We start from the raw sequence: 87378 nt of genomic DNA, 5'->3' as shown, positions 1-87378 counted from the left end.
GCGATGCGCCGCGCGGGCGGCGCTCGATCTCAAGAGCGCAAAAAACCTTACGACATACACCTGGCAGGCTTTACCCCATCTCAAAGCCTGCACCTTTGAACCCCTACACATCTTGCGATTGCGTGATGACGGTGAGGTGTGGGGCTTGAGATGAGGTGAGGGCCAGTAGGTGTACGCCGTTAGGGTTGTGGCGTCCTTGAGATCGAGCGCCGCCCGCGCGGCGCATCGCGGGCAAGACCCGCTCCCACATTTGTTGCAACGTGCCATGGCCTGTGAGAGTGGCGTTGTCAGCCTTGGGGCAAGGCGAGAGTGTGTCTTGAGGTCGCGATGAGGCCAGTTCAAACAGCCACGTAAACCCAGGCAGTCAGACCGGAGGCCAGAGGCACGGCAACCCGCTTGTAGTCGGACACTTCATAGGCATCCGCCGCCGCAAGCTCCGCCTCGCTGATCTGGAAGACCATGCCGGCCACGCTGTCGTCTGCGTTGTTGCTGGGGCTGATGATCGGGTGGTGGGTCTTGCCGCTGGTGGCCAGGACTTGCGGGTCGGTGATTTCCACCCAGGCCTGGCTATAGCCGAGCATCTGGTCAGTCTGGCCAACCAGTTCGCGGCCGAAATTGGCCAGTTGCACGGCTTTGTCCTGCAGGGTGCCGTAGGAGAACAACAGCTCCGGGTACTCGGAAGAGGGCGTCATCGCAGGCTCACTCGGCAGCAGGCGGGTTCAGGCGTGCTTCCATTTCCGCGACTTTGGCCTCGAGCGCTTCAAGGCGGGCGCGGGTGCGGGCCAAAACGACCATCTGGCTGTCGAATTCTTCCCGGCTGACCAGTTCCAGCTTGCTGAAGCCGCTTTGCAGCAAGGCTTTGAACTGGCTTTCGATTTCGCTGCGGGGTTGCGAGGTGTCACCGCTGAACAGGCGCGAAGCCTGGTCGCTCAGGGCATCAAGAAAGGCTTTGGGCGCGAGCATATTCGGCTGTCCACAGTATGCAATGGGGCGCCAGTGTAGCACGCAGCTTTCGCCTGCCAGCGCTGCACGCTTTTCGCGCATGGCGGCGAAACGCCGCGCACTATTGTTGTGCAACAAAACGGTACTGGCGACTGGCCAAGTATCGCCGAGCAACGTAAGCCCCTGTAATCCCGCGTTTTAATCAATCTGGCAAGCTTTCTGCTAAGACCTTCATGACCCATGCACTGATGCAGTCACCATGACGACGCGTTACAAAGCCAGGCACTGCGCTTAGACTTGAGTCGGGTTTGTTTTCCTGGGGCAAGTCCACCAATTCGGGAGAGAGTTTCATGAAGCTAGTCACTGCCATCATCAAGCCGTTCAAGTTGGACGACGTGCGCGAGTCGCTGTCCGAAATCGGCGTGCAGGGCATCACTGTCACTGAAGTTAAAGGCTTCGGCCGGCAAAAAGGTCACACCGAGCTGTATCGCGGCGCTGAATATGTGGTCGATTTTCTGCCCAAGGTGAAGATCGACGTCGCCATCGACGACAAGGATCTGGACCGGGTCATCGAGGCGATCACCAAGGCGGCCAACACCGGCAAGATCGGTGACGGCAAGATTTTCGTGGTCAATCTGGAGCAGGCGATTCGCATCCGTACCGGCGAAACCGATACCGACGCGATCTAAAAAAGCCTCACCAAACCCCAACGCCCCAGGAGATAACAATATGACTCTGCGTCAGTTCGCAGGGCTAGGAGCCCTTTTGTCCCTCGTAATGCCCGGCTTGGCCCTGGCAGAGGAGGCAGCCCCCGTGCTCAACTCCGGCGACACCGCCTGGATGTTGACCGCCACAGCCCTGGTGCTGTTCATGACCATTCCTGGTCTGGCCCTGTTCTACGGCGGCATGGTGCGTTCCAAGAACGTGCTGTCGGTGATGATGCAGTGCTTTGCGATTACCGGCCTGATCAGTGTCCTGTGGGTGGTTTACGGCTACAGCCTGGCGTTCGATACCACCGGTATGGAGCAAGGTGTAGTCAACTTCAATTCTTTCGTTGGCGGTCTGTCCAAGGCGTTTCTCGCTGGCGTGACCCCGGCGAGCCTGACCTCTTCGGCGGCGCTGTTCCCTGAAGCGGTATTCATCACCTTCCAGATGACCTTCGCGATCATCACCCCGGCGCTGATCGTCGGCGCCTTTGCCGAGCGCATGAAGTTCTCGGCGATGCTGATCTTCATGGCCATCTGGTTCACCCTGGTCTATGCGCCCATCGCCCACATGGTCTGGAGCGGCAATGGTGGCCTGATGTGGGACTGGGGCGTGCTCGACTTCGCCGGTGGCACCGTGGTGCACATCAACGCCGGTATCGCCGGCCTGGTCGCCTGCCTGGTGCTGGGCAAGCGCAAAGGCTTCCCGACCACACCGATGGCGCCGCACAACCTCGGTTACACCCTGATCGGCGCGGCGATGCTGTGGATCGGCTGGTTCGGCTTCAACGCAGGCTCCGCCGCCGCCGCTAACGGCACCGCCGGCATGGCCATGCTGGTGACTCAGATCGCGACCGCCGCAGCGGCCCTGGGCTGGATGTTCGCCGAGTGGCTGACCCACGGTAAGCCAAGCGCACTGGGTATCGCCTCGGGCGTGGTTGCGGGCCTTGTGGCCATTACTCCGGCTGCCGGTACCGTCGGGCCGATGGGCGCCCTGGTGATTGGCCTTGTGGCTGGTGTGATCTGCTACTTCTGCGCCACCAGCCTCAAGCGCAAGCTCGGCTACGACGACTCTCTGGATGCCTTCGGCGTGCATGGCATCGGCGGTATTGTCGGGGCGATCCTCACTGGCGTGTTCGCAGCCCCCGCCCTGGGCGGTTTCGGCACAGTCGAAGACATCGGCGCACAAGTCTGGATTCAGGCCAAGGGCGTCGGCTTTACCGTGATCTACACCGCGATCGTCACCTATGTGATTCTCAAGGTGCTGGATCTGGTCATGGGCCTGCGGGTCAACGAAGAAGAAGAGTCGGTCGGTCTCGACCTGGCGCAACACAACGAGCGTGGTTACAACCTGTAACTGCGGCTAAAAAACTTGCCCGGCTTGCCGGGCATTTTTTTGCCCGGATTTTGTTCGTTCGTTCAAGCGCAAACGGTTTCCAGGCGCGCTTCGGTGGCTGCGTGCGATGTAGGTAGAAAACTTACAACGTTCAGTGAAATTTAGGCACTTTGCTTTTTCTCTGAGCACGCTAGAATGCGCGCCGAAGGGTGCTGACGAGCAGTCCGCAAACTTCCATACCCTTTGCTAGGCTTGCCAATAAGCGAGTCGATCACAGCGGGGTATGTCGGCGAGTTAGTGCCGACCGCTCTTTATTTGTACAGACCTCGCCCGTGACGTGGGGTTTGCCCGGTTCTCGCCATTCGTTGTGGCGCAACCACGGCCCGCAGCCAGACTGCGGTCCTTGAATTTTTTCTGGCAGCTGTCGATTTTCGACGTTGCTGGACTATAACTAATCTGCTTTTCGCAAGTCATGAGGTAGAACATGAGCGACGACGATCTGGAAAATGACGACCTCGAAGTAGGCGACGAAGACGAAGGCGACGAAGGCCTCGAAGCTGCAGCCGATGACGTGGCCGATGACAGTGGCGACGACAGCCCGGCTCCCGCAGCCAAAGGCAAGTCGAAGTCCACGGCAGTCTCGGTAGACGACATGCCGAGCATGGAAGCCAAGCAAAAAGAGCGTGATGCCCTGGCCAAGGCCATGGAAGAGTTCCTCTCCCGTGGTGGCAAGGTGCAGGAAGTGGAGGCCAACGTGGTCGCCGATCCGCCCAAGAAGCCGGACAACAAGTACGGTAGCCGCCCTATCTGAGTGGTCCCGTCAGCAAGAAAGCCCGCCGTCGCTGCGGGCTTTTTTGTGCCTGCGGTTCAGCGCCAGCTGTTGAGCAGTTCGGGCAACTGTGACAGGCGCTGGATCTCGGCGTCAGGGCGGCTTTCGGCTGCCCAGGCCTTGCCCTGCGGATTGAACCAGATCGCCCGCAGGCCGGCGCGCTGGGCGCCGGCGATGTCATCGCCAGGGTGGTCGCCGATATGCACCGCTGCCCCCGCCTCTACTTCGCCCTGGCGCAGGGCTTCGAGGAAGGGCTGCGGGTCGGGTTTGCCGATGCCGAGGTCTTCGGCGCACAGGGCGAATTTGAAGTAGTCGGCCAGGCCCAGGCGGCGCACATCGGCGTTGCCATTGGTGACTACGCCCAGGGTGTAGCTGTGGCGGAGGATCTCCAGCACCGGCTGCACCTCGGGGAAGATGTCGATCTGGTGGCGAGCATGCAGGAACACTTCGAAGCCTTCGTTGGCAAGCTCCCGGGCTTTGTTCTCGCTGTAGCCGACCTCTTCCAGGGCATGGAACAGCACGCGGCGGCGCAGGGCGCTGATGCGGTGCTTGAGCCCAGGCTCTGCCTGCACCAGGCGCTCACGGATGGCGTACAGGTGCTCGACCGGTACCGCACCCAGGCTTGGCGCATTGGCCGCCAGCCAGTCGCGCAGGGTGGTCTCGGCGCTGACGATCACCGGTGCGGTGTCCCACAGGGTGTCATCGAGGTCGAAGGTGATCAGCTTGATGCTCATGAGTCACTGCCCTTACTGCGTTTGGCCCGGGGATGGGCGCTGTCGTAGACGGCGGCCAAGTGTTGGAAGTCCAGGTGAGTGTAGATCTGCGTGGTGGCGATATCGGCGTGACCGAGCATCTCTTGCACCGCGCGCAGGTCCTGGGACGATTCCAGCAGGTGGCTGGCGAAGGAGTGTCGCAACATGTGCGGGTGCAGGTTCTGGCCCAGCTCGCGGGCGCCAGCGGCCTGTACCCGCAGTTGAATGGCCCGCGGGCCAAGCCGCCGGCCTTGCTGGCTGACGAACACGGCGCCGTCCTGCGGGCCGCTGCCCGTGCGCAGGGGCAGCCATTGTTCCAGCGCCTCGCGGGCCTTGCGGCCGACCGGCAGCACGCGGGTCTTGCTGCCCTTGCCGTGCACCTGCACCAGGCCCGCAGGCAAGTCGAGCTGCTCGAGGTTGAGACTGGTCAGCTCAGACAGGCGCAAGCCGGAGGAGTAGAACAACTCGAGCATGGCCTGGTCGCGGCGGGCCAGAAACTCGTCTTCAACCGCGCCTTCAAGCAGTTGCAGGGCGCGGTCGGTATCGAGGGTCTTGGGCAGGCGCCGCTCGCCCTTGGGCGCCGACAGGCCGTTGGCCGGGTCGTGGCTGCACTGGCCTTCGCGGTTGAGGTAGCGGTAAAAGCCGCGCACCGCCGAGAGCAGGCGGGCGAGGCTGCGTGAAGACTGGCCCTGGTGATGCTGGCGGGCGATTAGTTGACGCAGGTGCTGGATCTGCAAGGCGTTCCAGCTGTCGATGCCGTTCTTGGTGCAGAATTCCAGGACGCTCGCAAGGTCGCGTCGGTAGGCCAGCTGGGTGTGTTCGGACACCTGGCGCTCGTTGCGCAGGTGTGCGCAAAAGGCCTCCAGCTGGCGTTCCATCAGCGCACCGGACGCAGGGTCTGGGTATGGCGCGGGACGACCCGGCCCAGCACTTCGGCGATGTAGCTCAGGAACAGGGTGCCGACCGTGCTCTTGTAATGCTGCGGATCGCGGCTGGCGATTGCCAGAACGCCGTGCAAGCCTTGATGGTTGAGGGTGGCGACGGCGCTGGAGCCGACTTCCTTGCGCTGCTCTTCGCCGAACAGGAAGTCCAGCTCATGGTCGCGCAGGTTGCCGCTGACGGTCTTGCCGGCACACAACAGGCCACCAATGGCTTGCTGGGCGTCGGAGCTGTTGACCCAACGACCAACCGGCGCGGCCGTTTCACCGAACAGGATCAGGCTGACAAAGGGCACCTTGAACTCTTGGCGCAAGCTGTCTTCGACCGCCATGACCACGCTTTCCAGGCTGTCGGCATCGAGCAGGTCGAGGATCAGCCGGCGGGTCTTGTCGAACAGCCGGTCGTTGTCGCGGGCCACGTCCATCAGTTGCGAAAGGCGGTGGCGCATTTCGATGTTGCGGTCGCGCAGCAGCTTGAGCTGACGTTCGACCAGCGACACGCTATCGCCACGCTGATGGGGGATGTGCAGCTCGCTGAGCAGCTCGTCGTGTTCGGCGAAAAACGTCGGGTTGTCGCGCAGGTATGCAACCACGGCCTCAGCCCCGAGGGTGGGCGTCGAGCCCTCGGCGCTAAGGTCGTTGGGCTGTTCGGCGGGAGCCTGGGGCTGATCGGTCATGGCTGGTACTCACTCATAGACGAACCTGTCCTTCAAACACGCGTACGGCGGGGCCGGTCATCAGCACCGGGGTGCCCGGGCCTGCCCATTCGATGGACAGGCGCCCACCCGGCAGGTCGATCAACAATGGCGAGTCCATCCAGCCCTGGCTGATTGCGGCCACGGCCGCAGCGCAGGCACCGGTACCGCAGGCCTGGGTTTCGCCAGCACCACGCTCCCACACCCGCAGTTGCGCGCGGTGACGGTCGATGACCTGGATGAAGCCGACATTGACCCGCTGCGGGAAGCGCGGGTGATGTTCGATCTGCGGGCCCAGTTCGTGCACCGGGGCGGCGTTGATGTCGTTGACGCGCAGTACTGCATGAGGGTTACCCATGGACACCGCAGCCAGCTCCACCGTACGCCCGGCAACCTCCAGCGGGTAGCTCAGGGCCTGGGTCGGTGCGTCGAACGGAATCTGCGCAGGCGTCAGCCGTGGCGGGCCCATGTCGACGCTGATCTGCCCGTCGTTGCGCACGTCCAGCTCGATGATGCCGCCCTTGGTTTCGACGCGGATGCGTTTTTTCGCAGTCAGGCGCTTATCCAGCACGAAACGCGCGAAGCAGCGCGCACCGTTGCCGCACTGTTCGACCTCGGAGCCGTCGGCATTGAAGATCCGGTAGCGGAAATCCACTTCCGGATTGCTCGGCGCCTCGACGATCAGCAACTGGTCAAAGCCGACACCGGTATGACGATCACCCCATTGCTTGGCGTGCTTGGGCAGAATGTGCGCATGCTGGCTGACCAGGTCGAGGACCATGAAGTCGTTGCCCAGCCCATGCATCTTGGTAAAACGCAGCAGCATGGGTTTACTCCGGCAGCAGGCTTTCGCCGGCGAACAACTCGGCCACGGTTTCGCGACGACGCACTTCGAAGGCCTGGTCACCATCGACCAGCACTTCGGCACAACGACCACGGGTGTTGTAGTTCGAGCTCATGACAAAACCATAGGCGCCCGCGGAATGCACCGCCAGCAAGTCGCCTTCGGCCAGGTTCAGGGTCCGCTCCTTGGCGAGGAAGTCGCCGGTTTCGCAGATCGGCCCGACGATGTCGTAGGTACGGCCCTCACCGGCACGCGGCTGTACCGCGGTGACGTTCATCCAGGCCTGGTACAGGGCCGGGCGGATCAGGTCGTTCATCGCCGCATCGACGATGGCGAAGTCTTTGTACTCGGTGTGCTTGAGGTACTCGACCTGAGTCAGCAGCACGCCGGCGTTGGCGACGATGTAGCGGCCCGGCTCGAACACCAGGGCCAGGTCGCGATCACCGACGCGCTCGCGGATGGCCTTGATGTAGTCGGCAGCCAGCGGCGGCTCTTCGTCGCGATAGCGCACGCCGACGCCGCCACCCAGGTCCAGGTGACGCAGGAGGATGCCGCAGTCGCCGAGGCGGTCGATCAGCGCCAGCAGGCGGTCGAGGGCATCGAGGAAGGGTTCCAGGGTGGTCAGTTGCGAGCCGATATGGCAGTCGACACCGACCACTTCCAGGTTCGGCAGCTGCGCGGCGCGGATGTAGACCTCTTCGGCATCGGCGATGGCGATACCGAACTTGTTTTCTTTGAGGCCCGTGGAGATATACGGGTGGGTGCCAGCATCGACGTCCGGGTTGACCCGCAGCGAAACCGGCGCGCGAACGCCCATTTCAGCGGCCACGACCTGCAGGCGTTCGAGCTCGTCAGTGGATTCGACGTTGAAGCAGTGTACGCCGACTTCCAGGGCGCGGCGCATGTCTTCGCGAGTCTTGCCGACACCGGAGAACACCACACGATCAGCACTTCCGCCAGCGGCCAGCACACGCTCGAGTTCACCACCGGAAACGATGTCGAAACCTGCGCCCAGGCGGGCCAGCAGGTTCAGCACGCCGAGGTTGGAGTTGGCTTTGACGGCAAAACACACCAGGTGCGAAACACCCTCCAGGGCATCGGCATAGCTACGGTACTGGGCCTCGATGTGGGCGCGCGAGTAGACGTAGGTCGGCGTGCCGAAACGTTCGGCGATGGCCGACAGGGCCACGCCTTCCGCGAACAGCTCGCCGTCGCGGTAGTTGAAAGCGTCCATGGGTTACCCTTACTGGTGCTGGTGCGATTGCGACTTTTTACCGTCTTTGCTGTCGTCAGGCAGGTACAGCGGGCCTTTCTGGCCGCAGGCGGAAACGAGGCAGGCAACCGCGACGAGCGCCGCGAGGGTGGAGATCAGGCGCTTCATGGCGTAATCCTTTGTAATAAGCAGTATTGCGCCCGAGTATACCGAGCGCCCGGCCCCTTGCCTATGTGGGTAACCCGCCGTTGGGCGGGGGGGTGGCTGCGCCTGATGACGCAGGTCGGTATCCTTTGCATTCGGCGCGCCGCGCTCGTATCTTGCCCGGCTTGCGTGTGTGCAGACATTTTTGAGGTTCTTGCAATGAGTTTGACCGAAGCGCGTTTTCACGACCTGGTCGACGCGACCCAACAGGCCCTGGAAGACCTGTTCGACGAGACTGACCTGGACCTGGACATGGAGAACTCGGCAGGGGTCCTGACCATCAAGTTCGACAACGGCAGCCAGTTGATCTTCAGCCGCCAGGAGCCGCTACGCCAGCTGTGGCTGGCCGACAAGTCCGGTGGCTTCCACTTCGACTACGACGAGCAGAACGGCAAGTGGACCTGCGAAAAAACCGAAGAGTTGCTGGGCGAGATGCTTGAGCGCATCGTCTGGGAGCGGATCGGTGAAAAGCTCGATTTCGACGAAATCTGATGAGCAGCCCAGCCAAGCCGGCCAAGCCGCTCTACAGCAATGTCAGCCCGGCAGTGCCCTCGCCGTGCATCAGCACCTGCCGGCTGGATGAGCACAAGGTCTGCATTGGCTGTTACCGCCATGTCGAGGACATTCGCCAGTGGCGCGCGGCTGACGATGACCAGCGCCGGCAGATCTGCCGCGAGGCGCTGGCGCGACGACAGCTGGCCGGGTTGGCATAGACCCTGCGGGTATTGTGTATTTACTTGGCTGTGGTAGTGTCAAACCAGTTTCGGCTGTGCCGAATGCCTGCAAACCCCGCCCTTGGGCGGGGTTTTGCTTTATATCGCCCAGAAAAAGGAGTCTGACCGGATCATGAGCACCAAGCCTTCCATTATCGTCACCCGATTGGACGTACAGCGTCTGGAGCGTCTGATCGAAAACCTCGATGAGAAGACGCAGGATTCTCCGGGTGTGCTCGCCTTGCAGGACGAGCTGGACCGCGCCGAACAGGTCGGTCACGAGGACGTTCCGGCCGGTGTCGTGACCATGAACTCCCGGGTTCATTGCCGCGAGGAAGCCAGTGGCAAGGACTACCACCTGACCCTGGTCTATCCCAAAGACGCCAACGCTGATGAAGGCAAGATCTCCATTCTTGCGCCGATCGGCAGCGCGCTGCTGGGCCTCTCGGTAGGCGAGCAGATCGACTGGCCGGCCCCGGGCGGCAAGACCCTCAAGCTGAAATTGCTCGAAGTTGAATACCAGCCGGAAGCAGCGGGCGACTTCGACCTCTGAGCCTCAAACCTGCGCCAGGGCCTCGTTGAGCGCCCGCTCCAGTTCGCCCTTGTAACGCAGGTAGAGGATGCTCGAACCCAGGCCGTCGGCCAGCAGGCCGGACAGGTCCAGGTCGGTGATGTAGCAGCGGTAGCGCTCGGCTTCGCGGCGCTGCTCGATGATCTCGCGGGCGACCACCGCATACAGCTGGTCGCCATGTTCAAGCTGGGAAAATTCACGCTGATTGCAGTACAGCGTCACTTGCACGTCGTCGCTGGCGCCTGCCTGCAGAATTGCCTGTACTTCGTAGTACGGTCGGTCGATGGCCCTGACCTCGACCTGGCGTGTTTCCACCTGGCGGACCTTACCAGGGCCTGAAGGCAACAATTGGTAATAAAAAATATCCAATGAGCCCTGGGCCTGCAGGCTGTCCAGCGGCAGGCGCGCTTCGCGGCGAAACACGATCGATTGCAAAAAACGCTGCAACGGCAGCAACAGGCTGCTTTCATCGTGGAACGGCAGGCGTTGTTGCCAGAACGCGTTGTGCTCATCCAGCACGTAGACATCCGCCCAAGTGTCCTGAACCCGATAGAACAGCTGGATGCATTGCGGTTGGCCCAGGGGTAGTACCTGGGCCAGGTCCAGTTCCTGCAGGGCGTTGGCGTCCAGGTGCAGAGGGCTGTAATCGCTGCGTTCTTCACCGAGGTAGCGCAGCACCGCTTCCTGATCGTCGAGGGTCACCAGGTTCACAGCACCAGCCTGCAGTTCCAGCACATGGGTGTGCTGCTCAACCTGCAACAGGTAGCGGTGGTTGAGGTTCTGCGCCAGCAGCGCCTGGGTGGTGGCGAACACGTCCTCGACCCGCAGGGCGATGGCCTGGGCACGGTTGTGGCAGAAACAGCGCACTCGCAGCCGGGGCGTGTGGCCAGTACCGTGGCTATTGAGGTAATCGCGCAGGCAGCGCAGCAGTGCATGTTCGCCGTCGTAGCGGTGCACCTGGACCTCGTTCCAGCTATTGAGCGTGACCTGATCGAGGGTCAGTACCAGGTTTTCCCGCACCCCGGCATAGCTCAGGGAATCGGTGCGCTCGGTGGTCATCAGGATGTTCAGGTCGCGATGGTGTTGCAGCGGGTCGATGCCGACATTGACCAGCAGCAGGACCTCGTCCGCCACGCTCGGTTGCAGCAGGCGTTGCTCGCTGACTACCGACAAGGGCAGGGCGACGCTCTGTTGCAGGCTGCCCAGCAGGTTGAACAGCTCGTACTCGCTCAGGTCGCTGCTGCCCGGATGCAGGGCCAGGCGCGTGCTGCTGTCGATCACGCCATTGCGGTGGGCCCAGGTCAGCAGTTCGAGCAGTTCCCGGCAGCGCTTGATCGGGGCAAAATGCTCCCACTCGTGCGTTCCCAGGTTGCCGTTGTACAGGCCCCAGTGGATTTGCCCGGGATCCTTGCGGTTAGGCGACTGGACCAAGGTCAGGGTGTCTTCGGCCAGATCCGGGGCAATCCCCGGATTGATGAACTCGACCTTGCCGGCGCGTCGTTCGAAGGCGGCGTACAGGCGCCTGCCAAGCACGCTGAGGTCGCGCTGGTCGATGCGGCTGGTGGCGTTCTGGCTGCGGGCAAACTGGCAAAGGAAGCGGTAACTGTAGTTCAGCTCCGCCACCAGTTCGCGGCGTTCGGCCGTCACCTGGCGAACCTTCCATTGGCTGCGGCTATCGAGCAGTGCCAGCTGGCGCTCATCCCAGCCCCATTCCCGGCTCAGGCGCAGCAGCAAGTCACGTTGCCAACTGCTGCTGCGCTGGCGGGACAGGCCGCTGAGTTTCTTGTTCACTTTCAGGTACAGGCTGCGCCGCACCAACTCCAGCCGTTGGTGTTCGCCACGACCCTGCAGGTACTGCTCGATGCGCCGGTAGACCATCATGTAGGGGTCGAGCTCATTGAGGTCCAGGCGATTGGCAAACACTGCTTGCTTGAACTGCAGGCTCAGGCACTGCACCTGCGGGTGCTCACTGGCATAGACCTCGGTCAGCAGTAGCTTGAGCACTGACTTGTAGGGCGACTCGATGCCCTTGAACAACTGCCAGAGCCCTGCGCCGACAAACTCACCAGGTGGGATATGCGCCAGGTGGCCAAGGTCGAGGTTGTCGTCGCTGCGCACGAAGCGTTTGGACAGCAGGGTTTGGGTGTATTCCCGGTACCGGGGTTCTTCGTACACCGGTACCAGCCACCACAGGGGTGTGCGCCCGGCCAGCCAGATGGCGGTGCGGTAGAACTCATCGAGCAGCAAGTAGTGCTGGGTGGTGCCGCAGTCATCGGAGCTGAGCTGGCCGTCGCGTTCACCCTGCACGAAGCTTTGCGCTTCGATCAGGAACAGATGAGCTTCGGCGCCCTGGTTCTCGGCCCAGGTCTCCAGCAGCAGGCATTTCTTGCGCAACTCGGTCAGTTCGCTTTCGCTCAGGTCCGCAGCGTGGCAGACCCAGACATCCATATCGCTCTGCTCGGCCTGGGCCAGGGTGCCGAGGCTGCCCATCAGGTACAGGCCGTGAATCGGCTGCGGTGGGTTGCCATGCCGGGCTTTGTAGGCAAACGAACGGGTCAGGCGCTGGGCCTCGGCCAGCACTTGGCTGTCGGGCTCAAAATTGGCTACACCCGCTGGTGTGTTGCTGGAGACATAGCCGGGCAGCAGCGGATGATTGACGTGGAAAAACAGCGGCAGCAAGGCCATTACTTGCTGTTGACGGCTTGATAGCCCGTCCATGGCGCGCCCCAGGCGCCCCTGGTTGAGTGTCAGGAAACGTTGGCGCAGCTGGCTGAGTACCTTGCGGTCAATGCCCTGGTCGAGGTCGGGGCGAATTTCGTGGGGGTGGTTCATGGCGAGCTAAAACCGGCCGTTTGGGGAGCAATGGCGAGTTTAAGCTATTTTGATTTTGACGCCATTTTATTAGCGGTGAACGCATCGCGGGGCAAGCCCGCTCCCACCCGGTCGGTAGGAGCGGGCTTGCCCCGCGATTGCTGGTGTCAGGCAGGTTGAGCGACGTTCAGGATGGTCAGCAGTTGCTGCGCGTGTTCGGCAGCATCATGCCCCAAGCTGGTCAGATAACCGCCATCAGGCTGGTCGGTCAGCTGCTTGTCGTACAAGCGTTGTGCTGCATCGATGAGGTCTTTAGAAGCAGTGTTGTGCACCTTGATGCCTTCCTGGCTGCTATCCAGGTTGAACAAGGCAAGAACTTCCAGCTCGGCAATCAATTCGGGGGTAAACGACATAGAGACTCCGACTTCCAGACAAGGAGGGTAGCACCGTCGCCGGTGCCTGGTTTTGCAGTGTAGTCAGGGAAACCCTGCTTTGCTTCAGGCCTTTTCCGGCGGCAGCTCGGGCAGGGCGCGCAAGGCGGCTTCGTACCATTCGGTATTGAACGCACGGTCGTCTTCGAGCATCGCATCAATCTCAAAGGCCAGTACATGGGCCATCAGGTTGAGGATGTCGTCACGTTCGTAACCCACCAGGGTCAGCTTGTTGAAGATGGCTTTGGCCGCTGGCGGGTTGCCGCTTTCGATCTGGTTCTCGACGGCTTCGATCAGGGTCGACTCGGCGAACTCTTCTTCGTCGTTGTCGATATCGGTTGGCTCGCTCATGGGCGCTTCCTCTTTAGGGGTGTCCAGTTTGCCATGAGCCGGGGGACGATGCCGTGTTATCGACAAACTCCATGATGCTGGTCAGTACCCGGCACTTGGGTCTATAACAACCGGGCCAACCCCTCAACGGCCTGGAGGCTGTTTCATGCTCAAGCTTCACGGATTTGCGGTCAGCAACTACTACAACATGGTCAAACTGGCACTGCTGGAGAAGGGCGTGCCGTTTGAAGAGGTGCTGTTTTTCGGCGGCCAGGGCCCCGATGCGCTGAAAGTCAGCCCGCGCGGAAAGGTGCCGGTGCTGGAGACCGAGCATGGTTTCCTCAGCGAAACCAGCCTGATTCTCGACTACATCGAGCAGACCCAGGCGGGCAAGGCGCTGTTGCCGGAGGGGGTGTTTGCCCAGGCCAAGGTCCACGAACTGGCCAAGGAAATCGAGCTGTACATCGAGCTGCCTGCCCGCGCCTGCTACCCGCAAGCGTTCTTCGGCATGCAGGTGGACGAAGCCATCAAGGCCAAGGCAAAAGATGAACTGCTGGCCGGGATCGCCACCCTCAAGCGCAATGGCACGTTCAGCCCTTATGTGGCCGGCGACAGCCTGACCATTGCCGATATGCTGTTCTGCTTCAGCATCGACCTGGCTTATGCCGTGGGCAAGAAAGTACTGAATATCGACGTGCTGGAAGACTTCCCGCAAGCGCGTGAGCTGCTGGAGCGCTTCAAGAGCAATCCGAACGTGCAGAAGATTGCCGCTGACAAGGAGGCGCAGATGCCTGCCTTTCTGGAGATGGTGCGCTCGGGCAAGCGCTGATCGGCGTGCAACCGCTACGTGCGGCCAGCCGGAGCTGGCCGCACATGGCAGGGTTTAGCGCGTGGCGAGCAGTGCCTTGCCGCGGGCTACGGCAGCGCGTACCTGGGCCGGGGCAGTACCACCGATGTGATCACGGGCGTTGACCGAGCCTTCGAGGGTCAACACGGCGAACACGTCCTGTTCGATCTGGTCGCTGAACTGGCGCAGTTCGTCCAGGCTCATCTCGGCCAGGTCCTTGCCGGTATCGACACCGTACTTCACCGCATGACCGACGATTTCGTGGCAATCACGGAATGGCAGGCCACGGCGCACCAGGTAGTCGGCCAGGTCAGTGGCGGTGCTGAAGCCGCGCAGGGCCGCTTCGCGCATGATCGCGTGGCGAGGCTTGATCGCCGGGATCATGTCGGCAAAGGCACGCAGCGAGTCGCGCAGGGTGTCGGCAGCGTCGAACAGTGGTTCCTTGTCTTCCTGGTTGTCCTTGTTGTAGGCCAGCGGCTGGCCTTTCATCAGGGTCAGCAGGCCAGTCAGGGCGCCGAACACGCGGCCGGTCTTACCACGCACCAGCTCGGGGACGTCCGGGTTCTTCTTCTGCGGCATGATCGAGCTGCCGGTGCAGAAGCGATCAGGCAGGTCAATGAACTGGAACTGGGCGCTGGTCCACAGCACCAGCTCTTCGGAGAAGCGCGACAGGTGCATCATCGCCACGCTGGCGGCGGCGCAGAACTCGATGGCGAAGTCTCGATCGGAGACGCCATCGAGCGAGTTGCCAGCCACGGCTTCAAAGCCCAGCAACTGGCAAGTCAGTTCGCGGTCGATCGGGTAGGTGGTGCCGGCCAGCGCGGCGCTGCCCAGGGGCATGCGGTTGGTGCGCTTGCGGCAATCGACCAGGCGCTCGTAGTCGCGGCTGAGCATTTCGAACCAGGCCAGCAGGTGGTGACCAAAGGTCACTGGCTGGGCGGTCTGCAGGTGGGTGAAGCCAGGCATGACAGTCTCGGCTTCGCGCTCGGCCTGCTCCAGCAGGCCCTGTTGCAGGCGGGTGATTTCGGCCAGGATCAGGTCGATCTCGTCACGCAGCCACAGGCGGATGTCGGTGGCGACCTGGTCGTTGCGGCTACGGCCGGTGTGCAGCTTCTTGCCGGTGATGCCGATGCGGTCGGTGAGGCGCGCCTCGATGTTCATGTGCACGTCTTCAAGGTCGATGCGCCAGTCGAAGTTGCCGGCCTCGATTTCGCCCTGGATGGTCTTCAGGCCATCGACGATGGTATCGCGTTCGGCGTCGGTGAGGACGCCGACCTTGGCCAGCATGCTGGCGTGGGCGATCGAACCCATGATGTCGTGGCGGTACAGGCGCTGGTCGAAATTGACGGAGGCGGTGAAACGGGCGACGAAGGCGTCGACGGGCTCACTGAAGCGGCCGCCCCAGGACTGATTGGTCTTGTCGGTGCTCATGGATTCACTCGTTGAAGGCGTGAACGGAAAAAGTGGCGTCGATCATAGCAGGATTGGCGGCCCTGCCGGAGTGCGGCGGTCGGGGCAAATGCGGGTTTATGTCGCAGTACAGGCCCGCGACAGCGCGCGTGCAACAGGATATTTATCGATTGAACGGCAGTGTTGCGGCAACCGTCTACAGTTGGACAGAGGCTCGGCATGTTTCCTGTCGGACCAGTGAATCTTTAGCCATCGTGCGAGTCTGAGCGTGGATCGCCGTGACGGTCGTCACCTCACCTGTCTACGCTATCCTTGTGCGAGACTCACGCAGGAATCCAGCGCAATATGAATGTCCTGATCGTTGATGACGAACCCCAAGCCCGGGAACGCCTGAGCCGACTGCTCGGCGAACTGGAGGGCTATACCGTGCTGGAGCCCAGCGCCACCAATGGCGACGAGGCCCTGGCCCTGATTGACAGCCTCAAGCCTGAGGTGGTCCTGCTCGACATTCGCATGCCCGGGCTTGATGGCCTGCAGGTCGCTGCCCGGCTATGCGAGCGCGAAGCACCGCCTGCGGTAGTGTTTTGCACCGGTGACGAGGAGTTCACCGTAGAGTCGTTCAAAGACAGCACCCTGGGCTATGTGCTCAAACCGGTGCAAGCCGACACCCTGCGCGAAGCCTTGCGCAAGGCCGAGCGCCCCAACCGCGTGCAACTGGCGGCGCTGACTCGCCCGGCGGCGGAAAGCGGCAGTGGTCCGCGCAGCCATATCAGCGCCCGCACCCGCAAGGGCATTGAGCTGATTCCCCTCGACCAGGTGATCTATTTCATTGCGGATCACAAATACGTGACCTTGCGCCATGAGCATGGCGAAGTGCTGCTCGATGAGCCGCTCAAGGCCCTGGAAGACGAGTTTGGCGAGCGCTTCGTGCGCATTCACCGCAACGCACTGGTCGCCCGCAACCGCATCGAACGCCTGCAGCGCACGCCACTGGGGCATTTTCAGCTGTTTCTCAAAGGCCTCAATGGCGACGCCCTGATCGTCAGCCGCCGGCATGTGGCGGGCGTGCGCAAAATGATGCAGCAACTGTAAGAACGGCCACCATGGAGCAGAGAACGGCCAGGGAGGGTTGGCTTGTTCCATGATTTAGATCTGCTAGCGGTCTGGACTGAGCTGTTATCATCGGGCGAATCTATCTCGTACGGATCGTTCCATGTCCACTCGCGAAATCCGCATTGCCACCCGCAAAAGTGCCCTTGCCCTGTGGCAGGCCGAATACGTCAAAGCCCGTCTTGAACAGGCTCATCCTGGCCTGGTCGTGACCCTGGTGCCGATGGTCAGCCGTGGCGACAAGCTGCTCGACTCGCCGTTGTCGAAAATCGGCGGCAAGGGCCTGTTCGTCAAGGAGCTGGAAACCGCGCTGCTGGAGAACGAAGCCGACATCGCCGTGCACTCGATGAAAGACGTGCCCATGGACTTCCCGGAAGGCCTGGGCCTGTTCTGCATCTGTGAACGCGAAGATCCGCGTGATGCCTTCGTTTCCAATACCTTCAAAAGCCTCGAGGCACTGCCGGCCGGCAGCGTTGTCGGCACCTCCAGCCTGCGCCGCCAGGCGCAATTGCTGACCCGTCGCCCGGACCTAGAGATCCGCTTTCTGCGTGGCAACGTCAACACCCGCCTGGCGAAACTCGACGCCGGCGAGTACGACGCTATCATCCTTGCCGCTGCAGGCCTGATTCGCCTGGGTTTCGAAGACCGGATCACCTCCAGCATCAGCGTCGACGACAGCCTGCCTGCGGGTGGCCAGGGTGCGGTGGGTATCGAGTGCCGCAGTGTCGACAGCCAGATCCACGCGTTACTGGCGCCGCTGCATCACGCCGATACGGCCGACCGGGTCACTGCCGAGCGTGCGCTGAACAAGCACCTCAATGGCGGCTGCCAGGTGCCTATTGCCTGCTACGCGGTACTTGAAGGCGAGCAACTGTGGCTGCGCGGCCTGGTCGGCGAGCCGGCGGGCGGCAAGCTGCTCACCGCCCAGGCGCGCGCTCCGCGCAAGGATGCCGAGGCACTGGGCATCCAGGTTGCTGAAGACCTGCTTGGGCAAGGCGCCGAAGACATCCTCAAGGCAGTGTACGGCGAGGCCGGGCACCCGTGAGCAGTTGGCGCCTGCTGCTGACCCGCCCGGCAGAAGAGTGTGCGGCGTTGGCCAGCACGCTGGCCGAACAGGGCGTGTTCAGCAGCAGCCTGCCACTGCTGGAAATCGAGCCGCTGACGTTACTGCCAGAGCAACTGCACCAGGTGCAAGCGCTCGATCAGTACTGCGCGATCATCGTCGTCAGCAAGCCGGCCGCACGCCTGGCCGTTGAACAGCTGAAGGCGCACTGGCCGCAGCCTCCCAAGCAGGCCTGGTTTACCGTCGGCGCGGCCACGGCGCAGATTCTCGACGATCATGGCCTCAACGTCAGTTTCCCTCCTCAAGGCGACGACAGCGAAGCGCTGCTGCAACTGTCGGCCTTGACCCAGACGCTCAAACGGCCGCAGCCACGGGTGCTGATCATCCGCGGCGAAGGCGGCCGCGAACTGCTCGCCGAACGCCTGGCCACATTGGGGGCGCAGGTCGATTACCTCGAGTTGTATCGCCGCGGCCTGCCGCATTACCCTGAGGCCACCCTGGCCCGGCGTATTGCCGGGGAACGCCTGAACGGCCTGGTGGTCAGCAGTGGGCAGGGTTTTGAACACCTGTGCCAACTGGCCGGTGAAGACTGGCCACGGCTGGCGCAACTGCCATTGTTCGTGCCCAGCCCGCGGGTGGCAGAACTTGCCCGCGCCAGTGGCGCACAGAATGTAGTGGATTGCCGTGGTGCCAGTGCCATGGCTTTGCTGGCAACATTGCAGGAAACTCCTGCACCAGCCCCCTAAGGCGCTAAGCTCATTGCGACGTGCCGCAAAGCAAAGGATGGATACGTGAGCGAAACTGTCTTGCCCAACGATGAACTCAAGGCCCCAGAGGCGCCTGCGCAAACCCCCGTCGAACCTGCCAAGCGGTCCGGCAATGGTCTGGCAATCCTGGCCTTGTTGCTGGGCGCGGCAGGTGTAGCTGTCGGTGGGTGGGGGGTATGGCAGGTTCGCCAGCTCCAGAACACCGAGCAGGGCCAGGTGCAGAGCCTGCAGACCCTGAGCGAGCAAACCCGCACCTTGCAAGAGCGCGAACAGCAGCTTTCCGCTCAACTGGCGGTGTTGCCGCCGGCTTCCGAGCTCGAGGATCGTCGCCGCCTGGTCGCCCAGTTGCAGGGTGATCAGCAGCGCTTGAGTCAGCGCCTGGAAACCATCCTCGGCGCCAGCCGCAAGGACTGGCGCCTGGCCGAAGCCGAGCACCTGCTGCGCCTGGCCAGCTTGCGCTTGTCCGCCTTGCAGGACATCGTCAGTGCCCGTGAACTGGTCAAGGGCGCCGATGAAATCCTCCGTGAACAGAGCGACCCGGGCTCCTTTGCCGCCCGTGAGCAATTGGCCAAGAGCCTGGCAACCCTCAGCAGCGTCCAGCAGCCCGATCGTACCGGCCTGTTCCTCAAGCTGGCAGCCCAGCGCGAGCAAGTACTGCAGCTCAGCGCCCAGTCACCGGAGTTCAACAGCAACGCCGATGCTCTCGGCGCGCTGACTGCCGAGGGTGATGGCGCCAGTCGCTGGTCGCAGTGGTGGGCCGAGCTGTCCAAGTATTTCCAGATTGACTTTGATGCCGACGACAACATTCGCCCATTGTTGGCCGGGCAGTCGCTCAACCAACTGCGCCTGGCTCTGAGCCTGACTATCGAACAAGCCCAATGGGCTGCGCTCAATGGTGAAGCCAAGGTCTATGCCCAGGCCCTGGATGACGCTCGCAGTGTGCTGCTGGCCAACTTCAATCCGGACAACCCGCAGAGCCAGGCCATGCTTGCCAGCCTCAACGAACTGGCCGAGCAGCCGGTTGCCGTGGTGGTGCCGGACTTGGCGGACAGCCTCAGTGCGGTTCAGGCTTACCTTGCGCGTCGGCACCTGCCGGTCGAGGAGGCCAAGCCATGAAGCGCGTCTACCTGCTGGCGGTGATAGCGATTGCAGTTGCCGCTGTGCTCGGAATCGCGATCGCCAAGCACAGCGGCTATGTGCTGATTTCCTACGGCAGTTTTCGCTATCAATCTGGCCTGTGGGCGGCGTTGGCGGCCTTGGCCGGGGTCATCCTGGCTGTTTTGCTGGTGCGTTACCTGGTTGGCCTGGTGCTGACCTCAGGTGGCGTGGTCAACCCCTGGTCACGACGTAATCGCAGCCGGCGCACACAGCTGGCGATCGAGCAGGGCCAACTGGACCTCGCCGAAGGTCGCTGGGCCAGCGCTCAGCGCCATCTGCACCGTGCCGCCGAGGCTGAACGCCAGCCGCTGCTGTACTACCTCGGGGCCGCCCGTGCGGCAAACGAGCTGGGGCGCAGCGAAGACCGCGACAACCTGCTGGAGCGGGCGCTGGAGCGTCAGCCAGAAGCCGAGCTGGCGATTGCCCTGAGCCATGCCCAGTTGCAGATGGATCGTGGTGACAGTGATGCGGCCCTGGTTACCCTGCAAGCCATGCAGGAGCGCCATCCTCACAATGTTCAGGTGTTGCGCCTGTTGCAGCGCCTGTACCGCGAGCGTGGCGACTGGTCGGCCTTGATTCGCCTGCTCCCCGAACTGCGCAAAGATAAAGTGCTGCCGGCACCTGAGCTGGCCGAGCTGGAGCGCCGCGCCTGGGGTGAGAACCTGAGCCTGGCGGTCAGCCGTGAAGGCGACGAACAGACCGCCCGGCAATCCCTTGAGCGGGCCTGGCAGCAGCTTACTGCTGCGCAGCGCCAGGAGCCGCAGTTGGTATCGGCCTATGCTGAGCAGTTGCGCCAGCTAGGCGCTGAAAGTGAAGCCGAACAAACCTTGCGCACAGCCCTCAAACGTCAGTACGAAAGCCATCTGGCGCGTCTCTATGGCCTGGTGCGTGGTAGCGATCTGGCGCGTCAGTTGCAAACCGCCGAAGGCTGGCTCAAGGCTCACCCGGATGACCCGAGCCTGTTGCTGACCCTTGGGCGTCTGAGCCTGCAGAACCGTCTATGGGGCAAGGCGCGTGATTACCTGGAAAGCAGCTTGCGCGTGCAGCGCAACCCTGAAGCCTGCGCCGAGCTGGCACGCCTGCTCGCCGGCCTGGGTGACACCGAGCGCAGTAACCAGCTGTTCCAGGAAGGCTTGGGTATGCTTGATGAGCGCTTGCTGGCATTACCCTTGCCAGAGGTGGTTCGAGCTTGATGTACCCATGGGCGCGCTGTACTGGGCGCGCCTGTGGGGTTAAGGTAACTTCCTACGCATACTGGTAAAACACCTCTCAAAACCCTGTAAATCTTTCTTGCGACGTTCGCGATGCTTCCCTTGTGCATCTGCGATTTGTCCCTGTCGTCTTACCTTGATACACCCGGCGCCTATCCTCTACCGTTGCTGCCTACCTATTCCGCTTCTGGACTTGCCATGTCACGGGCCCGCTTGCGTTCACTGTTCTTTCCGGCCTTGCTGGCATCAGTGCTGGTCCAGGCTGCCGCTTATTACCTGGAATTTGGCATGGGACTGGTGCCTTGCCCGCTGTGCTACAGCCAACGGCTGTTCCTGGGTGCTTTTGCCCTGGTCTGTCTGTGTGCTGTCGTGCATTCCCCAGGGCGCCTTGGTACGCGCATTTATGCCGCGCTGGCGTTGTTCTTTGCCACCGGTGGGGCGCTCCTCGCCGCTCGGCACGTCTGGCTGCAGGGCAATTCGGCCCTGGCAGGCATCGAGTGCGAGCCGGCTTTTGACTACGTGATCGAGAACATGCCCGTGCTTCAGGTCATCCAGGCAATGCTGGTCGGCAGCCCCGATTGCGTGCCTATCAACTGGAGCTTTCTTGACCTGACCATTCCTGAATGGAGCCTGTTGTCCTTCGTCCTTCTGGCGGCTTTGCCCACCTTTCGCCTGCTGGGCCGCGGAGGGTTGCTGTTCCACCGGGCGGTGAAAAGCTGAGTCCGGTTTTTTTCGCTTTGCAAGCGACCGACGGCAAAGGATGCCCGGATTAAACACTTGTATGAACTTTGTCGCCTGCGTACCTTGAAGGCTAGGGCGCACGGGAATAATCTCCTTGCACGCATACCGAAAAAACAGCTGCTCGATGCCGCTCTGCTGATTCCACCTTTGCTCTGCACACTTGCGGCGCGGGGGCAGGGGCATTACCCAGAAGGGAAGAGATCGCCATGCTAGATAGTTGTCAGAATGCTCAGGAACGCTGGGGTGGGGTTCATAAGCTCATTGACCGCTGGTTGGACGAGCGTGCAGAGCTGGTGACGGCTTTCCGCGAGCTGCGCGATGCCAAGCCAGCCTTTGCCGACAAGGACAAGAGCCGGGATTTCTGCGCGGTGCTGGTTGACTATGTTTCAGCCTGGCATTTCGAAGTGAGCGAACAACTGGTCAGCGAAGCCAAAGCCTTTGGCGATACGCGCGGGCTGGAGCTGGCCAAGCAGATCAGCCCGCGTATCGACGCAACCACTGAAATCGCGTCGGCGTTCAACGATCACTGCGACAAGGGTGACTGCAACGATCCTGAGCGTTTCTCGAAAAAGCTCAGCGAACTTGGCAGCCTGCTGCACGAGCGTTTCGAACTCGAAGACTGCCTGATCGAAGTGCTGCATAACGCACACAGCGAAGAAGGTACCGTCCAGGCCTGACGGCGCTGCCGGCCTTCAGTCGGCAACCCCGAGCAACTCGATTTCGAACACCAGTGGCGTGTAGGGCGCAATCAGGTCGCCCGCGCCGTCGGCACCGTAGGCCTGTGCCGAAGGAATCACCAGCCGCCACTTCGCCCCGGTTGCCATCTGCGGCAACGCCACTTGCCAGCCTTCGATCACACTGTCCAGATTGAACCATTGCGCTTGCTGGTTCTGATCGAACACCGTGCCATTCGGCAACTTGCCAACATAGCGAACCTGGACTTTGCCGCCAGCTTTTGGCTTGCTGCCAGTCCCGCTCTGCAACTCGCTGACGAGTATGCCTTCGGCCAGCTCGCGCACTCCGGTTTTAGCCCGTTCAGTGGCCATGAAACGTTTTTCCGCGCTCAGCAATTGCTCAGTCTGTGCTTGAGCCGCAGCCTCATTGGCTTGGCTCTCATGTTCGCTGAGTATCGCCGCCATACGCTCTTTGCTGAGCGCCAATGGCTTGTTCTGATAAGCCTGGCGCAACCCGTCGACCAAGGCATCAAGTTGCAGGCCCGGCACTTCCGTGCGCAGTCGCTCACCCAGGCTGGCGCCCAGACTATAGGCCAGATCATGGTCCGTGGCAGGGGCGGATTGAGGCGCTGCAATTAACGAACTGGGCAACAGCAACAAGGTAAGGATTAGATAGCGCGGCACAGGCTCGCTCCTGCTTCAGAGAACATGAAGTATGCCAGCCTTCGCCCATCACTTCGTGTAAATATCAGCAACACTTTTTGCAGCATCTACACTTGATTCCAGCTGCAGTGAGAACAACTTTGCCCAGGCATGCAACGCGGCGCATTTAATACTGTCAACATGCCCTAGCGGCGGTAGCAGCAGAAGCATAGTATGAGCCGCAATCTCGTCAGCCAGGAGGTAAACCATGTCGGCCAATAAGAAGCCAGTAAGTACGCCGTTGCACCTGCTCCAGCAACTCTCGGGCAGCTTGCTCGATCATTTGGAAAATGCCTGCTCGCAAGCGCTGGCTGATGCTGAAAAACTGCTCGCCAAGTTGGAAAAACAACGGGGCAAGGCACAGGAAAAACTGCACAAGTCGCGTCTTAAACTGCAGGACGCTGCCAAGGCTGGCAAAGCCAAGGCGCAGAACAAGGCCAAATCGGCTGTAAGCGAACTTGAAGGTTTGCTCGACAATCTGAAAGACCGTCAGTCACAAACCCGCACCTATATCCTGCAACTCAAGCGTGATGCCCAGGAAAGCCTGAAACTGGCCCAGGGTGTTGGCAAGGTCAAGGAAGCTGCCGCCAAGGCGCTGACCCTGCGTTCGGCCAAACCCGCTGCTGCCGCTGCCAAGCCAGCTACCAAGGCTGCCGCAAAACCTGCCGCCAAGCCCGCTGCAAAGCCTGCAGTTAAAGCTGCCGCTAAACCCGCTGCCAAGCCAGCCGCCAAACCTGCTGTCAAAGCACCAGCGCGCACTGCTGCTGCCAAGCCTGCAACCGCTAAACCCGCTGCCAAGCCTGTAGCCGCCAAGGCGCCGGCCAAGCCTGCAGCTAAACCTGCTGCGGCAAAACCTGTGACCAAGCCAGCCGCCAAACCTGCGGCCAAAGCACCGGCCAAACCCGCCGTTAAAACCGCAGCGGCCAAGCCTGCTGTCAAAGCACCAGCCAAGCCTGCTGCCAAACCTGCAGCGGCAAAACCTGCGGCCAAGCCCGCCGCCAAGCCTGCTGCTGCGAAGGCGCCCGCCAAGCCCGCGGCCAAACCTGCAGCAAAGCCCGCCGCAGCAAAAGCACCGGCCAAGCCAGCTACGCCTGCAGCCGCCAAGCCGGCTACGCCAGCCGCCGCAGCACCGGCCGCTACGTCGTCGCCTGCGTCAGCAGCTTCGGTAGCACCGGCTACTCAGACGCCATCTTCAGCGTCCTGAGCCGTCCGCATCACGACGCGCAGCCTGTGCATCACGACGCGCAGCCTGTGCAGCGCGTCGTGATGCACAGCGGCGCCCTTGGGTGCCAGCCAGCTGATCCAGTCCAGCTCCGCTTCGGGCATTGCAGTCCAGCCTTGGCAAGCCTGCTCAAGACGCTCCAGCAGGATGCGTTCTGCCGCTAACTCCAGACCTTTGAGCTGTTCACGAAGCCCCGCCAATCGTGCGTCCTTGGCTGCGTTGTCGCGCCAGCTGCTGCGCAAGCTGCGCAACGGCTCGACCACATCGGCTTGCCAGGCATTGGCCAGCGTCGTGAGTTGGCGCACCCGCTGCCGGTTTGGCGCAACGCCGCGCGCACTGAGCCACATGCCACAAAGCAGCAGGCAGACATCGCCACCCAGGTCCTGCCATTGCAGGCAGGCGGCTTCTACGCCCGGGCGGGCGTAAAGCTTCAAGGCAAAATTCCACAGGTCGGTGTGCATGGTCCCACTCGCGCCAGTTGCCGACGAAGCTGGTAGACTCCGCGGCCATTATGATCAGACTATCGAACCTCACTTTACAGCGTGGTCCACAGCGCCTGCTAGAAGGCGCCGAGTTGACCCTGCACGCCGGTCACAAAGCCGGCCTGATCGGTGCCAATGGCGCCGGTAAATCCAGCCTGTTCGCCTTGCTGCGCGGTGAACTGACGCCCGACTCCGGTGACTGCAAGTTACCGGCGGACTGGCGTATCGCGCACATGCGCCAGGAGGTCGATACCCTTGAGCGCCTGGCGGTCGACTACGTGCTCGATGGTGATGCCCGCCTGCGCAAGGTCCAGGCTGAATTGGCTGCAGCGGAAGCGGCGCACGACGGCACCGCCCTGGCGCGCCTGCATATCGAACTCGACAGCGCTGACGGCTACACCGCCGATGCTCGGGCGCGCAAGTTGCTGGCAGGCCTGGGCTTTACCAACGAGCAGATGGACCGCCAGGTCGGTGACTTCTCCGGTGGCTGGCGGATGCGCCTTAACCTGGCCCAGGCCCTGATGTGTCCGTCGGATCTGTTGTTGCTCGATGAACCGACCAACCACCTGGACCTGGACGCGATCCTCTGGCTGGAAGACTGGCTCAAAGGTTACCCGGGTACCTTGCTGCTAATTTCTCACGACCGTGACTTCCTCGATGCGGTGGTTGATCACGTGGCCCACGTCGAACAGTGCAAGCTGACTCTCTATCGTGGCGGCTATACCGCGTTCGAGCGCACCCGCGCCGAGCGTCTGGCGCAGCAGCAACAGGCCTTTGAGAAGCAGCAGGCGCAGCGCGCGCACATGGAAAAGTACATCGCCCGGTTCAAGGCCCAGGCGACCAAGGCCCGTCAGGCACAGAGCCGGATCAAGGCCCTGGAGCGCATGGAGGAGCTGTCGGCGGCCCATGTCGATTCGCCGTTCGACTTCGTTTTTCGCGAGTCGGAGAAAATCTCCAGCCCGTTGCTCGATCTGTCCGAAGGGCGTCTGGGTTATGGCGATAAGACCATCCTCGAGAAGGTCAAGCTGCAGCTCACTCCTGGGGCGCGGATCGGCCTGCTGGGCCCCAACGGCGCGGGCAAGTCGACCCTGATCAAGAACCTTGCCGGTGAGCTGGAGCCCCTGAGCGGGCGCCTGGTGCGCGGCGAGAACCTCGCGGTTGGCTACTTTGCCCAGCATCAGCTCGACTCGCTGGACAACAAGGCCAGCCCGCTGCTGCACCTGCAGCGTCTGGCTCCGACCGAGCGCGAACAGACCCTGCGCGACTTCCTCGGTGGTTTCGACTTCCGTGGCGCTCGTATCGACGAGCCGGTGTTGAATTTCTCCGGTGGCGAAAAGGCCCGTCTGGCCCTGGCCCTGATTGCCTGGGAGCGGCCGAACCTGTTGCTGCTCGACGAACCGACCAACCACCTGGATCTGGAAATGCGCTTGGCGTTGACCATGGCCCTGCAGGAATTCAGTGGCGCGGTGCTGGTGGTCTCCCACGACCGTCACCTGCTCAAGAGCACCACTGATGACTTCCTGCTGGTTGCCGACGGCAAGGTTGAAACCTTCGACGGTGATCTGGACGACTACAGCCGTTGGCTGGTCGAGTACCGTCAACGCACGGCCCCGGCCAGCAGCGCCCCGGTCAATGCCGACAAAACTGACAAGAAAGCTCAGCGCCAGGCGGCTGCAGCCCTGCGTCAGCAGTTGGCACCGCACAAGCGCGAAGCCGACAAGCTTGAGCGCGAACTGGGCAGCGTGCACGAGCATCTGGCCAGAGTCGATGCCAGCCTTGCTGACAGCGCCCTCTATGAGGTGGCGCGCAAGGACGAGTTGCGTGACCTGCTGGCCCAGCAAGCCAAGTTCAAGGTCCGTGAAGGGGAGCTGGAAGAAGCCTGGATGATTGCCCTGGAAACGCTTGAGAGCATGCAGGCGGAACTGGAGGCATTGTCCTGATGGAGTCCTTGCAGTGGCCATTGCCGGTGGAATGGATCGCACCGTTCTGGCTGGGCTTGCAGATCCTGTTGATCCTTTCGGCGGCCTTCATCCTGCAGCGTTTGATTGCCCGTTGCCTGAAGCGTCTTGGCGAGCGCTACCCGTTGCCGCCCGAGTTGCTGATGCCGCTGCGTGGAGGTCTGCGCTGGCTGATCATGGGCAGTGCGCTGATCTTCGTCCTCGAGCGCCTGGGCGTCTCCGCTACAGTGCTGTGGACTGCCTTGTCCGGTTTTGTTGCGGTGGCTGCGGTGGCGTTCTTCGCCATGTGGAGCGTGCTGTCGAATCTGCTCTGCGCGGTGCTGATCTTTACTGTCGGGCCGTTTCGTATCGGTGATGTGGTCGAGTTAGTCGAGACCATCGACAAGCCGGGCGTAAAGGGCCGGGTGGTCGCCATCAATCTGTTGTTCACCACCTTGATCGAACTGCCCGAAGCGGGCGGCGCGCTGGTACAGGTGCCCAATAGCCAGTTCTTCCAGAAATCGGTACGGCGCTGGCGCGGTGCCGAAGTATTGCCACTGGTGGGCGAGAGCAAGACCCCGGGCAATTGATCGGTCGCGGAAAAAAAGCGTGGTGATTTTTTCGCCAGGGCACTAGCTTAGGGGTTTGTAACAAGCTAGTGCCGAGGTGCGCGATGTCATTGGAAACGTGGTTGGCCTTTTTTGCCGCTTGCTGGGTGATCAGTCTGTCGCCGGGTGCCGGGGCCATCGCCTCGATGTCCTGCGGCCTGCAGTACGGCTTCTGGCGTGGTTACTGGAATGCCCTGGGCCTGCAACTGGGCCTGGTGCTACAGATCGCGATCATTGCTGCTGGCGTCGGCGCCATCCTCGCTGCATCGGCCACCGCCTTTCAGGTAATCAAATGGTTTGGTGTCGCCTACCTGGTGTACCTGGCGATCAAGCAGTGGCGCGCGTTACCGGCTGACATCACCGACGATTCCGCGGTGCGGCCGATCGGCAAACCGCTGAGCCTGGTGTTTCGCGGCTTTCTGGTCAACGTCAGCAACCCCAAGGCACTGATCTTCATGCTTGCGGTGCTTCCGCAGTTTATCAACCCGCATGCTGCGCTGTTGCCACAGTACCTGATCATCACCGCGACCATGGTGACGGTCGACCTGCTGGTCATGGCCGGTTACACCGGGCTGGCGGCCAAGGTCTTGCGCCTGTTGCGCACTCCCAGGCAGCAGCGGCGCATGAACCGTACCTTTGCCGGATTGTTCCTGGGCGCAGCGACCTTGCTGGCGACTATTCGCCGGGCACCGGTTTAGCAATCTATCGCGGGGCAAGCCCGCTCCTACAGTGGGAGCGGGCTTGCCCCGCGATAGATTCACCGCACACTAAAAAGGCGACCCGAAGGTCGCCTTTTTAGTTTTTCAACGCAGGATCTGCGCCGGTTCATCAGGTGGCAGGTTGTTACGCGCCGGTGCACGTTCGTGCCCCGGTACGCTACCGCCCAGTTGCTCGGCCATCTGCCGGGCAACGTCCATCCCCAACTCCTTCGACACCTCACGCACCACCCGTGGGCGGTTCAGGGTCACGCGCACATCCTGGCTGTTGACCAGTTTGGTGTCCTGGCCTTCGCCCATGGCGGTGAACGCCGAGGTGATCTCGTAGGTCTTGGTGTTGATCAGGCTGAAGTCGGCCACCAGGCTCAGGCCCAGAATGGCCGAATAGCTGTTGGTGTTGTCCAGGGAGGTGATATCGCGCTGGAAGTCGATATCCGACAAGGTGCCGAACAGCACGTAGTCGGCACCCTTGAAGTTGCCGTTCTTGATGCGCCGGATCACGTCATACACATCGCCCTTGGCGTCAGCGGTGTAGGGCGTGCCCTGAACCAGCTGGAACATCCCGGACTTGAGAATCTCGCCCTTGATGTCGCCGGTGAACTTGCGCAGTTCAGTCTGCTCGATGTAGCTGTCACGGCTCTCGTACTCGCTGTAGCTCGACGAGCCACTGGCGTGGTACATGCTTGCCTGGCCGCTGCTCTGCGCCGAGACCGTGTGGATGTACTGCTCCACACGTTCCTGGTAGGCGAGGTCGGTTACCGCGACTTTGGGGGCCGCTTGCACGCTGAACGCGCAAGCCAGGCCCAGAACGCCCATCCATGCACGCATTGCTTAGCGCTCCGTGGTCTTGCGGATTTCTTTTTCGTCCATCCACTCGGCCAGGCCGCTTTCAACGTCGATCAGCTGCAGGCTGAACTTGTAGAACACGTCCTTGTAGTCGCTGCTGCGCTTGACGATCGAGCTGATCGAACCTTCCAGGCGGTACTTGGCGGCGATCATGTTGCCGGTCTTGGCCACGGTGCCTTTCTTGTACAGGCCGCTTTGATTCTGCAGCTTGAGCTGGTCGACCTGGCTCTGCATCTGGGTGTTGTCGCTGGCGAAGCGAGCAGTGCCGGACTTCATCAGCTGGGTCTTGATCGACGTGGTGATCTCACGGGTGTCGATGTATTCGCTGGTCTTGTTCTTCACGTCATAGACCTGAACCACCGGGCGGCCCTGAAGGATGCCGGATTGGGCCAGGGAGCGAGTCATGGACTCGGCGATCATCTGCAGGTCGGTCGAACCGAACTCGTTGGTGACCAGTTCCACGGCCTTGCTGTCGCCGTAACCGATGTTCTTGCCACCCAGGACTGGCGACGGGGTGCTGCAACCGCTGACCAGGGCAATGGTGAGGGCGGCGAGGGAAATGCGTGCAATCATGAAAATGTGCTCCTGCAGAAATGATTACTGAGACTGAACTTCAACGCGGAAGTCGGTGGCCTGTGGGACCGGGGCAATGGCCGGCAGCACGCTGGCCTGCTTGCCGTAGAGCGTCAGGGTCTTCCAGCTCTCCTCATCGGCCACCGGGAAACCGTCGTTGCCCAGCCAGGCGAAGCGATAGAACAGGGTCTTGTTGCTGCTGCTGGTGTTGTTCAGGGAAACCTTGACGGTCAAGAAGCCGTTCTCGCGCGCGACGCGCATCGGACCGGTTTCGATGTTCTTCAGGTTGCCCATTTTCACTACCTTGCTGGCAGCGCTGCCAGGCTCTGGTGGCGGTGGGGTCGCGCAACCGGCCAACAGGGCGGTGACGAGAACGGCGAGCAATTTGATACGCATGGCGCTTCCTTAAGGTTGTTTGAGGCTGGCGACAGCCTGGCCAGTGGCTTTGGGTTCCACCTGCAGGGCAGGACCACCGGCGAAGACCTGGTTGCCGACCACGCGCAAGGTGACCACCTGGAACGGCCGGTCGATCTTCACGCTGACCTGGCTGCCGCCCAAGCTCGACGGCAGGCTCAGCTGGTGTTCGCCCTGGCGCAGGCGTACACGGGCAACCTGGGTTTCGTCAGGCAGGGTGCGCCAGGTACGGGTGTCGGCGCCTTCGGTGATGGTCGAGGCGATACCGACCGCCAGGCCGGCCAATGGGTTGACGTCGTTCAGCTGCTTTTGCGCCACACCACGGGTGATGGCCCGCACGCTGGTACGCAGGATGATGCCTGGCATGTCATCGCGCAGGGCGCGGCGGGACATGGCAGTGGTGCTGTTGAGAGCGGTGAGCTTCAGCTCGCGGTCGTTCAGGTAGATCTCGCTGAAGTGCGCGGTAGAGGTGTCTTCCTTGATGACCGGGAATGACAGCGGGGTGATCACCAGGTTGCCGCTGATGGGCAGCGGCAGCGGGATGCGTACCGAGTCGCGGGCCGGGGCCAGGCCGCTCTGGATCACGATCAATACGTCGCTGTCGGTGGTTTTTGCCGCAGTTTTGTCCAGCTCGAGTAGGGCCTGCTCCAGCAGTGGGGTGTTCGGACGCAGCTCGGCGGCCTTACGGTAACCCGGTGCGGCCAGGCCTTTTTCACCCAGGGCTTCGTACACGTAGCCGGACAGGTAATGACTGAACGCACTCTGGTAGCTGTTTTTCAGCCCGACCACTTCTGGGGCATCAAGGGCGGCTACAGGGTAGCCCTGCAGGTCCTTGTACTCGGTCTTGACGCCTTCTTTCTCGGCCTCTTCCTCGCGCTTGAGGTATTCCTTGTCACGCAGCTCGGCAATCACCGCCTCACGTTCGTGCGTTTTCTTGATTTCGGTGCGCGCGCCATCGAAGTCGTTCTGGGCCAGCAGGTTCAGGGCCATCTGCGTGGTCAGCATGACTTTTTCGTAGTCATAGCCTTCGTAGCGGCGAACCTTGTCGTTGACCAGGTAGCTGCCGAACTGGCTCAGGTACTTGTCGGTGTCGAGCTTGACCGACTCTTCCCACTTGAACACCACGTCATCGGCGCTGCGCCAGGCGACTTGGCTGCCGGTCAGGTCACCCTTGGAGCGCAGCAATTCACCCTTCTCGAAGTAGTAGAGAAGGTCTTTGTCCTCACCCTTGTTGTTTTTCTCCAGCAGCGCCAGGGCCGCATCGACGTTGCCGCTGCTCAGGTGCTGGTTGGTTTCTTGAAGTTCGCTGTCATAGCTGCGAAAGGCCGAGCAACCTGCAAGTTGAACGGCGGCGACGAGGGTCGCGACGGTGAGGACACGGGATACCATCTGAATTCTTCTTCCCTGAATTGATGAGAGCCTGGGGGCGAGACGGCGGTCATCTCTTTGGCTTATATCGCCAAACACTCTTAAAAGAGAAGCCTAAATTCTTAACCGCTATAAGCGGCGCGGCATTATAGACGCATTTACTGGCTAATTAATGGCGTTTTGCTCAGCGAGCACGCTGTTATGCCAGCATTCCCATATCGGCCGACGAACGGTTGTTCTTTAACGGACTGACGGGTGACGTATTTGTCACAAAATTTTTCAAGGTTTCATCCGGCAAACCTTGAGCGAATTGCAGTGGAAGTGAACAATGCTTTACCTCGTATTTTCATTTGAGAGTCGCTCATGATTCCCCGTTCCCGCTTACTCGCCTGGGTGCTCTGGCCGGTGCTGGCGCTGAGCAGTGCCACGCTACTGGCCGACAGCGTCGATGGCGCCGCCAAGGCCCTGCACCTGCTCGACTACATCGGCGCCGATTACCCGGCCACCGTCGAGGCGGGCAAGGTCATCGACGAAGGGGAGTACCGCGAACAACTGGAATTCATCGATGTACTGCAGGGCCTGATCGTGGCGTTGCCGGCGCGGCCGGAGCGCCAGGCGCTGGAGCAAGGTGTGGTCACCTTGCGTCAGGCGGTCAGCCAGCGGCAGGACGGCCCTGGCGTTGCCCGTCAGGCACGGCAGCTCGGTGCGCAACTGGCGGTGGCGTATGAAGTCAGCCAGGCGCCGATCATCACCCCGGACCCGACGCGCGGTGCGCCGCTATATGCCCAGCATTGCTCGGTGTGCCATGGCGACAGCGGTGCCGGCGATGGTCCGGCCGGCCTTGGCCTGACCCCGCCACCGGCTAACCTGCGCAGTGCCGAGCGGCTTGACCGCTTGAGCCTGTTCGACCTGTACAACACCCTTGGCCTGGGGATCGAAGGCACCGACATGCCGTCGTTCGCCGACCAGCTCGATGAGCGTCAGCGCTGGGACCTGGCGACTTACATCGCCAGCTTCACTGCCGATCCGGCCAAGGCCAAGGGCGACAAAGCCTATAACTTGGCCGACCTGGCCCGTCAGACCCCCGCCGAAGTCGAAGCCAGCGAAGGGCCGCAGGCGCTGCTCATGTTCCGTGCCCAGCGAGCGCAACCGCCGCAGGTCCAGCGTGGCCCGGCGCAACTGCTGGACTACACCGCAACTACTCTGGACAAGAGCCTGGCGGCCTATCAGGCCGGTGATCATGAGCAAGCCTATGACCTGTCGGTAGCAGCTTATCTGGAAGGCTTCGAGCTGGTGGAAAGCTCGCTCGACAACGTTGATGCCACTGTACGCAAAGACACCGAAAAGTCGCTGATGGCCTACCGTCAGTCACTGCAGGACGGCTTACCCCTGGAGCAGGTGCAACAGCGCCTGGAGACGGCCAAGGCCAAGCTCAAGGACGCCGCTGGCCTGCTTGGCGGTGACGGCCTGAGCTGGTCGCTGAGCTATATCTCCGGCTTGCTGATCCTGCTGCGCGAAGGCCTTGAGGCCATTCTGGTGTTGGCGGCGATTCTGGCTTTCTTGCGCAAAACCGGCCAGCAGTCGGCGGTACGCAGTGTCAACGTCGGCTGGGGCCTGGCCTTGCTTGCCGGGCTGGGGACCTGGGCGTTGGCGGCTTATGTGATTGATGTCAGCGGTGCGCAGCGCGAGTTGCTTGAAGGCTGCACGGCGCTGTTCGCCAGTGTCATGGTGCTCTGGTTGGGCGTGTGGATGCATGATCGTCGTCACGCAGCAGCCTGGCAGGACTACATCAAGAGCAGCCTGGTCGGTGGTGGCGGGCGTTTCGGCTTTGCCGTGCTGGCGTTCTTTTCGGTGTACCGGGAGCTGTTCGAGGTCATCCTGTTCTATGAAACCCTCTGGCTGCAGTCCGGACCTGCCGGGCACAACGCGGTGCTGGCCGGTGGCGCTACGGCGCTGCTACTGCTGGTGGGGCTGGCCTGGGTGATTTTGCGTGGCTCGGCTAAATTGCCGCTGGCGCTGTTCTTCAGCATCAACGCGGCGTTGCTGTGTGCCTTGTCGGTGGTGTTCGCTGGCCACGGGGTCAAAGCCTTGCAGGAAGCTGGCGTGTTTGGCACCCGTCCAGTGGCATTCTTCGACTTCGACTGGCTGGGCATCCATGCCGACGCCTATTCGCTGGCCGCGCAGGCGCTGGCATTGCTGGCCATCGCGATCCTCTACGGGCGTAGCCGCCTGGCCGAGAAGCGCCGCCAGCCAGCAGGCTGATTTGAAGCAAAACGGGCGAGCAGGGATACTGTTCGCCCGTTTTTGTTGGAAACATCTGCCATGCGCGTGTGGATCGATGCCGACGCCTGCCCCAAGGCGGCCAAGGATCAACTGGTCAAATTTGCCCTCAAGCGTCAGCTGGAAGTGGTGCTGGTCGCTGGGCAGAGCCAGATCAAACCGGCCTTTGCCTGCGTCAAGCTCATCGTCGTACCCAGCGGGCCGGATGCTGCCGACGATTACCTGGTCGAGCATGCCGTGCCTGGCGAGTTGGTGATTTGCAGTGACGTGCCGCTGGCCGATCGCCTGGTCAAGAAGGGCGTTGCCTGTCTCGACCCGCGTGGCAAGGAGTTTGATGAAGACAACATGGGCGATCGCCTGGCGGTGCGCAACCTGTTCACCGACCTGCGTGAGCAGGGACAGGTCGGTGGCGGGCAGGCGCCTTATGGCGATCGTGAGAAGCAGGCCTTCGCCAACTCACTGGACCGTATCCTGACCCGCTTGGGTGGGAGCGGGCTTGCCCCGCGAAGAGGCCGTTAGCGGCAGCAGGTTGTCTTCGCGCCCGATCGCGGGGCAAGCCCGCTCCTACACGGGGTGTTCAGTCGTTTTCGTGGGTCAGTTCCAGCACCCGGTCGACCAGCTTGTAGATGCCGCCAGCGGCTTCACTGATGCTTTTTGCCAGCATGTAGGCCGGGGTGCTGACCAGTTTGCGCTGGGTGTCTTCGACGATGTCATGGACATCGCACTCTTCATGGGTGCCGCCCATCTTGACGATGGCGGCGCTGGTGCCAGCATCGTTGCCGATGGTGCAGACCACGCCGGGGCCGTAGATCTTGGCTGCCAGGGCCGGTGAGATGCAGATCAGGCCAACCGGCTTGCCGGCTTCGGCAAAGGCTTCAGCCAGCGCCAGGACGTCCGGGTTCACGCTGCAGCCCGCACCTTCCACGGCAAAGTTCGAGAGGTTTTTCGCCGCGCCAAAGCCGCCCGGCACGATCAGCGCATCGAAGTCCTTGGCGTCGGCTTCGCGCAGGTCCTTGACCTCGCCGCGGGCGATCCGCGCCGATTCCACCAGCACATTGCGGGTCTCGGGCATTTCTTCGCCAGTCAGGTGATCGATCACGTGCATTTGCGCGATGTTCGGCGCAAAGCACTGCACTTGCGCACCGCGTTGGTCGAGGCGCAGCAGGGTGATCACGCTTTCGTGAATTTCGGCGCCGTCATAGACGCCACAGCCGGAAAGAATCACAGCAACTTTTTTTGCGGTCATGCTCACTACTCCCGATTCGAGGCGCTAAATGTCCTCTAGTTTGGCAGATGTCGCCATAGGGTTTATGCCATTCCCGGCCTAATCTTGCAGGATAGGCTGGAGATGGAAGACCCATGGACCTGATCCTGTTGGCGGTACCGTTTTTCATTGTGCTGATCGTTGTCGAATTGCTCGCCGATCGGTTGCGGGGCGTGCGCACCTATCGCCTGGCTGATTCGATCAACAGCCTCAGCGCCGGCGTGCTGTCGACCACCACGGGCCTGCTGACCAAGGGCGTGGGCCTGGTGACCTATGCGCTGGCCTGGGAGCACCTGGCGCTGTTCGAGTTGCCGGGCGAGGCGTTGTGGGTGTGGGTGCTGGCGTTCGTCGTCTATGACTTTTGCTATTACTGGCTGCACCGCTTCGGCCACGAGCGCAACATCCTCTGGGCCGCGCATTCGGTGCATCACCAGAGCGAGGACTACAACCTGTCCACGGCCCTGCGCCAGACCAGCAGCGGATTTTTGCTGTCGTGGATCTTCTACCTGCCACTGGCTGTGCTGGGGGTGCCGCCGCTGGTGTTCATCACCGTTGCGGCGCTGAACCTGCTGTACCAGTTCTGGGTGCACACCCGGCACATCCCCAAACTGGGTTGGTTCGAATGGCTGTTCATCACCCCGTCCAATCATCGCGTCCACCATGCGCAGAACCCTCTGTACTTGGATCGCAACTACGGCGGAGTGTTCATTGTCTGGGACCGTCTGTTCGGCACCTTTCAGGAAGAGGATGACAACGAACCGGTGATTTTCGGCGTGACCACGCCACTGGCCAGCTGGAATCCGCTGTGGGCCAACCTGCAGTTCTATGCTCAGCTGTGGAGCGATGCGCGGCGGGCCGAGCGCTGGCGGGACAAGCTGCGGATCTGGTTCATGCCTACCGGCTGGCGCCCGGATGATGTGGAGCGGCGTTATCCGCAGGCCAAGCAGGACCTGAGCCGCTTCAAGAAATTCGAGGTGCCCCTGGCCTGGCCGCAGCAGCTCTATGTGGCGCTGCAGTTTGCGGTGTATGTGGGCTTGGGCAGTTACTTGATGGAGCGTGCCGAGCAGTTGTCGGTCGCCGCCCTGCTGCTGGGCTGCGGCTTGATGGCGTTTGGCTTGTTTGTGCTGGGGACGGCACTGGAGAATAGGCCCTGGGCGTTACGGCTGGAGGTGCTGCGCCTGGGGGCGAATGTCCCGGCCATGGTGCTGGCCGGGATCACCGGCTTATGGCCGGTCACTGCCCTGGCGTGGGTCCTGCTGCTTGGCTACAGCTTGCTCAGCCTTGTCGGCCTCTATGGCAGCCGCTTCCTTGCGCGCAACACGCGCAGCCTTGAAGCGCCGGCGCAGCCACAGGCAGCCGCCGAGCAGCAGCAGGCCGCCGAGCACCCATAGCTCGTACTTCTTCACGTTGCCGAGCAAGCCTTCGAGAATGGCGCCAAAGTGATAGGCGGCGGCGCCCAGGGCCAGGGCCCAGACGGCGGCGCCAATGCCGTTGAGCAGCAGGTAGCGGCGCGGCGGGTAGCCGGACAGGCCGATGGCGACCGGCATCACCGTGCGCAGGCCGTAGACGAAGCGGAAGCTCAAGACCCAGATATCCGGATGGCGGCGTATGTGCTCCAGCGCGCGGTCGCCCATCATCTGCCAGCGCGGTTTGCGCGCCAGCAGCTTGCGCCCATGGCGACGGCCCATGAAGTACCACAGCTGATCACCCGCGTAGCTGCCGAAGAAGGCCACCACGACCACCAGGTTGATATCCATATATCCGCGGAACGCAAGGAAGCCTGCGAGAACCAGGATGGTCTCACCTTCGAAAAACGTGCCGAGAAAAAGGGCAAAATAGCCGAAATCCTGCAGGAATTGTTGGAGCATTTTCTGGGTGCTGGCGAAATGAACGCGAAGCCTAACCCTTCGTGGCCTCTGGGGAAAGTGTCCAAATGTGTCTCGACGTGAACATTTCCTACAAGGACAATGGCTGCGTCCTCAAGTCGCAGGGTTGCCCTTGGCTGTCATACAGGCGTCATAATGGCCGCTTATAACTGTCGCGCTCGCCCGCCTGCGCGGGCTCAGGAGTCTGCCGTGAGCTTTACCCCCGCTAACCGTTTGTTTCCTGCCACCCGTCTGCGTCGCAACCGTCGTGATGAATTTACCCGTCGCCTGGTTCGCGAAAATGTTCTGACTGTCGATGACCTGATTCTCCCGGTATTTGTCCTCGATGGCGAAAACCGCCGCGAAGAAATCGCCTCGATGCCGGGCGTCGAGCGTTTGTCCATCGACCTGTTGCTGGAAGCTGCGCAAGAGTGGGTAAACCTCGGGATTCCGGCCCTGGCCCTGTTCCCGGTTACTCCGGTAGAGAAAAAGTCCCTGGACGGCGCCGAAGCCTGGAACCCCGATGGCATCGCCCAGCGTGCCACCCGCGCCCTGCGTGAGCGCTTCCCGGAACTGGGGGTGATCACCGACGTTGCTCTGGACCCGTTCACTACCCACGGTCAGGACGGCATTCTCGATGAAGAAGGCTATGTCCAGAACGATATTACCGTCGATGCCCTGGTGCGCCAGGCGCTGTCCCATGCCGAAGCCGGCGCTCAGGTGGTTGCGCCATCGGATATGATGGACGGCCGCATCCAGGCCATTCGCGAAGCCCTGGAATTGGCCGGTCACGTCAACGTGCGGATCATGGCCTACTCGGCCAAGTACGCCAGCGCCTATTATGGTCCGTTCCGCGACGCGGTCGGCTCGGCACTGAACCTGGGCAAGGCAAACAAGGCCTCCTACCAGATGGACCCGGCCAACAGTAACGAAGCCCTGCATGAAGTGGCCGCCGACCTGTCGGAAGGCGCCGATATGGTCATGGTCAAACCGGGCATGCCGTACCTGGATATCCTGTACCGGGTCAAAGAAGAATTCAAAGTGCCGACCTTCGTTTACCAGGTCAGCGGCGAGTACGCCATGCACATGGCGGCAATACAGAACGGCTGGCTCAGTGAAGGGGTTATCCTTGAGTCCCTCACCGCTTTCAAACGGGCGGGCGCCGATGGCATCCTCACCTATTTCGCTGTTCGCGCTGCTCAATTGATGAGAGGGCAGTAACGCCCTTCAGGAACGCTAGATGAATAACGAAGTACTTACCGACGTTGCAGTCAAAGATGCCCAGCCTGTGCCCGAGCAGATGGTCGAGACCCCGCCGGAGCCGCCTGCAGTAGCGGAGCCTGTGGTCGAGGCCCCTGCGCCGGCGCCGGTGGCCGCGCCTGCGATCGTCATTCCCGGTCTGGACGACAGCAGCCTGTACATTCATCGCGAATTGTCCCAGCTGCAGTTCAACATCCGCGTGCTGGAGCAGGCGCTGGATGAGTCCTATCCGCTGCTGGAGCGGCTGAAGTTCCTGCTGATCTTCTCCAGCAACCTGGATGAGTTCTTCGAAATTCGTGTAGCGGGCCTGAAGAAACAGATCACCTTCGCCCGTGAACAGGCTGGCGCCGACGGCTTGCAGCCGCACCAGGCGCTGGCCCGTATCAGCGAGGTGGTCCACAGCGAAGTGGATCGCCAATACGCGATCCTCAACGACGTGCTGCTGCCGGAGCTGGAAAAACACCAGATCCGCTTCATCCGCCGCCGGCACTGGAACACCAAGCTCAAGACCTGGGTGCGGCGCTTCTTCCGTGACGAGATCGCGCCGATCATTACCCCGATCGGTCTCGACCCGACCCACCCGTTCCCGTTGCTGGTGAACAAGAGCCTGAACTTCATCGTCGAGCTTGAAGGTGTCGATGCCTTTGGCCGCGATTCGGGCTTGGCGATCATCCCGGCGCCGCGTTTGCTGCCGAGGGTCATCAAGGTGCCGGAAGAAGTCGGCGGGGCAGGCGACAACTATGTGTTCCTGTCGTCGATGATTCATGCGCACGCCGATGACCTGTTCCAGGGCATGAAGGTCAAGGGCTGCTACCAGTTCCGCCTGACCCGCAACGCCGACCTGGCGCTGGACTCCGAAGATGTCGAAGACCTGGCCCGGGCTCTGCGCGGCGAGCTGTTCTCGCGCCGTTATGGCGATGCGGTGCGCCTGGAAGTGGCCGACACCTGTCCCAAGCACCTCTCCGATTACCTGCTCAAGCAGTTCAGCCTGAGCGAGAGCGAGTTGTACCAGGTCAATGGCCCGGTCAACCTGACCCGACTGTTCAGCATCACCAGCCTGGACAGCCACCCGGAGCTGCAATACACGCCGTTTACCCCGGCAATCCCCAAGCTGTTGCAGAACAGCGAGAATATTTTCAGCGTGGTCAGCAAGCAGGACATCCTGCTGATGCACCCCTTCGAGTCGTTCACCCCGGTGGTCGACCTGCTGCGCCAGGCTGCCAAGGATCCGCACGTCCTGGCCGTGCGCCAGACCCTGTACCGCAGCGGCGCCAACTCGGAGATCGTCGACGCGCTGGTCGACGCTGCGCGTAACGGCAAGGAGGTCACTGCGGTGATCGAATTGCGCGCGCGCTTCGACGAAGAGTCCAACCTGCAGATGGCCAGCCGCCTGCAAGCGGCGGGTGCGGTGGTGATCTACGGTGTGGTGGGCTTCAAGACCCACGCCAAGATGATGCTGATCCTGCGCCGCGAAGCCGGCGAGATTGTCCGCTACGCGCACCTGGGGACCGGTAACTACCACGCCGGCAACGCCCGCCTGTATACCGACTACAGTTTGCTGACCTCCGACGACGCCCTGTGCGAAGACGTCGGCAAGCTGTTCAGCCAGTTGATCGGCATGGGCAAGACCCTGCGCATGAAAAAACTGCTGCACGCGCCGTTCACCCTGAAAAAGGGCATGCTCGACATGATCGCGCGTGAAACCCAGTTCGCCCTCGACGGCAAACCGGCGCACATCATCGCCAAGTTCAACTCGCTGACCGATCCGAAGATCATTCGCGCGTTGTACAAGGCCAGCCAGTCCGGGGTGCGTATCGATCTTGTGGTGCGCGGCATGTGCTGCCTGCGCCCAGGCATTGCCGGGGTGTCGCACAACATTCAGGTGCGCTCGATCATCGGTCGCTTCCTCGAACACACGCGGGTGTTCTACTTCCTCAATGGCGGCGAAGAGCAGATGTTCCTCTCCAGCGCCGACTGGATGGAGCGCAACCTCGACAAGCGCGTCGAGACCTGCTTCCCGGTCGAGGGCAAGAAGTTGATCCTGCGGGTGAAAAAGGAGTTGGAGGGGTACCTGACCGACAACACCCACGCCTGGATTCTGCAACCGGATGGCCGCTACGTACGCAGCACGCCAACCGGCAACCAGAACCCGCGCAGCGCCCAGGCCACTCTGCTAGAGCGCCTGAGCAACCCAGTGCTTATCGTACGCTGAGGACGAAGCCGACCCGGGCCAGCCATTCTGCCTCCAGGCCGAAATCGGCCTGGGTCAGCTGGTTTTCTTCCAGCCAGCCGGCAGGGAACTCGACGTCCAGGGTGTCGCCCTTGGCGTGCAGGGTGACCTTGGGCATCTGCTGGGTGCCGCGGATGTGGTGGAACAGGATCGCAAAGCGCAGCAGCACGCACAGGCGAATCAGTTTGACGGCGTCATCGCCGAACTCGGCGAACTTGTCCTTGGGAATGTTGCGCCGGTGGCCGCGTACCAGTAGAGCCAGCATCAACTGGTCTTCACGGGAGAAGCCGGCAAGGTCGGAGTGCTCGATCAGGTAGGCGCCATGCTTGTGGTAATGGTAGTGGGCGATGTCCAGCCCCACTTCATGGACCTTGGCTGCCCAGCCCAGCAATTCGCGCCAGATCCCGTCTTCCAGGTCCCAGGCCTTGGCCACCTGGTCGAAGGCATGCAGGGCCTTGCGCTCGACCCGCGCCGCCTGCCCCTGGTCAACGTGATAGCGCTCCATCAGCGAGCTCAGGGTGCGTTCACGCACGTCTTCATGGTGATGGCGGCCTAACAGGTCGTACAGTACGCCTTCGCGCAGGGCGCCGTCGCAGTGGTCCATGCGCTGCAGCTCGAGGGCGTCGAAAATTGCTTCGAGAATCGCCAGGCCGGCCGGGAAGATCGCCCGGCGGTCGGGCTTGACCCCGTCAAAGTCGATCTTGTCGGTTTCCCCCAGCTTGAACAGCTTGCGCTTGAGCCAGGCCAGGCCTTCGGCATTGACCTCGCCATTGCCCATGCCACCGGACTTGAGGGCCAGGCCGATGGCACGGATGGTTCCCGAGGAGCCGATGGCCTCATCCCAGGTCAGGCGGTGCAGGGCGTTCTCGATACTCATCAGTTCCAGGCGCGCAGCGGTGTAGGCCTGGGCATAGCGCGCCGGGGTGATCTTGCCGTCGCGGAAATAACGCTGGGTGTAGCTGACGCAACCCATCTGCAGGCTCTCACGCAGCAGTGGCTCGAAACGCTGGCCAATAATGAATTCGGTACTGCCGCCGCCGATGTCGGCGACCAGGCGTTTGCCCGGGGTGTCGGCCAGCGTGTGGGAGACGCCAAGGTAGATCAGGCGGGCTTCTTCACGGCCAGAGATGACTTCTACCGGGTGGCCAAGGATTTCTTCGGCGCGGCGGATGAATTCGCCGCGGTTGCGCGCCTCGCGCAGGGCGTTGGTGCCGACGATGCGCACGGCGCCGTCGGGCATGCCGTTGATCAGTTGGGCAAAGCGCTTGAGGCAGTCCAGGCCGCGTTGCATGGATTCTTCGCTGAGCTGGCGCTCTTCGTTGATGCCGGCGGCCAGCTGAACCTTTTCACCCAGCCGCTCAAGGATGCGGATCTCGCTGTGGTGAGCCTTGGCGACCACCATGTGGAAACTGTTGGAGCCCAGGTCTATGGCAGCGATCAAGGACAGATTCTTGGCTGTGGTTTGCGGCATGGTCATGGGATCTCGGTCGATAACCCGGCAATCCTGCCACGATCCGGCGCTGACGCCAACGCGCAGCGTATCAAGGCTTGATATGGGGCAGGTTGTGCGGGAAATATGACTTTCCCGTGACAGCAGCGATATGCGCGGTCATGCACAACTATAGTTACACTCAATCGTTCCCGGCTTCCTGTAGGCGGCGGGTACAGCTATGATGGGCCACGTTTTTTTGCTTACGACCTTGGAGACTTCCATGAGCAGCGATCTTATCAAACACGTCACTGACGCTACCTTCGAAGCCGAAGTCCTGAAGGCTGAAGGCCCGGTGCTGGTCGACTACTGGGCTGAATGGTGCGGCCCTTGCAAAATGATCGCGCCAGTTCTGGACGACATCGCTACTACTTACCAGGGCAAACTGACCGTCGCCAAACTGAACATCGACGACAACCAGGAAACCCCGGCCAAGCACGGCGTGCGTGGCATTCCGACACTGATGCTGTTCAAGAACGGCAACGTCGAAGCCACCAAGGTCGGCGCACTGTCGAAATCTCAGCTGGCAGCCTTCCTGGACGCCAATATCTGAGTGAAAAAAGCCCCGCATTCGTCGGGGCTTTTCTTTATCTGGTGACTAGACGCCAGAAAAAGCAGGTGTTACATTCGGCCTCGCACTGTTTCTTCGGTGCCCTCTGCACGCCGTCGCCGACGCATCCCTAATTCGAATCAGTACGCGATCCTGTCGCCTTCTTTGCGGCGCGGCTTCATTAAGCCAGAAGCTTAATTTCCCCTTCTTACATGATTACGTCACTCCCCTTATGAACCTGACTGAACTCAAGCAAAAGCCGATTACCGATCTGCTCGAAATGGCCGAACAGATGGGCATAGAAAATATGGCCCGTTCGCGCAAGCAAGATGTGATTTTCTCCCTGTTGAAAAAGCATGCGAAAAGCGGCGAGGAAATCTCCGGTGACGGCGTGCTGGAGATTCTCCAGGACGGCTTCGGCTTCCTGCGCTCGGCCGATGCCTCGTACCTGGCCGGCCCGGACGACATCTACGTGTCGCCAAGCCAGATCCGCCGTTTCAACTTGCGTACTGGCGACACCATCGTCGGTAAGATCCGCCCGCCAAAAGAAGGCGAGCGTTACTTCGCCCTGCTGAAAGTCGACACCATCAACTTCGACCGGCCGGAAAACGCGAAGAACAAGATCCTGTTCGAGAACCTGACGCCGCTGTTCCCCAACGAGCGCCTGAAGATGGAAGCCGGCAACGGTTCCACCGAAGACCTCACCGGCCGGGTTATCGACCTCTGTGCCCCGATCGGCAAAGGCCAGCGTGGCCTGATCGTCGCTCCGCCAAAGGCGGGCAAGACCATCATGCTGCAGAACATCGCGGCCAACATCACCCGTAACAACCCCGAGTGCCACCTGATCGTCCTGCTGATCGACGAGCGCCCGGAAGAAGTGACCGAAATGCAGCGCACCGTGCGCGGCGAAGTGGTTGCCTCCACCTTCGACGAGCCGCCAACCCGCCACGTGCAGGTTGCCGAGATGGTCATCGAGAAGGCCAAGCGCCTGGTTGAACACAAGAAAGACGTGGTCATCCTGCTCGACTCCATCACCCGTCTGGCCCGTGCCTACAACACCGTGATCCCGAGCTCCGGCAAGGTCCTGACCGGTGGTGTCGATGCCCACGCCCTGGAGAAGCCGAAGCGTTTCTTCGGTGCTGCGCGTAACATCGAAGAAGGCGGTTCGCTGACCATCATCGCCACCGCGCTGGTCGAAACCGGCTCGAAGATGGACGAAGTGATCTACGAAGAGTTCAAGGGTACCGGCAACATGGAGCTGCCCCTGGACCGCAAGATCGCCGAGAAGCGCGTCTTTCCGGCCATCAACATCAACCGTTCGGGTACCCGTCGCGAAGAGCTGCTGACCGCCGACGACGAACTGCAGCGTATGTGGATCCTGCGCAAGCTGCTGCACCCGATGGACGAAGTTGCAGCCATCGAGTTCTTGATCGACAAGCTCAAGCAGACCAAGACCAACGATGAGTTCTTCCTGTCGATGAAACGCAAGTAATTCGACGCGGTATGCGAAAGCCGGGGCAACCCGGCTTTTTGCTGTCTGCACTTTGGCTATTCGGGCCGGGTTCAGCGTACACTTTGCACCCCGACCGATACGGCCAAGACGAGGCTTTTGCATGCAGTATCGCGATTTGCGCGATTTTATCCGCGGCCTGGAACAGCGCGGCGAACTCAAGCGCATCCAGGTTCCGATCTCTCCAGTCCTGGAAATGACCGAAGTCTGCGACCGCACGCTGCGCGCCAAAGGCCCGGCGTTGCTCTTCGAAAAGCCGACCGGCTTCGATATTCCGGTGCTCGGCAACCTGTTCGGCACGCCGGAGCGGGTGGCCATGGGCATGGGCGCCGAGTCCATCGAAGAGCTGCGTGAAATCGGCAAGCTGCTGGCTTTCCTCAAGGAGCCCGAGCCACCCAAGGGTCTCAAGGACGCCTGGTCGAAGCTGCCGATCTTCAAGAAGGTCATTGCCATGGCGCCGAAGGTGGTCAAGGATGCGCCGTGCCACGAAGTGGTCATCGAGGGTGATGATGTCGACCTCGGCCTGCTGCCAGTGCAGCACTGCTGGCCGGGCGACGTTGCGCCGCTGATTACCTGGGGCCTGACCGTTACCCGCGGGCCTAACAAGGACCGCCAGAATCTGGGCATCTATCGTCAGCAGGTGATCGGCCGCAACAAGGTCATCATGCGCTGGCTGAGCCACCGTGGCGGCGCCCTGGACTACCGTGAGTGGTGCGAGAAGCACCCGGGGCAGCCGTTCCCGGTGGCCGTGGCGCTGGGCGCGGACCCTGCGACCATCCTCGGCGCCGTGACGCCGGTGCCCGATACCCTCTCCGAGTACGCTTTCGCCGGCTTGCTGCGTGGCAACCGTACCGAGCTGGTCAAGTGCCGCGGCAATGACCTGCAGGTGCCGGCCACCGCCGAGATCATCCTCGAAGGCGTGATCCACCCAGGCGAGATGGCACCTGAGGGCCCCTATGGCGACCACACCGGTTACTACAACGAAGTCGACAGCTTCCCGGTGTTCACGGTCGAGCGCATTACCCACCGTACCAAGCCGATTTACCACAGCACCTACACCGGTCGTCCGCCAGATGAGCCGGCGATCCTTGGCGTTGCGTTGAACGAAGTGTTCGTGCCGATCCTGCAGAAGCAGTTCCCGGAGATCACCGACTTCTACCTGCCGCCTGAGGGCTGCTCGTACCGCATGGCGGTGGTGACCATGAAAAAGCAGTACCCAGGTCACGCCAAGCGCGTAATGCTGGGGGTTTGGTCGTTTTTGCGACAGTTCATGTACACCAAATTCGTTATTGTCACTGACGACGATATCAATGCGCGGGACTGGAACGATGTGATCTGGGCAATTACCACGCGCATGGACCCCAAGCGCGATACAGTGATGATCGACAATACCCCGATCGACTACCTGGACTTCGCCTCGCCGGTGTCCGGGCTGGGTTCGAAGATGGGCCTGGACGCAACGCACAAGTGGCCGGGTGAAACCACGCGCGAGTGGGGAAGGGTCATCGTCAAGGATGAAGCCGTCACCCGGCGGATCGATGAGCTATGGCATCAGTTGGGAATAGACTAAATGCAGGTAACCTTGCAGCCGTCCGGGGCCGTGTTGGCACTCAGGCCCGGAGAAAGGATTCTCGATGCGGCGCGGCGCCTGGGCTACGATTGCCCGCAGAGCTGCCGCAACGGTAACTGCCACGTCTGTGCCGCACTGCTGGTGGAAGGCCGGGTGCGCCAGGGTGGCGTGGAGCGTGATCACGGCGAGCTGTTCACTTGCATCGCCGAACCCCTGGAGGACTGTGTCTTGTTGTGGGATGGCGTGCTGGCCTTGGGCGAGCTGCCGGTAAGGAAGCTGGCTTGTCAGCTCAGTGAGTGTGTCGAAGTCGGCGGCGATGTCTGGCGTGTGCGCCTGCGCGCGCCGGCCGGCAAGCCGCCACGCTATCACGCCGGGCAGTACCTGATGATCGAACGCGACAGCGGTGACAAGGCGGCTTTCTCGCTGGCCTCGGCGCCTCATGGCGGCCGCGATCTGGAACTGCACGTATTGGCCCGTGAGAACAGCGCTGTGGAGCTGATTGCCCAGCTGCAGCGCACCGGCATGGCGCGGCTTGAAATGCCATTTGGTGACACACACCTGGCCGAACTGCCTGACGGCCCGCTGGTGCTGATCGCTGCCGGTACTGGCATGGCGCAGATGCACAGCCTGATTGAGCATTGCCGTGCCAGTGGCTTCAAGCACCCAGTGCACTTGTATTGGGGTGTGCGCTTGCCGGAAGACTTCTACCAGATCGAGCACTGGGATGAATGGGCGCGCCTGCCCAACCTGTTCCTGCACAAGGTGGTCAGCGACCTGTGTGGCTGGGAAGGGCGCTGTGGCATGCTGCACGAGGCGGTGTGCGAGGACATCAGCGAGCTGGCCGGTGTGCATGTGTATGCCAGCGGTTCGCCGAACATGATCTATGCCACCCTCGATGCCCTGGTCGAAGCCGGCATGGACGCGCATCAAATGCGCGCCGATGTATTCGCTTATGCCCCGCGTAATTGAATGACGGAATAAGGCACGCTGCAACAGCGTGCCGGTTTAAATAACTGTCGGCACGCCCGGTGGTTATAAGGCGGTAATTATTGCCGGCAACGAAAATAACTTTCACTACACTTGAAACAGTGCACCTGTTATCGCGCTGGCATGGCCATTATTGCCGTATCAGAGCGTCTGGGGGCTTGTATTCCGGCGCATATCTGCCGTACGGTAACTCTGTGCACAGTGCCTTGCCTTATAGTGCAATGCTTTGGTAATTCATGGGGAAGTGTGGCGGCAGCTATGTCGGCGATCGAAACCGTATCTTTGAATGTGGCCTATCCGCCGTTGCTCGATTTCGGCGAACAATTAACCCGCGAGCAACTTGTTCATTCCGTCCAGCACACCATGTCCCGGCATCAGGGCGGCCCAGTGTGGTTGTTTGCCTATGGCTCGTTGATCTGGCGTCCGGAGTGCAATGCCGTCGAACGGCGCCGGGCGCGGGTGCATGGCTATCATCGCGGCTTGTACTTGTGGTCCCACGAGCACCGAGGCACGCCGGAATGCCCGGGTCTGGTCTTCGGCCTGGATCGTGGCGGTTCATGCAGTGGTTTTGCCTACCGGCTGCCAGAGGACTGCCTGCAAGAGTCGCTGCTGGCCTTGTGGCAGCGGGAGATGCCTTACCCTGCTTACCGTCCGCACTGGCTCAATTGTCGCCTGGAAGATGGCAGCAAGGTTCAGGCCCTGGGTTTCGTCCTTGAGCGGCATTTGCCTTGTTATGCCGGCAACCTGCCCGACACCTTGCTTAGCCAGATTTTTGCCAATGCCAAGGGACGCTATGGCAGCACCCGTGACTATGTCGAGCAGACCCTGCATGCCTTGCGTAGCCATGCCATGCCCGATCGCAACCTGGAAGCACGCTTGCGTCGCTGTCATCGCGTGTAGGAGCGGGGCAAGCCCGCTCCCACAGATCTAGGCCATGGTCACTACCAACTTACCCACTGCCTTGCGCTGGCCAAGCAGCTCAATGGCAGTACCCGCCTCAGCGAGCCCGAAGGTCTGCGATACCAGCGGCTTGAGTTTGCCCTCGGCAAACCAGGCAAACAGTTGCTGGAAGTTCGCCGCATTGTCCGCCGGCTGACGCTGGGCAAACGCTCCCCAGAACACCCCGAGCACCGCCGCGCCCTTGAGCAGCGCCAGGTTGACCGGCAACTCGGGAATGCGCCCGCTGGCGAAACCCACCACCAGTAAACGGCCGTTCCAGGCGATGCCGCGTACCGCCTGGTCGAACAGGTCGCCACCGACCGGGTCGTAGATCACATCGGCGCCATTACCGCCGGTCAGGCGCTTGATCTCATCCTTGAGGCTGGCTTGGCTGTAGTTGATCAGCTCATCGGCGCCCGCCGCCTTGGCTACGGCAAGTTTTTCGGCGCTGCTGGCAGCGGCAATTACCCGTGCGCCCATGGCCTTGCCGATTTCCACCGCCGCCAGGCCAACCCCACCGGAAGCACCCAGCACCAGCAAGGTTTCCCCGGCCTTGAGCTGACCGCGCTGGTTGAGAGCGTGCATCGAGGTGCCGTAGGTCATGCCGAAGGCGGCAGCCGTGGTGAAGTCCATCTGCGCCGGAATCGGTAATACGTTATAGGCCGGCACTGCCACCTGCTCGGCAAAGCTACCCCAGCCAGTCAGGGCCATGACCCGGTCACCGACCTTCAGGTTTCCGGCCTTTTCACCCACGGCGCTGACCACACCAGCGGCTTCGCCACCGGGCGAGAACGGCAGCGGCGGCTGGAACTGGTACTTGCCCTCGATGATCAGGGTGTCGGGAAAGTTGACCCCGGCGGCCCGCACGTCGAGCAGGATCTCGTTCTTCTTCGGCACGGGGCTGGCGACGTCCTCCATCACCAGGTTTTGCGCCGGACCAAGGGCTTTGCACAACACAGCTTTCATCGGGACTATTCCTTTGCGCGTAGTGGCCGATAAGTGTAGGTGGGCGAAGTGTCGGGTCAACGAGCATGGCCCGCCCTGATAGGCCGGCATAAGCCCGGGCTTGGGTTTGACCGGCGCGCTGGGTATGCTGGCGCCAACTGTATGAGGAGCGAATTCGTGAAAGCGTGGATCTTGATGGTACTGGCGCTGATGCTGCCGATGGCGGCCATGGCCGAGGAAGCCAAGGAAGGGGAACCAAAAGTCTCCTACATCTCCCTGAGCCCGCCTTTTGTGGGTAACTATGCCCTCGATGGCAGCCCGAAACTGCGGGTGTTCAAGGCCGATGTGGCCCTGCGGGTCAACAGCGACGCCGCTGCCGCTGCCGTGCGTCATCACGAGCCGCTGATCCGCAACCAGCTGGTGGCGCTGTTCACCCAGCAGAACCTGGAAGCCATGAGCAACGTCGAGGCCAAGGAAAAGCTGCGTCAGGAAGCCCTCAAGCAGGTCCAGCAAGTGCTCGAAAGCGAAGAAGGCAAGCCGACCGTTGACGACCTGTTGTTCAACAACCTGATCGTCCAGTAATCAGGACGTCAGGCTGCGGCGAAAGCGTGCCAGGGCAATGGCGAAAAAGGCCAGGCCAATGGCGGCGAGCGCCGCCAGGTCTGGCCACACCACCTCCAGCCCGGCGTCGCGAAACAAAATTGCCGCACTGAGGCTGACGAAGTGGGTCGAGGGCGATCCCTGCATGACCCACTGCAGCCACTGCGGCATGCTGTCCAGCGGTGTGCTGCCGCCCGAGAGCAATAGCATCGGGATGATTACCGGGATTGCCAGCAGGCCAAATTGCGGAGTCGAGCGCGCCAGCGTGGCGAGGAAGATCCCCAGCGCGGTACTGGCGAACAGGTACAGCGCTGTCACCGCCAGAAACAATCCCAGCGATCCCGCCAGTGGCACTCCCAGTGCCCCTTTGACAATCACTTCCAACGACACCCAAGTGCACAGCACCACCACCAGGGCATTGCTGCCGATCTTCGCCAGCATGATCTCCAGGGCGGTGAGCGGCAGCACCAAGAGGTGGTCGAGAGTCCCGTGTTCACGCTCGCGCAGCAGCGCCGTGCCAGTCAACACGATGGCCAGGATGGTGATGTTGTTGACGATCTGGATCACCGCCAGGAACCAGCCGCCCTCAAGGTTGGGGTTGAACAGTGCGCGGGCGCTGAGCAGGACCGGGCCGCTGCTGGTCGAGCCCTGGTTGGCGTAATCACGCAATTCGCGCTCGACGATCCGGCCAATGTAACCGGCGCCCATGAACGCCTGGCTCATGGCGGTGGCGTCGACGTTGACTTGCAACTCTGGCGAGCGCCCGGCCAGCAGGTCGGTCTGGAAGTTCACCGGCACATTGATCACGAAGGTGTAGCGGCCGCTGTCCATGGCCTGGTCGAGCTGGTTGTAGGCCAGCGGTACAGCGCGCTGGAACTCCGGCGGCTGCAAGGCTTCGGCAAGTTTGCGCGAAACCAGGCTGTGGTCTTCGTCGACCACTGCGACGCTGGCGTTGTGTACGCCGATCACGGAGCCGGCGGCCGGCATGTAGATCGCCACGCTGAAGGCATACAGCAGGAACAACAGCAGTACACTGTCGTGGCGCAGGCTGGTCAACTCCTTGAGTCCCAAACGCAGGGTATGTGCCAGGCGATGCATCAGACCTCCTGCTTTTTCAGCATGGCCAGGCTCAGGCCGGTGAAGCCGACAAAGAAGCCCAGCAGCGCCAGGCACTGTGGCCACAGCTCGCGCAGGTCTAGGGCCTTGGTAAAGGTGCCGACGGCGATGTCGAGAAAGTAACCGGCCGGGAACAACTGGCCCATCAATGCCGCGGCGCCATCGAGCGAGGAGCGCGGCACGATCAGCCCGGAGAACTGGATGGTCGGCAGGCTGGTGATGATCATGGTGCCGAGGATCGCGGCGATCTGGGTGCGGGTAAAGGCCGAGATCAACAGGCCCAGGCTGGTGGTCGCCAACAGGTACAACAGGCCGCCGCAGGCCAGGGCCAGGGCGCTGCCCTTGAACGGTACGCCAAACAGCCAGCGGTTCATCGCCACCAGCAGCGCCAGGTTGATCAGGCTCACCGCCAGGTAGGGCGCCTGCTTGCCGAGCAGGAATTCCAGGCGGGTCAGCGGCGTGGCATAGAAGTTGGTGATCGAGCCCAGTTCCTTCTCGCGCACGATGCCCAGTGCGGTGAGCATGGCCGGGATGAACGCCAGGATCAGCGCCATCACTCCGGGGCCAATGGCGTTCACGCTGACCACGTCCTGGTTGTAGCGAAAGCGGGTCTCCAGGCGGACCGGGTTTTGCCCGGGCTGGGCCTTGCTGCTCAACGCTGCCAGTTGCTCAAGGTTGGCCTGGTGCACGGCCTCGACATAGTTGCGGCTGGTCTCGGCACGGAATGGCATACCGCCGTCGAGCCAGGCGGCCACTACCGGTTGGCGCCCGGCGTGCAGGTCGCGGCCAAAGCCGGGTGGAATCTCCAGGGCCAGTTTGATTTCCGAGCGCTGCAGGCGTTTGTGCAGCTGCGCGGTGTCGCGGATCGGCGCCTGTTCGGCAAAGTACCGCGAGCCACGGAACGCCTCCAGGTAAGCCCGGCTTTGCGGGCTCTGGTCCTGGTCGTAGACAGCGAAGGCAAGGTTTTCCACATCCAGGGAAATGCCGTAGCCGAAGATCACCATCATGAACATCGCGCCGAGCAGGGCAAAAGCCAGGCGCACCTTGTCGCGCAGCAGTTCCTTGCCTTCGCGGGTGGCGACGGCGAACAGGCGCTTCACGCTGAAGCCTTGGCGCAAGTGCAGGGGCGCAGCACCGGCCGGGGTCTGCAACTCGGTGCTTGCCACGCAAGCTTCGCTGGCGCCCTGGGCCTGTTCCAGGCAGGTGACGAAGGCGTCTTCCAGGGTGGCGCCGCCGAACTGCTGCTGCAGCGCCGCCGGGGTGTCGCAGGCCAGGACCTTGCCAGCATGCATCAGCGAGATTCGATCGCAGCGCAGGGCTTCGTTCATGAAGTGGGTGGAGAGAAAGATCGTTACCCCCTGGTCTCGCGACAACTCGATCAGCAAGCGCCAGAAGTCATCGCGCGCGGCAGGGTCGACGCCTGAGGTCGGTTCGTCGAGGATCAGCACTTCCGGGCGATGCAATACCGCTACCGCCAGTGACAGGCGCTGACGCAAGCCCAGGGGCAGGGCGCCGGATTGCTGGTCGGCGATGGCGCCAAGATCGAAGCGCTCGATCAACTCGGCAATCCGCGGGCCGCTTTCGGACTTGGGCAGGTCGAACAGCCGCGCATGCAGGTCCAGGTTCTGCCGCACGCTCAGTTCGCCATACAGCGAGAAGCTCTGGGACATGAAGCCGACACGCTTGCGCGTGGCCAGGTCCTTGGCGTTCACCGGGCGGCCGAGCAGGGTGGCGCTGCCTTCGCTGGCCGGCATCAGGCCGGTGAGCACCTTCATGGTAGTGGTCTTGCCACAGCCGTTGGAGCCGAGAAAGCCGAAGATCTCGCCCCGACCGATGGCAAAGCTGACCTTGTTCACGGCGGTGAAGTCGCCGAAGCGCAAGGTCAGTTCGTGCGCTTCGATGGCGATCTCGGCATTGGCGCTATCACGCGGCGGGATCACCAAGGGCTGCTGGCTGTGCTGGCTATCGCCTTGAAAGTGGGTGAAGGCGTCATCGAGCTTGCGGCTGGCAGTGACGGCAGCAAGCTCTTGGCTCAAGCCCGAGGCGATCAGCCGGCCACGGTCGAGCATCAGGCAGTGTTCGAACTGTTCGGCTTCTTCCATGTAGGCCGTGGCGACCAGCAGGGTCAGTTGCGGGCGCTCCTGGCGCACTTGCTCGACCAGCTCCCAGAAGCGCCGGCGCGATAGCGGGTCGACACCGGTGGTGGGTTCATCGAGGATCAACAGGTCCGGCTCGTGGATCAATGCGCAGCAAAGCCCGAGCTTCTGCTTCATGCCACCCGACAATTTGCCCGCCGGGCGCTCGGCAAAGCGCAGCAGGTCGGTGGCCAGTAGCAGGTTATGCATGCGCTGTTCGCACTCCTTGGCGCCAAGGCCGAACAGGGTGGCGAAGAAGCGGATGTTCTCGCTGATCGACAGCTCAGGGTAGAGGTTATTGCCCAGCCCTTGGGGCATGAAGGCGATGCGCGGATACAGGCTGTTGCGATGACGGCGCTGGCGGATCGAGCCGCCGAGCACTTGCAGTTCACCGCTTTGCAGCTTTTTCACTCCGGCGATCAGACCGAGCAGGCTCGATTTGCCGGCGCCGTCAGGGCCGATCAGGCCGCAGCGCGTGCCTGCCGGCAGGCTGAAGGCGATGTCCTGCAAGGCGCTCAACCCGCCGTAGCGGTGGCTGATGCCCTCGGCGTGCAGCGCCGGCGCGCTCATTGCAGGTTGGCCGGCCAGTCCACATCAGCGGTGCGCACATAGCCTGCGCCCGGCATGCCGGGTTTGGCCTGGGGCACGGCGCTCGGTTCGTTCAGGCGCAGCTTGACCCGGAACACCAGTTTCTGGCGCTCGTCGCGGGTTTCCACTTGTTTGGGGGTGAATTGCGCCTTGGCCGCGACAAAGGCGATCTTCGCCGCCAAGGCCCGGTCGGGCAAGGCATCAAGGACGATGCGCGCCTGATCGCCGACGGTCAGGCGGCCGGTGGTGGATGCGGGCAGGTACAGGTTCATGTACTGATCGCTAGGGTCGATCAGCATCAGTACGCGGCCGCCGGCACCGAGCACTTCACCAGGCTCGGCCAGGCGTAGCTGGATCACCCCGTTGATCGGTGCACGCAGGCTGCTGTCGTCGATTTCGCTGGTCAGTTGCGCGACCTGAGCCTCGGCGGCGCCGATGGCGGCCTTGATTGCGGCCAGTTGCGCGCGGGCGGCGAGCACGGCGGAGTTGCTGGTGTCATAACGGGCTTGCTGTTGGTCAAGCAACTGCTGGCTGGCGTACTTGCGCTGGAAAATCTCGCGAACGCGCTTGAGCTCCTGGCTGGCCAGCAGTTGCTCGCTCTGGCGCAGTTGCACCGTGGCCTGGGCGGCTGAGTAGTTTTCCCGGGCGCGCAGCACTTCGGCTTCGGCCTGGCTGCGTTGGGCCTCGAGGGTGCGGGTGTCGATGCGGGCGAGCAACTGCCCCTGCTTGACCGTATCGCCTTCATCGACCAGCACTTGGGCCAGGCGTCCGGGGATCTTGCTGGCGATCTGCACTTCGGTGGCTTCAAGCCGGCCGTTGCCCATGCTCAGACCTTCGGGCAGGCGGTCATGCAGGGATTTCCAGTAGCCCAGGCCACCTGCGGCCAGGAGCAGGGCGATCAAGGCGCCGGCGAAGAGTTTGGGCGTGTGTTGGCTCATCGACATGGGGGAGGCAATCCTTGCGGCATTAACGTCAAATTGTGACGCCGCACCGGTCCTGGTGCGTTGATGTTCGTCAAATGAGCGGCAATCCTACCCTGTTTAGCGCAGCGCGAGTACCGCCGCCCACTGTTCGGCGGTTACCGGCATCACCGAAAGCCGGCTGCCCTTGTGTACCAGTGCCAGTTCGGCCAGAGCGGTTTGCTGCTTGAGGTAGCCCAGTTGCAAAACCTTGCCGAAGGTTTCGACATGGGCGACGTCCACGGCACTCCATGGGTTTTTTTCTGCGTTGGCCTTGGCGTCGAAGTAATGGCTTTGCGGGTCCAGTGCTGTGGGGTCGGGGTAGGCTGCGGCGCTGATGCGGGCGATGCCGGCAATGCCTGGCTCCGGGCAGCTGGAGTGGTAGAAGAAGAACTGGTCACCCACGGCCATGGCGCGCAAGAAGTTGCGCGCCTGGTAGTTGCGCACGCCATCCCAGCGGGCTTCGCCCAGGCGGGCCAGGTCCTTGATCGAGAGTTCGTCGGGCTCGGATTTCATCAGCCAATAGGCCATGGGTGCTGCTCCAGACAATGTTGGAAATAACCTGTTTCAGGAAACCGACGGTCGGTTGGCGTCAACGTTTGCGTGTCGCCTCAGGTTGTCGGAGAATGCGCGCATTTTAAGCTTGACGCTGCTGCAACAACAAAAACGTTGCTGACAACGTGATCAGTTTGCCTGAGGGGGGCAATCGATGAATCGCAAACCGGATTTACTCTGGATTCTGGTATTTCTGTTCGGTTTGGGTGTTGTCACTACCGGTTATGCGCAAAGCCTTTGGGAACGCAAGCTAGACGCCCCTTACGAAATGCCGGTCAATCCGCAACAGCGTTGATTGCCTTGCTGGCGCTCCTTATGCGGGTGCCAGGTACCAGCCACGGTCCGAGACCGTCCCCTGCAGCGGCACATCCCAACTGGCTTGCGCCAGTCGCTCGACCTTTTGGCATTCATGGGCCAGGCCCAGTAGCAACGGTTTTTTCCAGGCCTTGCGACGGGCCTGATAGGCCAGGCTGCGGTCATAGAAACCACCGCCCATGCCCAGCCGGCCACCCACTTCATCAAAACCCACCAGCGGCAGCAGGATCAGGTCCAGCGCCCAGATCGGTCGTTGCCGGGCGAGATTGATATGCGGCTCGGGGATGCGAAAGCGGTTGGGCCGCAGCTTCTCGCCGGCTTCGATGCGCTGGAACACCATCTTGGTTTTCGGCCAGGCGTGCAGCACCGGCAGGTAGGTACGCTTGCCACGGCGCTGGGCTTCACGCATCAGCAGGCGCGGGTCGATTTCGCAATCATTGGGCAGGTACAGGGCGATGTGCTTTGCCCGGCGAAACAGCGGGTGCTGCGCCAGTTGTCGGTACAGGCCACGGGCTGCCTGGCATTGCTCGGCCGGCGTCAGGGCGCGGCGGGCATCGCGAAGCAGGCGGCGAAGTTGGGGGCGGGTAAGCGGCGCGGTGTCGGTCATGGCACGGGCGGTCCCAAAGAGGGCTGCCACCCGTGGGGTGGCAGCTCGATTGCCTGCGTAGAAGGGCAGGCAAAGAATTCAGGCTCCCCGACGAACCGCTGTCGGTGTAGCCCTTGAACCCGAAAGTTCAAGGTGGAGATTGCAGGAGGCGTTAAGGCTTTCCGTCAAGCGGACATGCACACCGGCCCCACGTGCAACCCCCGTGGTTGTGCGTATCGGCTCAGGGACATGACCGACTGGCAAGCACTCCAGGGAGTGGCGCCAGTATACCGATACTCAACCCTTATTTGAATCTTGATCGTCGGCCAAGGCCTGATCGACGCGTTCGAGCAGGTCGCGGACCTGTTCGCGGGTGGCGCCAGCGGCCGGTACATCTGGGCGCTCCTGGTTGTGCAGCAGGTCGTGGGTAATGTTCAGCGCGGCCATCACGGCAATCCGGTCGGCGCCGATGACTTTGCCGCTGCTGCGAATCTCACGCATCTTGCCATCCAGGTAGCGCGCGGCGCTGACCAGGTTGCTGCGCTCTTCCGGCGGACAGATGATCGAATACTCTTTGTCGAGGATTTGAACAGTGACGCTATTGCTTGAGCTCATGAGTCTTGCTCCAGGGCCTTGAGTCGCAAAATCATCGATTCGACCTTACGCCGGGCGATTTCATTTTTTTCGATGAGGTGGGCGCGCTCTTCACGCCAGGATTTTTCCTGAGCTAATAAGAGTGCGTTTTGCCGTTTTAGTTGCTCGACCCGCTCAATCAGCAGTTCGAATCGGCCCATCAGCGCTTGCAGATCGTTCTCTTGCATTGGTTGCCACTCGATTCGGTCTTGCAGGTGGTTGCCCGGTTTATGCCCTGGCCAGCCCCGAGTTGGCCGCGTCGATGGTCTTGGCGCGCCTGCCGGTGCTAGGATACAAGGTCTTCATTCTAGTCATTGCGCCGTCTGGCGCCTAGTTGCCCATGCCCAATACCAATTCGCCGTACACCGCTTTCGCCACCTTGCTCAGCAGCAACGGGCATCCTGTTTCCCCTGCCGAACTGCACGGGCTGTTGCTCGGGCGCAGCTGTGCCGGTGCCGGCTTCGATGCCGAGGCCTGGTTGGCAGACGCCGCCGCCCTGCTGGAAAACGAGCCGGCAGACAACGTTCGTAACGCTTTGATCGGCTTGCAAGAGATGGTCAAGGGTGAGTTGTCCGGTGAAGACATCACCATCGTTCTGCTGCTGCCAGGCGATGATGCACCGCTGGCCGAGCGAGCCGCTGCCCTTGGCCAGTGGTGCCAGGGTTTTCTCTCCGGTTTCGGCCAGAACGCCGGTGGCCTGGAACTGAGCGCCGATGCCAAGGACGTGCTGAACGACCTGGTTGCCATTTCCCAGATCCAGGAGGCTCTGGAAGAGTCCGAAGACGGCGAAAACGACTATATGGAAGTCATGGAATACCTGCGCGTTGCGCCGCTGCTGCTCTTTACCGAGCTGGCCAAGCCGGTCGAACCTGCGGCCAAACCTTCGCTGCACTGATCAACCAGGATTGCCACTGCCCATGAGCCATATCCCCAAGTCGGAATACGCCCGTCGACGCAAGGCGCTGATGGCGCAGATGGAACCCAACAGCATTGCCATCCTGCCCGCCGCCGCAGTTGCCATCCGCAACCGCGACGTCGAGCACGTGTACCGCCAGGACAGCGACTTCCAGTACCTCAGCGGCTTTCCCGAGCCCGAGGCGGTGATCGCCCTGATTCCTGGCCGCGAGCACGGCGAGTACGTGCTGTTCTGCCGCGAGCGTAACCCCGAACGTGAGCTCTGGGACGGCCTGCGCGCAGGTCAAGAAGGCGCGATTGGCGACTTTGGCGCAGATGATGCCTTTCCCATCACTGATATCGACGACATCCTCCCCGGCCTGATCGAGGGCCGCGACCGGGTGTATTCGGCCATGGGCAGCAACGCCGAGTTCGACCGTCACTTGATGGAGTGGATCAATGTGATCCGCTCCAAGGCGCGCCTCGGCGCCCAGCCGCCGAACGAATTCGTTGCCCTGGATCATCTGCTGCACGACATGCGCCTGTATAAATCGGCGGCGGAAGTGAAAGTGATGCGCGAGGCCGCGGCGATTTCCGCCCGTGCCCATGTGCGAGCGATGCAGGCCTGCCGCGCCGGTTTGCGCGAGTACAGCCTGGAAGCCGAGCTGGATTACGAGTTTCGCAAGGGCGGGGCGAAGATGCCGGCCTACGGCTCGATCGTCGCCGCCGGACGCAACAGTTGCATCCTGCATTACCAGGAGAACGACGCGCTGCTCAAGGACGGTGACCTGGTGTTGATCGATGCCGGTTGCGAGATCGACTGCTACGCCAGCGACATCACCCGTACCTTTCCGGTTAGCGGGCGTTTTTCGCCAGAACAGAAGGCCATTTATGAGCTGGTGCTCAAGGCGCAGGAAGCGGCCTTTGCCGTCATTGCCCCGGGCAAGCACTGGAACCATGCCCACGAGGCCACGGTGCAAGTGATCACCGAAGGCCTGGTGGCACTGGGCTTGCTCAAGGGCCAGGTGCAGGAGCTGATTGAAAGCGAAGCCTACCGGGCCTTCTACATGCACCGCGCCGGGCACTGGCTGGGCATGGATGTGCACGATGTCGGCGAGTACAAGGTCGGCGGCCAGTGGCGGGTGCTCGAACCGGGCATGGCCCTGACCGTGGAACCTGGCATCTATGTTGGTGCCGATAACCAGAGTGTCGCGAAAAAATGGCGCGGCATCGGTGTGCGAATCGAGGATGACGTAGTGGTAACTAAGCAGGGCTGTGAAATCCTGACCTCCGGCGTACCCAAGACGGTCGCTGAAATCGAAGCCTTGATGGCTGCCGCGCGCAGTGACGCGGCATGAATCGGGTCAACCTCGCAATCATCGGTGGTGGCCTGGTCGGAGCCAGCCTGGCCCTGGCCCTGCAGGCCGGCGCAAAGGCGCGCGGCTGGAAGATCCTGCTGATCGAGCCCTTTGCTCCCAGCGACAGTTTCCAGCCGAGTTATGACGCCCGCTCTTCGGCGTTGTCCTACGGCACCCGGCAAATCTACGAGCGCCTCGGCCTGTGGCAACAGATCAGCCGCCGCGCCGAGCCGATCCGTCAGATCCAGGTTTCCGACCGTGGTCGCTTTGGCGCCACGCGCCTGGATGCACTGGAAGAAGGCGTGCCGGCGCTTGGCTATGTGGTCGAGAACGCCTGGCTCGGTCAGTGCCTGTGGCAGGGCCTGGACGCCGAGGTGGTGAGCTGGCGTTGCCCGGCGGAAGTCACCGCCATGCAGGCGCTGGAAGACGGCTATCGGTTGTCGCTCAACGACGACACCACGCTTGAGTGCGACCTTGCAGTGCTGGCCGATGGCGGCCGTTCCGGCCTGCGCGAACAACTGGGCATTCATGTCAGTCAGCGGCCGTACAACCAGAGCGCCCTGATCGCCAACATCACCCCGAGCGAGGCCCATTGCGGTCAGGCCTTCGAGCGCTTCACCGATGAAGGGCCAATGGCCTTGCTGCCGTTGCCGGAGAATCGTTGCGCGCTGGTCTGGACCCGCGCCGGGATGGACGCCAAGCGCCTGGCCGAGCTGGACGAGCGCAGCTTCCTAAGCGAGTTGCAGGACACATTTGGCTACCGTCTGGGCGCCCTGCGCCAGGTCGGCGCCCGGCACCTGTATCCGCTGACGCTGATCGAGGCCCAGGAGCAGGTACGTCCGCATCTGGTCGTGCTCGGTAACGCCGCACACAGCTTGCACCCGATTGCCGGGCAAGGCTTCAACCTGTCGCTGCGCGATGTGCAATCACTGGCCGACGGTCTGTTGGCCAACCCCGGTTTGCCGGGGGACTTCGCCACCCTGCAGGCCTACCGCGAGCGCCAGCGCCTGGATCAGGACCTGACCGTGGGCTTCTCTGATCGGGTTACCCGCTTGTTCGGCAGTGCCCAGCCGTTGGTCGCCACCGGCCGCAACCTGGGCCTGCTCGGCCTTGACCTGCTGCCCCCGGCCAAGCGCTGGTTCGCCCGCCAGGCCATGGGCCTGGGAACTCGCCCGGACCCACGGAGCTGAGTATGAGCGACCCGCGCAAACTGGCCCGGCGCGCGCGTAGGCTGCGCTGGCTGCTGAACATTTACCCGCCGTACCTGGGTGCGGGCATTCGCGTGCTCAGCATCAGCCCCGACCTGCGCCACATCCGTGTGCGCATGGGCCTGGGCTGGTTCAACCGCAACTATGTCGGTACCCAGTTCGGCGGCAGCCTGTACTCGATGGTCGACCCGTTCTACATGCTGATGCTGATGGAACTGCTCGGGCGTGAGTACATTGTCTGGGACAAAGCTGCCGCTATCGACTTCGTGTCGCCGGGCAAGGGGCCGGTGTTTGCCGACCTGCGCATTGACGATGCGCTGCTCGACGATATCCGCCAGCACACCGCCGGCGGCAAAAAGTACCTGCCACGACTTCAGGTCGATGTCCGTGACGCCGCCGGTGAGCTGGTGGCGCGGGTCGACAAAACCCTTTACGTGCGGCTCAAGCCGCAAGCGAGACAGGCTTAAGGCATGGAAATGCGCGCAGATCTGTTGATTGTCGGTGCCGGTATGGTCGGCAGCGCCCTGGCCCTGGCGTTGCAGCACAGCGGCCTGGAAATTCTCTTGCTCGACGGCAGCCCGCTGTCGATCAAACCGTTCGATCAGCAATCGGCGTTCGAGCCGCGGGTCAGCGCCTTGTCGGCGGCCAGCCAGCGCATTCTCGAACGTCTGGGCGCCTGGCAGGGGATCAGCGAGCGGCGCCTGAGCCCGTACTCGGACATGCGTGTGTGGGATGGCAGCGGCACCGGCCAGATCCACTTCTCAGCGGCCAGTGTGCATGCCGAAGTGCTTGGCCATATTGTCGAAAACCGGGTGGTGCAGGACGGCCTGCTGGAGCGCCTGCACGACAGTGAAGTCGGCCTGCTGGCCAATGCCCGTCTGGAGCAGATGCGCCGCTCTGGCGACGACTGGCTGCTGACCCTGGCCGACGGTCGCACCCTGCGTGCACCGCTGGTGATTGCCGCTGATGGCGCCAACTCGGCGGTGCGCCGCCTGACTGGCTGTGAGACCCGTGAGTGGGATTACCTGCACCACGCCATCGTCACCAGCGTACGTTGTGCCCAGCCGCATCAGACAACGGCCTGGCAGCGTTTTACCGACGAAGGGCCGCTGGCGTTCCTGCCACTGCTGCGCGACGGACAGCAGGACTGGTGCTCGATCGTCTGGTCGACCACGCCGGAGCAGGCTGAGCACTTGATGGCCTTGGGCGACGAAGCGTTCTGCGCTGAGCTCGAACGCGCCTTCGAAGGGCGCCTGGGTGGCGTGTTGCAGGCTGATCCGCGGGTCTGCGTGCCTCTGCGCCAGCGTCACGCCAAACGCTACGTGGCCGAAGGCCTGGCGCTGATAGGCGATGCCGCGCACACCATTCACCCGTTGGCCGGGCAGGGTGTGAACCTCGGCTTTCTTGATGCCGCGGTGCTGGCCGAAGAGCTGCAACATGCCTACGAGCGAGGCGAACGCCTGGCCGATGTTCGCGTGTTGAGCCGTTTCGAACGCCGGCGCATGCCGCACAACCTGGCCCTGATGGCGGCAATGGAAGGCTTCGAGCGCCTGTTCCAGGCCGACCCGTTGCCCTTGCGCTGGCTGCGCAACAGTGGCTTGAAGTGGGTCGAGCAACTGCCCGAAGCCAAGGCGTTGTTCGTGCGCCAGGCCCTGGGTTTGAGCGGTGACCTGCCGGAACTGGCGCGGGCCTGAGGGCCCCGCAACATCTGGTAACTCCTCCCTTGTCAGTTCGGTTGAGAAGCCAAATAGGATTAACTACCATTTGCGCCTCTCATGACTTCCGAGGACCGCACCATGTTGCCACGCAAGCACGTACTGGCCGCCCTGGCTCTGACTCTGTTCGGCACTGCCGCCCAGGCGGCGGACGAGGTGGTGGTGTATTCCTCGCGGATCGACGAGCTGATCAAGCCGGTGTTCGACGCCTACACCAAAGAGACCGGGGTGAAGATCAAGTTCATCACCGACAAGGAAGCGCCGCTGATGCAGCGGATCAAGGCCGAGGGCGAGAACGCCACCGCCGACCTGCTGCTCACCGTCGATGCCGGTAACCTCTGGCAGGCCGAGCAGATGGGTATCCTGCAGCCGATCAAGTCGGACATCATCGATAAAAATATCCCGGCCCAATACCGCGCCTCGTCCCACGACTGGACCGGCCTGAGCCTGCGCGCGCGGACCATCGCCTACTCCACCGAGCGGGTCAAACCCGAAGAGCTGAGCACCTACGAAGCCCTGGCCGACAAGAACTGGGAAGGTCGCCTGTGCCTGCGTACTGCGAAGAAGGTCTACAACCAGTCGCTGACCGCCACCTTGATCGAAACCCATGGCGAGAAGAAAACCGAAGAGATCATTAAGGGCTGGGTCAACAACCTGTCCACCGACGTGTTCTCCGATGACACGGCGTTGCTGCAGGCGATCAATGCCGGCCAATGCGATGTCGGTATCGTCAACACCTACTACTACGGTCGCCTGCACAAGGAAAACCCCAAGCTGGCGGTCAAACTGTTCTGGCCCAACCAGGCTGACCGTGGCGTGCACGTCAACCTTTCGGGTATTGGCCTGACCAAGCATGCGCCGCATCCTGAGGCGGCGAAGAAGCTGGTTGAATGGATGACCGGCGCCGAGGCGCAGAAGATCTTCGCTGGTGTAAACCAGGAGTTCCCGGCTAACCCGACTGTTGCGCCATCGGAAGAAGTGGCCGCCTGGGGCACCTTCAAGGCCGACAGCATTCCTGTGGAAGTGGCCGGCAAACGCCAGGCCGAAGCCATCCGCCTGATGGATCGGGCTGGCTGGAACTAAGCGCCAGGCTTTATCCTTGCGGGGCCCTATCGGGCCCCAATCGCTGGCAAGCCAGCTCCCACACGGATAGCGGTGCTCTCTTTTCACTGTGGGAGCTGGCTTGCCAGCGATCGACCGCAACGCGGTCGCAATCATCCCCATAGAGATTTCACTTTTGGCCCACCCCGCCCAACGCCGCTGGTACCCCCTGGTCTTCAGCATCGCCGCCCTGGTACTGCTGCCGCTGAGCGTGCTGCTGCTGTCCTGGCAGGCGGTCGACCTGCAGATCTGGTCGCACCTGCTCGACACCCAGATGAGCCGCCTGCTGGGCAACACCCTGACGTTGATCCTCGGTGTGGGTGTCGGTGTGACGGTGCTGGGGGTGAGCCTGGCCTGGCTCACCAGCCTGTGTGAATTCCCCGGGCGACGCTGGCTCGACTGGGCGTTGATGCTGCCCTTCGCGATTCCGGCCTATGTATTGGCGTTCGTCTTCGTCGGTCTGCTGGATTTCGCCGGGCCAGTGCAAACCTTGCTGCGCGAGTGGTTCGGGCCCATGCGTTTGCCACGGGTGCGTTCCACCGGTGGGGTGATCACCGTGCTGGTGCTGGTGTTCTACCCGTACGTCTACCTGTTGGCGCGTAATGCCTTTCTGGCCCAGGGCAAAGGCCTGATGGAGGCTGCACGGGTGCTCGGGCTATCACCCTTGCAGGCATTCTGGCGGGTCGCCATGCCCATGGCACGGCCGGCCATCGGTGCGGGTGTGGCGCTGGCGCTGATGGAGACCCTGGCGGATTTTGGCGCAGTCTCAGTGTTCAACTTCGACACCTTCACCACGGCCATCTACAAGACCTGGTATGGCTTCTTCAGCCTTTCCAGCGCTGCCCAGCTGGCCAGCCTGCTGTTGCTGGCGGTGATGTTGGTGCTGTACGGCGAACGGCGTGCCCGCGGTGCGGTGCGCAGTAGTAATGAACGGCCACGGGGCAAGGCGCTATACCACCTGCGTGGCGTCAAGGCATTGGCCGCCAGCAGCTGGTGTGTGCTGGTGTTCGCCTGCGCCTTCGTGGTGCCGATGCTGCAACTGGTGGCGTGGTTCTGGCAGCGCGGGCGTTTCGACCTCGATGAGCGCTACGCCGGGTTGATCCTGCATACCCTCTACCTGGGCGGCATGGCAGCGCTGATCACGGTCTGTGTTGCCCTGGTGCTGGCGTTCGCCAGGCGTCAGGCGCCAACCCCGGGGATTCGCGCAGGCGTCGGCCTGGCCAACCTGGGCTATGCCTTGCCCGGCTCGGTATTGGCGGTGTCGATCATGCTTGCCTTCAGTTACCTCGATAACCAACTGGTGGTGCCGCTTTCCAACTGGCTGGGAGGTGCCGGCAAGCCGTTGCTGCTCGGCAGCCTGTCGGCCTTGCTGCTGGCGTACCTGGTGCGCTTTATCGCCGTAGCCTACGGCCCGCTGGAAAACAGCCTGGAGCGGATTCGTCCGTCTTTGCCGGAGGCTTCCCGCAGCCTGGGTGTTGGCGGCCCGAGATTGTTTTGCAAGGTGTATCTACCTTTGCTGGTACCCGGTGCCTTGAGTGCGGCGCTGCTGGTGTTTGTCGACGTGCTCAAGGAGATGCCGGCGACCCTGCTGATGCGCCCCTTCGGCTGGGATACCCTGGCGGTTCGGGTGTTCGAGATGACCAGTGAGGGGGAGTGGGCGCGGGCCTCGTTACCGGCGCTGACACTGGTGCTGGTCGGCCTGTTGCCGGTCATCGGCCTGATTCGACGTTCGGCCCAGCACCCGGGTCAAACGCGCTGAGGGTGTAAGGCTGCGTCCTTGCGGCTACAATGCGCGGCATTCGCTGCGGCCGGTCCTACAGACCGGGTAGCTGCATCGCTGCCAGCCGCCGTAGCCTCGCCACGCCCGGAAGGAGAAACCCATGGGACAGCGTACGCCTCTGTATGACCTGCACTTGGCTCTCGGCGCCAAGATGGTCGATTTTGGCGGTTGGGATATGCCCCTGCACTATGGCTCGCAGGTCGAGGAGCACCATCAGGTGCGCCAGGCCTGCGGGGTATTCGATGTATCCCATATGACCGTGATCGATATCCGCGGCGCTCAGGCTGGCGTCTGGCTGCAGCAGGTGCTGGCCAATGATGTAGATCGTCTGCACGCCACCGGCAAAGCCCTGTACAGCACCATGCTCAACGAGCAGGGCGGGGTGATCGACGACATGATCGTCTACCGTTGCGAAGACGGTTACCGTCTGGTGGTCAACGCTTCGACCCGCGACAAGGATCTGGCCTGGTTGCAGGCGCGCATGACCGGTTTCGAAGTCGAGCTGAACGAGCGCCCGGAGTTGGCCATTCTCGCTATCCAGGGCCCGCATGCGCGAGAAAAGGTCGCGGAGTTGGTGAGCGCCGCACGCGCCGCGCTGATCCGTGAACTCAAGCCCTTCGAAGGCCTGGCCGACGGTGACTGGTTCATAGCCCGCACCGGTTACACCGGTGAGGATGGCCTGGAAATCATCTTCCCGGCAGTGCAGGCCCCGGCGTTCTTCAACGACCTGGTCGGCGCTGGCATCGCCCCCAGCGGCCTTGGTGCGCGCGACACCTTGCGCCTGGAGGCGGGGATGAACCTGTATGGCCAGGATATCGACGAAGACCATACACCGCTGACCTCGAATCTGGGCTGGAGTGTCGCCTGGGAGCCGGCGGAGCGCAGTTTCATCGGGCGCCAAGGCTTGCTGGGTGAAATCGAGCATGGCGTGGAGCAGAAACTGGTCGGCCTGGTGCTCGAAGAACGCGGGGTTTTACGTGCCCACCAGGTGGTTCGTGTCGCTGGGATTGGCGAAGGTGAGATCACCAGTGGTAGTTTCTCTCCTACGCTGAGCAAATCCATTGCCCTGGCGCGGGTGCCGATGGCCACCGCCGACCGTGCCGAGGTGGAGATTCGCGGCAAGTGGTACCCGGTGCGGGTGGTCAGGCCGACCTTCGTGCGCCATGGCAAGATCCTGATCTGAACCTATTTCTGGCGGGCCAAACCGCTGAGCCAATCGAGGACAACAATTATGAGTAATATCCCCGCCGACCTGCGTTTTGCCGAAAGCCACGAATGGGCCCGGCTCGAAGCCGATGGCACTGTGACTGTCGGGATCAGCGACCACGCTCAGCAAGCCCTGGGTGACGTGGTGTTCGTCGAGCTGGTGGAAGTCGGCAAGGTCTTTGCCGCTGGCGACGCTGCAGGTGTGGTCGAGTCGGTCAAGGCCGCATCGGACATCTACGCACCGGTTGGCGGTGAAGTGATCGCGGTCAACGATGAACTGGCCGACAGCCCTGAGGAACTGAACAACGATCCTTACGGCAGCTGGATCTTCAAGCTCAAGCCAAGCGACAAGGCCGAGCTGGACAAACTGCTCGACGCCGCCGGCTATCAAGCCGCCATTGGCGAATAGTTTCACGCAGGCGGCAATCTCTTCCTAGACTCAATATGCCTCGAGCGCTCGAGGCTTGGTCGAGGAAGAGAGAGCCGCTATGTCCCAGTCGCCGTCCCTGAGCCAACTGCAAGACCGCAATCCTTTCCTGCGTCGCCACCTGGGGCCCGATGCCTTGGAGCAGCAGGCCATGCTCGCCACCCTTGGAGTTGGCAGCCGCCGCGAACTGATTGAGCAGACCGTGCCACCGGGCATCCGCCTGAACCGGCCGCTGGAATTGCCCGCTGCCCTCGATGAGCAGGCCGCCCTGGCCCGGCTCAAGGGCTATGCCGAGCAGAACCAGGTGTGGACCAGCCTGATCGGCATGGGCTACCACGGCACCGTCACCCCCACGGTCATTTTGCGCAACGTCCTGGAAAACCCGGGCTGGTACACCGCCTACACCCCGTACCAACCGGAAATCGCCCAGGGCCGCCTGGAAGCCTTGCTCAATTTCCAGCAGATGATCATCGACCTCACCGGCCTGGACCTGGCCAACGCCTCGTTACTCGACGAAGCCACTGCTGCGGCAGAGGCCATGGCCCTGGCCAAGCGTATGGCCAAGTCGAAAAGCAATGCCTTCTTCGCCGATGAGCACTGTCACCCGCAAACCCTTTCGGTGCTGCAAACACGCGCCGAGGGCTTTGGCTTCGAGCTGATCATCGACACTGTGGATAACCTCGCCAAGCACACGGTATTCGGGGCCTTGCTGCAGTACCCCGACACCCATGGCGAAGTGCGTGACCTGCGCCCTTTGATTACCCAGCTGCATGCCCAACAGGCACTGGCCTGCGTCGCGGCTGATCTGCTCAGCCTGGTGATGCTGATGCCGCCGGGCGAGCAGGGCGCCGACGTGGTGCTGGGCTCGTCCCAGCGTTTTGGCGTGCCCATGGGCTTTGGTGGCCCGCATGCGGCGTTTTTTGCCTGCCGTGACGAGTTCAAACGGGCCATGCCGGGGCGCATCATTGGTGTTTCCAAGGATGCCCGGGGCAATACCGCGCTGCGCATGGCCCTGCAGACCCGCGAGCAGCATATCCGCCGCGAGAAGGCCAACTCCAACATCTGCACGGCCCAGGTGCTGCTGGCCAATATTGCGGCGTTCTATGCGGTGTATCACGGCCCGCAAGGTTTGCAGCGTATTGCCCAGCGTGTGCATGCGCTGACCTTCGTGCTGGCTGCAGGCCTTGAGAGCAAAGGCATCAAGCGCCTCAATGAACACTTCTTCGACACCCTGACCCTGGAAGTCGGCGGCAGTCAGACGGCAATCATCCAGAGCGCCGAGGCGGCGCAGGTCAACCTGCGGATACTCGGTCGCGGGCAACTGGGCGTGAGCCTTGACGAAACCTGCGACGAAGGCACGGTCATGCGCCTGTTCGATATCTTCCTGGGTGCCGACCACGGGCTGGATATCGCCACCCTCGATGCCCTGGCGCAGCCCGAAGGCATTCCGCCGGCACTGGTGCGACGCTCGGCCTTCCTCAGCCACCCGGTGTTCAACCTGCACCACAGCGAAACCGAGATGCTGCGCTACCTCAAACAGCTGGAGAACAAGGACCTGGCGCTGAACCAGTCAATGATTCCGCTGGGGTCGTGCACCATGAAGCTCAATGCCAGCAGCGAGATGATCCCGATTACCTGGCCGGGCTTTGCTCTGTTGCATCCCTTTGCGCCGGCAGCCCAGGTACAGGGTTACAAGGCGATGATCGACGAGCTGGAGAGCTGGTTGTGCGCAATCACCGGCTTCGATGCTATCTGCATGCAGCCCAACTCTGGCGCCCAAGGTGAGTACGCCGGGCTGATGGCAATCGCCAAGTACCACCGCAGCCGCCACCAGCCACAGCGCGATATCTGCCTGATCCCGGCCTCGGCCCACGGTACCAACCCGGCTTCGGCGCAGATGGCCGGGATGCGCGTGGTGATCGTCGAGTGCGACCAGGCCGGCAACGTCGACCTGGCCGACCTCAAGGCCAAGGCACAGGCGGCTGGCGAACAGCTGTCGTGTCTGATGGCCACTTACCCTTCGACCCACGGTGTGTACGAGGAGGGCATCAGCGAGATCTGCGAAGTTATCCACAAGCACGGTGGCCAGGTGTACATGGACGGCGCCAACCTCAACGCCCAGGTCGGCCTGGCGCGGCCGGCGGACATTGGCGCCGACGTTTCGCACATGAACCTGCACAAGACCTTTTGCATCCCCCACGGTGGTGGTGGTCCGGGCATGGGGCCGATTGGTGTTCGTGCGCACCTGGCGCCCTTTGTCGCCAGTCACCCGGTGGTGCCGATACCCGGGCCCGACCCGCAGAACACTGCGGTCAGTGCCGCACCCTGGGGCAGTGCGAGCATCTTGCCGATCAGCTGGATGTACATCGCCATGATGGGCCCGCAACTGGCCGATGCCAGTGAGGTGGCGATTCTCTCGGCCAACTACCTGGCCGAACAGTTGGCTGGTGCTTTTCCGGTGCTCTACCGTGGCCGTAACGAACGGGTGGCCCATGAGTGCATTCTCGATCTGCGTCCACTGAAGGCCCTGACCGGGATCAGCGAGGAGGATGTGGCCAAGCGCTTGATGGATTACGGCTTCCACGCACCGACCATGTCATTCCCGGTGCCGGGGACCTTGATGGTCGAGCCGACCGAGAGTGAGTCGAAGGCCGAGCTGGATCGTTTTGTCGAGGCAATGCTGAGCATTCGCGCCGAGATCCGCGAGGTTCAGGAGGGTAACTGGCCGGCGGAGGACAACCCGCTCAAGCATGCGCCGCATACGCTTGAAGATGTGCTCGGAGTGTGGGAACGGCCTTACAGCATTGCCCAGGGCGTGGCGCCCAGTGCCCATGCGCGGATGCACAAGTACTGGCCTGCGGTGAATCGGGTCGACAATGTGTATGGGGACAGGAATCTATTTTGTGCTTGTGTGCCGGTGGATGACTACCGTTAAGCGGTATGGCACATCGCGGGTCAAGCCCGCTCCTACAGGTTTGTAGGAGCGGGCTTGACCCGCGATGCCTTTGAGGTTTGTTACTCAGCTACCGCATTCTTGGCCAGAATTGCATTGGCCAGTTCCATATCGCTGACGTTCAAACCCGGGTTGTCGGCGCGGACTTTGTGCATTGCCGCTTCCAGGTACGGGCCACGAATTGCGCCTTCGCTGGCGACAAAGCTGCCGGCGTCATCCTGGGCCGCCACGACCAGTTTGTGATCCTTGGAGGTCAGGTAAGAGGACGCGGTGGTGGCGCCGGACGAGATGACGTTGCGCCAGAAGGTATCGGCCATGGCAGATCCAACCGGCAGGCAGAGCAGGGCAAGGGTTGCGGCTGCAAGTTTGAAGCGCATTCGGGGTGACTCCAACGTAGGTGAACTGGGGGCTTTGATCGGGTTTACGCGACTCTAGTTCCCTGGCCTGGTAAAAGGTTTGGCGAGCGTTTCAGGCCGTGACACGAAGCACTTCCGCCATGCTCGTCTGTCCTGTTTCGACTTTATCCATGCCACTTTGCTTGAGGCTCTTCATCCCTTCATTGAGCGCCAGCTGGCGCAGGCTCAGCAGGTCAGTGTCATGTTCGATGCGCGACCTGAACGCATCCCCCACACTCAGCAACTCGAAGAGGGCGCTACGGCCGTGATACCCGGTCTGTCGGCATTCTCGACACCCCACCGGCTGATCACTTGGCTGCGGTCCCTTGCAGTGCTTGCACAGGGTCCGCACTAGGCGCTGGGCCATGACCCCGATCAAGCTGGCCTTGAGCAGGTAGGGCGCGATGCCCAGTTCCAGCAAGCGGGTCACGGCGCCACAGGCGTCGTTGGTGTGCAGTGTCGAGAGCACCAGGTGCCCGGTTAGGGCGGCCTGGATCGCCACTTGAGCGGTTTCCAGGTCGCGTATCTCGCCGATCATGATCACATCCGGGTCCTGGCGCAGCAGGGCGCGGGTGCCAGCGGCAAAGTCCAGGTCGATGGCTGCTTGCACCTGCAACTGGTTGAAGGCCGGTTCAACCATCTCGATCGGGTCTTCGACGGTACACAGGTTGATTTGCGGGGTGGCCAGGTGCTTGAGACTGGCGTAAAGGGTGCTGGTCTTGCCCGAGCCGGTGGGCCCGGTAACCAGAATGATGCCGTGGCGATGATCGAGCATGGTCAGCCAGCGTCCGAGGTCGTCGCCATCAAGGCCCAGTTGGGCAAAATCCTGTTGCAGCAGTTGCGGGTCGAAGACGCGCAGCACCAGCTTTTCACCGAAGGTGGTGGGCAGGGTCGACAGCCGCAGCTCGACCTCTACTCCGCCCGGTAGGCGGGTCTTGATCCGACCGTCCTGGGGGCGGCGCTTTTCTGCGACGTTCATGCGCCCCAGGCTTTTCAGGCGGCTGACCACCGCTAACGTCACGGGTGCCGGGAACTGGTAGACCGGATGCAGCACGCCGTCGATGCGAAAACGCAGCTGACCCTGATCGCGCCGGGGCTCGAGGTGGATATCGCTGGCGCGCTGCTCGAAGGCGTACTGCAACAGCCAGTCGACGATGCTGACGATATGCGCATCGTTGGCTTGCGCTTCAGAACCGCGAGCGCCAAGTTCAAGCAACTGTTCGAGATTGTCCGCTGCCGTCGGCGTTGACTGTTGCAGGCTGGCGCCGCTGACCGATTGTGCGACCTGGAAGAACGTCTGGCTGAGCTGGCGGATCTGCACCGGGCTTGCCAGCACGCGTTTGATCGGCCGGTGCAGTACCTGGGCCAGGTCCGCTTCCCAGGCGCGTACATAGGGTTGCGCGCTGGCGATGGTGACGCTGTGGGCGTCGGCAGCCACCGCGAGGATGCCGTGGCGCCGGGCGAAGCCTGCGGACATAAGACCGGTGAGCCGGGCAAGGTCGGTTTCCAGGGGATCAATATGCAGGTAAGGCTGGCCAGCCTGCCCGGCCAGCCATTGGCACAGGGTATTCAGATCAAGGCGCTCAGCAAGCTGCTGGCTGGCGATCCACTCCAGTGGATGCTGGTTGCGCTGCATAGGCGGGAAGTGGCTGCGATCGATTGGGCTGATGAGCTGCTCGGCCAACAGTTCGCCAAGCAGGGTATCCAGGTCAAGCCAGCGATCTTCGCCGAGGGTGTGCATGAGTGCAGGCTTCCTTGCCGCGCCACCGACAGTGATGGCCTGAACAAGGTTAGGTGCAGGCCGGGGCCTTGCGCGTGAACAAGGGTTACCAGGCTTTTCCGGGCTCGCTCAAGCGCACCTCGGTGACGCAGATCAGGTTGCGCATTTTTTGCGCAATCAGTTCGGCGCGGTGCCAGCTCAGGCCGCTGATGCCGATGTCGACGTTGAGCAGGTCATCCTGTTGCTCGACGTTGACCCGATGCGGTAGCAGGAACTGCAAGGCAAACAGGTTGAGCACCCGGCACAGGCTGTCGGGCTCGGCTTCTATCTGCAGTTGGTAGCGGACATCGCTGTGTAGGTTGTAGGCGGCCCAGACATCGTTGCGCAAGGGCATTAAAGGGCTGTCGAGCCGTTCGAGTGCGCTCATGGGGGTTCTCCGAAGAAAGTGGAGAAATTTTTACATGCAAGCCGGGGTATTTCTTCTCTATGATTGTTGGATATCGCCGCTAATTGAATAATTTAATTCGTAGATATCAGCTTTGGAGAAATAATCATGCATAGCGAACTGGACGCCTATGATCGGCGGATTCTGGCCTTGTTGCAGGACGATGCCTCGCTTTCCAGTGCGCAGATTGCCGAGCGCGTGGGCTTGTCGCAATCGCCATGCTGGCGGCGCATACAGCGCTTGAAAGAAGAGGGGGTGATTCGCGCCCAGGTGACCCTGCTCGATCGCAAGAAGATCGGCCTGAACACGCAGATTTTCGCCGAGGTCAAACTCAACGCCCACGGGCGCTCCAACTTCACCGAGTTCACCGAGGCAATCCGTGGTTTCCCGGAAGTGCTGGAATGTTATGTGCTGATGGGCGCAGTGGACTTTCTATTGCGCATTGTCACCCCGGACATCGAAGCCTACGAACGGTTCTTCTTCGAAAAGCTGTCGATGGTGCCGGGGATCCAGGAGGTCAACTCGACCGTGGCCTTGTCTGAAATCAAGTCCACGACGAGTCTGCCAGTACTGCCCTGAGCCTTACTTGCGCAGCAGGTGCTTCCAGCCGCGGCTCTGGAACACGGCCATGGCCTGCTGGGCACGGGCATCAAGGACCTCGGTGCGCACGTCAGCCTCTACTTCGTCGCTGATTGGTAGGTTGGCAAGCTCCTGCAGCTTGTTCAGCTCGCCGAACAGACGGTCCAGGTCGGGGCTCTCCAGCACTTGACGGGCATGGTGCAGCCAGGCCAGCAGGCGCTCGATGCGCGGCAGCTGTTCGGCCAGGTCTTCGGGTTGGCGATGATACAGCGGCAGGTTCAAGGCCTTGGCTTCGTCGGCCAGCAGCACGTTCAGCCAGTTGGCCAGTTGTGCGGCGCCTTGGCGATCGCCACGCTTGTTGCGCTCGACGGTCCAGCCACGGGCCAGCAGCCAGCGCGATGCTTCCAGGGAGAACTGACCCCAGCGAGTGTCCAGCAGCTCTTCGGCGAACTGCTCAGGTGCTGCACGGCGAACGTCTTCGTCGTCGTTGCCGGCCAGTACCAATGGGCGCCAATCTTCGAGCAGGGCGTCGAGGCTGCTGCGCAGGGCAGCGGTGGTCGGACGCGGGGCGGCCTGGCCCAGGCTGCTGAGCAGGGCACGCAGCTCTGCCAGGACCTGAACCCAATCTTGCAGCAGGCGCCAGTGGCCGGTGAAATGGTACTGTTCGGCCAGGCGCTGGCTGGCGCCAAGCAGTTGCAGAGCCAGGGCGGCGAAAGCGTCGTCCAGTGGCATCTCGGCGCTCAGTTGCGCAGCCGGCAGGCTCAATGCATAGCTGGCCGGGTCGAGCAGGCGGTAGCCGCGCTCGGCCTTGCTGATGTCGCACGGGAACAGCGGCAGGCTGGCAGACAGCTCGGCGGCCAGTTCCAGCAACGCTTCGGGGGCGCCTTCACGCAGTTCCAGCTCCAGCTCGCAGATGGCTTCCTTGTGCTTGCCCGCGACAACCGTGCCCAGATCCAGCGCGGCTTCGATCACGACCTTGGCCTTGCCACGACCCCAGGCGATTTCTGCGTATTCGCGGGTGAAATCGGTGGTGAACAGGGCTTTGATGGTCTTTTTGTCGACGTCGGCGAGTTCGGCCGGCCAGCAAGTGTCGTCGAGCTTTTTCAGGTCCAGCTTGGCCTTGGGCAGCTGCCATTCGTGCTCGTTACGCAGGGACAGGCCGGCAACGCTCTGGCCGCGGGTCTTGAGGGTCTGGATAACCACATCACCGTCACGGCGCAGGCGCAGGGCGACCTTGGCGGCGGCCAGGTCGCGTTCCGGGGTGTCGAAGTACTGGTTGAGCAGTTCGCGGCTCTGCCACCCGGACTTGTTGCGCTTGTTCAGCAATGGGTGTTCACGCAGGGCGGCGAGGGTCTCGCGGCTGACCCGCAGTTTGATTTCGGTTTCTTTATGCATTGCTGGGTAATCCAGGCTCGGATGACAGGGAGCGTCTTGGGGGTGCAGTGTACAGGAGTCGGCTCGCGGCGGTTTATTCCCGGTGCCGGATGGCCCTATGATGAGCTTCGCCCAAGGAGAAAGCGCATGCCGTTGCCATCGCTCAAAGAGCAGTTCGCCGCCCTGATCGCCGCGCCATCGGTCAGTTGTACCCAGCCGTCGCTGGATCAGTCCAACCGTGCGGTGATCGACCTGCTGGCCGGCTGGCTGGGGGATCTGGGGTTTGCCTGCGACATCCAGCAGGTCACCCCGGGCAAGTTCAACCTGCTGGCAAGCTACGGCAGTGGCCCGGGCGGGCTGGTGCTGGCCGGGCATAGCGATACGGTGCCGTACGATCCCCAGTTGTGGCAGACCGACCCGCTCAAGCTGACCGAGGTCGACGGGCGCTGGGTGGGCCTGGGCAGCTGCGATATGAAGGGTTTTTTTGCCCTGGTCATCGAAGCCGTGCAGCCGTTGCTTGAGCACGACTTCAAGCAACCCCTGCTGATTCTCGCCACCTGTGACGAGGAAAGTTCGATGGCCGGTGCCCGCGCCCTGGCCGAGGCCGGCAGGCCCCTGGGCCGTGCGGCGGTTATCGGTGAGCCGACCGGGCTCAAGCCGATCCGCCTGCACAAAGGGGTGATGATGGAGCGCATCGATATCCTTGGGCGCAGTGGCCATTCGTCTGACCCGAGCCTGGGCCATAGCGCCCTGGAAGCCATGCATCAGGTCATGGGCGAGCTGATGGGCCTGCGCCGGCAATGGCAGCAGGAGTACAACAATGCCCAGTTCAGCGTGCCGCAGCCGACGATGAACTTCGGTTGCATCCATGGCGGCGACAACCCCAACCGCATCTGCGGCCAGTGCGCGCTGGAGTTCGACTTGCGCCCGCTGCCAGGCATGGATCCGGAAGTGTTGCGCAGTGCCATTCGTCACAAACTGGCGCCGCTGGCCGAGCGACATCAGGTGCGTATCGACTACGCGCCGTTGTTCCCCGAGGTGCCGCCGTTCGAGCAAGCCGCCGATGCCGAACTGGTACGGGTAGCCGAACGTCTTACCGGGCATCGCGCCGAAGCGGTAGCCTTTGGCACCGAAGCGCCTTATCTTCAGCGCCTGGGTTGCGAGACCCTGGTGCTCGGCCCTGGCGACATCGCCTGTGCCCACCAGCCGGGCGAGTACCTTGAAATGTCACGCTTGCAGCCTACTGTGCGTCTATTGCGTGAGTTGATCGAACATTATTGCCTCAGCCCGGTAATTGCCCGCTGAGCTGAACCGTTTTGCAGAGGAGATTGCGCGTGACGCCAAGCCTGTTCCGACGATAACCCTTCGAGCGCTGTGTGCTTTCCCGTTCTTGTCCCTATTTTCTACAGGCTCTCCGGTTATGCCCGAATACGTCAATTGGCTGCGTCACGCTTCGCCTTACATCAACGCCCACCGCGATTGCACCTTCGTGGTCATGCTCCCCGGCGATGGGGTCGAGCACCCCAACTTCGGCAATATCGTCCACGACCTGGTGCTGCTGCACAGCCTTGGCGTACGCCTGGTGCTGGTCCATGGTTCGCGCCCGCAGATCGAAAGCCGCCTGGCTTATCGCGGCCTGACCCCGCACTACCACCGGGGCATGCGCATCACCGATGCTGCCACCTTGGAATGCGTGATCGACGCCGTCGGCCACCTGCGCATCGCTATCGAGGCGCGCCTGTCGATGGACATGGCCGCCTCGCCAATGCAGGGCTCGCGCCTGCGCGTGGCCGCTGGCAACCTGGTCACCGCCCGGCCGATCGGCGTGGTTGAAGGTGTTGACTACCACCACACTGGCGAGGTGCGCCGGGTCGACCGCAAAGGTATCAATCGCCTGCTCGATGAGCGCTCCATTGTCTTGCTGTCGCCGCTGGGCTATTCGCCAACCGGCGAGATTTTCAACCTGGCCTGTGAAGACGTCGCCACCCGCGCTGCGATCGAGCTCAATGCCGACAAGCTGCTGCTGTTCGGCGCTGAGCGCGGCTTGCTCGACGAGCAGGGCCGTCTGGTACGTGAGCTGCGTCCGCAGCAGGTACCAGCGCATTTGCAGCGCTTGGGTAGCGACTACCAGGGTGAACTGCTGGATGCCGCCGCCGAAGCCTGCCGTGGTGGTGTGGCGCGCAGCCATATCGTCAGTTATGCCGAAGACGGTGCCTTGCTCACCGAGCTGTTCACCCGTGATGGTGGCGGTACCCTGGTGGCCCAGGAGCAGTTCGAGAAGGTGCGCGAGGCGGCGATCGAGGATGTCGGTGGCTTGCTGGACCTGATCAGCCCGCTGGAAGAGCAAGGCATCCTGGTGCGTCGTTCGCGCGAGGTGCTGGAGCGTGAGATCGAACAGTTCAGCGTGGTCGAGCGCGAAGGCATGATCATCGCCTGTGCGGCGCTTTACCCGATTGCCGATTCCGAGTCTGGCGAGTTGGCGTGTCTGGCGGTCAACCCCGAGTATCGCCACGGTGGTCGCGGCGATGAACTGCTCGAGCGTATCGAGGCGCGGGCACGGGAGATGGGGCTCAATACCCTGTTCGTGCTGACGACCCGGACGGCGCACTGGTTCCGTGAGCGCGGTTTCGTGCCCAGTGGGGTCGAGCGGCTGCCGGCGGCGCGGGCATCGCTGTACAACTACCAGCGTAACTCGAAGATCTTCGAAAAGGCCTTGTGAAGCTTCGCGGGGCAAGCCCGCTCCTACAGACAACCGCTGTGGGAGCGGGCTTGCCCCGCGAAAAGAGCATCAAACGGTATGCAGATACCAGTTGTACTCAAGGTCGGAGATGGAGTGTTCGAACTCCTCCAGCTCGCTTTCTTTGCAGGCCACGAAGATATCGATGTATTTCGGATCGATGTACTTGGCCATGATCTCGCTGTCGTCCAGCTCACGCAGTGCATCACGCAAGTTGTTCGGCAGGCTCTGCTCGTTCTGCTCGTAGGAGTTGCCTTCGGTCGGTTCGCCCGGGTCGACCTTGTTGGTCAGACCGTGGTGAACGCCAGCCAGCACAGCGGCCATCAGCAGGTACGGGTTGGCGTCGGCACCGGCTACGCGGTGCTCGATGCGTACGGCGTCCGGGGAGCCGGTTGGTACGCGCAGGGCCACGGTACGGTTGTCCAGGCCCCAACTTGGCGAGTTAGGTACATAGAACTGGGCACCAAAACGGCGGTACGAGTTGACGTTCGGGCAGAGGAACGCCATTGACGCTGGCAGGGTCTCGAGCACACCGCCGATCGCGTGACGCAATGCGGCGTTCTGCTCGGGATCCTCGCTGGTGAAGATGTTCTTGCCATCTTTGTCCAGCACCGAGATATGCACGTGCAGACCATTACCCGCCTGGCCTGGATACGGCTTGGCCATGAAGGTGGTGTCCATTTCATGGTCGTAGGCGATGTTCTTGATCAAACGCTTGAGCAGTACCGCGTAGTCACAGGCCTTGATCGGGTCGGCGACGTGGTGCAGGTTCACTTCGAACTGCGCCGGGGCACTTTCCTTGACGATCGCATCGGCTGGAATGCCTTGCTCTTTGGCACCTTCGAGGATGTCCTGCAGGCAGTCGACGTACTCGTCGAGGTCGTCGATCAGGTAGACCTGGGTCGAGATCGGGCGCTTGCCGGAAATGGGTGAGCGCGGCGGCTGCGGACGGCCGTTCACGTTCTCCTGGTCGATCAGGTAGAACTCAAGCTCGAATGCGGCGCAGATGGTCAGGCCCAGTTCGTCGAACTTGCTCACGACCTGGCGCAGAACCTCTCGCGGGTCGGCGAAGAAGGGCGCGCCTTCGAGCTCGTGCATGGTCATCAGCAGCTGCGCGGTGGGGCGCTTCTGCCAAGGTTCATTGCACAGGGTATCGGGGATCGGATAGCAGATGCGGTCGGCATCGCCGATGTCCAGGCCAAGGCCGGTGCTTTCGACGGTCGAACCGTTGATATCCAGGGCGAAGAGGGAGGCCGGCAGGTTGATGCCTTTCTCGTAAACCTTGTGGAGGCTGGTGCGCTCGATGCGCTTGCCGCGCACCACACCATTCATATCTGCAATCAGAAGGTCAACGTAGAGAACCTCAGGATGTTCCTTAAGGAACGCGTTCGCTTCGTTAAGCTGAACGGCACGCGGGGGTACCGACATGATGCAACACCTTTGTTGTTAAAAATATCAATCAATGTGGGCTTGCAGGTTCAGTCAATCGGAAAGCCTTGCTGAAGTCAAGCCAACCCCATGATGCCCTAAAATGGCCCTCAAGCGGCATTTTTGCTGCAATTGAGGGCGCCGACAAGGGCTGCTTTCGTACGGTAACGGCGATCTTGAGCGGGCCGTGTTCTATTTTTTACGGGGGTGTTGTGTAAAAAAATGAACAAGGCTAAGCTCGGTGGCAACCCATAACACCAATAATACCGGGGGTTACATGTCACGCCTGCCGACAACCGGCATCATCGCCCGCCGTTCACAGAACGGTGTGCACGCGTTCCTCGCGGGTGGCTTGCGCCATGCGCCAGCACCTTGCGCCCCGGCTGAAATAATTGACGGCCTGGGCGTCCTGCCTGCTGCCGACGCCTCTTCGAATGACCTCTGCCATCACTATAGCGGGCTCGTCAGCCTTGCGGGAATTGCCCGTTGCGCTCTCCCTGCGCCTGACTTTTGCTTTCGCTTGGTGGGGCATCCAGAATGTCTGGGACGGCCCACTCCGGGTGTCGTCCTGACGTCTGTCCAGACATTTACCTCCTGAGGTATTTATGAGTAGCAACCTCGACCAGCTCACCGATTGGTTGAAAGAACACAAGATCACCGAAGTCGAGTGTCTGATCAGCGACCTCACCGGTATCACCCGTGGCAAGATCTCGCCGACCAACAAGTTCATCGCCGAAAAAGGCATGCGCCTGCCCGAGAGCGTTTTGCTGCAGACCGTGACCGGCGACTATGTCGATGACGACATCTATTACGAACTGCTCGACCCGGCTGACATCGACATGATCTGCCGCCCCGACGAGAACGCGGTGTTTCTCGTGCCCTGGGCTGTCGAGCCGACCGCCCAGGTGATCCACGACACCTACGACAAGCAGGGCAACCCGGTCGAGCTGTCACCGCGCAACGTGCTCAAGAAGGTTCTGAAGCTCTACGCCGACAAGGGCTGGCAGCCGATCGTGGCGCCTGAAATGGAGTTCTACCTGACCAAGCGCTGCGAAGACCCGGACTTCCCCCTGCAGCCGCCGATCGGCCGCTCCGGGCGTCCGGAAACCGGCCGGCAGTCGTTCTCCATTGAAGCCGCCAACGAATTTGACCCGCTGTTCGAGGACGTCTACGACTGGTGCGAGCTGCAGAACCTGGACCTCGACACGCTGATCCACGAAGACGGCACGGCGCAGATGGAAATCAACTTCCGTCACGGCAATGCCCTGGCGCTGGCCGACCAGATCCTGGTGTTCAAGCGCACCATGCGTGAGGCCGCGCTCAAACATAACGTCGCCGCTACCTTTATGGCCAAGCCGATGACCGGCGAGCCGGGCAGTGCCATGCACCTGCACCAGAGCGTCATCGACGTGCATACCGGCAAGAACATCTTCTCTGATGAAGATGGGCGTATGAGCGAGCTGTTCCTTAATCACATCGGCGGTCTGCAGAAGTTCATCCCGGTGGTGCTGCCGCTGTTCGCGCCGAACGTCAACTCGTTCCGCCGCTTCTTGCCCGACACTTCGGCGCCAGTGAACGTCGAGTGGGGCGAGGAGAACCGCACCGTCGGCCTGCGCGTACCGGATGCCGGCCCGCAGAACCGCCGGGTCGAGAACCGCTTGCCAGGCGCCGACGCCAACCCGTACCTGGCGATCGCCGCCAGCCTGCTGTGCGGCTATATCGGCATGGTCGAAGGCCTCAAGCCAAGCGCGCCGGTCCAGGGCCGTGGTTACGAGCGGCGCAACCTGCGCCTGCCACTGACCATCGAGGACGCTCTGGAGCGCATGGAGAACTGCAAGGCACTGGAACCCTACCTGGGCAAGAAATTCATTGCAGGCTACGTCGCCACCAAACGCGCCGAGCATGAAAACTTCAAACGCGTAATCAGCTCCTGGGAACGAGAGTTCCTGCTGTTTGCGGTCTGACTAACCCGGAGCCGCAGGACCGCGGCCGTCAACAAACGGAGAAGCACATGAGCGTCAACAACCCGCAAACCCGTGAGTGGCAAACCCTTAGCAGTGAGCACCACCTGGCACCTTTCAGTGACTATAAACAGCTGAAAGAGAAGGGGCCGCGGATCATCACCAAAGCCGAGGGCGTGCACCTGTGGGACAGCGAGGGCAACAAGATCCTCGACGGCATGGCGGGCCTGTGGTGCGTGGCGGTCGGTTACGGTCGTGAAGAACTGGTTAAGGTGGCTGCCGAACAGATGCGCGAGCTGCCGTACTACAACCTGTTCTTCCAGACTGCACACCCACCGGCACTGGAGCTGGCCAAGGCAGTTTGCGCCGTGGCGCCAGAAGGCATGACCCATGTGTTCTTCACCGGTTCCGGTTCTGAAGGCAACGACACCAACCTGCGCATGGTCCGCCATTACTGGGCGCTCAAGGGCAAGCCGCAGAAGCAGGTGATCATTGGCCGCCTCAACGGTTACCACGGTTCCACCGTGGCCGGCGCCGCCCTGGGTGGTATGAAAGGCATGCATGATCAAGCCGGCACGCTGCCGGGCATCGAGCATATCCCGCAGCCGTACTGGTTCGGTGAAGGCGGCGATATGACCCCGGACGCGTTCGGCGTGTGGGCAGCCGAGCAGTTGGAAAAGAAAATCCTCGAAGTCGGCGAAGACAAGGTCGCGGCCTTTATCGCCGAGCCGATCCAGGGTGCAGGCGGCGTGATCATTCCGCCAGACAGCTACTGGCCGAAGATCAAGGAAATCCTCGCCAAGTACGAGATCCTGTTCATCGCCGACGAAGTGATCTGTGGCTTTGGTCGCACCGGCGAGTGGTTCGGTTCCGATTATTACGACCTCAAACCTGACTTGATGACCATCGCCAAAGGCCTTACCTCCGGTTACATCCCCATGGGCGGTGTGATCGTGCGTGACGAAGTGGCCAAGGTGCTCAGCGAAGGCGGCGACTTCAACCACGGCTTCACCTACTCCGGTCACCCGGTGGCGGCAGCGGTGGGCCTGGAAAACCTGCGGATTCTGCGCGACGAGAAGATCATCGAGCGTGTTCACGCAGAAACGGCACCGTATTTGCAAAAGCGTCTGCGGGAGCTGGGCGATCACCCGCTGGTGGGTGAAGTCCGCGGCCTGGGCATGCTCGGTGCTATCGAGCTGGTCAAGGACAAGGCTACCCGCGCCCGTTACGAAGGTCAGGGCGCCGGCATGATCTGCCGCCAGCACTGCTTCGACAACGGCCTGATCATGCGCGCCGTGGGCGACACCATGATCATCGCTCCGCCGCTGGTGATCAGCCACGCAGAGATCGACGAGCTGGTGGAAAAGGCGCGCAAATGCCTGGACTTGACGCTCGAAGCACTGAACTAGCCAAGTGCTAGGCTAGCGTAATGGCATCAATGAGTTTCAAGGTGCCTCTTTTGTTGAAAGAGCGCCTTGTAACTTGCCAGACTAGCGGCTGTTTCAGTCGCTCGGAGCTTGCGCCGAATAAGCCGGCCGCTGAACAGATGGCTAAATAAAAATTCTGGAGCATTACGCATGAAGAAATTGGGCAAGACGTTGTTGGCTATGTCCCTGATGGGCGCCATGGCCAGTGCTGTTCAAGCGGATGACAAGGTTGTTCACGTTTACAACTGGTCTGACTACATCGCGCCGGATACCGTCGCTAAGTTCGAAAAGCAAAGTGGCATCAAGGTCGTTTACGACGTCTTCGACAGTAACGAAACCCTGGAAGCCAAACTGCTGGCCGGCAAGTCCGGCTACGACGTGGTCATTCCGTCGAACAACTTCCTGGCCAAGCAGATCAAGGCCGGCGTCTACCAGGAGCTGGACCGCTCCAAGCTGGCAAACTGGAAGAACCTCGACGAAGACTTGCTCAAGGCCGTTGGCGATGCCAGCGACCCGGGCAACAAGCATGCGTTCCCGTACATGTGGGGCTCCATCGGCATCGGTTATAACCCTGAGAAGGTCAAGGCGGCGCTGGGCGTCGACAAGATCGATTCCTGGGACGTGGTGTTCAAGCCTGAGAACATCGCCAAGCTCAAGAGCTGCGGCGTGAGCTTCCTCGATGCCCCGACCGAAATGATCCCGGCGGCGCTGCACTACCTGGGCAAGCCGACCAACAGTAAAGACAAAGCTGACCTCAAAGCAGCCGAAGACCTGTTCATGAAGGTCCGTCCGTCGATCGGCTACTTCCACTCCTCCAAGTACATCTCGGACCTGGCCAATGGCAACATCTGCGTGGCCGTGGGTTATTCGGGTGACCTGGAGCAGTCCAAGGCACGGGCCAAAGAGGCCGGTGACAAGGTCAAGCTGGCCTACACCATTCCGAAAGAAGGCGCCGGTACTTTCTATGACATGGTTGCCATTCCAAAAGATGCCACCAACGTCGACGCCGCCTATAAGTTCATGGACTTCCTGATGCAGCCGGAAATCATGGCCGAGATCACCAATGCCGTACGTTTCCCGAACGGTAACAAGGCTTCTACGCCGCTGGTAGACAAGGACATTACCAGCGACCCAAGCATCTATCCTTCGGATGCAGTGAAGAAGCAACTGTACGCGATCAGTGACCTGGACGCCGCCACGCTGCGCTTGATCACTCGCAGCTGGACCAAGATCAAATCGGGCAAATAAGCCCGATTGACCCGGGGCGTGGTGCAAATCACGCCTCAGGACGCTAAAAGTGGCAATTTGTTTTTGCGGTATATGTGTATCGAAGGTAAGTTGCGCGCCGGTTTGCTAGTCCGGTAGGGATTTCTGCCGTATGACTCGAGCACTTTTGTAGAGGACCTCCCACTTGTCTATTTCTGTATTTCGCAAGGCCATGTTGGCTGGAGCGGGTCTGACGCTGGCGATCAGCGTCCAAGCGGCGCCCACGGTGCACATTTATAACTGGTCCGACTACATCGGTCAGACCACCCTTGCGGACTTCGAAAAAGCCACTGGCATCAAGCCGGTGCAGGATGTCTTCGATTCCAACGAAACCCTGGAAGGCAAGCTGCTGGCCGGTCGTACCGGTTATGACGTGGTCGTGCCGTCCAACCATTTTCTCGGCAAGCAGATCAAGGCGGGCGCGTTCCAGAAGCTCGACAAGGCGCTGCTGCCAAATTATGCCAACCTCGACCCGGCGCTGATGGAGCGCCTGAACAAGAACGATCCGGGTAACCAGTACGCTGTCCCCTACCTGTGGGGCACCAATGGCATCGGCTACAACGTCGAGAAGGTGAAGGCGGCGCTGGGTACCGACAAGATCGATTCCTGGGCCATGCTGTTCGAGCCGGAGAACATCAAGAAACTCTCCAAGTGCGGGGTCGCTTTCCTCGACTCGGCCGACGAGATGCTCCCGGCGGTGCTCAATTACATGGGCCGCGACCCTAACAGTACCAACCCCAATGACTATGCCGACGCCGAGAAGAAACTCCTGGCCGTGCGTCCTTACGTGACCTATTTCCACTCATCCAAATACATCTCGGACCTGGCCAACGGCGACATCTGCGTGGCCGCCGGTTTCTCCGGCGATGTATTCCAGGCCAAGTCCCGCGCCGAAGAAGCTGGCAAGGGCGTACAGGTGGCCTATGCGATTCCCAAGGAGGGCGGCAACCTCTGGTTCGACATGCTGGCGATCCCCAAGGATTCCAAAAATGTCAAAGAGGCTCACGCCTTCATCAACTATTTGCTGAAGCCTGAGGTGATTGCTCAGGTCAGTGATTACGTCGGTTATGCCAACCCGAACCCCAAGGCTGGCGATCTGATGGAGCAGAGCGTGCGAACCGACGCAGCGGTTTACCCACCGCAAGAAGTGCTGGACAAGTTGTACGTCAACTCCGAGCTACCTCCCAAGGTGCAACGGTTGATGACCCGTAGCTGGACCAAGGTCAAGTCGGGCAAGTAAAAATCCAGGGTCCGTCACGGCAGGGGCGGGCGCAAAAAATCTTGTTGGGAGTTTCACAAATGGCAGTTGCCTCCGGTGCCTATAAGAAAGCCCTCGAGGGCGACCAGCAACCTAAACAGGTGCTGGTCAAAATCGACCGGGTCACGAAAAAGTTCGACGAAACGGTCGCCGTGGACGATGTGTCCCTGGAAATCAAGAAGGGCGAGATCTTCGCCCTGCTCGGTGGCTCGGGTTCGGGTAAATCCACCTTGCTGCGCATGCTCGCCGGCTTCGAACGACCAACCGAGGGGCGTATCTTCCTCGATGGTGTAGACATCACTGATATGCCGCCCTACGAGCGGCCGATCAACATGATGTTCCAGTCGTACGCGCTGTTCCCGCACATGACCGTGGCCCAGAACATCGCCTTCGGCCTGCAGCAGGACCGCATGCCCAAGTCCGAGATCGACGCCCGCGTGGCCGAGATGCTCAAACTGGTGCACATGAGCCAGTACGCCAAGCGTAAGCCGCACCAGCTCTCCGGTGGCCAGCGTCAGCGTGTGGCCCTGGCCCGCTCGCTGGCCAAGCGGCCCAAACTGCTGCTGCTCGATGAGCCGATGGGCGCGCTGGACAAGAAGCTGCGTTCGCAGATGCAACTGGAGTTGGTGGAGATCATCGAGCGGGTCGGCGTGACCTGCGTGATGGTGACCCACGACCAGGAAGAGGCCATGACCATGGCCCAGCGCATCGCCATCATGCACCTGGGCTGGATCGCCCAGATCGGCAGCCCGATCGACATCTATGAAACCCCGACCAGCCGCCTGGTCTGCGAGTTCATCGGTAACGTCAACCTGTTCGAAGGCGAAGTGGTCGACGACGCGGAAGGCCACGCGGTGATCGCAAGCCCCGAGCTTGAGCGGCGTATTTATGTTGGCCACGGTGTCACCACCTCGGTGGAAGACAAGCGCATCACCTACGCCCTGCGTCCGGAAAAACTGCTGGTGACCACCGAGCAGCCGACCTGCGAGCACAACTGGTCGCGCGGCAAAGTGCACGACATCGCTTATCTGGGCGGCCATTCGGTGTTCTACGTCGAACTGCCTGGCGGCAAGATCGTCCAGTCGTTCGTCGCCAACGCCGAGCGCCAGGGCACCCGGCCGACCTGGGATGACCAGGTTTATGTCTGGTGGGAGGATGACAGCGGCGTGGTATTGCGGTCATGAACGCGCGCAAGCTCAAGCGAGCCTTCAACCGAATAAAGCCCGAGGGGCGCCATCTGGTGATCGGCGTGCCGTTCATCTGGCTGTTCCTGTTCTTCATGCTGCCGTTCTTCATCGTCCTGAAGATCAGCTTCGCTGAAGCCGATGTGGCGATCCCGCCGTACACAGAGATCTACAGCTACGTCGAAGACAAGCTGCAAGTAGTGCTCAACCTGGCCAACTATGGCCTGTTGACCGAGGACGAGCTGTACATCTCGGCATACCTGGGCTCGTTGAAGATGGCCTTCTTCAGCACGCTGCTGTGCCTGCTGATCGGCTATCCGATGGCCTACGCCATTGCCAATGCGCGCAAGGAATCCCAGACCGTGCTGTTGCTGCTGATCATGATGCCGACCTGGACGGCGATCCTGATTCGCGTGTATGCCTGGATGGGCATCCTCAGCAACAACGGCCTGCTCAATGCCTTCCTGATGTGGCTGGGCCTGATCGATCAGCCCTTGCAGATCCTCAACACCAACCTTGCGGTGTATATCGGCGTGGTCTATTCGTACCTGCCGTTCATGATCCTGCCGCTCTACGCCAACCTGGTGAAGCATGATCAAAGCTTGCTTGAGGCGGCTTCGGACCTGGGTTCGAGCACCTTCAACAGTTTCTGGAAAATCACCGTGCCGCTGTCGAAGAACGGCATCATCGCCGGCTGCATGCTGGTGTTCATTCCGGTGGTGGGTGAGTTCGTCATTCCTGAGCTGCTCGGCGGCCCGGAAACCCTGATGATCGGTAAAGTGCTCTGGCAAGAGTTCTTCAACAACCGTGACTGGCCGGTGGCCTCTGCCCTGGCGGTAGTGATGCTGGCGATCCTGATCGTACCGATCCTGCTGTTCAACCGTAGTCAGGCCAAAGAGATGGAGGGCAGGGCATGAAGCGTTTCAGTTTCTCCAAATTGATGTTGGTCCTGGGTCTGCTGTTCATCTACCTGCCCATGTTGATCCTGGTGATTTACTCGTTCAACGCCTCCAAGCTTGTGACGGTGTGGGGCGGCTGGTCGGTGAAGTGGTACGTCGGCCTGCTCGACAACACCCAGTTGATGGGCTCGGTGATGCGCTCGCTGGAGATCGCCTGCTACACGGCGATCGCCGCGGTGGCGCTGGGTACCCTGGCAGCCTTCGTGCTGACCCGGGTCACGCGTTTCAAGGGCCGTACCCTGTTCGGTGGCCTGGTCACTGCGCCATTGGTCATGCCCGAGGTGATCACTGGCCTGTCGCTGTTGCTGTTGTTCGTGGCCATGGCGCAGATGATCGGCTGGCCGCAGGAGCGCGGTATCGTCACCATCTGGATCGCCCACACCACCTTCTGCGCAGCCTATGTGGCGGTGGTGGTATCGGCGCGCTTGCGTGAGCTGGACCTGTCGATCGAAGAAGCGGCCATGGACCTCGGTGCACGGCCATGGAAGGTGTTCTTCCTGATCACCATTCCGATGATCGCACCGTCCCTGGCGGCGGGCGGGATGATGTCCTTTGCCCTGTCGCTGGATGACCTGGTACTGGCCAGCTTCGTCTCCGGCCCGGGCTCGACCACCCTGCCGATGGAAGTCTTCTCTGCCGTGCGTCTGGGCGTGAAGCCGGAAATCAACGCGGTGGCCAGCCTGATCCTGCTCAGCGTGTCGCTGGTGACCTTCATGGTCTGGTACTTCAGCCGCCAGGCCGAAGAGCGTCGTCGCCGGGCGATTCAGCAGGCGATCGAAGAAAGCGCTGCCGACTCGTGGAAACAACCGGACGTGCGTCGCGCGCCGACGCCGGTTTCGGCGTGATCTGACGGGCCTCATCGCCGGCAAGCCGGCTCCCACAGGTTCTGTGTCAAGCAGGCCCTGTGGGAGCTGGCTTGCCAGCGATGGGGCCTTCTGGTTTTTACTCCGGCCAGTGCCAGGCCGGCTCGTCCAGCATCCCCTGACCGGCAATGCGGGTCTGTCCCAGCACCTTCTCCAGTACGATCGAGTTGCAGGTCGCATCCTGCTCCAGCGCCGCCACCAAGCGTCGTGCATGTGACACCACCCATACCTGACACTGCTCCGACGCGCGGATGATCAAGCGTGCCAGCGCTGGCAACAAGTCCGGGTGCAAGCTGGTTTCCGGCTCGTTCAGCACCATCATGGTTGGCGGCCTTGGGGTCAGCAGCGCGGCGACCAGCAGCAGGTAGCGCAAGGTGCCGTCCGAAAGCTCGGCAGCACTGAGTGGGCGCAACAAACCCTCTTGATAGAACAAGACGCCGAACGCCCCACCGGGCACTGCATCGATTTCCAGGCGCGCGCCGGGGAAGGCATCAGCGATGGTCGCTTGCAAGGCGTCCGGGTCGCCAATCTCGATAATCGTCTGTAGCGCAGCGGCCAGGTCGCGGCCGTCGTGGTGCAGCACTGGTGTGCGCGTACCCAGTTGCCGGCGCCGGGCCGGGGCTTCACGGTCGGTGCGAAAGTGATCGTAGAAGCGCCAGCCGCGAATGCGCTCGCGCAGCAGCAACACTTCGGGCGAAGAGCGCAGGTTGCCAACTTGGTCGAACAGGCTGTCGAAGTTTGGCGTGTGCTGCGCTTGCACCTCCCATTGCCGTCCTTCGCGAACCTTGACCATCGGCCCCTGGCGATCCACCAGCAGGCTGGCCGGGCGGTACAGCGGGCCTGCCCAGATGCTTTCGCGCTTGATCTGCGGGTCGAGGGCAAAACGTGATTTGCTCGGCTCCGGCAAGCCCAGGCCAATGGCGTAACCGAACTCTTCGTCAGTAAAGCCCAGGCGCAAGCGCCGTGCGTTCTGGCGCGGGCCGCCCTGGATGGCGACTTCGCCGTTGCTCATGCGTCGGCTGATCTGCTCGGGGCCGGCCCAGAACGTTGAGTCCAGCCCGCCCTCCGCCGCCAGCGCATTGACCACGCCGCCTTGCGCGGTTTCGGCGAGCAGGCGCAAGGCCTTGTACAGGTTGGACTTGCCACTGCCGTTGGGCCCGGTGATGACATTCAGGCGTGCCAGCGGTAGTACCAGATGATTGATCGAGCGGTAGTTGGTGACAGCCAGGGTGGTCAGCATGGCAGCGTCCATTCAGGCAAAGAGGGCAGTATCGCCGAATCGGCGCAATGGACGAATTGTGTATGCCGACAAGCGATCAAGGAAACCCTGATCTACGCTAACACTCGCATTCCTAATTAGATCTGGCACATGCAAGGAGCCTGCATGAGGGTGTTGCGTCCTTTATCGCTTGCCTGTCTGGGGGGGTTACTGCTGCTGACCGGGTGCGGTGAGAAAAAAACCGCTGAAATCGAACTGCCCAGGGTTGGCGTGCAACGTGTACAGCCCAGTGATTTCGGCGCTTCGGTGACCCTGACAGGTGATGTCCAGGCGCGGGTGCAGACCGACCTGTCCTTTCGCGTGGGCGGCAAGATCATTTCTCG

General features: G+C 61.9%; 85 protein-coding genes, 1 other RNA gene and 2 pseudogenes (1 of these 88 only partly in view). 52 read left to right on the top strand and 36 right to left on the bottom strand.

The features are described from left to right. Positions 1-338: 338 nt before the first annotated feature. Positions 339-692, bottom strand: a complete 354-nt coding sequence (locus M5G17_RS02230; protein WP_273891371.1) for a gamma-glutamylcyclotransferase family protein — start codon at positions 690-692, stop codon at positions 339-341. Positions 693-699: 7 nt separating this feature from the next. Beyond that, positions 700-963 carry an accessory factor UbiK family protein gene (locus M5G17_RS02225; RefSeq protein WP_010221117.1) on the bottom strand — a complete coding sequence of 88 codons (264 nt, stop codon included), beginning with the start codon at positions 961-963 and terminating at the stop codon, positions 700-702. A 329-nt stretch (positions 964-1292) separates the two neighbouring features. On the opposite strand from M5G17_RS02225, the gene glnK reads away from it, so the two are divergent. From glnK to sutA, 3 genes are all read left to right on the top strand, one after another. Beyond that, a complete protein-coding gene (gene glnK, locus M5G17_RS02220; protein WP_002555808.1) occupies positions 1293-1631 on the top strand; it encodes a P-II family nitrogen regulator in 339 nt (112 codons plus the stop codon). Positions 1632-1671: 40 nt separating this feature from the next. Then, complete coding sequence (locus M5G17_RS02215; protein ID WP_130261997.1) at positions 1672-3003, top strand: ammonium transporter; 1332 nt, start codon at positions 1672-1674, stop codon at positions 3001-3003. Positions 3004-3466: 463 nt separating this feature from the next. After that, positions 3467-3793, top strand: coding sequence for a transcriptional regulator SutA (gene sutA / locus M5G17_RS02210; protein ID WP_273891370.1), 327 nt, complete (start codon positions 3467-3469; stop codon positions 3791-3793). A 56-nt stretch (positions 3794-3849) separates the two neighbouring features. Here sutA and M5G17_RS02205 read toward each other — a convergent pair whose 3' ends face one another. From M5G17_RS02205 to lptM, 6 genes are read right to left on the bottom strand one after another with little or no spacing between them, the layout of a single operon-like run. Then, on the bottom strand, positions 3850-4545 hold the full coding sequence (locus tag M5G17_RS02205) for an HAD family hydrolase (RefSeq protein ID WP_273891369.1): 696 nt from the start codon (positions 4543-4545) through the stop codon (positions 3850-3852). Beyond that, on the bottom strand, positions 4542-5441 hold the full coding sequence (gene xerC / locus M5G17_RS02200) for a tyrosine recombinase XerC (RefSeq protein WP_273891368.1): 900 nt from the start codon (positions 5439-5441) through the stop codon (positions 4542-4544). The genes M5G17_RS02205 and xerC overlap by 4 nt, the downstream gene beginning before the upstream one ends. After that, positions 5441-6178, bottom strand: a complete 738-nt coding sequence (locus tag M5G17_RS02195) for a DUF484 family protein (RefSeq protein WP_130261993.1) — start codon at positions 6176-6178, stop codon at positions 5441-5443. The genes xerC and M5G17_RS02195 overlap by 1 nt, the downstream gene beginning before the upstream one ends. A gap of 13 nt (positions 6179-6191) precedes the next feature. Beyond that, complete coding sequence (gene dapF / locus M5G17_RS02190; protein ID WP_273891367.1) at positions 6192-7022, bottom strand: diaminopimelate epimerase; 831 nt, start codon at positions 7020-7022, stop codon at positions 6192-6194. Positions 7023-7026: 4 nt separating this feature from the next. Next, positions 7027-8274, bottom strand: a complete 1248-nt coding sequence (gene lysA, locus M5G17_RS02185) for a diaminopimelate decarboxylase (protein WP_273891366.1) — start codon at positions 8272-8274, stop codon at positions 7027-7029. 9 nt (positions 8275-8283) lie between these two features. Then, a complete protein-coding gene (gene lptM, locus M5G17_RS02180; protein WP_036989509.1) occupies positions 8284-8421 on the bottom strand; it encodes an LPS translocon maturation chaperone LptM in 138 nt (45 codons plus the stop codon). Between the two features lie 195 nt (positions 8422-8616). On the opposite strand from lptM, the gene cyaY reads away from it, so the two are divergent. From cyaY to rnk, 3 genes are all read left to right on the top strand, one after another. After that, positions 8617-8949, top strand: a complete 333-nt coding sequence (gene cyaY, locus M5G17_RS02175; RefSeq protein WP_273891365.1) for an iron donor protein CyaY — start codon at positions 8617-8619, stop codon at positions 8947-8949. Then, positions 8949-9170, top strand: a complete 222-nt coding sequence (locus M5G17_RS02170) for a DUF1289 domain-containing protein (RefSeq protein ID WP_273891364.1) — start codon at positions 8949-8951, stop codon at positions 9168-9170. Before cyaY ends, M5G17_RS02170 begins: the two co-directional genes overlap by 1 nt. A gap of 133 nt (positions 9171-9303) precedes the next feature. Then, the gene (rnk, locus tag M5G17_RS02165) at positions 9304-9723 is read left to right on the top strand and encodes a nucleoside diphosphate kinase regulator (RefSeq protein ID WP_273891363.1); all 420 of its coding nucleotides are present in this window, start codon (positions 9304-9306) and stop codon (positions 9721-9723) included. 3 nt (positions 9724-9726) lie between these two features. On the opposite strand, the gene M5G17_RS02160 is transcribed toward rnk, so the two are convergent. From M5G17_RS02160 to M5G17_RS02150, 3 genes are all read right to left on the bottom strand, one after another. Further along, the gene (locus M5G17_RS02160; protein WP_273891362.1) at positions 9727-12573 is read right to left on the bottom strand and encodes a class I adenylate cyclase; all 2847 of its coding nucleotides are present in this window, start codon (positions 12571-12573) and stop codon (positions 9727-9729) included. Positions 12574-12719: 146 nt separating this feature from the next. Then, on the bottom strand, positions 12720-12965 hold the full coding sequence (locus M5G17_RS02155) for a TIGR02647 family protein (RefSeq protein ID WP_273891361.1): 246 nt from the start codon (positions 12963-12965) through the stop codon (positions 12720-12722). Positions 12966-13049: 84 nt separating this feature from the next. Next, positions 13050-13334, bottom strand: a complete 285-nt coding sequence (locus M5G17_RS02150; RefSeq protein WP_273891360.1) for a hypothetical protein — start codon at positions 13332-13334, stop codon at positions 13050-13052. 145 nt (positions 13335-13479) lie between these two features. Here M5G17_RS02150 and M5G17_RS02145 point away from each other — a divergent pair, with 145 nt between their 5' ends. Continuing rightward, positions 13480-14142, top strand: a complete 663-nt coding sequence (locus M5G17_RS02145; RefSeq protein ID WP_273891359.1) for a glutathione S-transferase family protein — start codon at positions 13480-13482, stop codon at positions 14140-14142. 54 nt (positions 14143-14196) lie between these two features. Here M5G17_RS02145 and argH read toward each other — a convergent pair whose 3' ends face one another. Beyond that, on the bottom strand, positions 14197-15591 hold the full coding sequence (argH, locus tag M5G17_RS02140; RefSeq protein WP_273891358.1) for an argininosuccinate lyase: 1395 nt from the start codon (positions 15589-15591) through the stop codon (positions 14197-14199). A gap of 220 nt (positions 15592-15811) precedes the next feature. On the opposite strand from argH, the pseudogene M5G17_RS02135 reads away from it, so the two are divergent. From M5G17_RS02135 to rsd, 8 genes and pseudogenes are all read left to right on the top strand, one after another. Beyond that, positions 15812-15919, top strand: a pseudogene (locus tag M5G17_RS02135) (sensor histidine kinase); the annotation flags it as partial. Continuing rightward, positions 15916-16662, top strand: a complete 747-nt coding sequence (locus tag M5G17_RS02130) for a LytR/AlgR family response regulator transcription factor (RefSeq protein ID WP_130261982.1) — start codon at positions 15916-15918, stop codon at positions 16660-16662. The pseudogene M5G17_RS02135 and the gene M5G17_RS02130, both read left to right, overlap by 4 nt. A 121-nt stretch (positions 16663-16783) precedes the next feature. Next, the gene (hemC, locus tag M5G17_RS02125; protein ID WP_273891357.1) at positions 16784-17725 is read left to right on the top strand and encodes a hydroxymethylbilane synthase; all 942 of its coding nucleotides are present in this window, start codon (positions 16784-16786) and stop codon (positions 17723-17725) included. Beyond that, on the top strand, positions 17722-18489 hold the full coding sequence (locus M5G17_RS02120) for a uroporphyrinogen-III synthase (RefSeq protein WP_273891356.1): 768 nt from the start codon (positions 17722-17724) through the stop codon (positions 18487-18489). Before hemC ends, M5G17_RS02120 begins: the two co-directional genes overlap by 4 nt. A gap of 45 nt (positions 18490-18534) precedes the next feature. Beyond that, entirely contained in the window at positions 18535-19626 is a 1092-nt protein-coding gene (locus tag M5G17_RS02115) for a uroporphyrinogen-III C-methyltransferase (RefSeq protein ID WP_273891355.1), read from the top strand. After that, entirely contained in the window at positions 19623-20861 is a 1239-nt protein-coding gene (locus M5G17_RS02110) for a heme biosynthesis protein HemY (RefSeq protein WP_273891354.1), read from the top strand. Before M5G17_RS02115 ends, M5G17_RS02110 begins: the two co-directional genes overlap by 4 nt. A 216-nt stretch (positions 20862-21077) precedes the next feature. Then, complete coding sequence (locus tag M5G17_RS02105; RefSeq protein WP_273891353.1) at positions 21078-21599, top strand: disulfide bond formation protein B; 522 nt, start codon at positions 21078-21080, stop codon at positions 21597-21599. 227 nt (positions 21600-21826) lie between these two features. After that, the gene (gene rsd, locus M5G17_RS02100) at positions 21827-22297 is read left to right on the top strand and encodes a sigma D regulator (RefSeq protein ID WP_273891352.1); all 471 of its coding nucleotides are present in this window, start codon (positions 21827-21829) and stop codon (positions 22295-22297) included. Between the two features lie 15 nt (positions 22298-22312). On the opposite strand, the gene M5G17_RS02095 is transcribed toward rsd, so the two are convergent. Continuing rightward, entirely contained in the window at positions 22313-22978 is a 666-nt protein-coding gene (locus M5G17_RS02095; RefSeq protein ID WP_273891351.1) for an FKBP-type peptidyl-prolyl cis-trans isomerase, read from the bottom strand. A 226-nt stretch (positions 22979-23204) separates the two neighbouring features. Between M5G17_RS02095 and M5G17_RS02090 the strand changes: the two genes are divergently transcribed. Then, positions 23205-24200 carry an AlgP family protein gene (locus M5G17_RS02090; RefSeq protein WP_273891350.1) on the top strand — a complete coding sequence of 332 codons (996 nt, stop codon included), beginning with the start codon at positions 23205-23207 and terminating at the stop codon, positions 24198-24200. Here the strand turns inward: M5G17_RS02090 and M5G17_RS02085 are convergent. After that, positions 24176-24679 (bottom strand): TIGR02444 family protein, encoded by a 504-nt coding sequence (locus tag M5G17_RS02085; protein WP_273891349.1) that lies wholly within the window; start codon positions 24677-24679, stop codon positions 24176-24178. The two genes, M5G17_RS02090 and M5G17_RS02085, sit on opposite strands and share 25 nt — an antisense overlap. 50 nt (positions 24680-24729) lie before the next feature. Between M5G17_RS02085 and M5G17_RS02080 the strand changes: the two genes are divergently transcribed. The 3 genes from M5G17_RS02080 (at position 24730) to M5G17_RS02070 (ending at position 27943) form a co-directional block, all read left to right on the top strand. Then, positions 24730-26640 carry an ATP-binding cassette domain-containing protein gene (locus M5G17_RS02080; protein ID WP_273891348.1) on the top strand — a complete coding sequence of 637 codons (1911 nt, stop codon included), beginning with the start codon at positions 24730-24732 and terminating at the stop codon, positions 26638-26640. Further along, on the top strand, positions 26640-27227 hold the full coding sequence (locus M5G17_RS02075) for a mechanosensitive ion channel family protein (RefSeq protein ID WP_273891347.1): 588 nt from the start codon (positions 26640-26642) through the stop codon (positions 27225-27227). Before M5G17_RS02080 ends, M5G17_RS02075 begins: the two co-directional genes overlap by 1 nt. An 83-nt stretch (positions 27228-27310) precedes the next feature. Then, the gene (locus M5G17_RS02070) at positions 27311-27943 is read left to right on the top strand and encodes a LysE family transporter (protein ID WP_273891346.1); all 633 of its coding nucleotides are present in this window, start codon (positions 27311-27313) and stop codon (positions 27941-27943) included. Positions 27944-28048: 105 nt separating this feature from the next. Here M5G17_RS02070 and M5G17_RS02065 read toward each other — a convergent pair whose 3' ends face one another. The 4 genes from M5G17_RS02065 to M5G17_RS02050 are packed head-to-tail and all read right to left on the bottom strand — an operon-like array spanning position 28049 to position 31183. After that, positions 28049-28789 (bottom strand): penicillin-binding protein activator LpoB, encoded by a 741-nt coding sequence (locus M5G17_RS02065; protein WP_115084758.1) that lies wholly within the window; start codon positions 28787-28789, stop codon positions 28049-28051. A 3-nt stretch (positions 28790-28792) separates the two neighbouring features. Beyond that, on the bottom strand, positions 28793-29380 hold the full coding sequence (gene lpoB, locus M5G17_RS02060) for a penicillin-binding protein activator LpoB (protein ID WP_273891345.1): 588 nt from the start codon (positions 29378-29380) through the stop codon (positions 28793-28795). A 24-nt stretch (positions 29381-29404) separates the two neighbouring features. Continuing rightward, the gene (locus M5G17_RS02055) at positions 29405-29776 is read right to left on the bottom strand and encodes a YcfL family putative periplasmic lipoprotein (RefSeq protein WP_130261972.1); all 372 of its coding nucleotides are present in this window, start codon (positions 29774-29776) and stop codon (positions 29405-29407) included. Between the two features lie 9 nt (positions 29777-29785). After that, positions 29786-31183, bottom strand: a complete 1398-nt coding sequence (locus tag M5G17_RS02050) for a COG3014 family protein (RefSeq protein ID WP_273891344.1) — start codon at positions 31181-31183, stop codon at positions 29786-29788. 342 nt (positions 31184-31525) lie between these two features. On the opposite strand from M5G17_RS02050, the gene M5G17_RS02045 reads away from it, so the two are divergent. Both M5G17_RS02045 and M5G17_RS02040 read left to right on the top strand, forming a co-directional pair. Further along, the gene (locus M5G17_RS02045; protein WP_273891343.1) at positions 31526-33424 is read left to right on the top strand and encodes a cytochrome c/FTR1 family iron permease; all 1899 of its coding nucleotides are present in this window, start codon (positions 31526-31528) and stop codon (positions 33422-33424) included. 60 nt (positions 33425-33484) lie between these two features. Continuing rightward, entirely contained in the window at positions 33485-33961 is a 477-nt protein-coding gene (locus M5G17_RS02040) for a YaiI/YqxD family protein (protein WP_273891342.1), read from the top strand. A gap of 58 nt (positions 33962-34019) precedes the next feature. Here the strand turns inward: M5G17_RS02040 and elbB are convergent, their stop codons facing one another. Then, a complete protein-coding gene (gene elbB / locus M5G17_RS02035) occupies positions 34020-34688 on the bottom strand; it encodes an isoprenoid biosynthesis glyoxalase ElbB (protein WP_273891341.1) in 669 nt (222 codons plus the stop codon). Positions 34689-34801: 113 nt separating this feature from the next. Here elbB and M5G17_RS27790 point away from each other — a divergent pair. Next, positions 34802-35872: pseudogene (locus M5G17_RS27790) on the top strand (sterol desaturase family protein); the annotation flags it as partial. Between the two features lie 57 nt (positions 35873-35929). Here the strand turns inward: M5G17_RS27790 and M5G17_RS02025 are convergent. Next, positions 35930-36574: a DedA family protein gene (locus tag M5G17_RS02025; RefSeq protein ID WP_273891339.1), complete on the bottom strand. Its 645-nt coding sequence runs from the start codon at positions 36572-36574 to the stop codon at positions 35930-35932. A gap of 207 nt (positions 36575-36781) precedes the next feature. Between M5G17_RS02025 and hemB the strand changes: the two genes are divergently transcribed. Continuing rightward, a complete protein-coding gene (gene hemB / locus M5G17_RS02020) occupies positions 36782-37792 on the top strand; it encodes a porphobilinogen synthase (protein ID WP_273891338.1) in 1011 nt (336 codons plus the stop codon). A gap of 19 nt (positions 37793-37811) precedes the next feature. Beyond that, positions 37812-40043, top strand: a complete 2232-nt coding sequence (gene ppk1 / locus M5G17_RS02015; protein ID WP_273891337.1) for a polyphosphate kinase 1 — start codon at positions 37812-37814, stop codon at positions 40041-40043. On the opposite strand, the gene ppx is transcribed toward ppk1, so the two are convergent. Further along, positions 40030-41532: an exopolyphosphatase gene (gene ppx, locus M5G17_RS02010; protein WP_273891380.1), complete on the bottom strand. Its 1503-nt coding sequence runs from the start codon at positions 41530-41532 to the stop codon at positions 40030-40032. The two genes, ppk1 and ppx, sit on opposite strands and share 14 nt — an antisense overlap. 241 nt (positions 41533-41773) lie before the next feature. Here ppx and trxA point away from each other — a divergent pair, with 241 nt between their 5' ends. The 5 genes from trxA to M5G17_RS01985 all read left to right on the top strand — a co-directional run bounded on the left by trxA (position 41774) and on the right by M5G17_RS01985 (position 47067). Beyond that, a complete protein-coding gene (gene trxA / locus M5G17_RS02005) occupies positions 41774-42103 on the top strand; it encodes a thioredoxin TrxA (protein WP_273891336.1) in 330 nt (109 codons plus the stop codon). 229 nt (positions 42104-42332) lie between these two features. Further along, complete coding sequence (gene rho, locus M5G17_RS02000) at positions 42333-43592, top strand: transcription termination factor Rho (protein ID WP_028942380.1); 1260 nt, start codon at positions 42333-42335, stop codon at positions 43590-43592. A 121-nt stretch (positions 43593-43713) separates the two neighbouring features. Next, the gene (gene ubiD / locus M5G17_RS01995; protein WP_273891335.1) at positions 43714-45180 is read left to right on the top strand and encodes a 4-hydroxy-3-polyprenylbenzoate decarboxylase; all 1467 of its coding nucleotides are present in this window, start codon (positions 43714-43716) and stop codon (positions 45178-45180) included. Next, positions 45181-46149, top strand: coding sequence for a CDP-6-deoxy-delta-3,4-glucoseen reductase (locus tag M5G17_RS01990; protein ID WP_273891334.1), 969 nt, complete (start codon positions 45181-45183; stop codon positions 46147-46149). 276 nt (positions 46150-46425) lie between these two features. Next, positions 46426-47067, top strand: coding sequence for a gamma-glutamylcyclotransferase (locus M5G17_RS01985; RefSeq protein ID WP_273891333.1), 642 nt, complete (start codon positions 46426-46428; stop codon positions 47065-47067). Between the two features lie 27 nt (positions 47068-47094). Here M5G17_RS01985 and M5G17_RS01980 read toward each other — a convergent pair whose 3' ends face one another. Continuing rightward, positions 47095-48072 carry an NADPH:quinone oxidoreductase family protein gene (locus M5G17_RS01980; protein ID WP_273891332.1) on the bottom strand — a complete coding sequence of 326 codons (978 nt, stop codon included), beginning with the start codon at positions 48070-48072 and terminating at the stop codon, positions 47095-47097. A gap of 156 nt (positions 48073-48228) precedes the next feature. On the opposite strand from M5G17_RS01980, the gene M5G17_RS01975 reads away from it, so the two are divergent. Further along, the gene (locus M5G17_RS01975; protein WP_273891331.1) at positions 48229-48633 is read left to right on the top strand and encodes a flagellar basal body-associated protein FliL; all 405 of its coding nucleotides are present in this window, start codon (positions 48229-48231) and stop codon (positions 48631-48633) included. Here the strand turns inward: M5G17_RS01975 and M5G17_RS01970 are convergent, their stop codons facing one another. From M5G17_RS01970 to M5G17_RS01955, 4 genes are all read right to left on the bottom strand, one after another. Beyond that, complete coding sequence (locus M5G17_RS01970; RefSeq protein ID WP_273891329.1) at positions 48634-49749, bottom strand: ABC transporter permease; 1116 nt, start codon at positions 49747-49749, stop codon at positions 48634-48636. Continuing rightward, positions 49749-52472 carry a ribosome-associated ATPase/putative transporter RbbA gene (rbbA, locus tag M5G17_RS01965; protein ID WP_273891327.1) on the bottom strand — a complete coding sequence of 908 codons (2724 nt, stop codon included), beginning with the start codon at positions 52470-52472 and terminating at the stop codon, positions 49749-49751. Before rbbA ends, M5G17_RS01970 begins: the two co-directional genes overlap by 1 nt. Then, positions 52469-53434: an HlyD family secretion protein gene (locus M5G17_RS01960; protein ID WP_420793340.1), complete on the bottom strand. Its 966-nt coding sequence runs from the start codon at positions 53432-53434 to the stop codon at positions 52469-52471. The genes rbbA and M5G17_RS01960 overlap by 4 nt, the downstream gene beginning before the upstream one ends. Before the next feature lie 96 nt (positions 53435-53530). Continuing rightward, a complete protein-coding gene (locus M5G17_RS01955) occupies positions 53531-53980 on the bottom strand; it encodes an EVE domain-containing protein (RefSeq protein ID WP_273891326.1) in 450 nt (149 codons plus the stop codon). A gap of 178 nt (positions 53981-54158) precedes the next feature. Between M5G17_RS01955 and M5G17_RS01950 the strand changes: the two genes are divergently transcribed. After that, a complete protein-coding gene (locus M5G17_RS01950; RefSeq protein ID WP_165392175.1) occupies positions 54159-54299 on the top strand; it encodes a hypothetical protein in 141 nt (46 codons plus the stop codon). An 18-nt stretch (positions 54300-54317) separates the two neighbouring features. Here M5G17_RS01950 and M5G17_RS01945 read toward each other — a convergent pair whose 3' ends face one another. The 4 genes from M5G17_RS01945 to M5G17_RS01930 all read right to left on the bottom strand — a co-directional run bounded on the left by M5G17_RS01945 (position 54318) and on the right by M5G17_RS01930 (position 55726). Beyond that, positions 54318-54926: a 5-formyltetrahydrofolate cyclo-ligase gene (locus tag M5G17_RS01945; protein WP_273891325.1), complete on the bottom strand. Its 609-nt coding sequence runs from the start codon at positions 54924-54926 to the stop codon at positions 54318-54320. A gap of 80 nt (positions 54927-55006) precedes the next feature. Then, positions 55007-55184, bottom strand: a non-coding RNA gene (ssrS, locus tag M5G17_RS01940) — 6S RNA. 18 nt (positions 55185-55202) lie between these two features. Then, on the bottom strand, positions 55203-55520 hold the full coding sequence (locus M5G17_RS01935) for a cell division protein ZapA (RefSeq protein ID WP_130261953.1): 318 nt from the start codon (positions 55518-55520) through the stop codon (positions 55203-55205). Further along, the gene (locus M5G17_RS01930) at positions 55517-55726 is read right to left on the bottom strand and encodes a TIGR02449 family protein (protein WP_010221172.1); all 210 of its coding nucleotides are present in this window, start codon (positions 55724-55726) and stop codon (positions 55517-55519) included. The genes M5G17_RS01935 and M5G17_RS01930 overlap by 4 nt, the downstream gene beginning before the upstream one ends. Positions 55727-55878: 152 nt before the next feature. Between M5G17_RS01930 and M5G17_RS01925 the strand changes: the two genes are divergently transcribed. The 10 genes from M5G17_RS01925 to gcvP all read left to right on the top strand — a co-directional run bounded on the left by M5G17_RS01925 (position 55879) and on the right by gcvP (position 68162). Next, a complete protein-coding gene (locus M5G17_RS01925; RefSeq protein WP_273891324.1) occupies positions 55879-56433 on the top strand; it encodes a YecA/YgfB family protein in 555 nt (184 codons plus the stop codon). 22 nt (positions 56434-56455) lie between these two features. Beyond that, positions 56456-57790: a Xaa-Pro aminopeptidase gene (pepP, locus tag M5G17_RS01920; RefSeq protein WP_273891323.1), complete on the top strand. Its 1335-nt coding sequence runs from the start codon at positions 56456-56458 to the stop codon at positions 57788-57790. Beyond that, positions 57787-58980, top strand: a complete 1194-nt coding sequence (gene ubiH / locus M5G17_RS01915) for a 2-octaprenyl-6-methoxyphenyl hydroxylase (RefSeq protein WP_273891322.1) — start codon at positions 57787-57789, stop codon at positions 58978-58980. The genes pepP and ubiH overlap by 4 nt, the downstream gene beginning before the upstream one ends. A 2-nt stretch (positions 58981-58982) precedes the next feature. Further along, positions 58983-59465: a DUF4442 domain-containing protein gene (locus tag M5G17_RS01910; RefSeq protein ID WP_273891321.1), complete on the top strand. Its 483-nt coding sequence runs from the start codon at positions 58983-58985 to the stop codon at positions 59463-59465. A 9-nt stretch (positions 59466-59474) separates the two neighbouring features. Continuing rightward, positions 59475-60692, top strand: a complete 1218-nt coding sequence (locus tag M5G17_RS01905) for a 2-octaprenyl-3-methyl-6-methoxy-1,4-benzoquinol hydroxylase (RefSeq protein WP_273891378.1) — start codon at positions 59475-59477, stop codon at positions 60690-60692. Between the two features lie 102 nt (positions 60693-60794). Next, on the top strand, positions 60795-61796 hold the full coding sequence (locus M5G17_RS01900) for an extracellular solute-binding protein (RefSeq protein ID WP_273891320.1): 1002 nt from the start codon (positions 60795-60797) through the stop codon (positions 61794-61796). A gap of 154 nt (positions 61797-61950) precedes the next feature. Beyond that, positions 61951-63573 carry an ABC transporter permease gene (locus tag M5G17_RS01895; RefSeq protein WP_273891319.1) on the top strand — a complete coding sequence of 541 codons (1623 nt, stop codon included), beginning with the start codon at positions 61951-61953 and terminating at the stop codon, positions 63571-63573. Between the two features lie 121 nt (positions 63574-63694). After that, positions 63695-64777: a glycine cleavage system aminomethyltransferase GcvT gene (gene gcvT / locus M5G17_RS01890; RefSeq protein ID WP_273891318.1), complete on the top strand. Its 1083-nt coding sequence runs from the start codon at positions 63695-63697 to the stop codon at positions 64775-64777. Between the two features lie 48 nt (positions 64778-64825). Then, on the top strand, positions 64826-65209 hold the full coding sequence (gene gcvH / locus M5G17_RS01885) for a glycine cleavage system protein GcvH (protein ID WP_273891317.1): 384 nt from the start codon (positions 64826-64828) through the stop codon (positions 65207-65209). Positions 65210-65288: 79 nt separating this feature from the next. Further along, positions 65289-68162, top strand: a complete 2874-nt coding sequence (gene gcvP, locus M5G17_RS01880; RefSeq protein ID WP_273891316.1) for an aminomethyl-transferring glycine dehydrogenase — start codon at positions 65289-65291, stop codon at positions 68160-68162. Positions 68163-68242: 80 nt separating this feature from the next. On the opposite strand, the gene M5G17_RS01875 is transcribed toward gcvP, so the two are convergent. The 3 genes from M5G17_RS01875 to M5G17_RS01865 form a co-directional block, all read right to left on the bottom strand. Beyond that, complete coding sequence (locus M5G17_RS01875) at positions 68243-68557, bottom strand: DUF2388 domain-containing protein (RefSeq protein ID WP_273891315.1); 315 nt, start codon at positions 68555-68557, stop codon at positions 68243-68245. A gap of 91 nt (positions 68558-68648) precedes the next feature. After that, positions 68649-70316: a GspE/PulE family protein gene (locus M5G17_RS01870; RefSeq protein WP_273891314.1), complete on the bottom strand. Its 1668-nt coding sequence runs from the start codon at positions 70314-70316 to the stop codon at positions 68649-68651. 85 nt (positions 70317-70401) lie between these two features. Further along, positions 70402-70722: a hypothetical protein gene (locus tag M5G17_RS01865; RefSeq protein WP_273891313.1), complete on the bottom strand. Its 321-nt coding sequence runs from the start codon at positions 70720-70722 to the stop codon at positions 70402-70404. A gap of 126 nt (positions 70723-70848) precedes the next feature. Here M5G17_RS01865 and M5G17_RS01860 point away from each other — a divergent pair, with 126 nt between their 5' ends. Continuing rightward, entirely contained in the window at positions 70849-71319 is a 471-nt protein-coding gene (locus M5G17_RS01860; RefSeq protein ID WP_010221186.1) for an Lrp/AsnC family transcriptional regulator, read from the top strand. 3 nt (positions 71320-71322) lie between these two features. Here M5G17_RS01860 and M5G17_RS01855 read toward each other — a convergent pair whose 3' ends face one another. After that, positions 71323-72714: a CYTH domain-containing protein gene (locus M5G17_RS01855; protein ID WP_273891312.1), complete on the bottom strand. Its 1392-nt coding sequence runs from the start codon at positions 72712-72714 to the stop codon at positions 71323-71325. 126 nt (positions 72715-72840) lie between these two features. Here M5G17_RS01855 and argE point away from each other — a divergent pair, with 126 nt between their 5' ends. Together argE and argA are read left to right on the top strand one after the other, a co-directional pair. Beyond that, positions 72841-73998 carry an acetylornithine deacetylase gene (gene argE / locus M5G17_RS01850; RefSeq protein ID WP_273891311.1) on the top strand — a complete coding sequence of 386 codons (1158 nt, stop codon included), beginning with the start codon at positions 72841-72843 and terminating at the stop codon, positions 73996-73998. A 115-nt stretch (positions 73999-74113) separates the two neighbouring features. After that, the gene (gene argA, locus M5G17_RS01845) at positions 74114-75412 is read left to right on the top strand and encodes an amino-acid N-acetyltransferase (protein WP_130261936.1); all 1299 of its coding nucleotides are present in this window, start codon (positions 74114-74116) and stop codon (positions 75410-75412) included. 69 nt (positions 75413-75481) lie between these two features. Here argA and M5G17_RS01840 read toward each other — a convergent pair whose 3' ends face one another. Continuing rightward, a complete protein-coding gene (locus M5G17_RS01840; protein ID WP_130261935.1) occupies positions 75482-76858 on the bottom strand; it encodes a glutamine synthetase family protein in 1377 nt (458 codons plus the stop codon). A 605-nt stretch (positions 76859-77463) separates the two neighbouring features. Between M5G17_RS01840 and M5G17_RS01835 the strand changes: the two genes are divergently transcribed. From M5G17_RS01835 to M5G17_RS01805, 7 genes are all read left to right on the top strand, one after another. Further along, positions 77464-78822, top strand: coding sequence for a glutamine synthetase family protein (locus M5G17_RS01835; RefSeq protein ID WP_273891310.1), 1359 nt, complete (start codon positions 77464-77466; stop codon positions 78820-78822). A 47-nt stretch (positions 78823-78869) separates the two neighbouring features. After that, complete coding sequence (locus M5G17_RS01830) at positions 78870-80228, top strand: aspartate aminotransferase family protein (protein ID WP_273891309.1); 1359 nt, start codon at positions 78870-78872, stop codon at positions 80226-80228. Positions 80229-80396: 168 nt separating this feature from the next. Further along, complete coding sequence (locus M5G17_RS01825; protein ID WP_273891308.1) at positions 80397-81494, top strand: polyamine ABC transporter substrate-binding protein; 1098 nt, start codon at positions 80397-80399, stop codon at positions 81492-81494. A gap of 163 nt (positions 81495-81657) precedes the next feature. After that, entirely contained in the window at positions 81658-82752 is a 1095-nt protein-coding gene (locus M5G17_RS01820; protein WP_273891307.1) for a polyamine ABC transporter substrate-binding protein, read from the top strand. Positions 82753-82811: 59 nt separating this feature from the next. After that, positions 82812-83954 (top strand): ABC transporter ATP-binding protein, encoded by a 1143-nt coding sequence (locus M5G17_RS01815; protein WP_273891306.1) that lies wholly within the window; start codon positions 82812-82814, stop codon positions 83952-83954. Continuing rightward, positions 83951-84871 carry an ABC transporter permease subunit gene (locus tag M5G17_RS01810; RefSeq protein ID WP_130261929.1) on the top strand — a complete coding sequence of 307 codons (921 nt, stop codon included), beginning with the start codon at positions 83951-83953 and terminating at the stop codon, positions 84869-84871. The genes M5G17_RS01815 and M5G17_RS01810 overlap by 4 nt, the downstream gene beginning before the upstream one ends. Further along, the gene (locus M5G17_RS01805; RefSeq protein WP_130261928.1) at positions 84868-85758 is read left to right on the top strand and encodes an ABC transporter permease subunit; all 891 of its coding nucleotides are present in this window, start codon (positions 84868-84870) and stop codon (positions 85756-85758) included. Before M5G17_RS01810 ends, M5G17_RS01805 begins: the two co-directional genes overlap by 4 nt. A 97-nt stretch (positions 85759-85855) precedes the next feature. Here M5G17_RS01805 and M5G17_RS01800 read toward each other — a convergent pair whose 3' ends face one another. Further along, positions 85856-87016 carry an AAA family ATPase gene (locus M5G17_RS01800; RefSeq protein ID WP_273891305.1) on the bottom strand — a complete coding sequence of 387 codons (1161 nt, stop codon included), beginning with the start codon at positions 87014-87016 and terminating at the stop codon, positions 85856-85858. A gap of 144 nt (positions 87017-87160) precedes the next feature. Between M5G17_RS01800 and M5G17_RS01795 the strand changes: the two genes are divergently transcribed. Continuing rightward, positions 87161-87378, top strand: partial view of an efflux RND transporter periplasmic adaptor subunit gene (locus tag M5G17_RS01795; RefSeq protein WP_273891304.1) — the beginning only. Its footprint extends 874 nt past the window's final position; 218 of the gene's 1092 nt are visible here — the first part of the coding sequence; it begins with the start codon at positions 87161-87163; its stop codon lies off the right edge, out of view.

Source organism: Pseudomonas rubra (assembly GCF_028656935.1).
Lineage (GTDB): Bacteria > Pseudomonadota > Gammaproteobacteria > Pseudomonadales > Pseudomonadaceae > Aquipseudomonas > Aquipseudomonas rubra.
The sequence above is the reverse complement of the archived record's forward strand: the minus strand, read 5'-3'. Positions and strand labels throughout refer to the sequence as shown.

Coding starts and splice junctions, on each gene's coding strand:
- M5G17_RS02230 (WP_273891371.1), bottom strand. CDS start 692: ATGACGCCCTCTTCCGAGTACCCGGAGCTGTTGTTCTCCTACGGCACC.
- M5G17_RS02225 (WP_010221117.1), bottom strand. CDS start 963: ATGCTCGCGCCCAAAGCCTTTCTTGATGCCCTGAGCGACCAGGCTTCG.
- glnK (WP_002555808.1), top strand. CDS start 1,293: ATGAAGCTAGTCACTGCCATCATCAAGCCGTTCAAGTTGGACGACGTG.
- M5G17_RS02215 (WP_130261997.1), top strand. CDS start 1,672: ATGACTCTGCGTCAGTTCGCAGGGCTAGGAGCCCTTTTGTCCCTCGTA.
- sutA (WP_273891370.1), top strand. CDS start 3,467: ATGAGCGACGACGATCTGGAAAATGACGACCTCGAAGTAGGCGACGAA.
- M5G17_RS02205 (WP_273891369.1), bottom strand. CDS start 4,545: ATGAGCATCAAGCTGATCACCTTCGACCTCGATGACACCCTGTGGGAC.
- xerC (WP_273891368.1), bottom strand. CDS start 5,441: ATGGAACGCCAGCTGGAGGCCTTTTGCGCACACCTGCGCAACGAGCGC.
- M5G17_RS02195 (WP_130261993.1), bottom strand. CDS start 6,178: ATGACCGATCAGCCCCAGGCTCCCGCCGAACAGCCCAACGACCTTAGC.
- dapF (WP_273891367.1), bottom strand. CDS start 7,022: ATGCTGCTGCGTTTTACCAAGATGCATGGGCTGGGCAACGACTTCATG.
- lysA (WP_273891366.1), bottom strand. CDS start 8,274: ATGGACGCTTTCAACTACCGCGACGGCGAGCTGTTCGCGGAAGGCGTG.
- lptM (WP_036989509.1), bottom strand. CDS start 8,421: ATGAAGCGCCTGATCTCCACCCTCGCGGCGCTCGTCGCGGTTGCCTGC.
- cyaY (WP_273891365.1), top strand. CDS start 8,617: ATGAGTTTGACCGAAGCGCGTTTTCACGACCTGGTCGACGCGACCCAA.
- M5G17_RS02170 (WP_273891364.1), top strand. CDS start 8,949: ATGAGCAGCCCAGCCAAGCCGGCCAAGCCGCTCTACAGCAATGTCAGC.
- rnk (WP_273891363.1), top strand. CDS start 9,304: ATGAGCACCAAGCCTTCCATTATCGTCACCCGATTGGACGTACAGCGT.
- M5G17_RS02160 (WP_273891362.1), bottom strand. CDS start 12,573: ATGAACCACCCCCACGAAATTCGCCCCGACCTCGACCAGGGCATTGAC.
- M5G17_RS02155 (WP_273891361.1), bottom strand. CDS start 12,965: ATGTCGTTTACCCCCGAATTGATTGCCGAGCTGGAAGTTCTTGCCTTG.
- M5G17_RS02150 (WP_273891360.1), bottom strand. CDS start 13,334: ATGAGCGAGCCAACCGATATCGACAACGACGAAGAAGAGTTCGCCGAG.
- M5G17_RS02145 (WP_273891359.1), top strand. CDS start 13,480: ATGCTCAAGCTTCACGGATTTGCGGTCAGCAACTACTACAACATGGTC.
- argH (WP_273891358.1), bottom strand. CDS start 15,591: ATGAGCACCGACAAGACCAATCAGTCCTGGGGCGGCCGCTTCAGTGAG.
- M5G17_RS02130 (WP_130261982.1), top strand. CDS start 15,916: ATGAATGTCCTGATCGTTGATGACGAACCCCAAGCCCGGGAACGCCTG.
- hemC (WP_273891357.1), top strand. CDS start 16,784: ATGTCCACTCGCGAAATCCGCATTGCCACCCGCAAAAGTGCCCTTGCC.
- M5G17_RS02110 (WP_273891354.1), top strand. CDS start 19,623: ATGAAGCGCGTCTACCTGCTGGCGGTGATAGCGATTGCAGTTGCCGCT.
- M5G17_RS02105 (WP_273891353.1), top strand. CDS start 21,078: ATGTCACGGGCCCGCTTGCGTTCACTGTTCTTTCCGGCCTTGCTGGCA.
- rsd (WP_273891352.1), top strand. CDS start 21,827: ATGCTAGATAGTTGTCAGAATGCTCAGGAACGCTGGGGTGGGGTTCAT.
- M5G17_RS02090 (WP_273891350.1), top strand. CDS start 23,205: ATGTCGGCCAATAAGAAGCCAGTAAGTACGCCGTTGCACCTGCTCCAG.
- M5G17_RS02085 (WP_273891349.1), bottom strand. CDS start 24,679: ATGCACACCGACCTGTGGAATTTTGCCTTGAAGCTTTACGCCCGCCCG.
- M5G17_RS02080 (WP_273891348.1), top strand. CDS start 24,730: ATGATCAGACTATCGAACCTCACTTTACAGCGTGGTCCACAGCGCCTG.
- M5G17_RS02075 (WP_273891347.1), top strand. CDS start 26,640: ATGGAGTCCTTGCAGTGGCCATTGCCGGTGGAATGGATCGCACCGTTC.
- M5G17_RS02070 (WP_273891346.1), top strand. CDS start 27,311: ATGTCATTGGAAACGTGGTTGGCCTTTTTTGCCGCTTGCTGGGTGATC.
- M5G17_RS02065 (WP_115084758.1), bottom strand. CDS start 28,789: ATGCGTGCATGGATGGGCGTTCTGGGCCTGGCTTGCGCGTTCAGCGTG.
- lpoB (WP_273891345.1), bottom strand. CDS start 29,380: ATGATTGCACGCATTTCCCTCGCCGCCCTCACCATTGCCCTGGTCAGC.
- M5G17_RS02055 (WP_130261972.1), bottom strand. CDS start 29,776: ATGCGTATCAAATTGCTCGCCGTTCTCGTCACCGCCCTGTTGGCCGGT.
- M5G17_RS02050 (WP_273891344.1), bottom strand. CDS start 31,183: ATGGTATCCCGTGTCCTCACCGTCGCGACCCTCGTCGCCGCCGTTCAA.
- M5G17_RS02045 (WP_273891343.1), top strand. CDS start 31,526: ATGATTCCCCGTTCCCGCTTACTCGCCTGGGTGCTCTGGCCGGTGCTG.
- M5G17_RS02040 (WP_273891342.1), top strand. CDS start 33,485: ATGCGCGTGTGGATCGATGCCGACGCCTGCCCCAAGGCGGCCAAGGAT.
- elbB (WP_273891341.1), bottom strand. CDS start 34,688: ATGACCGCAAAAAAAGTTGCTGTGATTCTTTCCGGCTGTGGCGTCTAT.
- M5G17_RS02025 (WP_273891339.1), bottom strand. CDS start 36,574: ATGCTCCAACAATTCCTGCAGGATTTCGGCTATTTTGCCCTTTTTCTC.
- ppk1 (WP_273891337.1), top strand. CDS start 37,812: ATGAATAACGAAGTACTTACCGACGTTGCAGTCAAAGATGCCCAGCCT.
- ppx (WP_273891380.1), bottom strand. CDS start 41,532: ATGCCGCAAACCACAGCCAAGAATCTGTCCTTGATCGCTGCCATAGAC.
- trxA (WP_273891336.1), top strand. CDS start 41,774: ATGAGCAGCGATCTTATCAAACACGTCACTGACGCTACCTTCGAAGCC.
- rho (WP_028942380.1), top strand. CDS start 42,333: ATGAACCTGACTGAACTCAAGCAAAAGCCGATTACCGATCTGCTCGAA.
- ubiD (WP_273891335.1), top strand. CDS start 43,714: ATGCAGTATCGCGATTTGCGCGATTTTATCCGCGGCCTGGAACAGCGC.
- M5G17_RS01990 (WP_273891334.1), top strand. CDS start 45,181: ATGCAGGTAACCTTGCAGCCGTCCGGGGCCGTGTTGGCACTCAGGCCC.
- M5G17_RS01985 (WP_273891333.1), top strand. CDS start 46,426: ATGTCGGCGATCGAAACCGTATCTTTGAATGTGGCCTATCCGCCGTTG.
- M5G17_RS01980 (WP_273891332.1), bottom strand. CDS start 48,072: ATGAAAGCTGTGTTGTGCAAAGCCCTTGGTCCGGCGCAAAACCTGGTG.
- M5G17_RS01970 (WP_273891329.1), bottom strand. CDS start 49,749: ATGCATCGCCTGGCACATACCCTGCGTTTGGGACTCAAGGAGTTGACC.
- rbbA (WP_273891327.1), bottom strand. CDS start 52,472: ATGAGCGCGCCGGCGCTGCACGCCGAGGGCATCAGCCACCGCTACGGC.
- M5G17_RS01960 (WP_420793340.1), bottom strand. CDS start 53,434: ATGTCGATGAGCCAACACACGCCCAAACTCTTCGCCGGCGCCTTGATC.
- M5G17_RS01955 (WP_273891326.1), bottom strand. CDS start 53,980: ATGGCCTATTGGCTGATGAAATCCGAGCCCGACGAACTCTCGATCAAG.
- M5G17_RS01950 (WP_165392175.1), top strand. CDS start 54,159: ATGAATCGCAAACCGGATTTACTCTGGATTCTGGTATTTCTGTTCGGT.
- M5G17_RS01945 (WP_273891325.1), bottom strand. CDS start 54,926: ATGACCGACACCGCGCCGCTTACCCGCCCCCAACTTCGCCGCCTGCTT.
- M5G17_RS01935 (WP_130261953.1), bottom strand. CDS start 55,520: ATGAGCTCAAGCAATAGCGTCACTGTTCAAATCCTCGACAAAGAGTAT.
- M5G17_RS01930 (WP_010221172.1), bottom strand. CDS start 55,726: ATGCAAGAGAACGATCTGCAAGCGCTGATGGGCCGATTCGAACTGCTG.
- M5G17_RS01925 (WP_273891324.1), top strand. CDS start 55,879: ATGCCCAATACCAATTCGCCGTACACCGCTTTCGCCACCTTGCTCAGC.
- pepP (WP_273891323.1), top strand. CDS start 56,456: ATGAGCCATATCCCCAAGTCGGAATACGCCCGTCGACGCAAGGCGCTG.
- ubiH (WP_273891322.1), top strand. CDS start 57,787: ATGAATCGGGTCAACCTCGCAATCATCGGTGGTGGCCTGGTCGGAGCC.
- M5G17_RS01910 (WP_273891321.1), top strand. CDS start 58,983: ATGAGCGACCCGCGCAAACTGGCCCGGCGCGCGCGTAGGCTGCGCTGG.
- M5G17_RS01905 (WP_273891378.1), top strand. CDS start 59,475: ATGCGCGCAGATCTGTTGATTGTCGGTGCCGGTATGGTCGGCAGCGCC.
- M5G17_RS01900 (WP_273891320.1), top strand. CDS start 60,795: ATGTTGCCACGCAAGCACGTACTGGCCGCCCTGGCTCTGACTCTGTTC.
- gcvT (WP_273891318.1), top strand. CDS start 63,695: ATGGGACAGCGTACGCCTCTGTATGACCTGCACTTGGCTCTCGGCGCC.
- gcvH (WP_273891317.1), top strand. CDS start 64,826: ATGAGTAATATCCCCGCCGACCTGCGTTTTGCCGAAAGCCACGAATGG.
- gcvP (WP_273891316.1), top strand. CDS start 65,289: ATGTCCCAGTCGCCGTCCCTGAGCCAACTGCAAGACCGCAATCCTTTC.
- M5G17_RS01875 (WP_273891315.1), bottom strand. CDS start 68,557: ATGCGCTTCAAACTTGCAGCCGCAACCCTTGCCCTGCTCTGCCTGCCG.
- M5G17_RS01870 (WP_273891314.1), bottom strand. CDS start 70,316: ATGCACACCCTCGGCGAAGATCGCTGGCTTGACCTGGATACCCTGCTT.
- M5G17_RS01865 (WP_273891313.1), bottom strand. CDS start 70,722: ATGAGCGCACTCGAACGGCTCGACAGCCCTTTAATGCCCTTGCGCAAC.
- M5G17_RS01860 (WP_010221186.1), top strand. CDS start 70,849: ATGCATAGCGAACTGGACGCCTATGATCGGCGGATTCTGGCCTTGTTG.
- M5G17_RS01855 (WP_273891312.1), bottom strand. CDS start 72,714: ATGCATAAAGAAACCGAAATCAAACTGCGGGTCAGCCGCGAGACCCTC.
- argE (WP_273891311.1), top strand. CDS start 72,841: ATGCCGTTGCCATCGCTCAAAGAGCAGTTCGCCGCCCTGATCGCCGCG.
- argA (WP_130261936.1), top strand. CDS start 74,114: ATGCCCGAATACGTCAATTGGCTGCGTCACGCTTCGCCTTACATCAAC.
- M5G17_RS01840 (WP_130261935.1), bottom strand. CDS start 76,858: ATGTCGGTACCCCCGCGTGCCGTTCAGCTTAACGAAGCGAACGCGTTC.
- M5G17_RS01835 (WP_273891310.1), top strand. CDS start 77,464: ATGAGTAGCAACCTCGACCAGCTCACCGATTGGTTGAAAGAACACAAG.
- M5G17_RS01830 (WP_273891309.1), top strand. CDS start 78,870: ATGAGCGTCAACAACCCGCAAACCCGTGAGTGGCAAACCCTTAGCAGT.
- M5G17_RS01825 (WP_273891308.1), top strand. CDS start 80,397: ATGAAGAAATTGGGCAAGACGTTGTTGGCTATGTCCCTGATGGGCGCC.
- M5G17_RS01815 (WP_273891306.1), top strand. CDS start 82,812: ATGGCAGTTGCCTCCGGTGCCTATAAGAAAGCCCTCGAGGGCGACCAG.
- M5G17_RS01810 (WP_130261929.1), top strand. CDS start 83,951: ATGAACGCGCGCAAGCTCAAGCGAGCCTTCAACCGAATAAAGCCCGAG.
- M5G17_RS01805 (WP_130261928.1), top strand. CDS start 84,868: ATGAAGCGTTTCAGTTTCTCCAAATTGATGTTGGTCCTGGGTCTGCTG.
- M5G17_RS01800 (WP_273891305.1), bottom strand. CDS start 87,016: ATGCTGACCACCCTGGCTGTCACCAACTACCGCTCGATCAATCATCTG.